The organism is Dysosmobacter sp. Phy (genome assembly GCF_054476235.1).
In genome coordinates this window covers 288,358-401,673 of sequence record NZ_CM136997.1, presented here as the reverse complement: position 1 = coordinate 401,673, position 113,316 = coordinate 288,358, and the positions used below count along the sequence as shown (strand labels likewise).

106 protein-coding genes, 3 tRNA genes, 1 pseudogene and 3 riboswitches (2 of these 113 cut by a window edge) are annotated in these 113,316 nt (G+C 63.2%); of the genes and pseudogenes, 69 read left to right on the top strand and 41 right to left on the bottom strand.

Annotation, left to right across the window (positions count from 1 at the left end; all coding sequences use genetic code 11):
• The 6 genes from rpoC to tuf all read left to right on the top strand — a co-directional run.
• Positions 1-573: the final stretch of a DNA-directed RNA polymerase subunit beta' gene (rpoC, locus tag ACVDHE_RS01880; protein WP_458885425.1), read on the top strand. Its footprint begins 3,219 nt before the window's first position; 573 of the gene's 3,792 nt are visible here — the last part of the coding sequence; the start codon falls outside the window, past its left edge; it ends in the stop codon at positions 571-573.
• Positions 574-782: 209 nt separating this feature from the next.
• Positions 783-1,028 (top strand): L7Ae/L30e/S12e/Gadd45 family ribosomal protein, encoded by a 246-nt coding sequence (locus ACVDHE_RS01875; RefSeq protein ID WP_213039359.1) that lies wholly within the window; start codon positions 783-785, stop codon positions 1,026-1,028.
• A 103-nt stretch (positions 1,029-1,131) separates the two neighbouring features.
• Positions 1,132-1,548 (top strand): 30S ribosomal protein S12, encoded by a 417-nt coding sequence (rpsL, locus tag ACVDHE_RS01870; RefSeq protein ID WP_213039358.1) that lies wholly within the window; start codon positions 1,132-1,134, stop codon positions 1,546-1,548.
• 146 nt (positions 1,549-1,694) lie between these two features.
• A complete protein-coding gene (gene rpsG, locus ACVDHE_RS01865) occupies positions 1,695-2,165 on the top strand; it encodes a 30S ribosomal protein S7 (RefSeq protein ID WP_213039357.1) in 471 nt (156 codons plus the stop codon).
• 15 nt (positions 2,166-2,180) lie between these two features.
• On the top strand, positions 2,181-4,286 hold the full coding sequence (gene fusA, locus ACVDHE_RS01860) for an elongation factor G (RefSeq protein WP_458885424.1): 2,106 nt from the start codon (positions 2,181-2,183) through the stop codon (positions 4,284-4,286).
• A gap of 114 nt (positions 4,287-4,400) precedes the next feature.
• Entirely contained in the window at positions 4,401-5,603 is a 1,203-nt protein-coding gene (gene tuf, locus ACVDHE_RS01855) for an elongation factor Tu (protein ID WP_325284758.1), read from the top strand.
• A gap of 60 nt (positions 5,604-5,663) precedes the next feature.
• Here tuf and ACVDHE_RS01850 read toward each other — a convergent pair whose 3' ends face one another.
• On the bottom strand, positions 5,664-6,131 hold the full coding sequence (locus ACVDHE_RS01850) for a DUF4830 domain-containing protein (protein ID WP_458885423.1): 468 nt from the start codon (positions 6,129-6,131) through the stop codon (positions 5,664-5,666).
• A gap of 109 nt (positions 6,132-6,240) precedes the next feature.
• Between ACVDHE_RS01850 and ACVDHE_RS01845 the strand changes: the two genes are divergently transcribed.
• The 18 genes from ACVDHE_RS01845 (at position 6,241) to ACVDHE_RS01760 (ending at position 27,761) form a co-directional block, all read left to right on the top strand.
• The gene (locus ACVDHE_RS01845; RefSeq protein WP_325284756.1) at positions 6,241-6,960 is read left to right on the top strand and encodes a pseudouridine synthase; all 720 of its coding nucleotides are present in this window, start codon (positions 6,241-6,243) and stop codon (positions 6,958-6,960) included.
• A gap of 157 nt (positions 6,961-7,117) precedes the next feature.
• Positions 7,118-8,209 carry a PucR family transcriptional regulator gene (locus ACVDHE_RS01840; RefSeq protein WP_213039352.1) on the top strand — a complete coding sequence of 364 codons (1,092 nt, stop codon included), beginning with the start codon at positions 7,118-7,120 and terminating at the stop codon, positions 8,207-8,209.
• A 225-nt stretch (positions 8,210-8,434) separates the two neighbouring features.
• Positions 8,435-9,127 (top strand): cell division ATP-binding protein FtsE, encoded by a 693-nt coding sequence (gene ftsE / locus ACVDHE_RS01835; protein ID WP_213039351.1) that lies wholly within the window; start codon positions 8,435-8,437, stop codon positions 9,125-9,127.
• Complete coding sequence (ftsX, locus tag ACVDHE_RS01830; protein WP_213039350.1) at positions 9,120-10,007, top strand: permease-like cell division protein FtsX; 888 nt, start codon at positions 9,120-9,122, stop codon at positions 10,005-10,007. The genes ftsE and ftsX overlap by 8 nt, the downstream gene beginning before the upstream one ends.
• 10 nt (positions 10,008-10,017) lie before the next feature.
• The gene (locus tag ACVDHE_RS01825; protein WP_458885422.1) at positions 10,018-11,259 is read left to right on the top strand and encodes a murein hydrolase activator EnvC family protein; all 1,242 of its coding nucleotides are present in this window, start codon (positions 10,018-10,020) and stop codon (positions 11,257-11,259) included.
• Positions 11,260-11,333: 74 nt separating this feature from the next.
• Positions 11,334-12,095 carry a hypothetical protein gene (locus tag ACVDHE_RS01820; protein ID WP_458885421.1) on the top strand — a complete coding sequence of 254 codons (762 nt, stop codon included), beginning with the start codon at positions 11,334-11,336 and terminating at the stop codon, positions 12,093-12,095.
• A gap of 115 nt (positions 12,096-12,210) precedes the next feature.
• Complete coding sequence (gene greA / locus ACVDHE_RS01815; protein WP_213039347.1) at positions 12,211-12,684, top strand: transcription elongation factor GreA; 474 nt, start codon at positions 12,211-12,213, stop codon at positions 12,682-12,684.
• A gap of 12 nt (positions 12,685-12,696) precedes the next feature.
• The gene (gene lysS / locus ACVDHE_RS01810; RefSeq protein WP_458885420.1) at positions 12,697-14,643 is read left to right on the top strand and encodes a lysine--tRNA ligase; all 1,947 of its coding nucleotides are present in this window, start codon (positions 12,697-12,699) and stop codon (positions 14,641-14,643) included.
• Positions 14,644-14,722: 79 nt separating this feature from the next.
• Positions 14,723-15,499 carry a TrmH family RNA methyltransferase gene (locus tag ACVDHE_RS01805; protein WP_325284754.1) on the top strand — a complete coding sequence of 259 codons (777 nt, stop codon included), beginning with the start codon at positions 14,723-14,725 and terminating at the stop codon, positions 15,497-15,499.
• On the top strand, positions 15,493-16,674 hold the full coding sequence (dprA, locus tag ACVDHE_RS01800) for a DNA-processing protein DprA (protein WP_458885419.1): 1,182 nt from the start codon (positions 15,493-15,495) through the stop codon (positions 16,672-16,674). The genes ACVDHE_RS01805 and dprA overlap by 7 nt, the downstream gene beginning before the upstream one ends.
• A gap of 104 nt (positions 16,675-16,778) precedes the next feature.
• Positions 16,779-19,199, top strand: a complete 2,421-nt coding sequence (gene topA / locus ACVDHE_RS01795; RefSeq protein ID WP_458885418.1) for a type I DNA topoisomerase — start codon at positions 16,779-16,781, stop codon at positions 19,197-19,199.
• A 57-nt stretch (positions 19,200-19,256) separates the two neighbouring features.
• On the top strand, positions 19,257-20,564 hold the full coding sequence (gene trmFO / locus ACVDHE_RS01790; protein WP_213039190.1) for a methylenetetrahydrofolate--tRNA-(uracil(54)-C(5))-methyltransferase (FADH(2)-oxidizing) TrmFO: 1,308 nt from the start codon (positions 19,257-19,259) through the stop codon (positions 20,562-20,564).
• Complete coding sequence (plsX, locus tag ACVDHE_RS01785) at positions 20,561-21,595, top strand: phosphate acyltransferase PlsX (protein ID WP_458885417.1); 1,035 nt, start codon at positions 20,561-20,563, stop codon at positions 21,593-21,595. Before trmFO ends, plsX begins: the two co-directional genes overlap by 4 nt.
• 80 nt (positions 21,596-21,675) lie before the next feature.
• Entirely contained in the window at positions 21,676-21,924 is a 249-nt protein-coding gene (gene acpP / locus ACVDHE_RS01780; protein WP_213039188.1) for an acyl carrier protein, read from the top strand.
• A 52-nt stretch (positions 21,925-21,976) separates the two neighbouring features.
• Complete coding sequence (gene rnc, locus ACVDHE_RS01775; protein ID WP_325226509.1) at positions 21,977-22,660, top strand: ribonuclease III; 684 nt, start codon at positions 21,977-21,979, stop codon at positions 22,658-22,660.
• Positions 22,661-22,789: 129 nt separating this feature from the next.
• Complete coding sequence (locus ACVDHE_RS01770; RefSeq protein WP_458886147.1) at positions 22,790-23,629, top strand: undecaprenyl-diphosphate phosphatase; 840 nt, start codon at positions 22,790-22,792, stop codon at positions 23,627-23,629.
• A 22-nt stretch (positions 23,630-23,651) separates the two neighbouring features.
• On the top strand, positions 23,652-26,231 hold the full coding sequence (locus ACVDHE_RS01765) for a DNA translocase FtsK (protein ID WP_458885416.1): 2,580 nt from the start codon (positions 23,652-23,654) through the stop codon (positions 26,229-26,231).
• A 330-nt stretch (positions 26,232-26,561) separates the two neighbouring features.
• Positions 26,562-27,761: a pyridoxal phosphate-dependent aminotransferase gene (locus ACVDHE_RS01760; protein ID WP_458885415.1), complete on the top strand. Its 1,200-nt coding sequence runs from the start codon at positions 26,562-26,564 to the stop codon at positions 27,759-27,761.
• A 49-nt stretch (positions 27,762-27,810) separates the two neighbouring features.
• On the opposite strand, the gene ACVDHE_RS01755 is transcribed toward ACVDHE_RS01760, so the two are convergent.
• From ACVDHE_RS01755 to ACVDHE_RS01745, 3 genes are read right to left on the bottom strand one after another with little or no spacing between them, the layout of a single operon-like run.
• Entirely contained in the window at positions 27,811-28,119 is a 309-nt protein-coding gene (locus ACVDHE_RS01755; RefSeq protein ID WP_418725875.1) for an MGMT family protein, read from the bottom strand.
• Positions 28,116-28,931, bottom strand: coding sequence for a carbon-nitrogen hydrolase family protein (locus ACVDHE_RS01750; RefSeq protein ID WP_458885414.1), 816 nt, complete (start codon positions 28,929-28,931; stop codon positions 28,116-28,118). The genes ACVDHE_RS01755 and ACVDHE_RS01750 overlap by 4 nt, the downstream gene beginning before the upstream one ends.
• A gap of 39 nt (positions 28,932-28,970) precedes the next feature.
• The gene (locus tag ACVDHE_RS01745; protein ID WP_458885413.1) at positions 28,971-29,303 is read right to left on the bottom strand and encodes a Smr/MutS family protein; all 333 of its coding nucleotides are present in this window, start codon (positions 29,301-29,303) and stop codon (positions 28,971-28,973) included.
• 45 nt (positions 29,304-29,348) lie between these two features.
• Here ACVDHE_RS01745 and ACVDHE_RS01740 point away from each other — a divergent pair, with 45 nt between their 5' ends.
• The 8 genes from ACVDHE_RS01740 (at position 29,349) to ACVDHE_RS01705 (ending at position 39,302) form a co-directional block, all read left to right on the top strand.
• Entirely contained in the window at positions 29,349-29,801 is a 453-nt protein-coding gene (locus tag ACVDHE_RS01740) for a YjbQ family protein (RefSeq protein WP_213039181.1), read from the top strand.
• Positions 29,802-29,935: 134 nt separating this feature from the next.
• Positions 29,936-31,294: an APC family permease gene (locus ACVDHE_RS01735; protein WP_213039180.1), complete on the top strand. Its 1,359-nt coding sequence runs from the start codon at positions 29,936-29,938 to the stop codon at positions 31,292-31,294.
• 233 nt (positions 31,295-31,527) lie between these two features.
• A complete protein-coding gene (locus tag ACVDHE_RS01730) occupies positions 31,528-34,116 on the top strand; it encodes a cation-translocating P-type ATPase (protein ID WP_458885412.1) in 2,589 nt (862 codons plus the stop codon).
• A 116-nt stretch (positions 34,117-34,232) separates the two neighbouring features.
• Positions 34,233-34,700, top strand: coding sequence for an NUDIX hydrolase (locus ACVDHE_RS01725; protein WP_458885411.1), 468 nt, complete (start codon positions 34,233-34,235; stop codon positions 34,698-34,700).
• 25 nt (positions 34,701-34,725) lie between these two features.
• Positions 34,726-35,103 (top strand): DUF3783 domain-containing protein, encoded by a 378-nt coding sequence (locus ACVDHE_RS01720; protein ID WP_458885410.1) that lies wholly within the window; start codon positions 34,726-34,728, stop codon positions 35,101-35,103.
• The gene (locus ACVDHE_RS01715; RefSeq protein ID WP_458885409.1) at positions 35,100-35,531 is read left to right on the top strand and encodes a 2-thiouracil desulfurase family protein; all 432 of its coding nucleotides are present in this window, start codon (positions 35,100-35,102) and stop codon (positions 35,529-35,531) included. The genes ACVDHE_RS01720 and ACVDHE_RS01715 overlap by 4 nt, the downstream gene beginning before the upstream one ends.
• A gap of 269 nt (positions 35,532-35,800) precedes the next feature.
• Positions 35,801-37,177 carry a uracil-xanthine permease family protein gene (locus ACVDHE_RS01710; protein ID WP_458885408.1) on the top strand — a complete coding sequence of 459 codons (1,377 nt, stop codon included), beginning with the start codon at positions 35,801-35,803 and terminating at the stop codon, positions 37,175-37,177.
• 123 nt (positions 37,178-37,300) lie between these two features.
• A riboswitch (Lysine riboswitch) is annotated at positions 37,301-37,473 on the top strand.
• A gap of 77 nt (positions 37,474-37,550) precedes the next feature.
• Entirely contained in the window at positions 37,551-39,302 is a 1,752-nt protein-coding gene (locus ACVDHE_RS01705; protein ID WP_458885407.1) for a Na+/H+ antiporter NhaC family protein, read from the top strand.
• A gap of 61 nt (positions 39,303-39,363) precedes the next feature.
• Here ACVDHE_RS01705 and ACVDHE_RS01700 read toward each other — a convergent pair whose 3' ends face one another.
• Positions 39,364-40,563, bottom strand: coding sequence for a BTAD domain-containing putative transcriptional regulator (locus ACVDHE_RS01700; protein ID WP_418724987.1), 1,200 nt, complete (start codon positions 40,561-40,563; stop codon positions 39,364-39,366).
• A gap of 243 nt (positions 40,564-40,806) precedes the next feature.
• On the opposite strand from ACVDHE_RS01700, the gene ACVDHE_RS01695 reads away from it, so the two are divergent.
• The 13 genes from ACVDHE_RS01695 (at position 40,807) to ACVDHE_RS01635 (ending at position 54,096) form a co-directional block, all read left to right on the top strand.
• Positions 40,807-41,796, top strand: a complete 990-nt coding sequence (locus ACVDHE_RS01695; RefSeq protein WP_213039172.1) for a transglutaminase-like domain-containing protein — start codon at positions 40,807-40,809, stop codon at positions 41,794-41,796.
• A gap of 107 nt (positions 41,797-41,903) precedes the next feature.
• Positions 41,904-42,926 (top strand): type II secretion system F family protein, encoded by a 1,023-nt coding sequence (locus ACVDHE_RS01690; RefSeq protein ID WP_249539330.1) that lies wholly within the window; start codon positions 41,904-41,906, stop codon positions 42,924-42,926.
• Between the two features lie 7 nt (positions 42,927-42,933).
• A complete protein-coding gene (locus ACVDHE_RS01685) occupies positions 42,934-43,257 on the top strand; it encodes a hypothetical protein (RefSeq protein ID WP_213039170.1) in 324 nt (107 codons plus the stop codon).
• Positions 43,254-43,745, top strand: coding sequence for a DUF4860 domain-containing protein (locus tag ACVDHE_RS01680; protein ID WP_213039169.1), 492 nt, complete (start codon positions 43,254-43,256; stop codon positions 43,743-43,745). Before ACVDHE_RS01685 ends, ACVDHE_RS01680 begins: the two co-directional genes overlap by 4 nt.
• The gene (locus tag ACVDHE_RS01675) at positions 43,742-44,164 is read left to right on the top strand and encodes a hypothetical protein (RefSeq protein WP_458885406.1); all 423 of its coding nucleotides are present in this window, start codon (positions 43,742-43,744) and stop codon (positions 44,162-44,164) included. Before ACVDHE_RS01680 ends, ACVDHE_RS01675 begins: the two co-directional genes overlap by 4 nt.
• Complete coding sequence (locus ACVDHE_RS01670; RefSeq protein WP_213039167.1) at positions 44,157-44,579, top strand: hypothetical protein; 423 nt, start codon at positions 44,157-44,159, stop codon at positions 44,577-44,579. Before ACVDHE_RS01675 ends, ACVDHE_RS01670 begins: the two co-directional genes overlap by 8 nt.
• A gap of 18 nt (positions 44,580-44,597) precedes the next feature.
• Positions 44,598-45,656 (top strand): type IV pilus twitching motility protein PilT, encoded by a 1,059-nt coding sequence (locus ACVDHE_RS01665; RefSeq protein WP_458885405.1) that lies wholly within the window; start codon positions 44,598-44,600, stop codon positions 45,654-45,656.
• Between the two features lie 294 nt (positions 45,657-45,950).
• Positions 45,951-46,370 carry a hypothetical protein gene (locus ACVDHE_RS01660; RefSeq protein WP_325226563.1) on the top strand — a complete coding sequence of 140 codons (420 nt, stop codon included), beginning with the start codon at positions 45,951-45,953 and terminating at the stop codon, positions 46,368-46,370.
• A 75-nt stretch (positions 46,371-46,445) separates the two neighbouring features.
• Positions 46,446-46,533, top strand: a riboswitch (cyclic di-GMP riboswitch).
• Positions 46,534-46,986: 453 nt separating this feature from the next.
• Positions 46,987-50,583 (top strand): isopeptide-forming domain-containing fimbrial protein, encoded by a 3,597-nt coding sequence (locus ACVDHE_RS01655; protein ID WP_458885404.1) that lies wholly within the window; start codon positions 46,987-46,989, stop codon positions 50,581-50,583.
• A 100-nt stretch (positions 50,584-50,683) separates the two neighbouring features.
• Complete coding sequence (gene srtB / locus ACVDHE_RS01650) at positions 50,684-51,808, top strand: class B sortase (protein ID WP_458885403.1); 1,125 nt, start codon at positions 50,684-50,686, stop codon at positions 51,806-51,808.
• 111 nt (positions 51,809-51,919) lie between these two features.
• Complete coding sequence (locus ACVDHE_RS01645; RefSeq protein WP_458885402.1) at positions 51,920-52,921, top strand: biotin--[acetyl-CoA-carboxylase] ligase; 1,002 nt, start codon at positions 51,920-51,922, stop codon at positions 52,919-52,921.
• Between the two features lie 18 nt (positions 52,922-52,939).
• Entirely contained in the window at positions 52,940-53,482 is a 543-nt protein-coding gene (locus ACVDHE_RS01640) for a chromate transporter (RefSeq protein WP_458885401.1), read from the top strand.
• Positions 53,479-54,096, top strand: a complete 618-nt coding sequence (locus ACVDHE_RS01635; RefSeq protein ID WP_458885400.1) for a chromate transporter — start codon at positions 53,479-53,481, stop codon at positions 54,094-54,096. The genes ACVDHE_RS01640 and ACVDHE_RS01635 overlap by 4 nt, the downstream gene beginning before the upstream one ends.
• Positions 54,097-54,135: 39 nt before the next feature.
• On the opposite strand, the gene udk is transcribed toward ACVDHE_RS01635, so the two are convergent.
• Positions 54,136-54,753 carry a uridine kinase gene (gene udk / locus ACVDHE_RS01630; protein WP_213039158.1) on the bottom strand — a complete coding sequence of 206 codons (618 nt, stop codon included), beginning with the start codon at positions 54,751-54,753 and terminating at the stop codon, positions 54,136-54,138.
• Positions 54,754-54,958: 205 nt separating this feature from the next.
• Here udk and ACVDHE_RS01625 point away from each other — a divergent pair, with 205 nt between their 5' ends.
• The 6 genes from ACVDHE_RS01625 (at position 54,959) to ACVDHE_RS01600 (ending at position 60,190) form a co-directional block, all read left to right on the top strand.
• Entirely contained in the window at positions 54,959-55,888 is a 930-nt protein-coding gene (locus ACVDHE_RS01625; protein ID WP_458885399.1) for an SH3 domain-containing protein, read from the top strand.
• A gap of 111 nt (positions 55,889-55,999) precedes the next feature.
• A complete protein-coding gene (locus ACVDHE_RS01620) occupies positions 56,000-57,760 on the top strand; it encodes an ABC transporter ATP-binding protein (protein ID WP_458885398.1) in 1,761 nt (586 codons plus the stop codon).
• Complete coding sequence (locus ACVDHE_RS01615; protein WP_213039155.1) at positions 57,747-58,547, top strand: YlmH family RNA-binding protein; 801 nt, start codon at positions 57,747-57,749, stop codon at positions 58,545-58,547. Before ACVDHE_RS01620 ends, ACVDHE_RS01615 begins: the two co-directional genes overlap by 14 nt.
• Positions 58,548-58,561: 14 nt before the next feature.
• Positions 58,562-58,783 (top strand): DUF4177 domain-containing protein, encoded by a 222-nt coding sequence (locus ACVDHE_RS01610; RefSeq protein ID WP_458885397.1) that lies wholly within the window; start codon positions 58,562-58,564, stop codon positions 58,781-58,783.
• A 17-nt stretch (positions 58,784-58,800) separates the two neighbouring features.
• Positions 58,801-59,010, top strand: coding sequence for a DUF896 domain-containing protein (locus ACVDHE_RS01605; protein ID WP_213039153.1), 210 nt, complete (start codon positions 58,801-58,803; stop codon positions 59,008-59,010).
• A 4-nt stretch (positions 59,011-59,014) separates the two neighbouring features.
• Positions 59,015-60,190 (top strand): 5-bromo-4-chloroindolyl phosphate hydrolysis family protein, encoded by a 1,176-nt coding sequence (locus ACVDHE_RS01600; protein ID WP_458885396.1) that lies wholly within the window; start codon positions 59,015-59,017, stop codon positions 60,188-60,190.
• A 103-nt stretch (positions 60,191-60,293) separates the two neighbouring features.
• Here the strand turns inward: ACVDHE_RS01600 and ACVDHE_RS01595 are convergent, their stop codons facing one another.
• On the bottom strand, positions 60,294-61,172 hold the full coding sequence (locus ACVDHE_RS01595; protein WP_458885395.1) for a LysR family transcriptional regulator: 879 nt from the start codon (positions 61,170-61,172) through the stop codon (positions 60,294-60,296).
• A 117-nt stretch (positions 61,173-61,289) separates the two neighbouring features.
• On the opposite strand from ACVDHE_RS01595, the gene ACVDHE_RS01590 reads away from it, so the two are divergent.
• The 6 genes from ACVDHE_RS01590 (at position 61,290) to ACVDHE_RS01565 (ending at position 65,800) form a co-directional block, all read left to right on the top strand.
• On the top strand, positions 61,290-61,850 hold the full coding sequence (locus tag ACVDHE_RS01590; protein WP_458885394.1) for a chromate transporter: 561 nt from the start codon (positions 61,290-61,292) through the stop codon (positions 61,848-61,850).
• Positions 61,847-62,461: a chromate transporter gene (locus ACVDHE_RS01585; protein ID WP_213039149.1), complete on the top strand. Its 615-nt coding sequence runs from the start codon at positions 61,847-61,849 to the stop codon at positions 62,459-62,461. The genes ACVDHE_RS01590 and ACVDHE_RS01585 overlap by 4 nt, the downstream gene beginning before the upstream one ends.
• Before the next feature lie 314 nt (positions 62,462-62,775).
• Entirely contained in the window at positions 62,776-63,354 is a 579-nt protein-coding gene (locus ACVDHE_RS01580; RefSeq protein WP_418725002.1) for a 2-oxoacid:acceptor oxidoreductase family protein, read from the top strand.
• A complete protein-coding gene (locus ACVDHE_RS01575; protein ID WP_213039147.1) occupies positions 63,351-63,662 on the top strand; it encodes a 4Fe-4S binding protein in 312 nt (103 codons plus the stop codon). Before ACVDHE_RS01580 ends, ACVDHE_RS01575 begins: the two co-directional genes overlap by 4 nt.
• Before the next feature lie 14 nt (positions 63,663-63,676).
• Positions 63,677-64,852: a transketolase C-terminal domain-containing protein gene (locus ACVDHE_RS01570; RefSeq protein ID WP_213039146.1), complete on the top strand. Its 1,176-nt coding sequence runs from the start codon at positions 63,677-63,679 to the stop codon at positions 64,850-64,852.
• A gap of 15 nt (positions 64,853-64,867) precedes the next feature.
• The gene (locus tag ACVDHE_RS01565) at positions 64,868-65,800 is read left to right on the top strand and encodes a thiamine pyrophosphate-dependent enzyme (protein WP_213039145.1); all 933 of its coding nucleotides are present in this window, start codon (positions 64,868-64,870) and stop codon (positions 65,798-65,800) included.
• Positions 65,801-65,856: 56 nt separating this feature from the next.
• On the opposite strand, the gene ACVDHE_RS01560 is transcribed toward ACVDHE_RS01565, so the two are convergent.
• Positions 65,857-66,303: a hypothetical protein gene (locus ACVDHE_RS01560; protein ID WP_458885393.1), complete on the bottom strand. Its 447-nt coding sequence runs from the start codon at positions 66,301-66,303 to the stop codon at positions 65,857-65,859.
• Positions 66,290-66,505, bottom strand: a complete 216-nt coding sequence (locus ACVDHE_RS01555; RefSeq protein WP_213039143.1) for a helix-turn-helix transcriptional regulator — start codon at positions 66,503-66,505, stop codon at positions 66,290-66,292. The genes ACVDHE_RS01560 and ACVDHE_RS01555 overlap by 14 nt, the downstream gene beginning before the upstream one ends.
• A 201-nt stretch (positions 66,506-66,706) precedes the next feature.
• Between ACVDHE_RS01555 and ACVDHE_RS01550 the strand changes: the two genes are divergently transcribed.
• Positions 66,707-67,684 carry a metal ABC transporter substrate-binding protein gene (locus ACVDHE_RS01550; protein WP_458885392.1) on the top strand — a complete coding sequence of 326 codons (978 nt, stop codon included), beginning with the start codon at positions 66,707-66,709 and terminating at the stop codon, positions 67,682-67,684.
• A 44-nt stretch (positions 67,685-67,728) separates the two neighbouring features.
• Here ACVDHE_RS01550 and ACVDHE_RS01545 read toward each other — a convergent pair whose 3' ends face one another.
• The 12 genes from ACVDHE_RS01545 to ACVDHE_RS01490 form a co-directional block, all read right to left on the bottom strand.
• Positions 67,729-67,965: a helix-turn-helix domain-containing protein gene (locus ACVDHE_RS01545; RefSeq protein WP_458885391.1), complete on the bottom strand. Its 237-nt coding sequence runs from the start codon at positions 67,963-67,965 to the stop codon at positions 67,729-67,731.
• A 297-nt stretch (positions 67,966-68,262) separates the two neighbouring features.
• A complete protein-coding gene (locus ACVDHE_RS01540) occupies positions 68,263-69,261 on the bottom strand; it encodes a ribokinase (RefSeq protein WP_458885390.1) in 999 nt (332 codons plus the stop codon).
• Between the two features lie 404 nt (positions 69,262-69,665).
• A complete protein-coding gene (locus ACVDHE_RS01535; RefSeq protein ID WP_458885389.1) occupies positions 69,666-71,177 on the bottom strand; it encodes an IMP dehydrogenase in 1,512 nt (503 codons plus the stop codon).
• A 69-nt stretch (positions 71,178-71,246) separates the two neighbouring features.
• Complete coding sequence (locus ACVDHE_RS01530; protein WP_458885388.1) at positions 71,247-74,942, bottom strand: phosphoribosylformylglycinamidine synthase; 3,696 nt, start codon at positions 74,940-74,942, stop codon at positions 71,247-71,249.
• Between the two features lie 266 nt (positions 74,943-75,208).
• Positions 75,209-76,486, bottom strand: coding sequence for a phosphoribosylamine--glycine ligase (gene purD / locus ACVDHE_RS01525; RefSeq protein ID WP_458885387.1), 1,278 nt, complete (start codon positions 76,484-76,486; stop codon positions 75,209-75,211).
• Between the two features lie 329 nt (positions 76,487-76,815).
• Positions 76,816-77,994, bottom strand: coding sequence for a phosphoribosylaminoimidazolecarboxamide formyltransferase (locus ACVDHE_RS01520; RefSeq protein WP_458885386.1), 1,179 nt, complete (start codon positions 77,992-77,994; stop codon positions 76,816-76,818).
• A complete protein-coding gene (gene purN, locus ACVDHE_RS01515) occupies positions 77,991-78,611 on the bottom strand; it encodes a phosphoribosylglycinamide formyltransferase (RefSeq protein WP_458885385.1) in 621 nt (206 codons plus the stop codon). The genes ACVDHE_RS01520 and purN overlap by 4 nt, the downstream gene beginning before the upstream one ends.
• The gene (gene purM, locus ACVDHE_RS01510) at positions 78,605-79,642 is read right to left on the bottom strand and encodes a phosphoribosylformylglycinamidine cyclo-ligase (RefSeq protein ID WP_325227139.1); all 1,038 of its coding nucleotides are present in this window, start codon (positions 79,640-79,642) and stop codon (positions 78,605-78,607) included. Before purM ends, purN begins: the two co-directional genes overlap by 7 nt.
• A 78-nt stretch (positions 79,643-79,720) precedes the next feature.
• Entirely contained in the window at positions 79,721-81,142 is a 1,422-nt protein-coding gene (locus ACVDHE_RS01505; protein ID WP_458885384.1) for an amidophosphoribosyltransferase, read from the bottom strand.
• Positions 81,143-81,145: 3 nt separating this feature from the next.
• Positions 81,146-81,859 carry a phosphoribosylaminoimidazolesuccinocarboxamide synthase gene (gene purC / locus ACVDHE_RS01500; RefSeq protein ID WP_458885383.1) on the bottom strand — a complete coding sequence of 238 codons (714 nt, stop codon included), beginning with the start codon at positions 81,857-81,859 and terminating at the stop codon, positions 81,146-81,148.
• A gap of 49 nt (positions 81,860-81,908) precedes the next feature.
• A complete protein-coding gene (purE, locus tag ACVDHE_RS01495) occupies positions 81,909-82,406 on the bottom strand; it encodes a 5-(carboxyamino)imidazole ribonucleotide mutase (RefSeq protein ID WP_418726201.1) in 498 nt (165 codons plus the stop codon).
• Between the two features lie 15 nt (positions 82,407-82,421).
• Positions 82,422-83,147: a GntR family transcriptional regulator gene (locus ACVDHE_RS01490; RefSeq protein ID WP_458885382.1), complete on the bottom strand. Its 726-nt coding sequence runs from the start codon at positions 83,145-83,147 to the stop codon at positions 82,422-82,424.
• Between the two features lie 191 nt (positions 83,148-83,338).
• On the opposite strand from ACVDHE_RS01490, the gene ACVDHE_RS01485 reads away from it, so the two are divergent.
• Entirely contained in the window at positions 83,339-84,385 is a 1,047-nt protein-coding gene (locus ACVDHE_RS01485; protein ID WP_458885381.1) for a 2-hydroxyacid dehydrogenase, read from the top strand.
• A 225-nt stretch (positions 84,386-84,610) separates the two neighbouring features.
• Positions 84,611-85,090 carry an IS200/IS605 family transposase gene (gene tnpA / locus ACVDHE_RS01480; protein WP_087270007.1) on the top strand — a complete coding sequence of 160 codons (480 nt, stop codon included), beginning with the start codon at positions 84,611-84,613 and terminating at the stop codon, positions 85,088-85,090.
• A 150-nt stretch (positions 85,091-85,240) separates the two neighbouring features.
• Here the strand turns inward: tnpA and ACVDHE_RS01475 are convergent, their stop codons facing one another.
• From ACVDHE_RS01475 to ACVDHE_RS01465, 3 genes are all read right to left on the bottom strand, one after another.
• Positions 85,241-86,149: an NAD(P)/FAD-dependent oxidoreductase gene (locus ACVDHE_RS01475; protein WP_458885380.1), complete on the bottom strand. Its 909-nt coding sequence runs from the start codon at positions 86,147-86,149 to the stop codon at positions 85,241-85,243.
• A gap of 66 nt (positions 86,150-86,215) precedes the next feature.
• Positions 86,216-88,609 (bottom strand): ribonucleoside triphosphate reductase, encoded by a 2,394-nt coding sequence (locus ACVDHE_RS01470; protein ID WP_213039127.1) that lies wholly within the window; start codon positions 88,607-88,609, stop codon positions 86,216-86,218.
• A gap of 148 nt (positions 88,610-88,757) precedes the next feature.
• A complete protein-coding gene (locus ACVDHE_RS01465; RefSeq protein ID WP_418726205.1) occupies positions 88,758-89,654 on the bottom strand; it encodes an anaerobic ribonucleoside-triphosphate reductase activating protein in 897 nt (298 codons plus the stop codon).
• A gap of 142 nt (positions 89,655-89,796) precedes the next feature.
• Between ACVDHE_RS01465 and ACVDHE_RS01460 the strand changes: the two genes are divergently transcribed.
• Positions 89,797-90,627 (top strand): papain-like cysteine protease family protein, encoded by an 831-nt coding sequence (locus tag ACVDHE_RS01460; RefSeq protein WP_458885379.1) that lies wholly within the window; start codon positions 89,797-89,799, stop codon positions 90,625-90,627.
• Between the two features lie 94 nt (positions 90,628-90,721).
• Here the strand turns inward: ACVDHE_RS01460 and ACVDHE_RS01455 are convergent, their stop codons facing one another.
• Positions 90,722-91,591 carry a DegV family protein gene (locus ACVDHE_RS01455; protein ID WP_458885378.1) on the bottom strand — a complete coding sequence of 290 codons (870 nt, stop codon included), beginning with the start codon at positions 91,589-91,591 and terminating at the stop codon, positions 90,722-90,724.
• Between the two features lie 295 nt (positions 91,592-91,886).
• Between ACVDHE_RS01455 and ACVDHE_RS01450 the strand changes: the two genes are divergently transcribed.
• Complete coding sequence (locus tag ACVDHE_RS01450; protein WP_325285299.1) at positions 91,887-92,675, top strand: TIM barrel protein; 789 nt, start codon at positions 91,887-91,889, stop codon at positions 92,673-92,675.
• A gap of 66 nt (positions 92,676-92,741) precedes the next feature.
• Here the strand turns inward: ACVDHE_RS01450 and ACVDHE_RS01445 are convergent, their stop codons facing one another.
• From ACVDHE_RS01445 to ACVDHE_RS01435, 3 genes are all read right to left on the bottom strand, one after another.
• Positions 92,742-93,536, bottom strand: coding sequence for a TraX family protein (locus ACVDHE_RS01445; protein ID WP_458885377.1), 795 nt, complete (start codon positions 93,534-93,536; stop codon positions 92,742-92,744).
• Between the two features lie 297 nt (positions 93,537-93,833).
• Complete coding sequence (locus ACVDHE_RS01440; RefSeq protein WP_458885376.1) at positions 93,834-95,183, bottom strand: DUF4417 domain-containing protein; 1,350 nt, start codon at positions 95,181-95,183, stop codon at positions 93,834-93,836.
• Between the two features lie 143 nt (positions 95,184-95,326).
• Positions 95,327-95,402, bottom strand: a tRNA-Pro gene (locus ACVDHE_RS01435).
• A gap of 188 nt (positions 95,403-95,590) precedes the next feature.
• On the opposite strand from ACVDHE_RS01435, the gene ACVDHE_RS01430 reads away from it, so the two are divergent.
• Positions 95,591-95,678, top strand: a tRNA-Ser gene (locus ACVDHE_RS01430).
• Between the two features lie 16 nt (positions 95,679-95,694).
• Positions 95,695-95,787, top strand: a tRNA-Ser gene (locus ACVDHE_RS01425).
• 221 nt (positions 95,788-96,008) lie between these two features.
• Here ACVDHE_RS01425 and ACVDHE_RS01420 read toward each other — a convergent pair.
• The 5 genes from ACVDHE_RS01420 to ACVDHE_RS01400 form a co-directional block, all read right to left on the bottom strand.
• On the bottom strand, positions 96,009-97,226 hold the full coding sequence (locus ACVDHE_RS01420; protein ID WP_213039019.1) for a vWA domain-containing protein: 1,218 nt from the start codon (positions 97,224-97,226) through the stop codon (positions 96,009-96,011).
• Positions 97,227-97,229: 3 nt separating this feature from the next.
• Complete coding sequence (locus ACVDHE_RS01415) at positions 97,230-98,042, bottom strand: AAA family ATPase (protein WP_458885375.1); 813 nt, start codon at positions 98,040-98,042, stop codon at positions 97,230-97,232.
• 153 nt (positions 98,043-98,195) lie between these two features.
• On the bottom strand, positions 98,196-99,305 hold the full coding sequence (acrA, locus tag ACVDHE_RS01410) for an acryloyl-CoA reductase electron transfer subunit beta (protein ID WP_213038281.1): 1,110 nt from the start codon (positions 99,303-99,305) through the stop codon (positions 98,196-98,198).
• Between the two features lie 19 nt (positions 99,306-99,324).
• On the bottom strand, positions 99,325-100,125 hold the full coding sequence (gene acrB, locus ACVDHE_RS01405; RefSeq protein WP_458885374.1) for an acryloyl-CoA reductase electron transfer subunit gamma: 801 nt from the start codon (positions 100,123-100,125) through the stop codon (positions 99,325-99,327).
• A 16-nt stretch (positions 100,126-100,141) separates the two neighbouring features.
• On the bottom strand, positions 100,142-101,320 hold the full coding sequence (locus ACVDHE_RS01400; protein WP_418725135.1) for an acyl-CoA dehydrogenase family protein: 1,179 nt from the start codon (positions 101,318-101,320) through the stop codon (positions 100,142-100,144).
• Positions 101,321-101,325: 5 nt separating this feature from the next.
• Here ACVDHE_RS01400 and ACVDHE_RS01395 point away from each other — a divergent pair.
• The 3 genes and pseudogenes from ACVDHE_RS01395 to ACVDHE_RS01385 all read left to right on the top strand — a co-directional run.
• Positions 101,326-101,685: pseudogene (locus tag ACVDHE_RS01395) on the top strand (AMP-binding enzyme); the annotation flags it as partial.
• Between the two features lie 247 nt (positions 101,686-101,932).
• The gene (locus tag ACVDHE_RS01390; protein WP_418725141.1) at positions 101,933-102,739 is read left to right on the top strand and encodes an MBL fold metallo-hydrolase; all 807 of its coding nucleotides are present in this window, start codon (positions 101,933-101,935) and stop codon (positions 102,737-102,739) included.
• Between the two features lie 64 nt (positions 102,740-102,803).
• Positions 102,804-103,535, top strand: coding sequence for a DUF554 domain-containing protein (locus ACVDHE_RS01385; RefSeq protein WP_458885373.1), 732 nt, complete (start codon positions 102,804-102,806; stop codon positions 103,533-103,535).
• Positions 103,536-103,631: 96 nt separating this feature from the next.
• Here the strand turns inward: ACVDHE_RS01385 and ACVDHE_RS01380 are convergent, their stop codons facing one another.
• The 3 genes from ACVDHE_RS01380 to ACVDHE_RS01370 form a co-directional block, all read right to left on the bottom strand.
• Positions 103,632-105,458, bottom strand: a complete 1,827-nt coding sequence (locus ACVDHE_RS01380) for an ABC transporter ATP-binding protein (protein WP_458886146.1) — start codon at positions 105,456-105,458, stop codon at positions 103,632-103,634.
• Positions 105,459-105,532: 74 nt separating this feature from the next.
• The gene (locus tag ACVDHE_RS01375; RefSeq protein ID WP_458885372.1) at positions 105,533-107,272 is read right to left on the bottom strand and encodes an ABC transporter ATP-binding protein; all 1,740 of its coding nucleotides are present in this window, start codon (positions 107,270-107,272) and stop codon (positions 105,533-105,535) included.
• On the bottom strand, positions 107,269-107,739 hold the full coding sequence (locus ACVDHE_RS01370; protein ID WP_458885371.1) for a MarR family winged helix-turn-helix transcriptional regulator: 471 nt from the start codon (positions 107,737-107,739) through the stop codon (positions 107,269-107,271). The genes ACVDHE_RS01375 and ACVDHE_RS01370 overlap by 4 nt, the downstream gene beginning before the upstream one ends.
• Before the next feature lie 169 nt (positions 107,740-107,908).
• On the opposite strand from ACVDHE_RS01370, the gene ACVDHE_RS01365 reads away from it, so the two are divergent.
• Positions 107,909-108,793, top strand: coding sequence for a LysR family transcriptional regulator (locus tag ACVDHE_RS01365; RefSeq protein ID WP_458885370.1), 885 nt, complete (start codon positions 107,909-107,911; stop codon positions 108,791-108,793).
• 66 nt (positions 108,794-108,859) lie between these two features.
• Here the strand turns inward: ACVDHE_RS01365 and ACVDHE_RS01360 are convergent, their stop codons facing one another.
• The 3 genes from ACVDHE_RS01360 to ACVDHE_RS01350 form a co-directional block, all read right to left on the bottom strand.
• Entirely contained in the window at positions 108,860-109,600 is a 741-nt protein-coding gene (locus tag ACVDHE_RS01360; RefSeq protein ID WP_213039005.1) for an amino acid ABC transporter ATP-binding protein, read from the bottom strand.
• 1 nt (position 109,601) lies between these two features.
• The gene (locus ACVDHE_RS01355) at positions 109,602-110,510 is read right to left on the bottom strand and encodes an amino acid ABC transporter permease (RefSeq protein WP_458885369.1); all 909 of its coding nucleotides are present in this window, start codon (positions 110,508-110,510) and stop codon (positions 109,602-109,604) included.
• 135 nt (positions 110,511-110,645) lie between these two features.
• On the bottom strand, positions 110,646-111,563 hold the full coding sequence (locus ACVDHE_RS01350) for a transporter substrate-binding domain-containing protein (protein ID WP_213039003.1): 918 nt from the start codon (positions 111,561-111,563) through the stop codon (positions 110,646-110,648).
• Between the two features lie 146 nt (positions 111,564-111,709).
• Positions 111,710-111,881, bottom strand: a riboswitch (Lysine riboswitch).
• 198 nt (positions 111,882-112,079) lie between these two features.
• On the opposite strand from ACVDHE_RS01350, the gene ACVDHE_RS01345 reads away from it, so the two are divergent.
• Complete coding sequence (locus tag ACVDHE_RS01345; protein WP_418726080.1) at positions 112,080-112,622, top strand: phosphatase PAP2 family protein; 543 nt, start codon at positions 112,080-112,082, stop codon at positions 112,620-112,622.
• 48 nt (positions 112,623-112,670) lie between these two features.
• Here ACVDHE_RS01345 and ACVDHE_RS01340 read toward each other — a convergent pair whose 3' ends face one another.
• Together ACVDHE_RS01340 and ACVDHE_RS01335 are read right to left on the bottom strand one after the other, a co-directional pair.
• The gene (locus tag ACVDHE_RS01340; RefSeq protein WP_418726081.1) at positions 112,671-113,057 is read right to left on the bottom strand and encodes a hypothetical protein; all 387 of its coding nucleotides are present in this window, start codon (positions 113,055-113,057) and stop codon (positions 112,671-112,673) included.
• 87 nt (positions 113,058-113,144) lie between these two features.
• Positions 113,145-113,316 carry the end of a flavodoxin domain-containing protein gene (locus ACVDHE_RS01335; RefSeq protein ID WP_458885368.1) on the bottom strand. It continues 353 nt past the right edge of the window, so 172 of the gene's 525 nt are visible here — the last part of the coding sequence; its start codon lies off the right edge, out of view; the stop codon is at positions 113,145-113,147.

Sequence of the window (113,316 nt, the reverse complement as noted above, 5' to 3'; positions counted from 1 at the left end):
CTGAACCCCCACGACGTGCTCCGCATCCGCGGCTCCGACGCCGTGTATAACTACCTGATCCAGGAGGTCCTGCGGGTGTACCGCCAGCAGGGCGTGGATATCAACGATAAGCACATCGAGGTCATCGTCCGTCAGATGATGCGCAAGGTCCGCCTGGAGGACGCCGGCGACACCAAGCTGCTGGACGGCTCCATGGTGGACGTCCTGGAGCTGGACGACGCCAACGAGGAGATCGACCGCCGCAATGCCGCGGGCGAGCGCCAGGAAAACGGCGAGCCCCTGCGCCACGCCGTGGGCACCCAGCTGCTCATGGGCATCACCAAGGCGTCTCTCGCCACGGACTCCTTCCTCTCCGCCGCCTCCTTCCAGGAGACCACCAAGGTCCTGACCGAGGCCGCCATCAAGGGCAAGGCCGACCACCTGGTGGGCCTGAAGGAGAACGTCATCATCGGCAAGCTGATCCCCGCCGGCACGGGCCTGACGGCCTACCACACCTTTGCGGAGGAGCTGGTGCCCGAGACCGCTTCCCCGGAGGCGGAGACCGAGCCCGAGCTGCCCGTGTTCGAGGGCTGAGCTCCGATCGTTCCCTGCATTTTCCCCGAAGCGGGGCTGCGGATGATTCCGCAGCCCCGCTTTTTGCCCCGCAGAGGCCAAAAAACGCCGGAAAGTCCCCGCCTTTTTTGAAATTTGCCTTGACGGATGAATTTTCCCATGATATAATCCTTATCTGCGCGGAATAGAAATTCTGCGAATTTTGCCATGCATTTTCAGGAGGAATTCCCGTGATCACGGAACTTGCTTCCCAGGAGAAGGTCGTCGGCGTGAAGCAGTCCCGCAAGGCGATCCGGGAGGGCCGGGCCAGGCGGGTGTATCTGGCCTGCGACGCGGACCCGGCCATCACCGACCCCATCGCCGCCTCCTGTGCCCAGGCGGGTATCCCGGTGGAGACGGACTACACCCTGACCCAGCTGGGTCAGGCCTGCCGCATCACCGTGGGCGCCGCCGTGGTGGCGGTCCTCGCCCTGTGAGGAAAATTTGGTTTTTTCGGAATAGCCGCAAGGCGTTCCGCAAAAAATAAAGGCTGTCGCCTGCGGCGGCGGCCGGAAAATATGGAAAGAAAGGAGAACACTAATGCCTACTTTTAACCAGCTGGTCCGGAAAGGAAGAGAACAGGCTTCCTACAAGTCCACTTCTCCCGCGCTGCAGTTCGGTCTGAACACCCTGAAGACCAAGACCACCAACCTGCCTTCTCCCCAGAAGAGAGGCGTGTGCACCGCCGTGAGAACCGCGACCCCCAAGAAGCCCAACTCCGCTCTGCGTAAGATCGCCCGTGTGCGTCTGACCAACGGCTACGAGGTCACCGCCTATATTCCCGGCGTGGGCCACTCCCTGCAGGAGCACTCCGTGGTCATGATCCGCGGCGGCCGTGTCAAGGACCTCCCCGGCGTCCGTTACCACATCATCCGCGGTACTCTGGACACCCAGGGCGTCTCCGGCCGTATGCAGTCCCGTTCCAAGTACGGTGCCAAGCGCCCCAAGCAGAAGTAAGATCTGCGAAACACTGAAAGCTTTGCCGAATAGGTTTATATATATGTGCGAACATGTTACCGCTTCGGCAGGCATACACGGAAGGCTGCAACATGCCTTTTGAGTACCTATGAGATCATAGAATTATTATGAAGGAGGGAAGCATAGTGCCCAGAAGAGGTAATGTTCCCAAGAGAGAGATCCTGCCGGATCCCGTTTACGGCTCCGTCCTGGTCACCCGGCTGATCAACAACGTCATGCTGGACGGCAAGAAGGGCGTGGCCCAGAAGGTGGTTTACGCTGCATTCGACCAGATCAAGGAAAAGACCGAGAAGGACCCCGTTGAAGTGTTCACCCAGGCCATGGAGAATATCATGCCCAGCCTGGAAGTCAAGGCCCGCCGCGTGGGCGGCGCCACCTATCAGGTGCCTATGGAGGTCCGTCCCGCCCGCCGCACGACCCTGGGTCTGCGGTGGCTGACGACCTACGCCCGCGCCCGCAGCGAGCGTACCATGGCCGAGCGTCTGGCCGGCGAGCTGATGGACGCCGCCAACAACACCGGCTCTGCCGTGAAGAAGCGCGAGGAGGTCCACAAGGCCGCCGAGGCCAACAAGGCCTTCGCCCATTTCCGCTGGTAAGTTAGGAGAGACAGTATGCCGAGAAAAACATCTCTGGAAAATACCCGTAATATCGGCATTATGGCTCACATCGATGCGGGCAAGACCACGACTACCGAGCGTATCTTGTTCTACACCGGCGTGAACTATAAGATCGGTGAGACCCATGACGGCACCGCCACCATGGACTGGATGGCGCAGGAACAGGAGCGCGGCATCACCATCACCTCCGCCGCCACCACCTGCTTCTGGTCTGGTTCCAAGAACCAGTTCAAGCCCACCCGGATCAACATCATCGACACTCCGGGCCACGTGGACTTCACCGTTGAGGTCCAGCGCTCCCTGCGCGTGCTGGACGGTTCCGTGACTGTGCTGTGCGCCAAGGGCGGCGTGGAGCCCCAGTCTGAGACCGTGTGGCGCCAGGCCGATAACTACAAGGTCCCCCGCATGATTTACGTCAACAAGATGGATATCATGGGCGCGGACTTCTACAACGTGCTGCACATGATTGAGGACCGCCTCAAGTGCAACGCCGTTCCCATTCAGCTGCCCATCGGCGCCGAGGATACCTTCAAGGGCATCATCGACCTGGTGGAGATGAACGCTGATATCTACTATGACGACCTGGGCAAGGACATGCGCGTGGAGGAGATCCCCGCCGACATGGCCGACCTGGCCGCCGAGTATCGTGAGAAGCTGATGGACGCCGTCTCCATGTTCGACGATGAGATCATGGAGATGTACTTGGGCGGTGAGGAAGTTCCTCAGGCCAAGATCCGCGCCGCCATCCGCAAGGCCACCATCGCCAATGAGATGGTGCCCGTGGTCTGCGGCACGTCCTATAAGAACAAGGGTGTTCAGAAGATGCTGGACGCCATTGTGGACTACCTGCCCTCTCCTCTGGATGTGCCCCCCATCAAGGGCGTCAATCCCAAGACCGACGAGGAGGAGGAGCGTCCCTCTGACGACAACGCCCCCTTCTCCGCCCTGGCCTTTAAGATCATGACCGACCCCTATGTGGGCCGTCTGAGCTTCTTCCGCGTCTATTCCGGCCACCTGACCACCGGTTCCTCCGTGCTCAACAGCACCAAGAACGTCAAGGAGCGCATCGGCCGGATCCTGCAGATGCACGCCAATCACCGCGAGGATATCGAGGAGGTCTTCTCCGGCGATATCGAGGCCGCCGTGGGTCTGAAGAATACCACCACCGGCGACACCCTGTGCGATGAGAAGCACCCCGTCATCCTGGAGTCCATGGAGTTCCCCGAGCCCGTGATCCGCGTGGCCATCGAGCCCAAGACCAAGGCCGGTCAGGAGAAGATGACCATGGCCCTGATCAAGCTGGCCGAGGAGGACCCCACCTTCAAGACCTACACCGACGAGGAGACCGGTCAGACCATCATCGCCGGCATGGGCGAGCTGCACCTGGAGATCATCGTCGACCGTCTGCTGCGTGAGTTCAAGGTGGAAGCCAACGTGGGCGCCCCCCAGGTGGCCTACAAGGAGACCATCAAGAAGTCCGTGGATCAGGACACCAAGTACAAGCGCCAGAGCGGCGGTTCCGGCCAGTACGGCCACGTCAAGATCAAGCTGGATCCCAACGAGTCCGGCAAGGGTTACGAGTTCATCAACGCCGTTGTGGGCGGCTCCATTCCCAAGGAGTTTATCCCCGCTGTCGACGCCGGTATCCGCGGCGCCCTGCAGGCCGGTGTTGTGGCTGGCTTCCCCGTTGTGGACGTGAAGGTCACTCTGTACGACGGCTCCTATCACGAGGTGGACTCCTCCGAAATGGCGTTCAAGATCGCCGGCTCCATGGCCTTCAAGGAGGCTATGCGCAAGGCAGATCCCGTCCTGCTGGAGCCCATCATGAAGGTCTCCGTCATTGCCCCCGACGACTACCTGGGCACCGTGATCGGCGACCTGACCGCCCGCCGCGGCCAGATCCTGGGCCAGGAGGCCCGTCCCGGTGCGCAGCAGGTGGACGCTCTGGTGCCTCTGTCCAACATGTTCGGTTACGCCACCGACCTGCGTTCCGCCACTCAGGGCCGCGGTCAGTACACCATGGAGCCCCACAGCTACGCGGAGCTGCCCAAGAGCCTGCGGGACAAGATCGTCAGCGAGCGCACCAAGCCTCAGGACTGACACCCGCTGGAAAAAGTTATTGCTTTTCCCGGCAAGATAGGGTAAAATAAGCAATGCTGATTATTTCACGTTGCAACAAACACAGATTTTGAAAATTGACAGGAGGATTTTCAAATGGCTAAGCAGAAATTTGAAAGAACCAAGCCCCATGTTAACATCGGCACCATTGGTCACGTCGACCATGGCAAGACCACTCTGACCGCCGCTATCACCAAGTGGCTGTCCTATCAGGGCAAGGCTCAGTTCGAGGCTTATGACAGCATCGATAAGGCTCCCGAGGAGAAGGAGCGCGGCATCACCATCAACACCGCTCACGTGGAGTATGAGACCGAGAAGCGTCACTATGCCCACGTGGACTGCCCGGGCCACGCCGACTATATCAAGAACATGATCACCGGCGCTGCTCAGATGGACGGCGCCATCCTGGTCATCGCCGCTTCCGACGGCCCCATGGCTCAGACCCGTGAGCACATCCTGCTGGCCCGTCAGGTGGGCGTGCCCGCCATCGTCGTGTTCCTGAACAAGTGCGATCAGGTCGACGATCCCGAGCTGCTGGAGCTGGTGGAGATGGAAGTCCGCGAGCTGCTCTCCAAGTATGAGTTCCCCGGCGACGACATTCCCATCATCAAGGGCTCCGCTCTGAACGCCCTGGTGTCTGAGTCCACCGATCCCAACGCTCCCGAGTATGCCTGCATCAAGGAGCTGATGGACGCTGTTGACGACTATATCCCCACTCCCGACCGCAAGGAGGATATGCCCTTCCTGATGCCCGTCGAGGACGTGTTCACCATCTCCGGCCGCGGCACCGTGGCCACCGGCCGTGTGGAGCGCGGCGTGCTGAAGCTGTCCGAGGAAGTCGAGATCGTTGGCCTGACCGACGAGAAGAAGAAGACCGTCGTTACCGGTATCGAGATGTTCCACAAGCTGCTGGACTACGCTGAGGCCGGCGACAACATCGGCGCCCTGCTGCGCGGCGTGGACCGCAACGGCATCGAGCGCGGCCAGGTTCTGGCTAAGCCCGGTTCCATTCATCCCCACACCAAGTTCAAGGGCCAGGTCTACGTCCTGTCCAAGGACGAGGGCGGCCGTCACACCCCCTTCTTCAATAACTATCGTCCTCAGTTCTATTTCCGCACCACCGACGTTACCGGCGTGATCACCCTGCCCGAGGGCGTCGAGATGTGCATGCCCGGCGATAACGTGGAGATGAGCGTTGAGCTGATCACCCCCATCGCCATTGAGAAGGGCCTCCGCTTCGCTATCCGTGAGGGCGGCCGTACCGTTGGTTCCGGCGCTGTCACCGAGGTGGGCGAGTAATCTCCCTCTCATCCAGCGTATAAAAAGAACTGCCGCGTATGCGGCAGTTCTTTTTTTGCCTCACGGCGCCTCCGGAAAGGCCAGGGTATCCTGAAAGCCGTCGGCTCCTGCGCAGAGGATGTCTCCAGCCACCGGCATCTCCTCACAGACGTAGAGGTTGACCTGGACGCCCTCGGCCCGGCCAGGGTAATTGGTGACGGTGTAGGTGTAGCGGGAGACCTGCTTGCCGCAGCAGGCGGACAGGTCGAAGCCCTGCTCCGCCTGGAGCTCGTTGTAGGTCAGATACGGCTCCTCCAGCTCCTCCGGCAGCAGGAACTGCAAGGTCTCCACCGGCTCCGGCTCCACCTCCCAGCCCAGGGACTGAAGATAGGCCACCCGGTCCTCGTTGGTGGTCAGTGTGACGGCGGGCGCCGGTTCCCCGCCGCTCCGGCCCAGCAGCAGGAACACCGCTGCCGCCGCCAGGGCCAGGACGATCAGCAGCAGAACAGCTTTCGCTCTTTTGGAAAATCGCGCGGTCCAAATCACCATGTGCATCCCTCCTGCATCTTCCTATTCATTTTTCGCCGGGATTATGATACCATGTGAAAAAGATAAGCAGCCGCTTAAAGGCGGATACCTGAGAGGAGCACGCATATATATGGAATCACAGCGCCTGGACAAGATCATCGCTTCCACCGGCCGTTTTTCCCGGCGGGAGGTAAAGCTCCTGGCCCGGCAGGGGCGGATCCTAGTGGACGGCAGGGCCGTCCGGGACACGGCTGAGAAGGCAGACCCGGAGACGGCGGAGATCCTGGTGGACGGCGAGCCCCTGTGCTACCGCCGCTGTACCTGGGTCATGCTCCACAAGCCTGCGGGCTATCTCTCCGCCACAGAGGACGGCCGGGGCCCCACGGTGCTGGACCTGCTGCCGGCGGAGCTGCGGCGCCAGGGTCTGTTTCCGGTGGGGCGGCTGGACAAGGACACGGAGGGGCTGCTCCTCCTGACCAACGACGGACAGCTGGCCCACGATCTGCTCTCCCCCCGGCATCATGTGGATAAGGTCTACTATGTCCGCACCGCCGGGCGTCTGACAGAGGCGGACTGTGCCGCCTTTGAAGCGGGCATGACCCTGGCCGACGGCCTGCGGTGCCTGCCGGCCGGACTGGAGATCCTGACGGCGGGGGAGGAGAGTGAGGCGCTCGTGACGCTGCGGGAGGGAAAATTCCACCAGATCAAGCGGATGCTTGGCCAGCTGGGCAAGCCGGTACTCTATCTCAAACGATTACGAATGGGCAATTTGACCTTGGATCCGGCTTTGGAGAAGGGTAAGTATCGTTTTTTGACAGATAAAGAGCAGGACCAGTTGAAAAATTTTTGAGGTAGGCAGAATAAAATTCAAATCTTCGACAAAAAGGTGACAGCTTTTTTGTTGAAAAAAGAAAAAACGTCTTGCAATTTGCCAAAATTACCGATATAATATTATCATTGACAAAATGCACAAGATGACCGTGTGAGTTAAGGTGAGGAGGACGACCATGTCTGGAAGAATTTTTCAAAATGTGGTGCTGCAGCTAAAGGAGAACACTGATCGCACGGTGGGCGTCATTGACGCCGAGGGGATCGTCATTGCCTGCAGTGAACTGTCCATGATCGGCCAGCGCTGGGCAGAGCATGTGCCTGTGATCAACGGCGCCGGCGGCTCCATGATCTCCTCGGAGGGAAAAACCTTCAAGGCGCTCAACGGCTGGGGCAACCAGTTTGATTATGCCGCCTTTGCCTTCGGCGACAATGAGGTCAGCCGCACCGTCTGCGCCATGGCTACCGTGGCGCTTAATGCAGCCAAGTCCTATTACGAGGAGAAGCACGACCGGGGGTCCTTCATCAAGGACATCATTTCCGACAACATCATGCTGGGCGACATCTATATGCGGGCCAAGGAACTTCGGGTCACGGCAGACGTGCCCCGGGGCGTGTTTGTGGTTCGCTCCTTACGCAAGGGGGAGTCCGTGCCCACCGATGTGGTCCAGTCCCTGTTCCCGGACCGGCAGAACGACTTTGTCCTCAGCATCGGCGAGGGCGACGTGGTGCTGATCCGCCAGATGCCCGACGGCACCGGATTGAAGGATCTGAACAAGATCGCCTCTGCAATCGAAGAGACCCTCCGCTCCGGCAGCGAACCCACTGTGGTGGTGGGCATCGGCACTGTGGCTACCCACCTGCGGGATCTGGCCAAGAGCTACAAGGAGGCCCAGATCGCCATTGAGGTGGGCAAGGTCTTTGACACGGAGAAATATGTCATCAACTACGAGAACCTGGGCATCGGCCGCCTGATCTACCAGCTGCCCACCACTCTGTGCGAGATGTTCCTCCAGGAGGTCTTCAAGAAGAACCCCATTGACGCCCTGGACAAGGAGACGCTGTTCACTATCCACAAGTTCTTCGAGAACAACCTCAACGTCTCCGAGACCGCCCGGAAGCTCTTTGTCCACCGCAACACCCTGGTATATCGGCTGGAGAAGATCAAGAAACTCACCGGCCTGGATCTGCGGGAGTTTGACGATGCCATCACCTTCAAGGTGGCCCTGATGGTCAAGAAGTACCTGACCAGCCGGGGAATCGACTCCTGATCCGGCATACATCCGTATCTGCAAAACTCCGCGGCGGCAGCCGCGGAGTTTTTTTCGGGCGCCGGGAAAAGACTGTCATTTTTGTTACTTTTTTTACGGGGCCAGGGCAAGTTGTTGTTGCGCGCGGGGGAAAAACCGTATATAATGTGCCTGTATGAAGAATTATGTCGACCTGCTGCCGAACCGGCGGCAGGCGTTTCGGCAAGTAAACGCGCGAGGTGGCTCATGATACGCTTGAAAGATGTGGAAATGGAATATGAGAACGGGACCAAGGCTATCCAGGGTATCAGTCTGACCATTGAGGACGGAGAGTTCGTCTTTTTGGTGGGCCCCTCCGGCTCCGGCAAGTCCACCATCATCAAGCTGCTGACCGGGGAAGTGGAACCCTGCGCCGGCCGCATCATGATCAACGGCTTCTCCGTCAGCAACATCTCGGAGCGTCAGGTTCCGCTGATGCGCCGGACTCTGGGCGTCATTTTCCAGGACTTCCGTCTGATCGAGAAAAAGACCGTCTACGAGAATCTGGAGTTCGTCATGCGGGCGGTGGGATCCCCCCTGAAAGAGATCCGCAAGCGCATCCCCTATGTGCTGCGGCTGGTAGGGCTGGAGGAGAAGGCCAACAGCTATCCCACAGAGCTCTCCGGCGGTGAGCAGCAGCGGGTGGCCATTGCCCGAGCCCTGGTCAACAATCCCGATACCATCATCGCCGACGAGCCCACCGGCAACCTGGACCCGGAGCGGTCTCTGGAGCTGATGAGCCTGTTGGTGAAGATCAACCAGCTGGGCACCACCGTGGTGGTGGTGACCCATGAGAAGGATCTGGTGGACCGCTTCGGCAAGCGGGTCGTCACGATTGAATCCGGCCATGTCACCAGCGATGGCGTGGGCGGCTATGTGGGAGGACACATCCATGGCTAAGCACAATTTCGGCTATTTTTTCCATGAGGGCATCAGCAACATGTTCAGCCATGGCTTCATGTCCTTTGCCGCCATCGGCATCACGGTGGCTTGCCTTTTGATCATGGGGACCTTTACCCTGGTAGCGGTGAACGCCAACGCCCTGCTGCTGGACCTGGAGCAGGAAAATGAGATCCTGGCCTATGTGGACGACAGCTACTCCACCGCTCAGGCAAAGGCCCTGCAAAAGGAGCTGGAGGCCATCCCCAATGTGGTCTCCGCCACCTTTATCTCCAAGGAACAGGCCACGGAGGACTTCGCCGCCGACTACCCCGACGAGGAGCTGTTCCAGAATCTGGACCCGGCGATCTTCCAGGACCGCTACGCCATCAAGGTGGAGGACCTGTCCCAGCAGTCCCAGACCTGCAGCCGGGTGGAAGAAGTGGATGGTATCACCGATGTCAACGCCCACGAGGAGATTGCCGGCGGATTCTTGACGGTCCGGAACGTGGCAACGGTGGTGTGCGTGGCCCTGATCGCCATTTTGTTCATCGTGTCGGTGTTCATCATCTCCAACACCATCAAGCTCACCACCTTTGACCGGCGGGATGAAATCGCCATCATGCGGATGGTGGGCGCTACCAACGGCTTTATCCGCTGGCCCTTCGTGTACGAGGGCCTGATGATCGGTATTCTGGGCGCCGTGATCGCCTTCGGGCTCCAGTGGGCGCTGTATGCAGCGGTGGCGCAGGGGGTGGATACCAACGACACCATGCAGCTGATCGAGATTATCCCCTTTAACCGGCTGTGGCTGCCGGTAGCTGCCACCTTCGCCGGTGCCGGCGTATTGGTGGGTGTGGGAGGCAGCCTCTCCGCCATTCGGAAATTCCTGCAAGTGTGAGGTGCGGCTTATGAAGAAACAGACCAAAGGACGCCGCTTTTTCCAGGCCCTGCTGGCTTTGACCATGGCGCTGCTGCTGTCCGCCGCAGAACTGACGCCGGCCCTGGCGGTGACCCAGGCGGACATCGACGCACTGAAAAACGAGTCCAACGACCTCAGCGCCGAGAAGAAGGAGCTCCAGGCCAAGCTGGAGTCCCTTGCTGCGGACAAAAGCACCGCCATGGAGCGCAAGACCCTGCTGGACCAGCAGATCGCCAATACCTCCGCCCAGATTTCCAACGTGGAGGAGCAGATCCAGCAGTATGCTGCCCTGATCTCCCAGAAGGAAGAGGAACTGATCCAGGCCCAGGAGGACGAGGCGGCCCAGTACGACCTGTTCTGCGACCGGGTCCGGGCCATGGAAAAGCGGGGCGAGGTCAGTTACTGGTCCGTGCTGTTCCGGGCGGACAGCTTCACGGACCTGCTCAGCCGGCTGGACATGATCAATGAGATCATGGCTGCCGACCAACGGGTGATCGACCAGCTGAAAGACCTGCAGGCCCAGATCGAGACCGCCAAGACGGAGCTGGAAACCAACAAGGCCGAGGAAGAAGCGGCCAAGAGTGAGCTGGAGGCCCGCAAGAGCGAGCTGAATACCCAGCGCAGCGAGGCCAATGCCCTGATTCAGCAGCTGGCCGCCAACGAAAGCGAGACGGAGGCCGCCCTGGACGAGCTGGAGGCGGAGCAGGATGCCATTCGGGCGGAGATCCAGCGGCTCAATGAGCAGCTGATCGCCCAGCAGGCTGCCAATGGAAACTCCGTTCAGTCCAATCCCGGCGGCTACATCTGGCCGGTGGACAGCCGCTATATCACCTCCACCGTGGGCGGCCGTGCCTCTCCCGGCGGCATCGGCTCCACCAACCACAAGGGCACCGACATCGGCCGGGTGGGCTACACCAGCCCCATTTACGCCTCCAAGGCCGGCACCGTCATTGTCTCCCAGTACTCCAGTTCCTATGGAAACTACGTGGCTATCTCCCACGGTCCCGGCAACACCACCCTGTATGCTCATATGTCCAGCCGGAAGGTATCTGTGGGACAGTACGTCAACCAGGGCGATGTCATTGGCATCACTGGCTCCACCGGCAACTCCACGGGACCCCACCTGCACTTCGAGGTGACGGAGAACGGCGTTCGGGTCAATCCCCTGAGCGACGGCGCTGAGCCCCGGATGGGCTATCTCACAGGCTATACGCTGTCCGGTTCGGCCTGATCCTGCGCCTCCTTCTGAAAAGACACATAAACTGCCCTCCCGCTCCGTAGGTATGGAGCGGGAGGCGGTTTTTTATGTTTGGACTGTGGATCTGGGTCCCGCCGGAGCGGGGACAACGGGCTGTAAAAACAGCGGAACGGATGGTGCTCCATACGCATCTTTACAGCGTTCAGGTGGCGCGGGGACCGCGGACTCCGGCGGCGGTGATCCGGCGTCGGGCGGCTGCCGCAGCCCGAAAGCTGGAAAAGGCCGGGGTACGGCGGGTGGTGCTTCCGGATGCCTTTGCATATGGGGATGTATTGGAAAAGCGGGGGATCGGAGCGGTGGACACCCTGGCACTGCGGCGGGAGCTGGCGGCGGAGCAGACCTGCCGGGGACTGGAGGACCGGGGGCTGAGCGGAGGGACGGTGGCGGTGTCGGCAGATGCCATGAGCGCCGAACTGGTGCGGACTGTGACGGAGCTGTCCCTGCGGTGCCGGTATGTGCTGCTGGACGTCCCCTACGGCGGACCGGACCTGGCGGGCCGGCTGCGGCGGGAGTACGGCGTGGCGCTGCGGCTGGAGCCGGATCTGGCCCGGCTGGGGGAGGCGGAGGCCCTGGTGCTCTTCGCGCCCCGGACGGATCTGCGCCGGAACAATCCGGTGGTGGTAGAGGCTTACCGGGGTAGCGAGGCACCTCTGCCGCCGCTGCTGCTGCCGCCGGCGCTGGAGGAGCAGCTGCCGGCAGGCTGCTGCCGCATCCAGCTTCTGGCAGCGCTGCGGGAGAGCGGCGCCCTGCGGCCTGGTCAGATCTCCCTGGGACGGAGCGCAGCGGCGGGAAATGGCTCTGGCGCTTGACATTCTGAAATCCAACCTCTATAATACAACTCTATGATATTATAGAATAAGTATGTTCAGGGAGATGGAGGGGCCATTTTCCCAGGAAAATAGAATGCGGAAAGGAACTTTGGACATGGAAAAAGAGTACAAGATGAGCGCGGCCCGGGCGCAGGAGCTGCAGGAGGAACTGAATTATCTCAAGACCACTCGTTCCGACGAGGTGGCTGAGCAGATCAAGGTGGCCCGGGGCTTCGGCGACCTGAGCGAGAACAGCGAGTACGACGAGGCCAAGAACGAGCAGGGCAAGCTGTACTCCCGCATTGCCGAACTGGAGGAGATCCTCCAGCACGTGGTCATCGTGGACGAGGCCAACGCCCCCACCAATGTGGTCACCATCGGCTGCCGCGTGACCGTGGCCGATAAGAGCGGCAAGGAACTGCCCGCCTATAAGATCGTGGGCTCCCAGGAGGCGGATCCCATGCACGGCGCCATCTCCGAGGAGTCCCCCTTCGGCAAGGCCCTGGTGGGTGCCAAGGAGGGTGACACCGTCACCGTGGAGGCTCCCCAGGGCGCCATCGTGTACACGGTGCGTAAGATCGAGCGGTAAGGAGCGGAAGAGATGGCTGAACAAAAGACGAACCAGCAGCCCGAGCAGGACCTGAGCCAGCAGAGCAAGGTCCGCCGGGAGAAGCTCGCCGCCCTCCAGGCCGAGGGCCGGGACCCCTTCCAGATCACCCGCTTCGACTGGGACCACACCTCCGCTCAGATCAAGGAGAATTTTGACGCTCTGGAGGGCCAGAGCGTCAAGGTGGCCGGGCGCCTCATGAGCAAGCGGGGCATGGGCAAGGTCAGCTTCTGCGACCTCCAGGACCGCGACGGCCGCATCCAGCTCTACGCCCGTCAGGACGAGATGGATGAGGAGATCTACAAGCAGTTCAAGAAGTACGACATCGGCGACATCGTGGGCGTGGACGGCGAGGTGTTCCGCACCCAGCGGGGCGAGATGAGCGTTCGGGCGAAGACCATTACCCTGCTGAGCAAGTCCCTGCTGCCCCTGCCGGAGAAGTTCCACGGCCTCCAGGACAAGGAGCTGCGCTTCCGCCAGCGGTATGTGGACCTGATGGTGAACCCGGAGGTCAAGCGCAATTTCGCCATCCGATCCCGGTTCATCAAGTTCATGCGCAACTACCTGGACGACATGGGCTATATCGAGGTGGAGACCCCGGTTTTGAACACCATCGCCGGCGGCGCCGCCGCCCGGCCCTTCATCACCCACCACAACACCCTGGACATCGACATGTATATGCGCATCGCCACGGAGCTGCCCCTGAAGCGGCTGATCGTGGGCGGCATGGACCGGGTGTATGAGATCGGCCGTATCTTCCGCAACGAGGGTATGGACCCCAAGCACAACCCCGAGTTTACCACCGTGGAGCTGTACCAGGCCTACACGGATTTCCACGGCATGATGGACATTGCCGAGGGCATCCTCTCCGGCGCCGCCCAGGCCATCCTGGGCACCTATCAGGTCCAGTGGCAGGGCGAGGACATCGACCTGACCCCCGGCTGGCGCCGGCTGACCATGGTGGACGCCGTGAAGGAGTATGCCGGAGTGGACTTCGGCGCCATCACCGACGACGCCGAGGCCGTCTCCGCTGCCAAGGCCATCGGCGTGGAGCTGGCGGACGCCGCCGAAAAGACCTGGGGCAACGCCCTGTACGCCTGCTTCGACCAGAAGGTGGAGGAGCAGCTGGTCCAGCCCACCTTTATCACCATGTACCCGGTGGAAGTGTCTCCGCTGACCAAGCGCAGCCCGGCGGATCCCCGGCTCACCGAGCGGTTCGAGCTGTTCATCTGCCGCAGCGAGCTGGCCAACGCCTACTCCGAGCTCAACGACCCCATCGACCAGCGAGAGCGCTTTGAAAAGCAGGTGGAGCAGCGGGAGCGGGGCGACGAGGAGACGGAGATGCTGGACGAGGACTTCCTCACCGCCCTGGAGTACGGCATGCCGCCCACCGGCGGCATGGGCATGGGCATCGACCGGTGCGTCATGCTCCTGACCGGGGCCGACACCATCCGGGAAGTGATCCTCTTCCCCACCATGAAGCCCGAGGGCGCGAAGAAAGAGGAGAAGGCGGCGGACGCGCCCAAGGCCAGCGCCCCCAAGGTGGAGGCGGCCCCGGCGGCTATCGATTTTTCCAAGGTGGAGATCGAGCCGCTGTTCGCCGACTTCGTGGATTTCGAGACCTTCAGCCGGTCCGACTTCCGGGCAGTGAAGGTGAAGGAATGCACGGCCGTGCCCAAGAGCAAAAAGCTGCTGAAATTCGTCCTGGACGACGGCTCCGGCACCGACCGGGTGATCCTCAGCGGCATCCACGACACCTATGAGCCCGAGGAGCTGGTGGGCAAGACACTGATCGCCATTACGAACCTGCCGCCCCGGAAGATGATGGGCATTGACTCCTGCGGCATGATCATCTCCGCCATCCACCACGAGGAGGGCGCAGAGAAGCTCCACTGCCTGATGGTGGACGACCGTATCCCCGCGGGCGCCAAGCTCTATTAAACCATTTCCGTCCCCGGGCCAAAAGGTCCGGGGACGCACCCCCTCCCTCCGGTGGGGGAGGTTATCAAAAGGAGCCGCTATGGAGACCATTACCAGCCGGACCAATCCCCTGTGTACCCACTTCCGCAAGCTGGCCTCCTCCCGGGCCTACCGGGAGAGGACCGGGGAGTGCCTGTGCGACAGCCCCAAGCTGCTGCGGGAGGCGCTGCTGTGGGGCCAGACCGTCACGGCGGTGCTGTATACCGAGGGGACGGACCTGCCGCCCCTGTCTGCCGCCGCCCGGGCCTCCCAGGTGACGGAGAGCGTCATGCGCTCCGTCAGCCCCATGGAGACGCCCCAGGGGGTGGTGTTCTCCTGCGCCATGGCCTCCACAGACCCGCCGGAGCGGCTGGAGCCGGGCCGGTATCTGCTGCTGGACGGCGTCCAGGATCCGGGCAATGTGGGTACCATTCTCCGCACCGCCGACGCCTTTGGCTGGACAGTGCTGCTGCTGCCCGGGTGCGCCGACCTCTATAACCCCAAGACCTTACGGGCAGGCATGGGGGTCCAGTTCCGGCGCCCCGCCTATGCCTGCTCCCTGGAGCGGGCGGCGGAGCTGGTGCGCGCCGCGGGGCTGCCATTGTACGCTACCGCCCTCATGGAGGATACCGCCGATGTCCGGGATGTGGACCTCGCCCACTGCGCCGTGGTCATCGGCAGTGAGGGGCGGGGGATCTCCAAGGAGGCCCTGGCCCTGTGCGGCCGGACCGTCAAGATCCCCATGAACGACACCTGCGAGTCCCTCAACGCGGCGGTGGCCGCCGCCGTGGTGTTGTGGGAGGGCGCCAGGAACGACGGGAGGCGTGCGCCATGCTGAAATACTGGCTGTGGCTGACAGAGCTGCCGGGCCTGACCAACCAGACCCGGCTGGCTCTGCTGCGCCATTTTCCAACGCCCGAGGACGTGTACTACGCGGACCCGGAGGAGGTGCTGCTGACCGAGGGCATCACCCGGGCGCAGGCGGCGCTGGTGAAAAACAAGGACCTCTCCGCCGCGGACCGGATCCTGGCGGAGTGCCAGCGGCTGGATCTCCGCATCCTGACCCTCCAGGACGCGGCCTATCCCGGCCGGCTGAAGAACATCTACGACCCGCCCTGCCTGCTGTACGTCCGGGGCCGCCTGCCGGTCTTTGACGAGGAAGCGGCGCTGGCCGTGGTCGGCACCCGGGACTGCACGCCCTACGGCATCGCCTGCGCGGAGAAGCTGGGCTACGGATTGACCCGGGGCGGCGCCGTGGTGGTCACGGGCCTGGCCCGGGGCATCGACGCCGCGGCCACCCGGGGTGCCCTCCGCTCCGGCGGCGTCACCGCGGCGGTGGTGGGCAACGGCCTGGATGTGCCCTATCCGCCGGAGAGCCGATACCTCTATGAGGACGTGGCTGCCGCGGGCGTGCTTTTGAGCGAGTATCCGCCGGGGGCGGAACCCGCCGCCTGGCATTTTCCTGTCCGCAATCGCATCCTCTCCGGGCTGTGTATAGGCACCGTGGTGGTGGAGGCCCCGGAGCGCAGCGGCGCCCTCATCACAGCCGGCACGGCCACGGAGCAGGGCCGGGATGTGTTCGCCGTTCCCGGACCCATCGACGCGCCCACCAGTGTGGGCTGCAATGAGCTGATCCGGGACGGCGGGGGGATCGTGACGGACGCCCGGGACATCCTGAACTTTTACGCGGAGCGGTTTCCGGGCAAACTGCGGCCGGAGGAGGCCCGGCACCGGCCTCAGGTGCTGGGCTATCAGGCCCGGCAGAAGGAGGAGGCAAAGCCGGTGCCGCCCTCCGTGAGCCTCTCCCGCAATGACCTGAGCCTGACCGACGACCAGATCGCCCTGCTGCGGGCCCTCCCGGCGGAGGAGCCCATGCTGGTGGACGATCTTGTTGAGCTGACCGACCTTCCCATCCGCCGGGTCCTTTCCGCCCTGACGGTGCTGGAGATCGAGCATCTGATTGAACAGCACAGCGGCAAGCGGTACACCCGCGCCGTGACACTGACGGAGTGAGACCGTCCGCCTCCGGGACCTTCCCCGGCCCGGAGACGATTCCCGCAGGGGCTTTGGGGGAAAGAGCGGCCGGGGCGGGGCCCCGTCCGAATTCGGAGGTAACTATGGCAAAGCACAGCCTGGTCATCGTGGAGTCTCCCGCGAAGGCCAAAACCATCGGAAAATACCTGGGCAAGGACTTTGAGGTCACCGCCTGCATGGGCCACCTGCGGGACCTGCCCAAGAGCGTGCTGGGCGTGGACCTGGAGCACGACTTCGAGCCGGTCTACCAGCCCATCAAGGGCAAGGAGGACATCATCTCCGCCCTGAAAAAATCCGCCAAGAGCGCCGACATGGTGTATCTGGCCACCGACCCGGACCGGGAGGGGGAGGCCATCTCCTGGCACCTCAAGCAGCTTTTGAACCTGCCGGACGAAAAGACCCGGCGGGTGACCTTCAATGAGATCACCAAGAAGGTGGTCCAGGAGAGCATCCAGGCCCCCCGGGACATCGACCAGAACCTGGTGGATGCCCAGCAGGCCCGCCGCATCCTGGATCGGATCGTGGGCTATGAGCTCAGCCCCCTGCTGTGGAAGAAGATCCGCCGGGGCCTCTCCGCCGGGCGGGTCCAGTCCGTGGCCACCCGGATGGTGGACGACCGGGACCGGGAGATCGCGGCCTTCCAGCCGGAGGAGTACTGGACCCTGGACGCCAATCTCCTGGGCAGCGATCTCAAGAAGATCCCCTTCGCCGCCCGCTACCACGGCAAGGACGGCAAGAAGGCGGAGCTCAAGTCCGCCGCCGAGGTGGACGCCGTGGTCCGTGAGACGGAGAACGCCGCCTTTACGGTCAAGAGTGTCAAACGCACCGACAAGCAGCGCAGCCCCTCGCCGCCCTTCACCACCTCCACCATGCAGCAGGAGGCGTCCCGGAAGCTCTCCATGACGCCCCGGCGGACCATGGCCATCGCCCAGCAGCTCTACGAGGGCGTGGACATCGAGGGCGAGGGCTCCGTGGGCCTCATCACCTATATGCGTACCGACTCCCTGCGGATCAGCGAGGAGGCCATTGCCGCCACCAAGCAGTTCATCCTCAGCCGGTACGGCCGGGACTACTATCCCCCCCAGGCCCACCGCTACAAGGCAAAGGCCAATGCCCAGGACGCCCACGAGGCCATCCGCCCCAGCAACGTGGAGTGGACCCCGGAGCAGCTGAAAAAAGACCTGACCGGGGAGCAGTACCGGCTCTACAAGCTGATCTGGAGCCGGTATGTGGCCTGCCAGATGGCCAACGCCGTCTACGACAGCGTCTCCGTGGACATTGACGCCGCGGGCCACAGCTTCCGCTCCAGCTCCTCCAGCCTGAAATTCTCCGGCTACACCGCCGTGTACGAGGAGGGCAAGGACGAGGAGAAGGAGGAGAAGGAGTCGCCCCTGCCGGCCCTGCGGGAGGGGGAGATCCTGACGCTCAAGGACTTCTCCCGGGATCAGCACTTCACCCAGCCCCCGGCCCACTACACCGACGCCACCCTCATCCGCGCCATGGAGGAGCAGGGCATCGGCCGGCCCTCCACCTACGCGCCCACCGTGTCCACCATTCTGGACCGGGAGTATGTGATGAAGGAGGGCAAGTATCTCCACATCACCAACCTGGGCCGGGTGGTGACGGAGCTGATGAAGGACAAATTCACCGACATTGCCGATCTGAAATTCACCGCCCACATGGAGCAGAAGCTGGACTCTGTGGAAGAGGGTGCCACGCCCTGGAAGAGCGTCCTGCGGGACTTCTACGGGGACTTTGACCGGGATCTCAAGCAGGCGGAGAAGGACCTGGATGGCGTGCGCATCAAGGTGCCCGACGAGGTCAGCGAGGAGATCTGCCCCGAGTGCGGGCGGAATCTGGTGGTCAAGTCCGGCCGGTTCGGCCGCTTCCTGGCCTGCCCGGGCTATCCTGAGTGCAGCTTCACCATGCCGTTGGTGGTGGAGATGCCGGGCCGCTGCCCCAAGTGCGGCGGCCGGCTGATGAAGCGCACCGGCACCAGCAAAAAGACCAACAAGCAGTACACCTACTACTGCTGCGAGCATATGAACAGCCGGGATGAGAGCGCCAAGTGCGACTTCATGACCTGGGACGTGCCGGTGAAGGACGACTGCCCGGTCTGCGGCCAGACCATGTTCAAAAAGGCCGGCCGGGGCTTCAAGCGGCCCTTCTGCATCAACCCCGCGTGCAGCAACTTCCTGCCGGAGGAGAAGCGGGGCTACCCCAAGAAAAAGACCGAGGACGCTGAGACGGCTCCCGATGGGGAGCAGGACGGCGCGCCGGCAGCCGAAAAGGCTGCGGCGAAAGAGACCGCTGCCAAGACTGCGAAAAAGCCCGCGGTGAAAAAGACGGCCGATAAGACCGCTGCGACCAAGACCACGGCGAAAAAGACGGCATCCAAGGCTGCGGCTGCCAAGACTGCCGCGAAAAAGTCGGCGGCCAAGACTACCGGAACCAAAACCGCCGCGAAAAAATCCGCCGCCAAGAAAGACGCCTCCCAGGCGTGACCCCCGGCGGACCCGCCCCCGCCGGGGGCGGGAAATGCGAGAGAGAGGGACGAGCCAATGGAAGTGACAGTGATCGGCGCGGGCCTGGCCGGCAGCGAGTGTGCCTGGCAGCTGGCCCGGCGCGGCGTCCATGTGACGCTGCGGGAGATGAAGCCGGAGAAGAGGACCCCCGCCCACACCACAGCGGATTTCGCGGAGCTGTGCTGCTCCAACTCCCTGCGCTCCGATCAGCTGGAAAACGCCGTGGGCCTTTTGAAGGAGGAGCTGCGGCGGCTGGACAGCCTGATCCTCGCCTGCGCCGACGCCACGAAGGTGGAGGCAGGCGGCGCCCTGGCGGTGGACCGCCACGGCTTCGCCGCCCTGGTGACGGAGAAGATCCGCTCCCACCCCAATATCACCGTGGTGCCCGGTGAGGTGACGGAGATCCCCGAGGGGGAGGTGGTGATCGCCTCCGGCCCCCTGACCTCCGACGCCCTGGCGGAGCGCTTACAGGTCCTGCTGGGGGAGGACAGCGCCCTCCATTTCTTCGACGCCGCGGCCCCTCTGGTGGCCGCCGACAGCGTGGATATGGACAGGGCCTGGATGGGTTCCCGGTACGACAGGGGCACTGCGGACTACGTGAACTGCCCCATGACCGAGGCGGAGTACGACGCGTTCTGGCAGGCCCTGACCGCGGCGGAGGAGGCCCCGGTCCACGGCTTTGAGGACAAGCAGGTCTTTGAGGGCTGTATGCCGGTGGAGGTCATGGCCCGCCGGGGCCACGACACCCTCTGCTACGGCCCCCTGAAGCCCCGGGGACTGAAGGACCCCCGCACCGGGCGGGAGCCCTACGCCGTGGTGCAGCTGCGGCGGGACAATGCCCAGGGGAGTGTGTACAATCTGGTGGGCTTCCAGACCCACCTGCGCTTCCCGGAACAGCGGCGGGTGTTCTCCATGATCCCCGCCCTCCACGACGCGGAGTTTCTGCGCTACGGCGTCATGCACCGCAACACCTTCCTGAATTCTCCCCGGCTGCTGGACCGGTACTACCGGCTGAAAAGCGCGCCCCGCATCTCCTTCGCCGGGCAGATGACCGGCGTGGAGGGGTATGTGGAGTCCGCCGCCTCCGGCTTCCTGGTGGGCGTGGAGACGGCCCGGCGCCTGCGGGGCCTGCCGCCGGTGAATTTTCCCCAGGAGACGGCCATCGGCGCCCTGGGGCTGTACGTGTCGGACACGTCCGTCACCGCCTTCCAGCCCATGAACATCAACTTCGGCATCATCCCGCCCCTGGATCACCGGGTCAAGGGCAAGCGCAACAAGAACGCGGAGTTGTCGCAGCGGTCCCTGGCCATCATCGAGCAGATAAAAGAGGAGGTCCTCGCATGAAGATCATCGTAGACGCCATGGGCGGCGACAACGCCCCCCAGGCCATCGTACAGGGCGCTCTGGACGCCCACCGCGCCCACGGGGTGGACATCATCCTGGTGGGCCGGGCGGAGGAGGTGCTGCGGGCCGTGGAGGCTTGCGGTGAGAAGAGCCTGCCCGCCGGCGTGGAGATCAAGGACGCCAAGGAGGTGGTGGAGATCGCCGACGATCCCGCCATGGCCTTCAAGCTCAAGCCGGACTCCTCCCTGACCGTGGGGCTGAACCTGCTCAAATCCGGTGCCGGGGACGCTTTCGTCTCCGCCGGATCCACCGGCGCCCTGCTCTCCGGAGCAACGCTGGTGGTCAAGCGCATCCGGGGCATCCGCCGGGCGGCCATGGGCCCCCTGGTGCCCACGGCCGCGGGCCAGGCGGTGCTGTGCGACTGCGGCGCCAACGCCCAGTGCACGGCGGAGTACCTGCTGCAATTCGCGTATCTGGGCAGCTTCTACGCCCAGCGGGTCCGGGGCATCCAGAGGCCCAAGGTGGGCCTTTTGAACATCGGCGCCGAGGAGGAAAAGGGCGACGACCTGCGCCACGAGGCCCTTGCCCTTTTGCAGGAGGCGTCTGACCAGGGCCGGATCAACTTCATCGGCAACGTGGAGGCCAACGACGCCATTATGGGCGCCGCCGACGTGCTGGTGGCCGACGGCTTCACCGGCAACGTGATGCTCAAGACCATGGAGGGAACGGCCAAGTTCCTGCTGAAGGAGCTGAAAAAGGCCATGACCGCCAAGACGCTCAACAAGCTGGCCGCCGGGGTGCTCAAGGGCGACCTGATGGAGATGAAGAAGCTGATGGACCCCGCCGAGGTGGGCGGCACGCCGTTTTTGGGCATCACCCGGCCCGTTATCAAGGCCCACGGCTCCTCCGACGCCCGGGCCATCGCCAGCGCGGTGCTGCGGGCCAAGGAGTACGCCGAGAGCGGATTCATCGCCGACGTGGAGGCCAACATCGACTACATGAAGGTCCGTATGGCCCCGGAAAAAATTTGATTTGCTATTGACACCGGGAAGGGTGTTGCCGTATGATTACCCCAGTAAGAACCGACCATAATCCATGAGGAGTGATCTGTATGTCCAACGAGGATATTTTTCAGACGATGAGGGACTTGGTGGCCGAGCAGTTCGGCATGGAACCCGACGAGGTGACCATGGAGACCGCCTTTGAATACGACCTGGGGGCCGACTCCGTGGACCTGGTGGAGCTGGTCATGGCCATGGAAGAGGAGTTCGAGCTGGGAATGGCCCAGGAGGACGAGGTGAAAGCCCTCAAGACCGTGGGCGACGCCGTCAATTACGTGGCGTCCAAGCTGAACAAGTAACGAAGCCGGAAACCCCGCTGACAGGCGGGGTTTCCTTATGGAGGAGACCGCCATGGAGGATCTGGAGAGAAAACTGGAGTACGTCTTTCACCGCCGGGAGCTGCTGGCGGAGGCCCTGAGCCACAGCTCTTACGCCAACGAGCACCGCGCCGCCGGGCTGCGGAGCAACGAGCGGCTGGAGTTTCTGGGGGACTCGGTACTGGGGTTCGTGACGGCGGAGTTTTTGTTCCGACAGCATCCGGACCTGCCGGAGGGCGACCTGACCCGGATCCGGGCGGCGCTGGTGTGCGAGCAGAGCCTGTACGAGGCCGCCCAGCGGCTGGACCTGGGCCGGCATTTGAAGTTGGGCCGGGGCGAGGAGGGCGGCGGCGGCCGCCGGAGGCCCTCCATTTTGGCCGACGCCATGGAGGCGGTCTTTGCCGCTGTGTATCTGGACGGCGGGATTGCTGCCGCCGACGCCTTGATCCACCGGCTGCTGCTGGATGCGGAGCGGGAAGAGGTGGTGGAGGAGCGCCGCCGGGACTACAAGACCGCTCTGCAGGAGCTGGTCCAGCGGACCCCCGGCACCGCCGTCACCTACCAGCTGGTAGAGGAGTCCGGTCCCGACCACTGCCGGGTCTTTGTAATGGAGGCCTTTGTGGGCGGCGTCAGCGCCGGCCGGGGTGAGGGCCGCAGCAAAAAGGAGGCCGAGCAGGCCGCCGCCCGGGCCGCTCTGAAGGCCCTGGGCGAGGAGTGACACCGTACGATGACCCGGAGCCGCCGGCTCCGGGTCATCTGTGTTTCACCCGGCATGTGCGGAAATATGACTGGAATTTGCCGCCTGTCCGTGCTATACTATACTCTACATGAGAATTTTAGGAGCGTGATGCATTTGTCGCTGCTGTCTGCTGTTTTGCTGGGCCTGGTCCAGGGTGTGGCGGAATTTCTGCCCATCTCCAGCTCCGGCCACCTGGCTATCGCGGAGCACCTGCTGGCCTTCGGGGCCATCGAGGTGCCGGATTTCTACGACGTCCTGCTGCACCTGGGCACCCTGGTGGCTGTGTTCATCGCCTACTGGCAGGATATCCGGGACATGATCCTGGAGCTGATCGACGGCGTCCGGGACCTGGCCCGCGGCACCACCCCCAACCCGGTGCCCCCCGCCCGGCGGATGATCCTGCTGATCATCGTGGGCACGCTGCCGCTGTTCATTGTGCTGCCGGTGAAGGATTTTGTAGAGAGCCTGGGCAACAGCCTGTACTTCGTGGCCGCAGCCCTGGTGGTCACCGGCTTTTTGCTCTTCGCCAGCGACCGGGTCCGCAAGGGCCGCAAGACGGAGAAAAACGCCTCCCTGGTGGATGTGCTGCTGGTGGGCGTGGCCCAGGCCATTGCCACCTGCCCCGGCATCTCCCGCTCCGGCACCACCATTACCGCCGGGTGCTTCGTGGGCTTTGAGCGGAAGTTCGCCGTGCGCTTTTCCTTTCTGCTGTCCATCCCCGCCATTCTGGGCGCCAACATCCTGAGCCTGAAGAGCGCGCTGGAGGGGGGGATCATCTGGGCCGACGTGCCGGTGTATCTGGTGGGCGTGGCCGTGGCGGCAGGTGTGGGGTATCTTTGCATCCGCCTGCTGCGGATGATCGCGGACAAGGGCCGTTTCGGCTGGTTTGCATACTACTGCTGGGCCGCCGGCGCGCTGACGCTGGTACTGGCCCTGCTGGGCAAATAATCATTTCCCTGGAGGTGTCACCGTGGCATCCACGACACGAAAGAAATCCACCACAACGAAAAAGAGCGGCGGCTCCTCCGCCCGCTCCGGCAGCAGGAGCCGACAGCCTCAGAAGCGCCCCGTCCGCCGGGAGGTGGGGGGCGCGGTGCTGCTGGTGGTGGCGCTGTGCGCGGCGGTCAGCTATTTCGGCGTCCAGGCCATCTTCCTCAACTGGCTGGCGCTGGTGCTCAAGGGGCTGTTCGGGTACGGCTACTGGCTGTCCTTCCCGGCCCTTTTGATGGCGTCGCTGATCCTGCTGCTGCACCGGGGGCGCCCCGTGCGGCTGCGGGTCACCTGCGCGCTGCTGCTGCCGCTGCTGACCGGAGCCCTGGGACATATGCTGCTGGCCAAGGAGGCCTATGAGCCCGGCTTTGGGGTGCTGAAGGCCCTGTGGACCGACGGCGTGGCCCTCCAGAGCGGCGGCGCCGTGTCCGGGTCCCTGGCGGTGGGCTTCGTGGCGGTGTTCTCCAAATATGCAGCCCTGCCCATCTTCGCGCTGCTGCTGGTCATCGCACTGATGATCGCCCTGCGCCTGACACCGGCGGCGCTGTGGGAAAAGCTCCGGGAGCGGCCCCAGTACGAGCCGGAACCGGAGCCGGAGCCCGCCAAGACCCCGGCCATCCGCCTGTCGGCTCCGGAGCCGGTCCGCCGCAGCGAGCCGGAGCGGCCCAAGCCCCAGATTGACTTCCCCCTGGACGACGCCCCCGCCGCCGGGAGCTCCGGCGAGGACCTGACCCCGCCGGAGCAGGAGAAGAAGGAGGGCCGGTTCACCAGCTTCTTCCGGCATAAATCCGACCAGCAGAAGACTCCGGATCAGGTCCTCTCCGGCGGGGAGCCCGCTGCCAAACCGGCAGACAGGCAATCAGCCGCCCCGGCCCGGGAGGCGGAGCGCGCTCCGGAGGAGAAGCCCGCCGCCCAGTCGGCCCCGGCCCCCGCGCCCCTGGCGTCGGAGCCTGCCTCCGGCAAGAAGGCGGCCGCCCGGGAGGTGGCCGCCGCCACCGCCGCCGTCACGGCGGAGATCGAGCAGAAGATGGCGGAGGAAGAGGACGCCTATCAGTTCCCGCCCATCACCCTTCTGCAGCAGAGCCGGGGCGAGAACCACATCGAGGCTGGCGCCGAGCTGCGCAACAACGCCCGGCGTCTGTCGGAGACTCTGGTGAGCTTCGGCGTGGACGCCACGGCCGGCGACGTGGTCCACGGTCCCTCTGTCACCCGGTATGAGTTCGTACTGGACCAGGGCGTCAAGCTCAGCAAGATCACCAATCTGGCCGACGACATCGCCCTGGCCCTGGGCGCCTCCGGCGTGCGCATCGCCCCCATCCCCGACAAGATCTCCGTGGTGGGCATCGAGGTACCCAACAAGCAGGTGACGCCGGTGCTGATCCGGGATGTGATTGAGTCCCGGGAATTCACGGACCACAGATCCGGCACTGCTTTTGCCCTGGGCCGGGACATCGGCGGCCGCAACGTCATCGGGGACATTGAGAAGCTGCCCCATGTGCTGATTGCCGGCACCACCGGTTCCGGTAAGTCCGTGTGCACCAACTCGCTGATCATCAGCCTCCTGTATAAATCCACCCCTGACCAGGTCCGCTTTATCATGGTGGACCCCAAGATGGTGGAGTTGGCGCCCTACAACGGCATCCCCCACCTGCTGATCCCGGTGGTGACGGATCCCAAGAAGGCCGCCGGCGCCCTCCAGTGGGCGGTGTTCGAGATGATGAAGCGGTACAAGATCTTCTCCGAAAACGGCGTGAAGAAGCTGGAGGAGTTCAACAAGCTGGCCCGGGGCCGGGAGGATCTGGAGACCATGCCCAGCGTGGTGGTGGTCATCGACGAGCTGGCCGATCTGATGCTGGTGGCCGCCAAGGAGGTGGAGGAGTCCATCTGCCGGGTGGCTCAGATGGGCCGCGCCGCCGGCGTTCACCTGGTCATCGCCACTCAGCGGCCCTCCGCCGACGTGATCACCGGCCTCATGAAGGCCAACATCCCCAGCCGCATCGCCTTCGCCGTGGCCTCCTCTCTGGAGTCCCGGATCATTCTGGATACCACCGGCGCGGAAAAGCTGGTGGGCCGGGGCGACATGCTCTACGCTCCTCTGGGCGCCGGAAAGCCCCAGCGGGTCCAGGGCTGCTTCATCTCTCCCGAGGAGATCGAGCAGGTGGTGGCCTTTGTCAAGCAGTCCGGCGAGGCCCGGTACGACGACGAGGTCATCGCCAAGATCGAGGAGAGCATCCAGGAAAAGGACAGCAAGGGCAATGGCCGCGGCGCCGCCCCGGCGGAGACCGGCGAGGAAGAGGGCGACGAGCTGCTGCCCGCCGCTGTGGAGGTGGTCCTGGAGACGGGACAGGCCTCCGTGTCCATGCTGCAGCGGCGGCTGAAGCTGGGGTATTCCCGGGCCGCCCGCCTGGTGGACCAGATGGAGGAGCGGGGCATCGTGGGTCCCTTTGAGGGCTCCAAGCCCCGGCAGCTGCTCATCACCCGGGAGCGGTGGCAGGAGCTGCAGATGGGCGCCGCAGAACAGCCGGAGGCCCCGCCGCCCTGGGAAGAGGACCAGGCATGAGCGGAAACGCTTGACAAATGGAACCGAAGCGGTATAATAAAAACCGATAAACGCGATGACAAAGCCAGCTTTCCGAAACAGGCTCCAAGCGAGAGGGGACCGGTGCAAGCCCTCAGCCCACGCCGGAGAGCAGCCACTTTGGAGCAGCCCGCGAGGAGCGGGACGATTCGCCCCCGTTACCGGGCGGCATGAGATGCCCGCCGCCGGCGGTGGGCAGATCAGGGTGGTATCGTGGAAGATCCTTTCGCCCCTGACGCTTGTCAGGGGCGTTTTTTTATCCCCGGGCCAACCGGACCGTATTTGAAAATCAAGACCAAGGAGGTCGTTCCTATGAAATTTTCCAGTAAGATCGTCGCCTGTGAGCTCTCTCCCATTCGGAAGTTCCACCCCTATGTCCTGGCGGCGGAGGCCAAGGGCCGCACCGTCCACCACCTGAACATCGGCCAGCCGGACATCGAGACGCCGAAGGTGTTTTTCGACGCGGTGAGCAATTTCGGCAAGTCTGTCCTGGAGTATGCCCCTTCCACCGGCGTGGAGTGCTATCTGGAGGCGGTGCGGGATTACTACATCAACCTGGGCTTCCCCATCACCTGCGATGACATCATGGCCACCCACGGCGGCAGCGAGGCCCTGGAGATCATCCTCTCCTGCATCCTGGAGGACGGGGACGAGATCCTGATTCCCGAGCCCTACTATCCCAACTACGCTACCTTTGTGGGTGTCACCGGCGCCTCCATCCGCGCCATCCCCACCTCTCCCGAGGCCGGCTACCGCTACGCCACCCGGGAGCAGATCGAGCCCCTCATCAATGAACACACCCGGGCCATCCTGGTGACCAATCCCGGAAACCCCACCGGCGTGGTCCTCAACCGTCAGGAGATGCGGCTGCTGGCGGACATCGCCAAGGAGCACGAGCTCTTCCTCATCAGCGACGAGGTGTACCGGGAGATCGTCTACACCGGCGAGAAGCTCAGCTCCATGCTGGAGTTCACCGACGCGGCGGAAAACGTGGCGGTGGTGGACTCCGTGTCCAAGCGCTTCTCCTCCTGCGGCGCCCGGGTGGGCGCGCTGATCTCCCGCAACAAGGAGCTCATGGCCCAGGCCATGAAGATCTGCCAGGGCCGCCTGTGCGCCGCCACGCTGGACCAGGTGGGCGCCGCTGCCATGTACCGCCAGCTGCCCGCGTCCTACTACACTGCCGTCCGGGAGGAGTATCAGCGCCGCCGGGACACGGTGGTGGAGAGCCTCGCCAAGATTCCCGGCGTCCAGTTCAGCCACCCCGACGGGGCCTTCTACGTGATGGCCACCCTGCCGGTGGACGACGCGGAGACATTGCAGTACTTCCTGCTGGAGGAGTTCGAGGACCACGGCGAGACTGTCATGTACACCCCGGCGGAGTCCTTCTACGTCACGCCTGGCAAGGGCCGCAACGAGATCCGCATCGCCTACGTCACCAATCCCGCGGAGCTCTCCCGCTCCATTGAGCTGCTGGGCCTGGGCATTGCTGCCTACAACAGCCGCAGGAAATAAGCAGAAAACGACCGGCGCCCTGCTTTTTAGCAGGGCGCCGGTTTTGCGTCTATGGAATCCAGCGGCACCGGTCCAGGTCCACGGTGCCGTCGGAGCGGAAGGGTATGCCCTCCGCCTCCAGCAGCGCCCGCTGGGTGCCGGGGGCCAGGCGGTCGAAGGCGGTCTTGGTGCCGCCGAACCGGTCCACCACCCGGTGGCAGGGGACTGCGGGGTCCCGGCAGGCGGCCATGGCGTATCCGGTGATCCGGGCGCCCCGGACCAGGCCCGCCGCCCGGGCCACCTGGCCATAGGTGGCCGCCTGTCCGGCGGGGATCTGCCGTACGACCTGGTAGATGCGCTCGAAGGTGCCTCCGCTCACCGCTCCCCCACCTCGTACAGGTCCGTCCGCCGGGCGGAGAGGATGGGCAGCTGGGTCCGGACGGCCTCCACGCGGTCAAGGTCCAGATCGGCGTACAGCGTGGTCGCCTCCGCCCCGGCCCGGCACAGGACCGTGCCCCAGGGATCCACGGCGATGGAGTTGCCGTAGGACACGTAGGCCCCTGCCTCGTCCCGGGCGGGGGCGACGCCCACGGTGAAGCACTGGTTGTCCACGGCCCGCTGGCGGAACAGCAGCTCCCAGTGGGCCGGGCCGGTGGTCATGTTGAAGGCCGCCGGTACGAAGATCACTCTGGCGCCCCGCAGGCACATGCACCGGGCCAGCTCCTCGAACCGAAGGTCGAAGCAGATGCAAAGACCCATGGTGCCGAATTTCGTCTCGAAGGTGGTGATGGAATCGCCGGGGGAGAAGGTGTCGGACTCCTTGAACCGCTGCCCGCCGGGCACATCGATGTCAAAGAGGTGGGCCTTGCGGTGCCGGGCCAGCTGGGCGCCGTCGGGGGCATAGACGAAGCAGGTGTTGTAGACTCTGCCGTTCTCCAGCTCCGGGATGGAGCCGCCGACTACATACATTCCCGTCTCCGCCGCCGTTTGGGACAGCATGGCCTGGGCGGGCCCGCCCGCCTCCTCACCATAGGGGCGGAAGCAGCGGTTTTCATAGGGGCAGCAGAACATCTCCGGCAGGACGGCAATATCCGCCCCTCCGGCCGCCGCCTGACGGAGCTTTTCGGCGGCGGTGCGGAGATTTCCCTCCCGGTCCGCCGTCACCGGCATCTGGATCAGTGCTACGCGCATGAATGATTCCTCCATTCCGCCGCATTAAACGGCGCAGATTTATTTCCCGGCGTACTCCCGCAGTATCAGCTCCGTGGCGCCGCCGTCGGGGGAGCGGACCAGCCGCTTCACCTTTGGATGGCCTCGGTACTCGGCATCCAGAAAGTCCCGCAGGGCGGTGCCGCCGTGACAGCCGTGGATCAGCCGCAGGCGGTAAGTGCCGCCGCCTGCCCGGCGCAGCAGGGCGTCCACGGTGATTTTGGCCTGATAGGTGTTTTTCCCGTGGAGGTCCGCCGTGATGACCCCGGGACCGGCGTCAAAGACCCGCATATCCGGCACCCCCTCTCCCGCTTCCGGCCCGCTGCGGCGGGCCCGTTTCTCTGATTGTAACACGGGGGTGGATGTGATACAATGCAGAAAAACGCAAGGAGGCGCACCATGGCAGTTTACACCGAGACAAAAACCTATCACACCAAGGCCCACATGGGTATGATCGACGTGACGGAGGACTTCCAGCACGCGGTGACGGAGGCCTGCCGCCTGCACGGCATCTCCGCCGGCATCATCACCGGCTTCACCACCGGCGGCGTGGCGGGCCTGACCACGCTGGAGTTCGAGCCGGGCATCGTCCACCACGATCTGAAGGAGGCCCTGGACGTATTCTCTCCTTATCTGGATGAGCATGGCCGCGTGATCCCCTACCAGCACCACAACACCTGGCACGACGACAACGGCTCCTCCCATATCAAGTCTGCCCTGCTGTCCCCCTTCATCACGGTGCCCTTTGTAAATGGAAAGATCACGGTAGGCCCCTGGCAGAACCTGACGCTGGTGGAGTGCGATACCCGGGACCGGGTCCGGGACATCGTGTTCCAGGTCATGGGGGAGTGAGCTGCATTTTTGCACATTGACGAAGAAAACCCGGAAAAACAGCTTGCATTTTGTGCAGGGTTGTGGTATCCTACCTCTGCTGCTGTAAATGGCATTGCCGCTTTAAAGGGGCAAATAGTAAAGGAGGCCGCGACATGGACAACCGGCTGGAAAAGAAATACGGACTGCCCACCGCCGTGTGCATGGTGGTGGGCATCGTCATTGGCTCCGGCGTATTTTTCAAGGCGGAGACGGTGCTGAACAAAACGGGGGGCAACATGCCGCTGGGCATTTTGGCCTGGGGGATCGTGGGTGCCATCATGATCATCTGCTCCTACGTATTCGCCACGATGGCTACCCGGTATGAGAAGGTCAATGGCCTGGTGGACTATGCCGAGGCCACCATGGGCCGCCGGTACGCCTATAACGTGGGCTGGTTCATGGCGGTGCTGTACACCCCCTGTCTGGTATCAGTGCTGGCCTGGATCTGCGCGCGGTACTTCTGCGTGCTGATCGGCTGGCAGGACCGGATTACCAGCGGCGCCTGCATGACCATCGCGGCGCTGTTTTTGTGCCTGGACTATACGCTCAACGCGCTCTCTCCCCGGCTGGCGGGCAAATTCCAGGTGTCCACCACCGTCATCAAGATGGTGCCCCTGGCGCTGATGGCCCTGGTGGGCACGGTGATCGGCCTTGCCAACGGTCATATGGCGGAGAACTTCGCCACCATGTCCACTGCCTCTATCTCCACCGGCCAGGGCCTTATGGCCTCCACTGTGGCGGTGGCCTTTGCCTACGAGGGCTGGATCCTGGCCACCTCCATCAATGCCGAGCTGAAGGACGCCAAGCGCAATCTCCCCCGGGCGCTGATCCTGGGCTCCTTTATCGTGGTGGCCACCTATATCCTCTATTATATCGGCCTCAACGGCACCGTTACCACCGAGGAGCTGATGGCCAGCGGCGAGGCTGCCGCCAAGATGGCCTTCCAGCGGCTGCTGGGGCCCGTGGGCGGCGTGGCGGTATTCGCCCTGATCGTGGTGTCCTGCGCGGGTACGCTGAACGGCCTGATGCTCTCCTGCTGCCGGGGAATGTACGCCCTGGCTGTCCGGGGGGAGGGCCCCCGGCCGGACCTTTTCTCCCAAGTGGACCCGGTGACCAACATGCCCACCAACTCCGCCATCGTCAGCCTGGGGCTGGACGCGGTCTGGCTGCTGTTCTTCTACGGCGCCAACCTGGACAGCGGGTGGTTCGGCCCCTTCTGCTTCGACAGCTCCGAGCTGCCGATCATCACGCTGTACGCCATGTATGTGCCCATGTTCATCCAGTTCATGCGCAAGGCGAAGGATCTGAATGGCTTCCGCCGCTTCGTGATGCCGGCCCTGGGCCTTTGCGGCTGCGGCTTCATGGTGTATGCCGCCTTCGCCGGCTACGGCAAAACGGTGTGGTTCTACCTCATCATCTACGCCGTGGTCATGGTGGTAGGCAACCTGCTCTACCGCCGGAAAGCGGATTGATCCGTAAAATTTTCAGAAAAAATTGGCTGGTTTGCCCCTTGACTTTCCGCGCAAGATGGGATATCATGCCCCATAGACAAAAGGGAGTAGCTGGCACAGCAATGTGTATCCAATGGCGTCAGTACGGGTGAAAACCCCGCTTTTGGATGGAAACGGCGAGACTTTTGCATCAATGCGGTGGCATTGGCGCAAAAGCCTCGCCTTTTTGATTGCCGCCGGGAAAGAGGGAAGCTATGGAAGGGAAAAAGGAGTTTTGGCAGCGCAGCCGGGTGGAGCTGTTCCGGGATCTGGAGAGCTCTGAAAGCGGCCTTACCGCCGACCAGGCCGCCAGGCGGCTGGAGCAGTACGGCCCCAATGAGCTGCGGGAGGAGGGCCGCAAGAGTGTGGCGCGGATCTTCCTGGAGCAGTATGCGGATTTTCTGGTGATCATTTTGATCCTGGCGGCGGCGGTGTCCGCGGTGCTGGGGGATGTGGAGAGCACCATCGTCATTCTGGTGGTCATCACCATGAACGCCATTTTGGGTACGGTCCAGACCGTGAAGGCCACGGCCTCCCTGGACAGCCTCCGGCAGATGTCCGCCCCCACGGCCAAGGTCCTGCGGGACGGCCATCTCATCCAGATCCCCGGCCGGGACGTGGTGCCCGGCGACGTGGTGGCCCTGGAGGCCGGCGACGCGGTCTGCGCCGACGGGCGGCTGCTGGAGTGCGCCAGCCTCAAGTGCGCTGAGAGCGCCCTGACCGGCGAGAGCCTGCCGGTGGAGAAAGAGTTGGGTGAGATCGCCGGGGAGGTGCCCCTGGGCGACCGGAAGAACATGGTGTTCTCCGGCAGCTTCGTCACCTACGGCCGGGGGCAGTTCCTGGTGACCGGCACCGGCATGCACACGGAGATGGGCAAGATCGCCGCTCTGCTCAAGAGCACCGAGGAGAAGAAAACGCCCCTCCAGGTGAGTCTGGACCAGTTTGGCCGCAAGCTCTCCATTGGCATTTTGATCATCTGCGCCGCGATTTTTGCCGTTAGCGTCTTTTTGCGCAAGGAGGATGTGGTCAATGCCTTCGTCTTTGCCGTGGCCCTGGCGGTGGCGGCCATCCCCGAGGCTCTGAGCTCCATCGTCACCATCGTCCTCTCCTTCGGCACCCAGAAGATGGCCCGGGAGAATGCCATCATCCGCAAGCTCCAGGCAGTGGAGGGCCTGGGCAGCGTGTCTGTGATCTGCTCCGACAAGACCGGCACCCTGACCCAGAACAAGATGACTGTTAAGGCCCTCTATACCGGCGGCAAGATCATCCGGGCGGAGGAGGCGGACTTCCGCGATCCCGTTCAGGAGCCCCTGCTGCGGACGGCTCTGCTGTGCAGCGACGCCACTGTGGATGAGCACGGCGAGGTGGGCGATCCCACCGAGACGGCCCTGGTGCGCCTGGGCGAGGACTACGGCTTCGACGAGCTGGCCACTCGCAGCAAGTGGCCCCGGATCACAGAGATCCCCTTTGATTCCGACCGGAAGATGATGTCCACGGTCCACCAGCTCTCCGGGGGCCTTCTGATGGCCACCAAGGGCGCCGTGGACGTGCTGCTGGACCGGTGCGTCATCTCCGATGAGGAGCGGGCCCAGGTGGAGGCGGCCAACGAGCGCTTCTCCAGCCAGGGGCTGCGGGTCCTGGCCTTCGCCTGCCGGACGGTGACGAGCCCCGCCGTCAGCCTGGCCGATGAAAACGGACTGACGCTGCTGGGCCTCATTGCCATGATGGATCCGCCCCGTCCGGAGTCCAAAAAGGCCGTGGCGGAGTGTATCGCCGCCGGTATCCGGCCCATCATGATCACCGGCGACCACAAGGTCACCGCCGCTGCCATCGCTAAAGAGATCGGCATTTTGACCGAGGGCACCGAGGCGGTGGAGGGCGCTGTTATCGACAAGATGAGCGACGAGGAGCTCCAGGCCTTCGTCCCCAAGGTCAGCGTCTACGCCCGGGTGTCCCCGGAGCACAAGATCCGTATCGTTCGGGCCTGGCAGGAGCGGGGGAGCCTGGTGGCTATGACCGGCGACGGCGTCAACGACGCCCCGGCATTGAAGCAGGCGGATATCGGCGTAGCCATGGGTGTCACCGGTACGGAGGTGGCCAAGGACGCCGCCGGCATGGTGCTGACGGACGATAACTTTGCCACCATCGTCCAGGCGGTGAAGAACGGCCGCAACGTCTACGCCAACATCAAGCGCTCCATCCAGTTCCTGCTCTCCGGCAACGCCGCCGCCATCATCACGGTGCTGTACGCGTCGCTGCTGGCCCTGCCGGTGCCCTTTGCGGCAGTGCACCTGCTGTTCATCAACCTGCTGACCGACTCCCTGCCCGCCATCGCCCTGGGCCTGGAGCCCCACACCGACGCCGTCATGCGGGAGAAGCCCCGCCCCCGGGAGGAGGGCATCCTGACCCGGGACTTCCTCACCAGCGTGGTGGTGGAGGGCGCGGTGATCGCTGCCGCCGTCATTACCGCCTTCCATCTGGGGCTCAGCGCCGGCGGCGCGGCCCTGGGCAGCACCATGGCCTTTGCCACGCTGTGCCTCAGCCGCCTGTTCCACGGGTTCGACTGCAAGTCCGTCCGGCCGGTGTTGCTGACCCGGCGGTTCTGGGACAACCGCTTTTTGCTGGGCGCCTTTGCCGTGGGCGTGGTGCTGCTGGGTGCAGTGCTGCTGATCCCGCCTCTGGAGCCGCTGTTCCAGGTGGCGGCACTGTCCGCCGGTCAGGTGGGCATCATCGTGGGACTGTCCTTCGGCAGCATGCTGGTGATCCAGCTGCTCAAAGCTCTTCTGCACGGAAAACGTGCGTAAATCTTCTGAAAATTGCCGGCCGGAGGGGATTTCCCCTCCGGCCGGTGCCGCTTTTTCAGGGGCTTCCCTTTTTGGCGGTTTTTGCGTATAATAAGGGTAAAAGAGGAGGCGGGGCCGTGATCAATTCCACACTGTGCTATCTGGAGCGGGGGGACGAATACCTGATGCTCCACCGGGTCAAGAAAGCCCGCGACCTCAACCGCGACAAGTGGATCGGCGTGGGCGGCAAGTTCCTGGAGGGGGAGAGCCCCGAGGACTGCATTCTCCGGGAGACCTGGGAGGAGACGGGCCTGACCCTGACCGATTACCGCTATCGGGGGCTGGTGACCTTTGTGTCTGACCAGGCGCCCACGGAATACATGCATCTGTTCACCGCCACCGGCTGGACCGGCACGCCCCACCCCTGTGACGAGGGGGAGCTGGCCTGGATCAAAAAGGCGGACCTGCGCAGCCTCCCCATGTGGGAGGGGGACAAGATCTTTCTGGACCTGCTGGACCGGGATGTGCCCTTTTTCTCGCTGAAGCTGTGCTACGAGGGCGACCGGCTGACCGGTGCGGTGCTGAACGGCAGCGCGCTGCGCTGAAGAGCGGACAAGAGGAGGAGACGACATGAGCGGAAAGCTGTTGCTGTTCGGGTTTGACACGCTGCCGGCGGTGCTGGCGGTGGAGTCCGCTGTGGGCCCCCTGGGGGCTGAGGTGGTGCCGGTGGCAAAGGCGGACTACAACAAGACCCTAGCGGTGCTGGCGGGACTGGACGACGATCCCGGGGCCGCCCTGCCCTATGCCGGCGGGCCTCTGGGAGGACGGATGCTGGTGCTGTGCGGCCTGGAGGACCGGCTGGACGCCCTGCTGCCGGCCCTGGCCGGGGCGGGCGCGGGGCCGGAGTGCCTGAAAGCGGTTCTCACGCCCCACAACCGCAGCTGGAGCGTCCTGCGGCTCCACCGGGAGCTGCTGCGGGAGCGGCAGGCCATGGAGGGCCGGGCATGAGGCTGCTGATCTCCGCGTGCCTTTTGGGTTGCCGCTGCCGGTACGACGGGGCCTCCAAGGCCCACCCTCTGGCGGCGGCCCTGGCGGAGCGGCATGATCTGGTGCCGGTGTGCCCCGAGCAGCTGGGGGGCCTGGCCACGCCCCGCCCCCCTGCCGAGCGGCGGGGCGAGGCGGTTGTGACCGCCGCCGAGCTGGATGTGACAGAACAGTACCGCCGGGGTGCGGAGGAGGCGCTGACCCTGTGCCGCTTTTTCGGCTGTGAGGCCGCGGTGCTGAAGGAGCGCAGCCCCTCCTGCGGCCACGGGCGGATCTATGACGGTACCTTCACCGGCACATTGACCGCCGGGGACGGTGTCGCAGCGGAACTGCTGGCAGCTCAGGGGCTGGCGGTATATGGAGAATCCCAAATATCCGAACTGCTGAAATGACGAGGTCATACCACCTCGTCATTTTTTACAATTTTCTGCCGAGATTTTATGGGGCTCTCATGGAAAACCAGACTTGCAAAGGGAAGGAGGCTTCTGTATAATGAGGCAAATGACGGAGGAGGGAACACCATGCTGGCTTATCATCACCTGACGGCGGATCGGGCGGCGGTGTCCTCTTATTCCCATTTTCTCTTTTGACCGGCCAGGGGGCCGGTATTTTTTTGCCCGTGTTGTGAGAAGAGAACCCAATGAGTGAGAGGAGAAAACAAATGAACGAAAAAACTGCCGCTTCCCAGGCCCCCATCCGGGACGCCCGAACCCTGGGCGTGCCCAAAATGCTGATCCTGGGCCTCCAGCATATGTTCGCCATGTTCGGCGCCACGGTGCTGGTGCCCATCCTGGTCCAGAGCTACGGTCTGCCCCTGTCCATCCAGACCACGCTGTTTTTCGCCGGCTTCGGCACCCTCTTTTTCCATGTGTGCACCCGGCTGAAGGTCCCCGCCTTCCTGGGCTCCTCCTTCGCCTTCCTGGGCGGCTTCCAGGCCATGGCGGAGATGGACGCCGGCATCTACGCCACCATGGAGGCCTCTGAAAAACTCCAGTACACCTGCGGCGGCATTGTGGTGGCGGGCCTTCTGTATGTGGTGCTGGCCCTGGTCATCAAGGCCGTGGGCGTCCACCGGGTCATGCACTACCTGCCCCCCGTGGTCACCGGCCCCATCATCATCCTGATCGGATTGAACCTGGCCCCCTCCGCCGTGTCCAACGCCTCCACCTGCTGGTGGCTGGCCCTGGTGGCCATGGCCATCATCATTGTGGCCAATATCTGGGGCAAGGGCATGATCAAGATCATCCCCATCCTGCTGGGCGTGGTGGGGTCCTATGTGGTTGCCCTGGTGGCCGGCATGGTGGACTTCTCCGGTCTGGCGGACACCACGCTTCTCAGCGGCATGAATCCCATCCTGGGCTTCCAGCCCTTTGTGACGAATTTCGGCGGAAGCGTGGCGAAGTTTGATATTTCCGCCATCCTGGTCATGGCTCCCATCGCCATCGCCTCCATGATGGAACACATCGGCGATATGTCCGCCATCTCCGCCACGGTGGGCGAGAACTTCATCGAGGACCCGGGCCTGCACCGGACCCTCATCGGCGACGGCGTCGCCACCTCCCTGGCGGGCCTCTTCGGCGGCCCCGCCAACACCACTTACGGCGAGAACACCGGCGTGCTGGTGCTCTCCCGGGTCCACGATCCCCGGGTGGTCCGGCTGGCCGCCATCTACGCGGTGGTGCTGTCCTTCTCTCCGGCCTTTGCCTATCTGGTCAACACCATCCCCGCGGCCATCATCGGCGGCGTCAGCTTCATCCTTTACGGCATGATCTCCGCCATCGGCGTGCGCAACGTGGTGGAGAACCAGGTGGACTTCACCAACTCCCGCAACCTTATCATCGCCGCCGTCATCCTGGTGTGCGGCCTGGGATTCAGCGGAGGACTGACCTTCCACGTGAGCGGCGCCTCCATCACCCTGACCTCTCTGGCCATCGCCGCCATCGCCGGCATTGTTCTCAACGCCATCCTGCCCGGCAACGACTTCCACTTTGGCAAGACCGCGACCTCCGACACCGCCGCCTCCCTGGGCCGGTATTGATCGGAAAATCTTCCCGTCTCCGGAGACCGCGGCCTCCGGAGACGTTTTTTGGAGAAAACAGCAAAAAATGCAGGTTTCCGGTTGACTTTTTTCCAATATTTTATATAATGTACAAGCAACTGAATCCATGATAGAGGCGCGGGCTTCAAAAGTACCGCCTCCCGACGGCAGGACACCGGGGAGGAGGGGAAAGGGGAGACCGCCGAGGCTTCGCTCCGTTGCCTGGCGGAGAGGGGCCGGGCCGCCGGAGAACATCCGCCGGACTGTCACCCCCAAGGTGGAGCGCTGTCATGACCCGTGGGAACCATATCGTGCCTGCGTGAAGCCATGATACCTTCATGGCTTCATTTTTTTGTGTAAGGAGAGAGAAAACATGAGACATCATCTGCGGCGACTGCTGCCCCTGCTGGCGCTGGTGCTGGTGCTGTGCGCGGCCATGGCCGTTCCGGCGGCGGCCAGCGATCCCACCGAGGAACCTGGCACCAAAATGATCGAGTGCCCCGACTGCGGCGCCTCCGGCGCCTGTATGGACTGCTACGGACTGGACCCGGAATGTGAAAGCTGCGGCGGCGAAAATGTCTGCGCCGCCTGCGGCGGCACCGGCTATGTGGAGTCCCCCAGCCATTTTTACAATACCTTCTGGGCTTTGGTGCCCCCCATCATTGCCATCGCCCTGGCGCTGATCACCAAGGAGGTGTATTCCTCCCTGTTCATCGGCATCCTGGCCGGCGGCCTGCTGTACTCCAACTTCTCCTTTGAGGGCACGGTCCTCCACGTGTTTGAGGACGGCATCGTCTCGGTGCTCTCCGACGGGTACAACGTGGGCATCCTGGCCTTCCTGGTGATCCTGGGCACTCTGGTGTGCCTCATGAACAAGGCCGGTGGCTCCGCCGCCTTCGGCCGCTGGGCCCAGCAGCACATCAAGACCCGGGTGGGCGCGCAGCTGGCCACCATCGTCCTGGGCATCCTGATCTTCATTGACGACTACTTCAACTGCCTGACCGTGGGCAGCGTCATGCGGCCGGTGACCGACAAGCACCGGGTCTCCCGGGCCAAGCTGGCCTACATCATCGACGCCACCGCCGCCCCGGTGTGCATCATCGCCCCCATCTCCTCCTGGGCCGCCGCTGTGGCGGGCTTCGCCGAGGACGGCCAGGGCCTGAACCTGTTCATCCGGGCCATCCCCTTCAACTACTACGCCATTTTGACCATCGTCATGATGGTGGGCATGGCCCTGATGAAGACCGAGTTCGGCCTCATGAAGAAGTTCGAGGACAACGCCCGGGAGACCGGCGACCTGTTCTCCGGCCCCAATCCCTACGCCATGATGGACGAGGAGATGGAGGAGGACAAGGGCCGTGTGCTGGACCTGGTGCTGCCCATCGTGGTGCTGGTGATCTGCTGCGTCATCGGCATGATCTACTCCGGCGGCTTCTTCTCCGGCGCCAGCTTCGTGGACGCCTTCTCCGGTTCCGACGCCTCCGTGGGCCTGCTGCTGGGCTCCGCCTTTGCCCTGGTGTTCACCGTCGTGTACTACATGGTCCGCCGGGCCATGTCCTTCCGGGACATGATGGGCTGCATCCCCGAGGGCTTCAAGGCCATGGTGCCCGCCATTTTGATCCTGACCTTCGCCTGGAGCCTCAAGGCCATGACCGACTCCCTGGGCGCCAAGTACTTTGTCCGGGACTTTGTGTGGAGCAGCGCCGCCGGCGTCCAGATGCTGCTGCCGGCCCTGGTGTTCGTGATCGGCTGCCTGCTGGCCTTTGCCACCGGCACCAGCTGGGGCACCTTCGGTATGCTGATCCCCATTGTCCAGAACGTGTTCCCCATGAACAACCCCCTGTCCATCGTGTGCATCTCCGCCTGCATGGCCGGCGCCGTGTGCGGCGACCACTGCTCTCCCATCTCTGACACCACCATCATGGCCTCCGCCGGCGCTCAGTGCGACCATGTCAGCCATGTGTCCACTCAGCTGCCCTACGCCATCACCGCCGCGGCGGTGAGCCTGGTCAGCTACATCTTCGCTGGCTTTGTGCCCAACGCCGTCATCGCCCTGCCGGTGTCCGTGGTGCTGATGCTGCTGACGCTGCTGGTGATCCGCAAGCTGGCCGGAAGAGCGGCCTGAGATCCCGCTGAAACAGGAAAAAGGAGCCGCCCTCTTAAGAGGGCGGCTCCTTTGCACATCGTCAGGCGTTGGGCTCCAAAGGCTGCACCGAGTAGTGCAGGGAGGCGGGGGAGTGGGGGTACTGGCGGCCGAATGCCCGGATGATCCGCTCGCAGACTCTGCAGCTGTTTTCGTAATTGGCCTGGGGCAGCATCAGGATGTACTGGGAGATACTGCAACGGGCGGCGATGTCGCCCTTTCGGAGGCTGGTGCGGATCAGCTCCTGGAGATTTTCCATGCACCGGTCCAGGCTCCGCTTGGGCAGCTCCTGGTTTTGATCGCCGGTGACGGAGAGCAGGCAGATATGGACCGCGTCACCGCTGCGGGCTACGGCCCGGGCTTCGGCGTGGTAGAGGACCTTGAAAAAGTCATAGTCGCAGAACAGCGCACCGGCGCTTCCCTCCGGCTCCCGCAACTGCTCCCGGAGCGTGATGATGGACACCGCCTTGTCATTGACGGTGCGCATGGCCTCCCGGTAGATGGCCCGGGTCTCGTCGGAGGGCATGATGCCGAAATTGTCAAAGAGCAGCTGACTCATGTCCTCGTAGACAGAGATGACCTCCTGCTGCCGGCCCAGGGTCAGCAGATCCTGCATCAGGTGCTGATAGAGCAGCTCATTGTAAGGCTCCACCACCACACTCTTGCGGCACAGCTCCGCTGCCTCCTCCAGGCGGCCGCGGCCCTCCAGCAGGGGAAGGACCTCCTGGACGGTCCGGATGTATAAATTGTGGAAGTAGGCGGAGATGGGCACCACCCAGGGTTCCGCCGACAGCTTGGGCAGAAAATCGCCTCCGTACAGAGCAAGGGCCTGGAGATCGGTCTCGAGACGGGCCTCCTCGTCCTCCTCGGACGCGCCCTTACGGCAGAGCGCCTCAAAATCGTCGGTATCCAGAGAAAAGGGGACCTCTTGGTTCCAGGCGTAAGTACCCTCCTGCCGCACAATGAGACTGTGTCCGGCGGAGCTGTCCAACTGATTGAGCAGGGAGCGCACCCGATGGAACATGGTTTTCAGCGCGTTGATGGGGTTGGAGCTGCGCTCCTCCTCGCCCCACAGAAGATCCGCCAGTTCCTCCTGAGAGATGGAACGGTTGCGGCAATAGATCATGTAGGCCATCAGCAGCCAGACTTTTCTGGAACGGTTATCGCTGTCGTTGATCTCTTTTCCGCCCAGGCGGATCGAGAAGCCGCCCAGCATCCGCACCTGCAGATCCGGGATCTCCATATGCCATCCCTCCTCTCCTGCTGGAAACTGATACGAGCAGATCAATATGGACATACGGATAGAATTATATAGTACAAGATACCACAAACCCCCGGGTGATGCAATGGAAAAAGCGTAAAAGTTACGTCAAAATGCAAAAAATGCGGAGGAATTCGAAAAAGTACTTCACTTTTTCCGGGGAACCTGCTATACTAAAACAGAATGAGACAGTCTGCCCCGGAGGGGCGGAAAGGAGAATCCCCTATGAAAAACTGGAAATTACGGGCGCTTGCGCTGTTGCTGCTGCTGTCCATGGCTCTGACCGGCTGTGCCGCCGGCACGGAAACCGAAGCGGCGGCCGGAGAAGAGGAAGCCTGGATCGACAGCGTGACGCTGGAAGAAGTGGATCTGGAGGACGAGGCGGTGGCCCTGGCGGCCTCCGCGGCTATCCCGGACACCATGCAGCCGGTGGCCTCCGGCACCCAGGTGAAAAAGAGCGATAAGGCCGTTATCGACTACTCCAACACCAGGGACGGCTATGTGATGGTCCAGTACACCGCTTCCACCAGCAAGCGGCTGAAGGCCCAGGTGAAGGGGCCCACCACTACCTATACTTATAACCTTACTGCCGGGGAGTGGGAAGTGTTCCCCCTGTCTGACGGCAACGGCTCCTATCAGGTGATCGTCTACGAGAACATCTCCGGCACCAAGTACTCCACGGTGACCTCCGTCAGTTTTCAGGTGACGCTGACGGACGAATTTGCGCCCTTCCTGCGGCCCAATCAGTACGTGGATTACGGCGTGGCCCCGAAGACTGTGGCCAAGGCGGCGGAGCTGACCGCAGGCAAGACGGATCCCCTGGCCAAGGTCCAGGCCATCTATGAGTTTGTGGTAAAGAACCTCACCTACGACAAGCAGCTGGCGGCCACGGTCCAGAGCGGCTACCTGCCGGTGCTGGATACCGTGCTGGCCAAAAAGACCGGCATCTGCTTCGACTATGCGGCGCTGATGACCGGGATGCTCCGCAGCCAGGGCGTGCCCTGCAAGCTGGTGGTGGGCTACGCCGGTACCGCATATCATGCCTGGATCAGCGTCTGGTCCGAAAAGACCGGCTGGGTGGAGGGCGTCATCTACTTCGACGGCACCTCCTGGCAGCGGATGGACCCCACCTTCGCCTCCAGCGGCAAGCAGAGTGCCTCCATCATGCAGTATATCGGTGACGGCAAGAATTACACGGTGAAGTATCTCTACTGACTTTTCCCCTTTACGGATCGACAGATTTGCATTAAAATAGGCTTGCATCTTGATGCAAGCCTATTTTTTTGCGGGAGCTGCCTATGAAAAACCGTTGCTTGTCTGATATGGAACTGTCCTCGCTGTGCGGGGAACTGTCACTGCTGATTCACGCCGGTGTGGGCGCCGCGGACGGACTGTCCCTGCTGGCGGAGGAAGAGCGCGGAGGCGCGCAGAGAGAACTGCTCTCCTCCATGGCCCGGGAGGCGGACTGCGGTACGCCTTTGTCTGCCGTTATGAGGCAGACGGGCCGCTTTCCCCTCTACGTGGTGGGCCTGGTGGAGGTGGGCGAGCGCAGCGGCCATTTGGAGGAGGCCCTCCAGGCCCTGTCCCGGTACTATGAGGGGCGGGACCGGCTGGACCGGCAGGTCCGCTCGTCGCTGCTGTACCCGGCGGTGCTGCTGCTGGTGATGCTGGTGGTGATCGTGGTGCTGCTGGTGCGGGTGCTGCCGGTGTTCCGGGATGTGTACGCCTCCCTGGGCGGCCAGATGACCGGTGTGGCTGGAGGCCTGCTGGCCCTGGGCCAGGCGCTGGACGCCGCCATGCCGGTGCTGTGCGCGGTGCTGGCCCTGATGGTCCTCGGCCTGGGGGCCTTTGCTGCCAGCACGTCCTTCCGGGCCTTGGTCCTGGCCTGGTGGCACCGCCGCCGGGGAGACAAGGGCGTGTCCCGGCAGATGGGCGTCGCCCGGTTTGCCCAGGCGCTGGCCATGGGCCTGCGCAGCGGCCTGCCTCTGGAGGAGTCCCTGGAGCTGTCGGAGACACTGTTGGGCGACGTGCCCGCCGCGGTGCGCCGCTGCCGTGACTGCCAGTCCAGGCTGGCCCAGGGGGCCGGCCTGGCCGCGGCGCTGCGGGATTCCCAGGCCCTGCCCGTGGCCGCCTGCCGCCTGCTGGCCCTAGGCCTTCGCAGCGGCACCGGCGATACGGTGATGGAGGAAATCGCCCGCCGGCTGACCCTGGAGAGCCAGGAGGCCCTGGAGGCCAAGGTGGCCCGGGTGGAGCCCGCCCTGGTGCTGGTGACGTCGGTGATGGTGGGGGTCATTTTGCTGTCGGTGATGCTGCCGCTCATGCACATCATGACGGCCATCGGGTGAGCCTATGATGAGGAGAAGGAGAAACGCCTTCGGCGGCGCGGTACGGGCGCTGCTGCTGCCGGTGGTGGCCCTGGCCGCGGCGCTGTGCTTTTTCACTGCCCTGTCCAACCTGGAAAACGGCCGGGACGACCAGGGGCGCCGCCAGCTGGAGGAGGCCCTGCGCCGCTCCGCTGTGGCCTGCTACGCCGCCGAGGGGATCTATCCCCCGGACCTTGCGTACATGGAGGAGCGCTATGGCCTCCAGATCGACACTGACCGCTACACGGTCTACTACGATGTCTTTGCGTCCAACCTGATGCCGGACATCACCGTATTGGAAAACGAGCCATGAGACGAGAAAAGGATCATTCCCTGAACGGCCTGCTGGCGCTGCTGCTGTTCGGGATATTTGCCGCCTGCGTGCTGTCGGTGCTGTTGATGGGCGCGGACGCCTATCAGCGCCTGACGGAGCGGGACCGGGAGAGCTACGAAAGCCGCACCGTTGCCCAGTACATTGCCACCCGGGTCCGCCAGGCGGACCGCTCCGGCGGCATCAGCGCGGGCGCCTTCGGCGGCTCCGACGCCCTGGAGCTCTGGGAGACCATCGACGGTGAGGCCTACGTCACCCGGGTCTACTGCCACGACGGCTGGCTGCGGGAGCTGTTCACCGATGCGTCCGGGGACTTCGCCCCGGAGGACGGTGAGCCCGTCCTGGAGGCCGAGAGCCTTTCCGTCTCCCTGTCCGGCGCGGGCCTTCTGACCGTGGAGATCACCAGCGCCGACGGAGAGACGCAGCAGGTGACGCTGTATCTGCGCAGCGGGAAGGAGGCGGCGCCATGAGACGCAGCAAGACCCCCCTGGCCCTGATGGAGCAGATGGTAATGGTGCTGGTGTTCGCCCTGGCGGCGGCCCTGTGCGTCCAGGTGTTCGTCCTGTCGGACCGGACCTCCCGCTACGGCGAGGCCCGGGACCGGGCCCTGCTGGAGGCCCAGAGCGCCGCCGAGGCATTGAAGAGCGGCGACGAGACGTATTTCACCGCTCGGTCCGCCGCCTCCGGCGACGGCGGCTGGAGCATTTCCTACGACGCCGGATGGAACAGCGTGACCGCCGCGGACGCCGCGGCCTACCACCTGCTGATCCTCTCCGTCGACAGCGGCCTGGACTACCTCTGGGCCGCCCAGGTCCAGGTCTACACGGCGGACGGCGATCTGCTGGCGGATCTGCCCGTGGCGGGACAGGAGGTGGCCGACCATGGATGACATCCGCCGCTTTACCCCGCCCGCGGTGGGCGGGAGTTCCCTGCTGGTGATCTTTGCGGTGCTGTGCCTGACCATCTTCGCCCTGCTGGGCCTGGGCACGGTCCAGGCGGACCGGCGGCTGTCGGACGCCTCGGCGGAGGCGGTGTACGGTTACTACGCCGCCGACTGTCAGGCGGAGGCGATCCTGGCCCGTCTCCGGGCCGGGGACGTGCCGGAGGGTGTTACGGCCCTGCCCGGCGATACCTATGTATATACCTGCCCCATCTCCGACACCCAGGTGCTGGAGGTGGAGGTGCGCGTGACCGGCGCGGAGGACTATGCTGTCCTGCGCTGGCAGGCGGTGTCCGCAGCGGATTGGGAGCCGGACACCGGCCTGGAGGTCTGGGACGGCGCCGACGCCGCCCCGGAGAGCTGACAAAAGGAGGAATGAACCATGGCGGATGTACTGGAATATCTGCGCCGGGCGGTGGAGGACCACGCCTCGGACTTGTTTATCGTGGCCGGCGGCTCGGTGAGCGAGAAGGTGGGGGGGCGCCTGGTGTCCCTGAGCGGGGAGAAGGTGTTCCCTCAGGAGACAGAGGCGCTGATCTCTGCTATTTATGAGATGGCGGACCGGGACATGACAGAATTCCGCCGTACCGGCGATGACGACTTCTCCTTCGCGGTGCCGGGCCTGGCCCGGTTCCGGGTCAACGCCTACCGCCAGCGGGGTTCGCTGGCTGCGGTGGTGCGGATGGTGTCCTTTGAGATTCCGGACTGGAAGACCCTGGGCATTCCGGAGGAGGTCATGTCCCTGGCGGACGTGGGCCACGGCATGGTCCTGGTCACCGGCACCGCCGGCAGCGGCAAGTCCACCACCCAGGCCTGCATCATTGACCGGATCAACCGCATCCGCCAGGCCCACATCATCACGCTGGAGGACCCCATCGAGTTTCTGCACCGGGACCGGGAGAGCATCGTCAGCCAGCGGGAGATCGCCATTGACACGGCGGACTATCTCTCCGCCCTGCGCTCCTGCCTGCGGCAGGCGCCGGATGTGATCCTGCTGGGCGAGATGCGGGACCACGACACCATCCGCACCGCCATGACGGCGGCGGAGACGGGCCACCTGGTCATCGCCACCCTCCACACCAAGGGCGCGGTGAACACCATCGACCGCATCGTGGACGCCTTCCCCCCGGCCCAGCAGGCCCAGATCCGGGTCCAGCTGAGCATGGTGCTGCACACGGTGGTGTCCCAGCAGCTGCTGCCGGACAAGGAGGGGGGCCGGGTGCCCGCCTTTGAGATCATGCACGTCAACGGCGCCATCCGCAGCATGATCCGGGACAGCAAGAGCCATCAGATCGACAACGCCATCGCCTCCGGCGCCGCCGAGGGCATGGTGAACATGGACCAGTCCATTCTGGCGCTGTATAAGGCGGGGAAAATCACCCTGGAGACTGCCCTGGCCCACGCCGACAACCCGGACCAGCTGCGCCGCCGCCTGGGCTGAGGCCTGCCGGGAGCCGGATTTTCTGGAAATTTCATATTAAAAAAAGCCACGCTATGCGCGGCTTTTTTTAATACCTGTAACTGGACGACTGCTTTTTGGTGGGTTTAAAAACCGGCATTTTGCGCAGATTTCAGAACTTTTTGAAACTGTTTTGTATGAATAGACAATGAATCTAAATATAATTTATGCAAATTAACGAACAAGTTTTGAAAGAAAAACTGCGATTTGTAACCGGTTTTGTAACCGCCGTATGCTATACTGTACCCATCAAATGAAAGGGGAGGTGAGCACCGGATGCCGATGAAGCAATGGGGTAACGCCTACCGGACCACGGTGGTGTGCGTGGACAGCTACGACGAGCACGTGCTGCGCGGGCGGCTGTACAATCCGCACCAGCCGGAGGGGATCGCCTTCCGCAGCGTCATGGAATTCCTGCTGCGGATGGAGGACCTGCTGGACGATATGCATTTCCCCCAGTCCTTCTCCGCGGTCCGGTCCTTCGGCGCTCCGCCGGAGCGGACAGCGGCATCGCCTCCGGCGGCGGAACGCCAGGAGGGGCAGCGCGCCACCTTTGCGGTGCGGGTGCTGTTCCGGCAGAACGCCAGCTGGCAGGGCTCCCTCACCTGGTTGGAAGAGGGAAAGGAGGAGAGCTTCCGCAGCGTCCTGGAGCTGCTGCTGCTGATGCACAGCGCATTGGACCCGGAGACCCGATGACTGAGACCTGATACCCGCGGGAGGGCGGGAAACGTACCTGAAGGACCCGGTGCGGCGGGTGGCCGCGCGAGAAATCACTGAAAACGGCAAACCGTCCGAAAGGGCGGGACGCAAAGCCAGGGAGCTAAACGCCGCAGCGGCGCAGGCCAGCCCGGCTGCCATGGATTTCGATCTTCCAATATGAAAGGAGAACGAAACAATGGCAAAAACGAGAAGAAGAGTATTGTCCATTCTGATGGCCCTGGTATTGACCCTGGGCCTGCTGCCCACTGCCGCGCTGGCGGCTTCTGGTCGGGACAAGAATGACCCTATTGTCCGTTTCTTTGTGCTGGACCCCAATGAGGGAACCCCCAATAATAATAACAACGGGAATAAAGGTTCCTATTATCCCAAAGAGGGAGACGATGGCGGTGTCTTTGGAGCGACTTGGAAGACCGGCTATCCGAACGGCTCCTTGACGCTGGAAGGCCTCCAGGCATTCCAGAGCATTGGTGCCACTGGCCTGTTTGCGGCGAATGGAATCAATTCTGACTGGTATACTGAACCTGACAATCTGGGCGACTTTAGCAATAAAGACATCGTTTGGTATTCCATCAAATGGCAGAGTTCGGAGGGATTGCATTACTGCAATATCGACGGCTATGTGAAAGATAAGACCGTCAATATCTTCTACTATTCCAATTTTAATGACCAGGATGAGCGCTATTATCCGACCAGTGGAGAGACTGGTGCGTCCCATACTGTTCTGGATTATGGCGACACTATGCTTCTTTCCCGGCCCGGATATGAGTTTACAGGCTGGAACACGGAGAAGGACGGCACTGGCGACAGTTATAACGCCGCCGAGACTTTTACGATTACCGGTCCTACGGACCTCTATGCGCAGTGGGAGGAGATCAAATACACCCCCTCCGAGCAGCCCACCGCGACCCTGACCCTGAAAAAGACCTGGGCTGACGGGATCACTGGCGGTCAGAACGATTTGCCCAGTAGCGTGAACATTGTCCTGAAAGATGCTTCCAATAAAACATATGAGGCAGAAGGCTCCGGCTCTGTGACCGTTGGAACTGCCGGCACCCTGATTTTCAAGGACCTGACCCCCGGCGGCGAATATACAGTCGTTGAGACCCCTGCGGACACGTTCGTGGCGAATCCCGGCACCATCAAGCTGAACGAACTCACTGTGACCGGCATGAGCGTAAGCAGTGCTACCAGAGTGACGGATTGTGCCGATCTGGAAAGAAATGGCCTTCAGGGTGCCAATTACGTGGTCTTTTCCGTAAAGAGCAATGCCACGTATGCAAAGTATGAATACGTGGTCTGGACCTATGCAGATATTACGGGCGCCGAAGACAAATTCATCGATGCCTTTGAAGCAGCCACCATGACCAATCCGGATCTGGTGGGGCCGTTTGTCACCGGAAAAGTGAAAACCGCTTATGAGAATGGACACGTGAAATTCATTTCCGGCGCTACTGTGAACTATAACGAAGATCGCCTCGGCCTGGAGATTATGGCCAACAGCGGTACGGCTACGCTTCAGCACGAGGACAACTGGCAGCAGTATGTGTATGGCGGCTACGGCTATGAGTACGGCGGTACTGAGGCCAAAGTCACTGTTCACAATACGCTCCCGCTGACCCCCTATATCAATATCGAAAAGGCCGGTACGACTAATGTGACCGCCGGTGACGAGATCGCCTACACCATCACCGTGCAGAACACCGGCACGGCCGCTGCGACCGCCGATGCCGTTGTCACGGATACCCTGCCCGCCGGGTTGACTTTGGTGAGCGCGGCGGCTGATAAGGGTGACGTTGACACCACTACGACTTCCGGCACCGTCACCTGGACCATTTCCAAGGAAGACCTTCCGGCCAACCAGTCGGCCCCGTATACCCTGACCGTGACGGCCACCGTGTCCAGCGATTTCACGGATGATAGCGTCACCAACACCGCCTCCCTTGTGACCGACGATCCCCACAAGGGAAGCGATGACCATACCACCACGGTCACCAGAGTGGGTGTTCTGAACATCCAGGGCAAGTCTTATCTGAATGGAAGCGGCGCAGCTGTGACGGTTCCGGAAGCTGATAAGCCTGTGAAGTTCTTCGTGAAAGACTCCGCTGGAACCGTGGTCGGCAATACGGACGGTTATGCTCTGGCCGAGATCACCAGCCAGGCTGGCGTATCCATTACGCTGCCCTACGGCACGTATACCATCGCAGAGGAGTTTGCCTCCGGTAAGGACGGCAGCTTCCAGCAGACCACCGCGCCCAAGGGCAGTTACAGCGCTCCGGTGCTGAGTGTTGTGGGTGCTTCGGGTACCACGGCCAGCGGTGCGACGGTGACCATCGATGGTTCTCACGAGGCTGCAAGCCTGGTCAATACCTATACCTTTACACCAGAGACCGAGGTCCATGTTTCTTATGCTTGGGATACCACGACTTCCGGCACCAAGGCTTGGGCGACGGAGTTCCCCAATGACACCGATCCTCTGAACACGGCTGAGGGTGCGCCCTATGCAGCTGTGACCCTGATCACCGGCGAGGGCGGTACCCAGAACAACTATGCCGCTCCTGGCGTTCCCACGGCCTCTATGTCTATGCCCACTGGCTATTCTATCACCGGCTGGTTTGCCGATGCGAATGGCGACGGCGTGATGGAGAGTTATACGGTTGAGCAGGCTACCACCCTGGTCCGGAGCCTCGGCGGCGGCGACAGCATCATCCTCTATGCCCGCCTGACGGACAACATGCCGACCTACAAGATCAAGTATGACTACTACTACAAGCTGAACGATGCCTCCACTTACCAGCAGGTCAAGAACAGCGATGGCAATGCGTACGTGGATCCTAAGACTGCATGGGCCACTGTTTCCAGCCGCACTGCTCCTACCGCAAAGGCCCTGTATAACAGCATCAAAGCTGGTGAGATCACCGGCGTGTCCGCTTCTTTCACGAAGGAAGTAGGCACTGCGCCCAGCCTGACTTACAGCATGGCTAGCGAGTGGGAGACCGACGAGGTCACTTCCACCGGCAGTCTGGCGGCTGGAGACCTGGTCTACACCGTCAAGGTCTATGGCCAGTACTACACTGTCGGCAGCCTGACCATCACCAAGACCATTGATCTGCCGCGCAGCGAGACTGCCGCTTGGAACGCTCTGAAGGATACGCTCACGTTTACTGTGACGGCCACGCTGGATTCCGGTGAGGCCTTCACGCCCGAGACCGTCAGCCTGAAGGATTTCGAGGACGACGTGCACTCCTATTTCACTTACACCTACACGCTGAAGAACCTGAAGCCCGGCACCTACACCGTGACGGAGAGCGGCGCCGATATCCTGAGCGCCTATGGCTATACCTGGAATGCTGAGGACAGCGTCAACTCTGACGTGGCAGTGGTCACTGCCAGCGGAACGCCCGCTGTTGCCGCACTGGAGAACGTCTACGACAGCCGCGAGTTCACCGTCATCTTCGACGCCACCCTCTACGGCAACGTGCACAGCAGAAACAATACGCTGATCGCTGACGGCAGCAGCTTCCGGTATGAGTGGTTTGTGCCTCTCGTTGCGCTTGACGCCAACACGGTCTCCACCGATCCCGGCTGGCAGGGCCGGCTGGTCGATGAGACTTTCAACGACAGCCAGGCCAGCCAGATCAGCTATACCTTCACCATCGACGATTACAAGGAGTTTTTGAACCACAACAACTTCCCCATCAAGATCAGCCAGCCCAATGTGACTGCCGATCAGGGTTACACCTTCACCGGCAGCTTCACCACCACCGGCACTGATACCGGCGTGAAGTTTGTGGATCTGGAGACCACCATGGCGGCGCTGCTGGCCAGCGGACAGGATCAGATCACCTATTACGCCAACTACTCCTCCAGTTCCGGCCCCATCGATCCCGGCCCCATTGATCCCGGCCCCATCGATCCCGGCCCCATCGATCCCGGCCCCATCGATCCCGGCACCGACATCCCCGATGACAACACCCCCACCACCGACCTGCCCGAGGAGGAGACTCCCACCACCGAGCTGCCCGAGGAGGAAACTCCTACCACCGAGCTGCCCGAGGAGGAAGTTCCCATGGCTGAGGTCCCCGCCACCGGCGATACCGCCGGCCTGTGGGCCCTGGCTGCCGGCGTGTCCGGCCTGGCTCTGGTTTGGCTGGCTCTCAGCGGCAAGAAGCGCCGCGAGGAGAACGCCTGATCGCACAGGCAAGCACATCTGAATGACCCAAGAAAAGGGGGCCCGGACGCAGGTCCGGGCCCCCTTTGCCGAAAAACCGCTCTGAGAGGAGGCAGCCGCCATGCGCTCCAATATCCGGAAACTGCTGATCGCCGTCCTGGCCCTGGTCCTGTGCGTCAGCGCCGTCATGCTGATCCGCCAGACCCTGCAATACCGGGAGGGCGAGGCCGAGTACGCCGAGGCCGAGGCCCTGGTGGAGCTGCCCGATCTTTCCCAGCTGGAGCCCGCCCCCGCCCCGGAACCGGAGCCGGAGGAAACCGAGGAGCCGGAGGAGAAGCCCGTCTACATCGACCCTTACGCCGGAGCCCTGGCCGCCATGGACTTCACCGCCCTGCGGGAGGTCAACTCCGACGTGCTGGGATGGATCCTGATCCCCGGCACGGTCATTTCCTACCCCCTGCTCCAGGGCGACGACAACAGCTATTACCTCAACCACACCTGGAAGAAGTGGACCAACGTGGTGGGCTCCATTTTCCTGGAGTGCCAGAACAGCCCGGGCCTGAGCGATTTCAACACCGTCGTCTACGGCCACCGGATGAACAACGGTTCCATGTTCGCCTCGCTGAAATACTACAAGCAGCAGAGCTACTGGGCCCAGCACCCCAAGGTCTACATCACCGACGACAACGGCGCCCACTGTTATGAGATCTTCGCCGCCTACGAGATCTCTACCGCCGGAGATACCTACAAGCTGAGCTTCCCCACCGACCAGTCCAAGCAGGCGTACATCGACTACTGCCTGGAAAAGTCCGTCATCGACACCGGCCTGACCCCCACGGTCTACGACAAGATCCTGACCCTCTCCACCTGCACCGGCAACGGCCACGCCACCCGCTGGGTGGTCCAGGCCCTGCTGCGGGGCGAGGTGCCCCCGGCGGCGCAGGAGCAGCCGGAGGAGACGGCGGAGATCCCGGCTGAGAGCGCCGGGGAGGCAGCCGGACCGGCACAGCCCTCCGGTGAGACGGCGCCTTCCGGAGAGGCGGCCTCCGACGGGGAGAACACCGCGCCGGAGACGGATCCCGCCGCGGAAGCGGCCGAGTCTCAGGCCGGGAGCGCCGGGGAGGTGCAGCCCGCGGAAACGGGGCAGGACGCCCCGCAGGTCTCCGGTCAGGGGCCGGACGGGGAGGCGCAGTCCTCTGTCCAGAGCGACCAGCCGGGGCAGAGCGCTCAGACAACGCCGGAATAACCGTACAACGCAGCCGCGGGGGAGACCCCGCGGCTCTTTTTCGTCTCCCGGCGGTTTACAAGGCAGGAAAAACGTGGTACACTCGAAGCCGCGAGTGAAAGGGGGCGGACCATGAGCAGAGAGACCGTGCTGGCGCTGCTGCGCCGGCAGGAGGGGGACTTTGTCTCCGGGGAGGAGATCAGCCGCCAGCTGGGACTGAGCCGGGCGGCGGTGTGGAAGGCCGTGGACGCCCTGCGGCGGGACGGATACACCGTGGAGGCCCGGACAGGCCTGGGCTACCGCTTGGCTGCCGCGCCGGATGCCCTGACGGAGCCGGAGATCCGCCGCTTTCTGCCGCCCACGGAGGTGGTGGGCCGGAAGCTGGTGTGCCTTTCCCAGGTGGACTCCACCAACACCCGGGCCAGGGAATTGGCCTTGGCCGGGGAGCCGGAGGGGCTGGTGGTGGTGGCCGACTGCCAGACTGCCGGCCGGGGCCGCATGGGCCGGTCCTTTCAGTCCCCCCAGGGCAAGGGCATCTATCTCACCGCCCTGCTGCGGCCCCAGCTGCCGCCGGAGAGGCTGATGATTGTGACGGCGCTGGCCGGTGTGGCGGTGTGCGGCGCCGTGGAGGCGGTGTGCGGCCTGTCCCCGGGGCTGAAATGGCCCAACGACCCGGTGCTGAGCGGAAAAAAGCTCTGCGGCATTCTGACGGAGCTGGCTCTGGAGGCGGAAACCGGGAGCCTCCAGTACCTGGTGGTGGGCATCGGCGTCAACGTGCTCCAGACGGCGGAGGATTTCTCCACGGAGGTGGCGGCCATCGCCACGTCGGTGGCGGCGGAGCTGGGCAGACCGGTGTCCCGGCCTGCCCTGGCGGCGGCGCTGATCGCCCGGCTGGACCGGCTGCGCAGCGCCCTGGTCTCCGGAGATACGGAGGCGTATCTTGCAGAGTACCGCCGCCGCTGCGTGAACCTGGGAAAGCGGGTGCGGCTGCTGACCTCCGATGGGGAGGAGAGCGGCGAGGCCCTGGATGTGGACCGGGATTTCGGCCTGGTGGTCCGGAAGGACGACGGTACTGTGACCACTGTCCGCTCCGGAGAGGTCTCCGTCCGGGGGCTGTATGGATATACGGAATAAATCGGGAGTGAGCGTATTGTGAAAGAGCTTTGGGAGCTGTTCTGGACCTTCGCGAAAATGGGGGTCATGACCTTCGGCGGCGGCATGGCCATGCTGCCGATCCTGCAGCGGGAGGTGGTGGAGCACAAGCACTGGGCCACGGAGGAGGAGCTGACGGACTACTTCGCCATCGGCCAGTGCACGCCGGGCATCATCGCTGTCAACACTGCCACCTTCATCGGCCAGAAATTTGCCGGGAACCTGGGCGGCATTGTGGCGACCCTGGGCGTGGTGTTCCCCTCCCTGGTGATTATCACCATTCTGGCGGCCTTTATCAATAACTTTGCCCACATCGCCTGGGTCCAGAACGCGTTCGCGGGTATCCAGGTGTGCGTGTGCGTGCTGATCTTCAACGCGGTGCGGAAGCTCCTGAAAAAGTCCGTGGTGGATCGGCGGACCGCCGTGATCTTCCTGCTGGTGCTGGCGGGCAGCGTGTTTTTGCATGTGTCCCCGGTGTGGTTCGTGCTGCTGGCGGCCCTGTCCGGCATCCTGCTGAAGAATCTGGAGGCGAGACGGGCATGAACATCTATCTGCGGCTGTATTACGAATTTTTCAAGACGGGCCTGTTCGCCATCGGCGGCGGCATGGCTACGCTGCCCTTCCTTCACGATATCGGCCAGACCACCGGCTGGTACACCCAGGCCCAGCTGATGAATATGCTGGCGGTGTCGGAGTCCACGCCGGGGCCCATCGGTATCAATATGGCAACTTACGTAGGCTACACTGTGGGCGGCATCCCCGGCGCCCTGATCGCCACCATCGGCGAGGTGACACCATCCATCATCGTCATTTTGATCGTAGCCATGATGCTCAAGAAGTTCCGGGACAGCAAGTATGTCAATGACGCCTTCTACGGCCTGCGCCCGGCCTCCACGGGGCTCATCGGCGCGGCCTGCGTGTCGGTGATCTTGGAGGTGCTGACGGGCATCGAGGTGGTGACGCCGGAGGCCGGGATCCTCAACAGCTTCGCCCTGCCGGGAGGCTGGGGGAGCCTGGTGAGCTGGCGGGGCCTGGCCCTGGCGGCGGTGCTGCTGGTGCTGACCAACGGGGTAAAAAAGGTGAAGGACTGGCATCCCATCGTGTTCATCGGCATTTCCGCCGTGGTGGGTGTGGCCTTCGGCTTCGCCGGAATATAAAAAAGAGCGGGACCCGGATGCCGGGTCCCGCGTTTTCGTTTATTCGCTGTCGATGTGGTGCTGGATCCGCTGCATGATCATGTCCAGAGCCACCAGATTGTGGCCGCCCTCCAGCACCACGATGTCCGCGTACTTCCGGGAGGGCTCCACGAACTGCTCGTGCATGGGTTTCACCGTGGTGAGATACTGGGTCACCACCGACTGCAGCGTCCGCCCCCGCTCCTCCACGTCCCGGAGGCAGCGGCGGAGGATGCGCTCGTCGGCGTCGGTCTCCACAAAGATCTTGATATCAAACATATCCCGCAGAGTGGGGTTCTGAAAGATCAGGATGCCCTCCACGATGATGACCTTGGTGGGGAATACCTCCACGGTCTCGTCGGTACGGTTGTGGTCGGCGTAAGAGTACACCGGGCAGTGGACGGAACGGCCCGCTTTCAGCTCCCGCAGATGCTCGATCAGCAGGTCCGTGTCAAAGGCGCTGGGGTGGTCGTAGTTTTGACGGGCCCGCTCCTCGTAGGTCTTGCCCTCCTGGCGCTTGTAATAGCTGTCGTGGCCGATGACGGTGACGTCGTCCCCGAAGTGCCTTTTCAAATGGCGGGTCAGCGTGGTCTTGCCGGAGCCGGTGCCGCCTGCAATGCCGATCAGGATTGTGCCCATGTGTCCAAAACCTCCCTGCCGGGCGGGAAGCCGCCCGTTTCTCCGTCCCATTATATAGGCGCTGCCGGTCAAAAGCAAGGGTACGGGTCTGCAAAAGGGGGCAATTTCCCGAAAATTCGACTGCCCCGGACTTGACGGCTTTGGAAAAAGCCGATATTATGTCAAGTGTAGAGAATTCAGCCGACGCATGGAAGGAGGGCCCTCAATGGCCATGATTCGCTGCCCCATCTGTGGGGAGAAATTTTCTGATACATACCGCAGCTGCCCCTTCTGCGAAGAGGAGGAGGCGCTGCGTCAGGGAGAGCAGATCCGCCGGGGCGTCAGTCAGGGAGGCAAGCGGGTGGCCGGCCGCCGGCAGCCCAGCCTGCTGAGCCCCATGCTGATCCTGGTGATCCTGATTTTGGCCGCGCTGCTGGTGTATCTGCTCTACGGTGACAAGCTGGCCCAGACCCTTTTCGGAGAGAGCGCCGGCCAGCAGGTGGAGGAGACCATCCAGCCCGACGGCCAGGAGGACGGGGACATCACCATGCCGGAGGACGGTGAGACGGATGACACCCAGACCCCGCCCGAGGGCGCAGAGAGTGAGGATACCACCACAGAACCCGTGGATCCCGCTACCCTGCCGGAGACCCTGACCATGGCGTATCTGGGCAGCCCCCGGAAGGAGTTCACCATGTCCGTGGGCGATGATCCCATCCCGCTGACTGCCTCCGGCGGTACCGGCACCTATACCTGGAGCAGCAGCGACGACGGCATTGCCTCCGTGGATGAAAGCGGAAAGGTTACCGCCATCTCCGCCGGTCAGGCCACCCTGACCGTGACCGACGGCAGCGGAAAGGGCACCTGCACGGTGATCGTCAAGGCCGGCAGCGGCACCAGCGCCGGCAGCTCCTCCACCAGCACCGGCAGTGGCACCCTGAAAGCCGGCAATGCCGTGGTCATCAACGGCGGCAACGGCGTCCGGGTCCGCTCCGGTCCCAGCACCAACGACGAGATCCTGGCCACCATTCCCAACGGCGGCTCTGTCAAGATTGTGGAGAGCGCCGGAGACGGCTGGTACAAGATCACATTTGTTGCTGCCGGAGGCGTCACCACCACCGGCTACATGAAGGGCGAATTCCTGGCCAATCAGTGAGACCACCACTCCAATATCCCCGAATGTCTCGACATTCGGGGATATTTCATTGCACCTGCGGGAGAAATATGCTATCATCGACCATGTATAAACTGTTTGAAGGAGACTGCCATGACCACCCGTCAGTTTCGGGAGCGGTCCGCCCTGCGGATCTTCCTGTCCTATTTTTACCCCCACCGCAAGCTCTTTATCCTGGATATGTGCTGCGCCCTGGTGATCTGCCTGATCGACCTGGCGTTCCCTGCCGTGTCCCGGTGGTGCCTGTATGAGCTGCTGCCCCAGAACGCCTACGGCGCCTTTTTCGCCGTCATGGCGGTGGTGTTTGCGGCCTTTGCCCTGCGGGCGCTGATGCAGTACGTGATCTGCTACTGGGGCCACACCTTCGGCATTTTGGTGGAGGCGGATATCCGCCGGGACCTGTTTCACCATATGCAGGAGCTGAGCTTTGACTACTACGACCGCAATCGCACCGGCCAGCTGATGAGCAGGCTCACGGCGGACCTGTTCGATATCACGGAGCTGGCCCACCACGGCCCGGAGGATGTGTTCATCTCCGGCGTCACCATCGTGGGCGCCCTGTGCGTCATGTTCTCCATCCAGTGGCGGCTGGCATTGGTGATCGCCCTGATCCTGCCGGTATTTCTGGCGGTGGTGTGGCGCTGCCGCCGCTCCATGAGCGAGGCCTCCCGCCGGGTCAAGCAGCGGACCGCCGTCATCAACGCCGACATCGAGTCGGGCCTGTCCGGCATCCGCACCGCCAAGGCCTTTGCCAACGAGGAGGCGGAGCTGGAGAAATTCGACGCCTCCAACAACAGCTTCAAGACCTCCAAGCGCCAGTTCCACAAGGCCATGGGCCGGTTCAACGCCACCATGGAGTTCTTTTTGTGCATCCTCTCCGTGGCGGTCATCTCCGTGGGCGGCTTTTTGATCATGCGGGGACAGATGGACGCCGTGGACCTCATCACCTTCAGCCTCTATATCACCACCTTCGTCAATCCCGTCCGCAAGCTCTCCAACTTCGCCGAGCTCTTTGCCAACGGCACTGCCGGTTTCGGCCGGTTCGTGGAGCTGATGCGGGAGGAGCCCACCCTGAAGGACGCCCCGGATGCAAAAGACCTGGCCCGGGTGGAGGGCCGCATCGACGTGGATCACGTGGAGTTCGCCTATCAGGACGACCTGGCCGTGCTCCACGACGTGGACCTGCACATTCGCCCCGGCGAGACCGTGGCGGTGGTGGGGCCCTCCGGCGGCGGCAAGTCAACATTATGTCAACTGATCCCCCGGTTCTACGATGTCACCGCCGGCGCGGTCCGCATCGACGGCCAGGATGTCCGGCAGGTGACCCAGGAGTCCCTGCGCCGGAACGTGGGCGTGGTGCAGCAGGACGTGTTTCTCTTTGCCGCCAGTATTCTGGAGAACATCCGCTACGGCAAGCCCGGGGCCACCGAGGAGGAGGTGGCCCGGGCGGCGAAGCTGGCGGAGATCTATGACGACATTGTGGCCATGCCCGAGGGCTTCAACACCTATGTAGGAGAGCGGGGCGCCCTGCTCTCCGGCGGCCAGAAGCAGCGGATCTCCATTGCCCGCATCTTTTTGAAGGACCCGCCGGTGCTGATCCTGGACGAGGCCACCTCCGCCCTGGACTCCGTGACGGAGGCCAAGCTCCAGGAGGCCTTTGAGAAGCTGTCCAAAGGCCGGACCACCATCATCATCGCCCACCGCCTCTCCACGGTCCGGGGCGCCGACCGCATCGCCGTCATTGAGGACGGCCGCATCACGGAGCTGGGCAGCCATACGGAGCTGATGGAGAAAAACGGCGCCTACGCGGCGCTGGTCCGGACCCAGGAGCTGATCGGCCATGGAGAAGAGTAAGCTGCTGGACCGCTGCGGCGCCCTGGGGGAGGACCGGCTGCTGCTGGCCAAGGTCCTGGACCGGGCGGCCCAGGCGGAGAGCCGGAACGTCCCCGCCGCCACGGACTTTTTGAGCCCCGCCCAGCGCGTCCAGGCGGAGGACCTGCTGCGCCTGGCGGGGATCCCCGGGACGGCCTTTGTCTCCCTGGGCGGCTATGAGGATGCAGAGCGGCGGATCTTGCTGTTTCTGCCGGACTGGCTGGAGCCGGAGGATGCGGAGAGCCAGAGCCCCCTGCGGTGCCTGCGGGCCTCCTTCCGCCCGGAGGAGACCGCTCCCACCCACCGGGATTTTCTCGGCAGCCTCATGGGCATGGGCATCGTCCGGGAGAAGGTGGGCGACATCCTGGTGGGACCCGGCAGCGCGGACCTGATCGTGCTGGACAGCGTGGCGGAGTTCCTGCTGCAAAGCTGGACCAGCGCCGGGCGGACCCACCTGAGCGTGGCGGCCATCGGGCCGGAGGAGCTGCGGGTGCCGGAGGCAAAGGTGGAGGAGGTGCGGGATACCGTCTCCTCCCTGCGGCTGGACGCGGTGGTGTCCACGGCGCTGCGGATGTCCCGGGGCAGGGCCGCGGAGCTGGTGGAGCGGGGTGCCGTCCAGGTGAACTGGCGGCCCTGCGCCAAGCCGGACAGGCTGCTCTCGGAGGGAGACACCGTCTCCGCCCGGGGCTTCGGGAAATTTCAGCTGGCCCAGGTGGGCGGCCTGACCAAAAAGGGCCGGACCGCCATCGTGGTCCAGAGGTATGTGTAGAGGAGGAACACGCCATGCTGGAATACGAGTTTGAGGAGATCGACTGCAACGACGGCGGAGGCGGATACAGCCTCTTCGGCGGCATCGGCTGGGAGACGCAGACCCATCAGGCAGTGATCCTCCGCCGGGCGGCGGAGGGCTGGCGGTACGTGGGGTTCATCCCCAAGCGCCAGCGGGCCGGCGGATATATGGAGACCATTGACCTGGTGTTCGGGCGGCAGCGCCCGGAGACCTGAGAAAAGGAGCGAGCGACATGGATCAAAAGCAGATCGACCGGATCAACGAGCTGGCCCGGAAGGCAAAGACGCCGGAGGGCCTGACGCAGTGGGAGCAGGCAGAGCAGGCGGCATTGCGCCGGGAGTATATCGACTCCGTGCTGGGCAACCTCAGCGCCCAGCTGGACCACACCTATGTGGTGGACGAGAAGGGCAACAAGCGCAAGCTGGAGAAGAAGGGGGAGTAAGGCCGTGGCCGGAAGGCAGAAAAAGACCGTCAGCGACACCGGCTGGGGCATCTGGGCGGCCATCGTGGTGCTGTTCGCCCTGGGCATCTGGCCCATTGCCCTGATTTTGCTGCTGGTGAAGCTGTTCGGAAAGGATAGCAAGCAGACCCGCCAGGTGCCGCCGCCTCTGAGTGAGCAGCGGACCGGAAGCGGCGCCGCCGCACAGAGCCGCTCCATGGGCCGGGGCAGGACGGCAGTTCGCACCGCCATGCAGTCCCCGCTGCCGAAAAAGTCCAACGCCAAGTGGTTGAAGATCGCAGGCATCGTGCTGCTGGCGGTGGGCGTTCTGGGCATGGGCGGCCCCATCGACGCCCTGTTCTGGTCGGACTACTGGTTCAGCCTGTGGCTGCCGGAGCTGCTGCAGTTCCTGGCCCTGGCCGCCGCCGGCGGCGCCATGCTGGGCGCCGGTCTCGCCATGGACCGCAGCCTCAAGCGCTACGCCAAATACCTGGCGGTGGTGGGTGACCGGGAGGCCATGCCCGTGGAGGAACTGGCCCGGACCCTGGGCTATTCCGCCGGCCGGGTGGAAAAGGACCTGGAGAAGATGGTGGACAAGGGGTACTTCGGCGATACCGCGTTTTTGAACGTGGAGCTGGGGTATCTGCTGCGCAGCGGCCAGGCGGACGCGGAGCTGAAGCGGAAACGGCAGGAGGCCCAGTCCGCCCAGACGCCCAAGGAGGCGGAGGAGGGCTATTCCGGCATCCTGCGGAACATCCGCCGGGCCAACGACGCCATTGCCGACCCCATCCTCTCCGCCAAGATCGACCGGCTGGAGGAGATCACCGCCCGGATCTTCCGGGCGGTGGAGGAGGACCCCCAGAAAGCGGGCCGGATCGACACCTTCCTCAACTACTACCTGCCCACCACCCAGAAGCTGCTGGACTCTTACGCGGAGTTCGAAGCCGCCGGGGTGGAGGGGGAGAACCTCCGCCAGGCTAAGGCCCGCATCGAGGCTACCATGGACACCATTGTCCGGGGCTTCGAGCACCAGCTGGACGAGCTGTACAAGGCCGACGCCATGGACGTGGACAGCGACATCCGGGTCATGGAGACCATGCTGAAGCGGGACACCGCCAGCGTGGAGGAGGACTTCGGCCTGGGCGGCGCCGCTGTTCAGCGGACGCCGGAGGAGAAGCCGTAAGGCTTCCGGAGCAGACGACAGGAAACCCCGGCGCGGTCTCCGCGCCGGGGCTGTTTTTTGCGTATGCGAAAACCATCCGCAATGCCGGCGGCCATAATGGCGGTCAGGCTATGACCTCCCGGACGATGGCGATGGCCTGCTTCATGCCCTCCGTCAGGTATTTGTTCCGGTGGCACACCAGGAAGTATGTCCGCTGGAACACCGCGTCGGTCACCGTCAGCTCCCGGACCGTTCCTGCTTGCAGGGCCGCCTCGATCTGGGACCGGGGCAGGATCGTGATGCCCGCCCCGGCGGCGGCGCAGGCCAGCAGGGCGGAGGCGCTGATGCCCTCCACCGCCGGGACCGCCTTCAGTCCCGCCGCCTGGAACACCGCGTCCACGCTGGACCGGGTGCCGCTGCCGCTCTCCCGCAGCAGCAGCCGCTGCTCCGCCAGCTCCGCCAGGGTCATCTCTCTCCGGCCGGGAAAGAGGTCCGGGGCGCACACTGCCGCCATGGTCTCCCGCAGCAACGGCGTCACATGTTGAGAGCGGGAGGCGGCGGATACGTTGTCCACCAGAGCGAAGTCGATCTCGTTTCGCAGCACCATCTCCTCGGTCCGCCGGGAGTTCTGGATGAAGGCCTCCGCGTCCAGCTGGGGCAGTTCCCGCTCCAGCCGGGTCAGGATCGCCGGCAGCCAGGCCTCCCCGATGGTGACGGTCATGCCGAAGCGGCACCGGCCCCGGGCGCCGCCCTGGCGCAGCACCTGGACCGACTCCTGGAACTGGGTCAGCACCGTGTCGGCGTACTGGAGCAGGCTGCGGCCCGCCTCGGTGGTGTAGAGCCTGCGGTTCATTCGCTCGAACAGCCGCACGCCATAAAAGGCCTCCAGTTCCTTCACCGCCATGCTGACGGCGGGCTGGGTCATGTTGAGAGCTTCCGCCGCCTGGGTGACACTCTCCCTGGCGCAGACCGCCCGGAAGATCTCCAGATGCCGCAGGGTCATGATCGCTCCCCTCCAATACATAAGTAATTTATTATGATTTTTATATTAACATAAGAATTGAAAAATGCAAGCGCAGGGCGTATGCTGGCTCCAGAAACGACGGGAGGAGCGAATGACATGGAAGCGAATGGGAAAGGCGCCACCAACTGGGAGCTGTTCTGGGCCTTTGCAAAGATGGGGGTCATGACCTTCGGCGGCGGCATGGCCATGCTGCCGATCCTGCAGCGGGAGGTAGTGGAGCGCAGGCACTGGGCCACCGAGGAGGAGCTGACGGACTATTTTGCCATCGGCCAGTGCACGCCGGGCATCATCGCCGTCAACACTGCCACCTTCATCGGGCAGAAGTTCGGCGGTCTGGTGGGCGGAACGGTGGCCACCCTGGGGGTGGTGTTCCCGTCCCTGGCGATCATCACCATCCTGGCGGCCTTCATCAACAACTTCTCCCACATCGCCTGGGTCCAGAACGCCTTTGCCGGTATCCAGGTCTGCGTGTGCGTGCTGATCTTCAACGCGGTGCGGAAGCTCCTGAAAAAGTCCGTGGTGGACCGGCGGACCGCCGTGATCTTCCTGCTGGTGCTTGCGGGCGGCGTCCTGCTGGACGTGTCCCCGGTGTGGTTCGTGCTGGGAGCGGCTCTGGCGGGTGTGATCCTGAAAAGTCTGGAGGCGAGAGCGGCATGATCTACGCACAGCTGTTTTACGAGTTTTTCAAGACGGGCCTGTTCGCCATCGGCGGCGGCATGGCCACGCTGCCCTTTCTCCACGACATCGGCCAGACCACCGGCTGGTACACCCAGGCCCAGCTGATGAACATGCTGGCGGTGTCGGAGTCCACGCCGGGTCCCATCGGCATCAATATGGCCACCTACGTGGGCTACACCGTGGGAGGTATCCCCGGGGCCATCATTGCCACCATCGGCGAGGTGACGCCCTCCATCATCGTCATTTTGATCGTGGCCATGATGCTCAAGAAGTTCCGGGACAGCAAGTATGTGAATGACGCCTTTTACGGCCTGCGCCCGGCCTCCACGGGCCTGATCGGCGCGGCCTGCGTGTCGGTGATCTTGGAGGTGCTGACGGGCATCGAGGTGGTGACGCCGGAGGCCGGGATCCTCAACAGCTTCGCCCTGCCGGGAGGCTGGGGGAGTCTGGTGAGCTGGCGGGGCCTGGCCCTGGCGGCGGTGCTGCTGGTGCTGACCAACGGGGTAAAAAAGGTGAAGGACTGGCATCCCATCGTGTTCATCGGCCTCTCCGCCGTGGTGGGTGTGGCCTTCGGCTTCGCCGGGGTGTGAGCAGATAAAACGGACGCGCGGGGCCGCACAGAGGCCCTGCGCGTCTGTCTGCTTTGGCACATTGACAGAACCGCCAAAAACAAGAAATGTTTTTGTTATATATCACATGGCGCGGCCAATACAAGCAAAATTGTTTGCGCGGAGTGCACAAAAAAGCTGCATTTTTCCACGGAATTCTATACAGCGGGAAATTTGTGACTTTCTTGACAAAGATGCGGGGGAGGGACTATACTGAGTGTGCTGAAAAGCGCAGAAACAGGCAGATTTTCAGGCGATCTCCCTGTTGGGAGAGATCAAACGAGGAGGAAAGAGGAATGAAAGAGATCGTAGAGATCCGGTGGCATGGCCGCGGCGGTCAGGGCGCCAAGACGGCATCCCTGCTGCTGGCGGACGCTGCGTTCAACACGGGCAAGTACGTCCAGGGCTTCCCGGAGTACGGCCCGGAGCGCATGGGTGCGCCCATCACGGCGTACAACCGGATCAGTGACCAGCGGAGCACCGTTCACTCCAACATCTATGAGCCCGACTACGTGGTGGTCGTGGACGAGACGCTGATCAGCGCCGTGGACGTGACCGCAGGCCTCAAGAAAGAGGGCGCCATCGTCATCAACTCCAGCAAGAGCCCTGCCGAGCTGCGGCCCAAGCTGAAGGGCTATGAGGGCCGTGTGTGCACCATCGACGCCGGCAAGATCAGCGAGGAGGAGCTGGGCAAGAACTTCCCCAACACTCCCATGCTGGCTGCCATCGTGAAGGTGTCCGGCGTCATTGGCGAGGAGGAGTTCATTAAGGATATGGAGGGCTCCTTCAAGCACAAGTTCGCCAGCAAGCCCCAGGTCATTGAGGGCAACATGCGGGCGCTGAAGAGATCTCTGGAGGAGGTGCAGGTAGGATGAGCTTCATGAAAGCCAAGGACATCAACGAACATATCACCTGGAGAGACATCACTCCGGGCTGCACGATTTTTGAGGGCGCGTCCTCTGAGCTGGTCAACACCGGCGACTGGCGGACCCTGAAGCCCGTGATCCACTGGGACAAGTGCAAGCAGTGCCTGCTGTGCGCTCCCGTTTGTCCCGACCTGTCCATCCCCGTGACCGCCGACGGCAAGCGGGGCGATTTCAATTACTTCTTCTGCAAGGGCTGCGGCATCTGCGCCAACGCCTGCCCCTTCGGAGCGATTGAAATGGTCAAGGACGAGAAATAAGGAGGGACGAGGAAATGGGAATCAGAGAGAGACTTTCCGGCAATGAGGCCTGCGCCTATGCCATGAAGCAGATCAACCCGGACGTGATGGGCGCGTTCCCCATCACCCCGTCCACCGAGATCCCGCAGTATTTCGCGGCCTATGTGGACAACGGGCAGGTCGATACGGAGTTCATCGCGGTGGAGAGCGAGCACAGCGCCATGTCCACCTGCATCGGCGCCGAGGCGGCGGGCTGCCGCGCCATCAGCGCCACCTCCTCCTGCGGTCTGTGCTACATGACCGAGATGCTGTATGTGGCGGCCTCCGACCGGCTGCCCATCACCCTGGCGGTGTCCACCCGCGCCCTGAGCGGCCCCATCAACATCAACAACGACCACTCCGACGCCATGGGCGTCCGTGACACCGGCTGGATCCAGCTGCACGCCGAGACCAACCAGGAGATGTACGACAACTACCTCCAGGCCATGCGGATCGGCGAGGCCGTGGGCCTGCCCATCATGGTCTGCCAGGACGGCTTCATCACCTCCCACGCCATCGAGAACATCGAGCTGGTGGAGGATGACAAGGTGAAGGCCTTCGTGGGCGAGTACAAGCCCGTCATCAACATCATGGACAAGGATCACCCCACCTCCGTGGGCCCCTACGCCGTTCCCACCTACTACATGGAGGCCAAGCGTCAGCAGGCTCAGGCCATGATCGACGCCAAGGAGGTCATCCGCAAGGTGGGCAAGGAGTTCGGCGAGATGACCGGCCGGACCTATGGCCTGGTGGAAGAGTATATGATGGATGACGCCGACGTGGCCATCATCCTGATGGGTTCCTCCGCCGGCACCGCCAAGGAGGCCATCCAGGAGCTGCGGGCCGAGGGCCACAAGGTGGGCCTCATCAAGATCCGTGCCTTCCGTCCCTTCCCCAAGGAGGAGATCGTCGCCGCGCTGAGCAAGGTAAAGGCCTTTGCCGTCATGGACAAGGCAGACAGCTTCAGCGCCTTGTGCGGTCCCATCTACGCCGACACCTGCGCCGCGCTGTACACCGCCCCGGTGCGCCCGCTGGGCATCAACTACATCTACGGCCTGGGCGGCCGTGATGTGCGCGTGGACAGCATCAAGCACGTGTTCGCGGAAGTGGAAAAGATCGCGGCCACCGGCGAGGTGGGCGAGACCTATCGTTACCTGGATGTCCGGGAATAAGGGAGGGACAACGAGATGAGTTACAATCTGAAAGAGAACCTGCTCCGGGAGGAGCGGCTGGCCGGCGGCCACCGGATGTGCGCCGGATGCGGCTCTCCCATCGCGGTGCGTACGGTGCTGCGTCAGGTGGAGCCCGGCGATCAGGTGATCGTGTGCAACGCCACGGGCTGCCTGGAGGTTTCCACCTCCGTGTATCCCTACACCTCCTGGAAGGGCAGCTGGATCCACAATGCCTTTGAGAATGCCGGTGCCACCCTGAGCGGCGTGGAGACGGCCTACAACGCCCTGAAGAAGCGGGGCAAGCTGGACGATACCTACAAGTTCATCGCCTTCGGCGGCGACGGCGGCACCTACGACATCGGCTTCCAGAGCCTGTCCGGCGCCATGGAGCGCGGCCATGACATGGTCTACGTCTGCTACGACAACGAGGCCTACATGAACACCGGTATCCAGCGTTCCTCCTCCACGCCCCACTTCGCCGACACCACCACGACCCCCGCGGGCACGGTGGTCCCCGGCAAGCTGCAGAAGAAGAAGGACCTGACCAAGATCATGGTGGCCCACGGTGTGCCGTATGTTGCTCAGACCACCTTCATCGGCAACTTCAAGGACATCAGCGAGAAGGCCCACAAGGCCATCTACACCCCCGGCGCCGCCTTCCTGAACGTGATGGCTCCCTGCCCCCGCGGCTGGCGCTATCCCAGCGAAAAGCTGATGGAAGTGACCAAGATGGCGGTGGAGACCTGCGTGTGGCCCCTGTACGAGGTGGTCGAGGGTAAGTACATCCTCAGCTACAAGCCCAAGAACAAGCTGCCCGTTGAGGAGTATCTGAAGATGCAGGGCCGCTTCGCCCACATGTTCAAGCCCGGCAACGAGTGGATGATCGAAGAGGTCCAGAAGGAAGTGGACCGCAACTGGGAGGATCTGCTCAAGCTCTGCGAGCTGTAAGCAATCTGTTCTGAAACAAGGAACCGGCCCCGCCATCGGCGGGGCCGGTTTTTTTCTCAGTATTTCCGCTCCAGCCGGCGGTAGAACCAGAGCCCCGCCGCGTACTGAAACACCAGATAGGCCGCCAGGAAGCACAGCAGGGGAAGATAGTGCTCTATAACGCCCAGCGCCCCCAGCAGTGCCACCAGGAAGGCCGCCACACAGCACACCGCAAAGCCCAGCTGATAGGCGTACCGCCCTGCCTTACACCGCAGCAGCTCCTTGCGCTCGTCCCGCAGGTCGATCTCCTCCTGCTCCAGCTTCTCCCGGTAGCGCTCGACGTTCTGGGGCCGGGTCCACTTCCAGTACTTCCAGACCAGCTCTCCGCCGCTGCCTAAGAATCCGCCGCCCAGGCCGCACAGGAGGCTCCCCATGGTGCCCTCCACCCAAAAAAAGGCCGCCACCAGGAAGCCAAGACCAAGGGCGATCTCCGCCAGACCCGCCCAGAGATTACTTTTTTTCATGGAACACACTCCTTTCGTGTAGGAAGATCTCCTCCACCGGTAAACCGAAGAAATCGGAAATGGTAAATGCCAGGTCCAGGGAGGGGTTGTAGCGCCCGTTTTCGATGGAGCTGACCGTCTGCCGAGAGACCCGGATGGCCTTGGCGAAGGCCTCCTGGCTCAGGCCCCGCTGCCGCCGCAGCTCCTCCACCCGATTGTCCATAAGCGCCTCCGTTCGTAAAGGTTCCTTTACATATGATATACCACAGCCAAAGCAGAATGTCAAGGTTCCTTTACGTTTTTTGTTCCCGCCCCAGGACGAGGCGGGAACTCCGGTACGGCAAAAGGTTTCTCTTGCAATTCAGAAGGGCAGATGGTATAGTGTGATTTGAAAATAATTCTCAAATTAAAAAGGAGACCCATTGTGAACAAGAGACTGACCCCTGTGACCGCCGCTCTGCTGGCGGCCTTTCTGCTGCTCTCCGGCTGCGGCAAAACAGAGACGGCCCCCGCCGACGGGGAGACGGACAAGCTGACCGTGGTGGCCACGGTGTTCCCGGCCTACGATTTTGCCCGGGCCGTGGGCGGCGAGGCGGCGGAGGTGTCCCTGCTGCTGCCGCCGGGGGCGGAGAGCCACTCCTATGAGCCCACCCCCGCCGACATCATGGCGGTGCAGCAGTGCGACCTGTTCCTCTACCTGGGCGGCGAGTCCGACACCTGGGTGGAGACGATCCTGGAGTCCGTGGAGCCCCAGGGAACCACGCTGCGGATGATCGACTGCGTGGACCTGCTGGAGGAGGAGACCGTGGAGGGCATGGAGAGCCACGAGGACGAGCATGACCACGACGAGGGCCTGGGCCTTGGAGAAGTGGTGGGCTACGACGAGCACGTGTGGACCGCCCCCCGGAACGCTGCCCAGATCACCCGGGCTATCGGGGCGGAGATGGAGGCTTTGGATCCGTCCAACGCTGCGTTCTATGCGGCCAACGCGGCGGACTACGCCGGGCAGATCGAGGCCCTGGACCGGGAATTTGCCGATTTCTTCGCCGGCGTGGCCGACCGGACCATGGTGTTCGGCGACCGTTTCCCCCTGCGGTATTTCGCCGACGAGTTTGACATCCCCTATTACGCCGCCTTCCCCGGGTGCAGCACCCAGACGGAGCCCTCCGCCGCCACCATCGCCTTTTTGACGGAAAAGGTCCGGGAGGAGGGGATCTCCACCGTGTGGTATATTGAATTTTCCAATCATTTGGTGGCGGACAGCATCGCCGAGGCCGCCGGCGCGGAGACGGCGATGTTCCACTCCTGCCACAACGTCTCTGCCGATGATTTGGCGGCGGGAGCCACCTACATCTCCTTGATGACAGACAACCTGGAGACCCTGCGCCAGCATATGCGCTGAATGAAACAGCGGCGGGCCCGAAAGGACCCGCCGCTGCCTGTTATTCATATTTCCGCATCCGAACCAGCTCCCCGCTCCGGTCCGCGCAGCAGCGTCGCCGGTTCCAGCTCAAGTCCCGCGGCGATCTTGTCCAGGGTATCCAGAGAGGCTGTGGCCTTTCCCAGTTCCAGCTTGCCCCAGTACCGGGGACTGATGCCACACCGCTCCGCAGCAGTCTCCTGAGTCCAGCCCCGCTCCCGTCGGAGCTGCTTGAGATTGATGGCCAGATGTTCCCGCAGCATTGCGGATCCCTCCTGCTGTGAACTTTGATGGCAGACATTGCTCTGGACAGGGTGTCCTACCAATGCTTCCAATCGCCGGATCAGAACGAAGCGCCGGTGTCCTCCGGGGCGGAATCGTTTTCTGTCAAAGAGCAGCGGGATGTGCACTGCTCCAGTGCCGGAAAAATATTCGCCCAGTTGTATGGCGAGACACGCTTGCACTGCGGCCCGTCAGGGCCGTCATTTGGTTTATTTTATCACATTCTCCGGAGAAAGGAAAGCGCGCCGCCTCCCAAAAGAGGCGGCGCGGCAAAAGAATCAACGCAGGGCGTCCAATACGGACAGATCAAAGCCCTGATACGCCCGCTGGCGCAGCAGCTGCGCCACTTCGTCCAATGTGGGAAGGGAGGGCATGGCGCCCATCCGGGAGACCGTGATGGCGGCGGTGTGGCTGGCAAAGGCCAGGGCCTCCGTCTGGGGAAGGCCAATGGTCAACCCGACGCATAGGGCGCCCACGAAGGAGTCACCGGCGGCGGTGGGGTCTGCCACATGGTCCATATGTACAGCAGGGATGTACTGGATGCCGTCTCCCAAAACCACAGCGGAGCCATTGGCCCCCAAGGTGATGATGACGTGCTCCACGCCCTTGGCCGCCAGGGCTGCGGCGATCTTCTTCAGATCATCCCGCTGAATGCCCCGCTGGTCCATCCGCAGGGGCAGGCCGGTTTCCGCCGAGGCCTCCTGCTCATTGGGCGTCAGATAGGTGACCAGCTTCAAAAGACGGTCGTCCAGATCGGTGGCGGGTGCCGGATTCAGCATCACCGGCACGCCGGCCTCCCGGGCCCAGCCGGCCACGGCCAGATTGACCTCGATGGGGACTTCCAGCTGCAGCAGCACCATATCAAAAGAGGACATCTCCTGCCGCAGCCAGGACACCTCCTCCACCGTCAGCGTCCGGTTGGCACCGGGAATCACCACAATGCGGTTCTGGGCGGTGTGCTCCGTCACCTCCAGCGTCACATGGCCCACACCGGAGCTGATGCCCGGACGGACCACCACACGGCTCACATCCACTCCTGCCTGGCGGGGGATCTCCAGCAGCTGGCGGCCGAAGAGGTCGTCGCCCACACAGCCCATCATGGTGACCTGCGCCCCCAGACGGGCGCACTGGAGCGCCTGATTGGCGCCTTTGCCGCCGGGAGCGGTGTGGAAGGATTTTCCGTAGACCGTCTGACCGGACGCGGGCACCCGTTCAGTGGTGGCGATCACATCCATCACAAAACTGCCCACGACTAAGATACGAGGTTTTCTTTGCATGGCATTGAACTCCTGTGAGGTAATCGTTTTCCTATTATTATACGTCTTTGAGGGAAAAATGCAAGCCTTTTGTGGTATCTTAACAGAAAAACGATTAAGCTGTCCGGAAAGTCAAAAAGTGTAAATTAAAAAGATCTGTTTATCGGCAGAAGCATCCCCCGCCCGTAAAGGACGGGGGATGCTTTCTATCAAAGCGAATACTCAGCTGCGGTTACCGGAGTTGGTGGTGTCCTTCAGCAGCACGTCGCGGGCGCCGCCGCACCCCACGGGACAGGTCCCGCGGGGACCCCGCATCAGACACAACCGGGCAGGCGGAGCCCGCCCGGTTCAAGGGCCCGCTCTTGGCGGGCCGCTTGGACGCGCCAAAGGGCGCGGGGAGGGCGGCGTCGCTGCCAGACAGCGGATCAGCTGCGGTTACCGGAATTGGTGGTGTCCTTCAATAGCACGTCGTGGGCGCCGCCCTCCACGATGGAGACGGAGGAGACCAGGGTCAGCTTGGCCTTGGCCCGCAGCTCCGGAATGGTCAGGGCGCCGCAGTTGCACATGGTGGAGCGGATCTTGGACAAGGTGGTTGCCATGCCGTCGGCCAGGGCGCCGGCGTAGGGCACGTAGGAGTCCACGCCCTCCTCGAAGCTCAGCTTGGCGGCGCCGCCCAGATCGTAGCGCTGCCAGTTCCGGGCCCGGGCGCTGCCCTCGCCCCAGTACTCCTTCATATAGCTTCCGCCGATGAGGACCTTGCTGGTGGGGGACTCGTCGAAGCGGGAGAAGTACCGGCCCAGCATGCAGAAGTCCGCGCCCATAGCCAGGGCCAGGGTGATGTGGTAGTCCTGGACGATGCCGCCGTCGGCGCAGATGGGCACATAGACGCCGGTCTCCTCGAAGTACCGGTCCCGCTCCGCCGCCACGTCGATGACCGCCGTGGCCTGGCCGCGGCCGATGCCCTTGGTCTCCCGGGTGATGCAGATGGAGCCGCCGCCGATGCCGATCTTCACGAAGTCGGCCCCGGCGTCCGCCAGGAAGCGGAAGCCCTCGCCGTCCACCACGTTGCCGGCGCCCACCTTCACGGTGTCACCGTAGCGGCCCCGGATCCACTTGAGGGTCCGGGCCTGCCACTCGGAGTAGCCCTCGGAGGAGTCGATCACCAGCACGTCCACCCCGGCGTCCACCAGGGCGGGGACCCGCTCTTCATAGTCCCGGGTGTTGATGCCGGCGCCCACCACATAGCGCTTCTGGCCGTCCAGCAGCTCCAGGGGGTTGTCCTTGTGGGAGTCGTAGTCCTTGCGGAACACAAAGCTCACCAGGCGGCCGTCCTCGGTCAGGATGGGCAGGGCGTTGAGCTTGTGGTCCCAGATGATGTCGTTGGCGGTTTTCAGGCTGGTGCCCTCCACGGCGGAGATGACCTTTTCCGCCGGGGTCATGAAGTCCTTCACCGGCGTGGCGGGGTCCATGCGGCTGACCCGGTAGTCCCGGCTGGTGACCAGGCCCAGCAGCCTGCCGGTGCCGGTGCCGTCGTCGGTGACGGCCATAGTGGAGTGGCCGGTGCGCTCTTTCAGCGCCAGCACGTCGGCCAGGGTGTCCTCCAGGCGCAGATTGGAGTCGCTGGTGACGAAGCCGGCTTTGTAGTTTTTCACCCTGCGCACCATCTCCGCCTGCTCCGCGATGGGCTGGGAGACGTAGATGAAGGCGATGCCGCCCTCCTTGGCCAGGGCGATGCCCATGCGCTCGCCGGAGACCGCCTGCATGACGGCGGAGACCATGGGGACGTTCATGGTGAGGGAGGGCTCCTCGCCCCTGCGGTACTTCACCACCGGCGTCTTGAGGGAGACATTGGCGGGGATGCACTCGGAGGAGGAGTAGCCGGGCACCAGCAGGTACTCGCTGAACGTGCGGGAGGGTTCGGGGAAAAAGTAAGCCATGGGGCCACCTCGTTTCTTTAGATTTGTGGATTTGCATTAGGATACCACAACCGTGGAGAAAAGCAAGGGTCAAAGTGTGAAATAATCTCTGGCGGAGGCAAAGAGCTCCAGATCGTACCGGCCGGGCACGTTCTGATAGAGGCCCGGGCCGATCCGCTCGGAGTGGCCCATCTTGCCCAGCACCCGGCCGTCAGGGGAGGTGATGCCCTCCACGGCCCAGACGGAGCCATTGGGGTTGAAGGCCACGTCCATGGTGGGCGCGCCGGTGAGGTCCACGTACTGGGTGGCGATCTGGCCGTTTTCCGCCAGCTGCGCCAGCAGCTCCGGACGGCACAGGAAGCGGCCCTCGCCGTGGGAGATGGGCACGCTGACCACGTCGCCCACGTGTACCCGGCTCAGCCAGGGGGAGCGGTTGGAGGCCACCCGGGTCCGGACGATCCGGGACTGGTGGCGGCCGATGACGTTGTAGGTCAGGGTGGGGCAGGAGTCGTCCATGTCCCGGATCTCGCCGTAGGGCACCAGGCCCAGCTTGATGAGGGCCTGGAAGCCGTTGCAGATGCCAAGCATGAGGCCGTCCCGGTTCTTCAGCAGGTCCATGACCGCGTCGGAGACCTCGCCGTTGCGGAAGAAGGCGGTGATGAACTTGCCGGAGCCGTCGGGCTCGTCGCCGCCGGAGAAGCCGCCGGGGATGAAGATGACCTGGCTTTCCCGGGCCGCCGCGGCAAAGCGTCTGGCGGAGGCCGCCACGTCGGCGGCGGAGCGGTTGTTCAGCACCAGGATCTCCGGCACCAGGCCCGCCCGCTCCACGGCCCAGGCGCTGTCGTACTCGCAGTTGGTGCCCGGGAACACGGGGATCAGCACCTTCGGCGCGGCGCAGCCCGCCTTGGGGGCAGCGCGGGTGAAGGCAGGGGCCTCCAGCACCGGCACAGCTTCGCTGCCCTGATCGGCGGTCATGGGGAACACGTCCTCCAGGGTCTCGTCGTAGGGTCCGGTCAGCTCACCCAAGGTCACGGACTCGCACTCGCAGCAGATGCAGCCGCTGCCGTTGGTGACGCCGACGCAGATGCCGTCGTCCAGGTCCTCCGCGGCCTCCAGCAGCATGGCCGCCGGGCGGCGAGCGAAGAGGTCCGCGGGCAGGAAGGCGTCGGTGAAGGAGAAGCCCAGGCCGTTGCCCAGGCAGCTCTTCATCACCGACACGGCGATGCCGCCGAAGCCTGTGACGCCGGCGCTGAGGACCTTGCCGGAGGCGATGAGGCGCTGGGCGGTATCCAGCACGGCGCACAGGCTCTCGGGATCCAGCGCCCCGTCGGCCTCCGTCTTGGGAGAGAGCAGATAGACCTTGTGGCCGGAGCCCTTGAACTCGTTGGAGAGAATCCGGTCCGTCCGGCCCACGGACACGGCGAAGGACACCAGGGTGGGGGGCACGTCCAGGTCATTGAAGGACCCGGACATGGAGTCCTTGCCGCCGATGGCGGCGCACTGGAGGTCCAGCTGGGCGGACAGGGCGCCCAGCAGGGCGGCCACGGGCTTGCCCCAGCGCTCCGGGGCGGTGCCCAGCTTCTCAAAGTACTCCTGGAAAGAGAGCCAGCACTTCCTCCGGTCGCCGCCGGCGGCGATGACCTTGGCCACGGACTCCGCCACGGCCAGATAGGCGCCCCGGTAGGGGGAATCGTCCATCACGTGTGGATCGCCGCCCCAGGCCATGATGGAGCAGGTGGTGGTCTCGTGGCCCAGCACCGGCAGCTTGGCCGCCATGGCCTGGGCGGGGGTCTTCTGGAACTTGCCGCCGAAGGGCATCAGTACGGAGCCGGCGCCGATGGTGGAGTCAAACCGCTCGCACAGCCCCTGCCGGGAGCAGACGTTCAGGTCCGCGGCAAAGGCTTTGAGGGTGTCGTGGAAGTTGGTGACGGGGATAGACTTGGGGGCCTGCGGGGCCTCCACCCGGGCGGCGGCGTGCTTTGCGGCGCCGTTGGTGTCCAGGAAGGCCCGGCTCAGGTCCGCCACGGTTTGGCCGTTCCAGCGCATGACCATGCGGCCAGTGTCGGTGACGGTGGCCACGACGGTGGACTCCAGATTCTCCTCCCCGGCGATCTCCATGAAGCGGGGGGCGTCCTTCGCCTCCACCACCACGGCCATGCGCTCCTGGGACTCGGAGATGGCAAGCTCCGTGGCGTCCAGGCCCTCGTACTTCTTGGGCACGGCGGAGAGGTCGATGTCCAGGGAGTCCGCCAGCTCGCCCACGGCCACGGATACGCCGCCGGCGCCAAAGTCGTTGCAGCGCTTGATGAGCCGCACGGCCTCGCTGTGGCGGAAGAGGCGCTGGAGCTTACGCTCCTCCGGGGCGTTGCCCTTTTGCACCTCGGCGGAGCAGGTGGCGACGGACTTGCTGTCGTGGCTCTTGGAGGAGCCGGTGGCGCCGCCGATGCCGTCCCGGCCGGTGCGGCCGCCCAGCAAAATCACCACGTCGCCGGGCTGGGGCACCTCCCGCCGGACGCTGCCGGCGGGCACCGCGCCCACCACGGCGCCGATCTCCAATCGCTTGGCGGCGTAGCCCTTGTGGTAGATCTCATCCACCAGCCCCGTGGCCAGGCCGATCTGGTTGCCGTAGGAGCTGTATCCGTTGGCGGCGGACTGGACGATCTTGCGCTGGGGCAGCTTTCCCGGAATGGTGTCGGCGATGGGGGTCCGGGGGTCCGCCGCGCCGGTGACACGCATGGCCTGGTACACATAGCCTCGGCCCGCCAGGGGGTCCCGGATGGCGCCGCCGATGCAGGTGGCGGCGCCGCCGAAGGGCTCGATCTCCGTGGGGTGGTTGTGGGTCTCGTTCTTAAAGAGGAGCAGCCAGGGCTTCTTTACGCCGTCCTCGTCCACGTCGATCTTCACCGTGCAGGCATTGATCTCCTCGGACTCGTCCAGATCGGGCAGCAGCCCCTGCTGCTTGAGATACTTGGCGCCGCGGGTGCCCATGTCCATGAGGGTCACGGGCTTTTCTCCGGCGTGAGTGGCCTCCCGGACGGAGAGGTAGCGGTCGTAGGCGGCCTTGGCCCGGGGATCGTCAAAGGCGATGTCCGTCAGCACCGTGCCGAAGGTGGTGTGGCGGCAGTGGTCGGACCAGTAGGTGTCCAGAATGCGGATCTCCGTGATGGTGGGGTCCCGGTGCTCCCGGGCAAAGTAATCCCGGCAGCACTGGAGGTCCCCCAGGTCCATGGCCAGGCCCAGGGAGGCGATCAGCCCCTCCAGAGCGCGGTCGTCCATGGCGGTGAAGCCCTCCAGCACCATGGGCGGCGCGGGCTGGTTCACCTCCATGGCCAGGGAGTCCACGCTCTCCAAGCCCGCCTCCCGGGCCTCCACGGGGTTGATGACATAGGATTTGATCTTCTCCACGTCGGCGGGGGAGAGCTGGCCGGAGAGCAGATACACCTTGGCGCTGCGGAGCCGGGGCCGCTCGCCCTGGGTCATCAGCTGGATGCAGGCTTCGGCGGAGTCCGCCCGCTGGTCGAACTGGCCCGGCAGGTACTCCACGGCAAAGGCGGTGAAGTCCCCGGCGGGGAGGGAGGCGGTGGCGTCGTCCACCTGGGGCTCGGAGAACACGGTGTTCACCGCCCGGCGGAAGGCGGCCTCGTCCAGACCCTCCACGTCGTAGCGGTTGAGCAGGCGCAGACCCGTCAGGGCGGTGATGCCCAGCAGCGTCTGCAGCTCCCGCAGCAGCTCCGAGGCCTCCTGCCGCAGGGGGGGCTTTTTCTCCACATAAATGCGTCGTACCATGATGGCAAAACCTCCAAGCGCCCGCAGGCGCGTATTTTTCAGCGGAAAGAAGCCCGCCGCCCAGCGGCGGGCCTGAACTTGTTGGGAAAGGGGAAAAAACTTGTGCGACGGGAAGGAAGAGAGTTACGAGAGGAACCCAGGAAGGGTTCCTTTCGTTTTCAATCATAAGTTTTTTGAACGCTCTTAGAGGTTCAAAAAACTTGCTCAGAGTGGCGAAAAGGTTTTTCGCCACTCTGAGGCCCGCCGCCCAGCGGCGGGCCCGGTGGTCAGGATTGGAGGGACAGGGCCCGGCGGCCGATGTCCCGGCGCAGGTACTTGCCCTCAAAATCGATGGTGCCGGCGGCGGCATAGGCGTCCCGAAGGGCCTCCTCCAGCGTGTCCGCCGTAGCGGTGACGCCCAGCACCCGGCCGCCGGAGGTGACCAGCGCGCCCTCCGCCGTCAGAGCGTCTCCAGCGTGGTAGACGGTGACATTCTCCGGCAGAGTGTCCGGCAGGGTGATGGCCTTGCCCTTCTCATAGTGGCCGGGATAGCCGCCGGAGGCCAGGATCACGCAGGCGGCGGCGCCGCTGCGCCACTCCACGGTGAGCTGGCCCAGCGTCTCACTCTCCACGGCCCGCATGACGGTCAGCAGGTCGGTTTTCAGCAGGGGCAGCACCACCTGGGTCTCCGGGTCGCCGAAGCGGCAGTTGTACTCGATGACTTTGGGCCCCTTGGGGGTCAGCATCAGGCCGAAGTAGAGGCAGCCCTTGAAGGGGCAGCCCTCGGCCCGCATGGCGGCCAGGGTGGGAAGGAAGATGGTCTCCATGCAGATCTTCGCCGTCTCCGGCGTGTAGCAGGGGTTGGGGGCGATGGTGCCCATGCCGCCGGTGTTGAGGCCGGTGTCGCCCTCTCCGGCCCGCTTGTGGTCCATGGAGGAGACCATGGGCACGATGGCGGTGCCGTCGGTGAAGGCCAGGACGCTGACTTCCGGTCCGGTGAGGAACTCCTCCACGACGATCTCGTTGCCGGAGGCGCCGAACACCTTGTCCTCCATAATGGACTTCACGGCGTCCTCCGCCTCAGAGAGGTTCTGGGGGATCAGCACCCCCTTGCCCAGGGCCAGGCCGTCGGCCTTGATGACGATGGGGAAGTCGGCCCCGCGCAGGTATGCCAGGGCCTTGGCCGGGTCGTCAAAGACCCGGTAATCGGCGGTGGGGATGCCGTACTGTTTCATGAGGTTCTTGGAAAAGACCTTGCTGGCCTCGATCCGGGCGGCCTTGGCGTCGGGGCCGAAGCAGGGGATGCCGGCCTCGTGGAGCCGGTCCACGCAGCCCAGGGCCAGGGGGTCATCCGGCGCCACCACGGCGAAGTCCACGCCGTGGGAGACGGCGAAGTCCACGATGGCGCCGATGTCCTTGGCGCCGATCTCCGGCACGCACACGGCGTCGGCGGCGATGCCGCCGTTGCCCGGCAGGGCGTAAATGGTCTCCACCTCCGGGTTCTCCCGGAGCTTTTTGATCATAGCGTGCTCGCGGCCCCCGCCGCCGACCACCAGAAGATTCATAAATATTATCCTCCTCTTATCCTGCGACCTGGCCCCTGGCAAGGCCGGGAAAAACGTTGGGCTACCGAAAAAATTTGCCGAAGGCAAATTCATTTGGCAATCATTTTCGCCGCGGCGTGTACGTGGCGAAAATACTTTGACCCAGCCGCCTTGGGCGGCGCTCACCAGTGACCGATGTCACTGGTGGTGGGGGAGATAGAGGGGAAAGCAGCAAAGCGCCTCCTGAGGCGGATTAAGCGAGCTGCTTTCGAGGCAGCGGCGCGATTGGCGGCCCCAATAGGGCCGGGAATCGCAATGCCGCAACGGTGTCAGCCAGCTCCCCCTCTATCTCAATGGTGGAACAGCCGCATCCCCGTAAAGCACATGACCATGCCGTACTTGTCGGCCGTCTCGATTACGTGGTCGTCCCGGATGGAGCCGCCTGGCTCGGCGATGTACTGCACGCCGGACTTCCGGGCCCGCTCCACATTGTCCCCGAAGGGGAAGAAGGCGTCGGACCCGCAGGTGACGCCGGTGAGCCGGGCGATCCAGGCCTTTTTCTCCTCCGCCGTCAGCGCCTCCGGCTTCACGGCAAAGGTCTGCTGCCACACGCCCTCGGCCAGGATGTCCTCGTACTCGTCGGAGGTGTAGATGTCGATGGCGTTGTCCCGGTCCGGGCGGCGGATGCCCTCCACGAACTGCAATCCAAGTACCTTGGGGTGCTGGCGCAGCCACCAGTTGTCTGCCTTGGAGCCGGCCAGGCGGGTGCAGTGGATGCGGCTCTGCTGGCCGGCGCCCACGCCGATGGCCTGGCCGTCCTTCACGTAGCACACGGAGTTGGACTGGGTGTACTTGAGGGTGATGAGGGCCACGATCATATCGATCTTGGCCTGCTGGGGCAGGTCCTTGTTGACCGTTACGATGTTGTCCAGCAATTCCTCGTCGATTTTAAAGTTGTTGCGGCCCTGCTGGAAGGTGACGCCGAACACGTCCTTGTACTCCTGGGGCGCGGGCACGTAGTCCGGGTCGATTTGCACCACGTTGTAGTTGCCCTTTTTCTTGGTTTTCAGGATCTCCAGGGCCTCGTCGGTGTAGCCGGGGGCGATGATGCCGTCGGACACCTCGTACTTTAAGTACCGGGCGGTGGCGGCGTCGCAGACATCGGAAAGGGCCGCCCAGTCGCCGTAGGAGCACAGCCGGTCGGCGCCCCGGGCCCGGATGTAGGCGCAGGCGATGGGGCTGAGGTCCGCGCCGGGGTCTACAAAGTAGATCTTCCGGTCCGTCTCGGTCAGGGGCGCGCCCACGGCGGCCCCGGCGGGGGAGACGTGCTTGAAGCTGGCGGCGGCGGGCAGGCCCGTGGCGGCCTTCAGCTCCCGCACCAGCTGCCAGGAGTTCAGCGCGTCCAGAAAATTGATGTAGCCCGGCTTGCCGTTCAGCACGGTGAGGGGCAGGTCCGTGCCCTCCCGCATGAAGATGCGGGAGGGCTTTTGATTGGGATTGCAGCCGTATTTCAGTTCCAGTTCTTTCATGAGCGGAATGCTCCCTCCTCGGAAATTTGTTTACATAACGTTTCAACCGCCTGGGGCAGCAGGACCCATTCCGCCTGCTCCATCACCCGGCGCTGCAAGGTGGCGGCCGTGTCCTCCGGCAGGATCTCCACGGCCTTTTGCAGCAGAATGCGGCCGCCGTCGGGGATCTCGTTGACCAGGTGGACCGTGGCGCCGGTGATCTTCACCCCCCGGGCCAGGGCCGCCTCGTGGACCCGCAGGCCGTAATAGCCCTTGCCGCAGAAGGACGGGATCAGAGAGGGGTGGACGTTGACGATCCGGTCCGGCCAGCGGCGGACAAAATCTGCCGATAAAATGGACATAAAGCCCGCTAAAACGATCAAATCGGCCTGACAACGGGTCAACTGCTCCTGGAGCTCCGCCTCGAAGGCCTCCTGGCTCTTGCCGCTGCGGGCGACCACTGCCCGGGGCACGCCGTGGTTGGCGGCCCGGGTCAGGGCGTAGGCGCCGGGCTGGCTGGAGCAGACCAGAACGATCTCCCCGTGGGACAGGCTGCCGCCCTCCTGGGACCGCAGCAGGGCCTCCAGATTGGTGCCGCCGCCGGAGACCAGCACGGCAATGCGGGCGCGAGTTAACATAAAACCACCCGATCCTCTCCCGGGACGATCTCGCCGATGGGATAGGCGTCACAGCCTCCCTCACGCAGGGCGGAGAGGGCCTTGTCGGCGCTGGCGGCGGAGGCGATGACCACCATGCCCACGCCGCAGTTGAAGGTGTTGAACAGATCCCGCTCCGGGATATCCCCCATCCGCTGGAGCATGGGGAAGATGGGGGGGATCCGCAGGGCGGCCTTTTCGATCCTGGCGGTGAGCCCGTCGGGCAGGCAGCGGGGGATGTTCTCGTAGAAGCCGCCGCCGGTGATGTGGCTGATGCCGTGGATCTCCGCCGCGGCGAGAGCCGCCAGCACGGGTTTGACATAGATGCGGGTGGGGGTCAGCAGGGCCTCGCCCAGGGTCGTCCCCAGCTCGCCGCAGTAGGCGCCCAGGTCGGTGTGCTCCACGTCAAAGACCTTCCGCACCAGGGAGTAGCCGTTGGAGTGGAGGCCGGAGGAGGGCAGGGCCAAAATCACGTCGCCGGGCTTCATGGCGCTGTGGTCGACGATCTTGGCCTTGTCCACGATGCCGACGGAGAAGCCCGCCAGGTCGTAGTCGTCGGCGGCCATGACGCCGGGGTGCTCGGCGGTCTCGCCGCCGATCAGGGCGCAGCCCGCCTGGACGCAGCCCTCCGCCACGCCGGAGACCAGGGACGCTACCTTCTCCGGCTCATTTTTTCCGATGGCGATGTAGTCCAGGAAAAACAGCGGCTTTGCGCCGCAGCAGACGATGTCGTTGACGCACATGGCCACGCAGTCGATGCCCACGGTGTCGTGCTTGTCCATCAGCTGGGCAATGCGCTGCTTGGTGCCCACGCCGTCGGTGCCGGAGACCAGCACCGGCTCCGCCATGCCGGCAAGATCCGGGGCGAACAGCCCGCCGAAGCCCCCAATGCCGGAGACCACGCCGGGGATCACCGTGCGGTCCACATGGGCCTTCATCAGCCGCACGCCCTCGTAGCCGGCCTCGATGTTCACGCCGGCGGCGGCGTAGGACGCGGAGTGGGAGTTTTCCATCTCTTCAACCTCCAAATGAGTGGGTATTAGAAATCAGGTGCCGGGAATTTTAAAATTTTGGAAAAACTGCCTCGGCCGTTATTCCCTGCCGGTCCAGCAGTAGGTACAGATCTTGTCCCGGTCGATGCCGATGGCCTCCAGCAGCCCCTCCAGGGACTGATAGCCCAGAGAGTCGAAGCCCAGCTGCCGGCAGATGGTTTTCAGCAGGCACTGGCCCCGCTCGGTGGAGGCGTCGGCATACTCCTCCAGGTGCTGCTGGCCCTCGTCGCCCTCCAGCTCCTGAATGGTGCGGCGGGACAGCAGGTCCATGTCGGAGTTGCTGCGGGAGAAGTTCAGGTACTTGCAGCCGTACATGATGGGCGGGCAGGCGGAGCGCATATGGACCTCCGCCGCGCCGCTGGCGTAGAGAAATTCCACCGTCTCCCGCAGCTGGGTGCCCCGGACGATGGAGTCGTCCACGAACAGCAGCTTCTTACCCTCGATCAGCTCGGGGACGGGGATCTGCTTCATCTTGGCCACCTGGTTGCGCACGTCCTGGCTGGTGGGCATGAAGGACCGGGGCCAGGTGGGGGTGTATTTGACGAAGGGCCGGGCAAAGGGCTTGCCGCTGCGGTTGGCGAAGCCGATGGCGTGGGGCACGCCGGAGTCCGGCACGCCGGCCACGTAGTCCACCTTGGGCAGCATCCCCCGGGCCACCTCGTCCCGGGCCATGATCTCGCCGTTGCGGTAGCGCATGACCTCCACGTTGACGCCCTCGTAGTTGGAGTTGGGGTAGCCGTAGTAGGTCCAGAGGAAGGCGCAGATCCGCATCTGCTCCCCGGCGGGGGACAAGGACTCGCAGCCGTCGGCAGTGATCTTCACAATCTCCCGGGGGCCCAGCTCATAGGTGGTCTGATAGCCCAGCTTCTGGTAGGCGAAGGACTCGAAGGAGACGCAGCAGCCGTCCTCGTTCCGGCCGATCAGCACTGGCAGGCGACCCAGCTTGTCCCGGGCGGCGATGATGCCGTCCGGTGTCAGCAGCAAAATGGTGGCGGAGCCGTCGATGAGATCCTGGGCGTGGCGGATGCCGTCCACCAGGGAGTCCGCCTGGTTGATGAGGGCGGCGATCAGCTCCGACTCATTGACCTTGCCGTTGCTCTGCGCCATGAACTGGTGGCCGTGGTGGGAGAAGTACTTTTCCACCAGGGCGTCCGCATTGTTGATGATGCCCACGGTGGTGATGGCGTACAGGCCCAGGTGAGACCGCACCAGCAGGGGCTGGGGGTCCGTGTCGGAGATGCAGCCGATGCCGCTGCACCCGAGGAACTCCGTCAGGTCCGCCTCGAATTTGGTGCGGAAGGGGGTGTTCTCGATGTTGTGGATCTGCCGCTGGAAGCCGGCGGCCGGGTCGTAGATGGCCATGCCGCCCCGGCGGGTGCCCAGGTGGGAGTGGTAGTCCGTGCCGAAGAACACGTCCAGCACGCAGTCCCGCCTGGAGATCGCGCCAAAAAAGCCGCCCATGGATTACTTGTCCCCCATGAGGCGGCGCATGACCTCCTCATAGGCCTCCTCGGCGCCGCCCAGATCCCGGCGGAAACGGTCCTTGTCCAGCTTCTCGTGGGTCTTTTCGTCCCACAGGCGGCAGGTGTCGGGGCTGATCTCGTCGGCCAGGACGATGGTCCCGTCGGCGGTCTTGCCGAATTCCAGCTTGAAGTCCACCAGATCAATGCCGATCTCCTTCATGAAGTCCTTGAGCAGGTCGTTGACAACGAAGGCGTATTTCTTGATGAGGTCGATCTCCTCTTTCGTGGCCAGCTTCAGCGCCAGGGCGTGGTATTCGTTGAGCAGGGGATCGCCCAGGTCGTCGTTCTTGTAGGAGAACTCGATGGTGGGCGCCTCGAATACGATGCCCTCCTCCACGCCGTACCGTTTGGCGAAGGAGCCGGCGGAGATGTTGCGGATGATGACCTCCAGGGGGACGATGGAGACCTTCTTCACCAGAGTCTCCCGGTCGCTGAGCTCCTCCACGAAGTGGGTGGGGACGCCCTGGGCCTCCAGACGGCGCATGAGGTTGTTGGTCATGCGGTTGTTGATGGCGCCCTTACCGGCGATGGTGCCCTTTTTCAGGCCGTTGAACGCGGTGGCGTCGTCCTTGTAGGACACGATGAACAGCTCGGGATCGTCGGTGCGGAACACCTTTTTGGCCTTGCCCTCATAGACCTGCTCTAACTTCTGCATGGTGGTAGTCCTCCTGTTTGATATATAATAAATCGTGTTTGACCATCTCTTATTTCCGCTCCAGCTCCTCCTGGAGCCGGGCTTCCTTCTCCGCGATCTGGCGGGCCATGGCGGCGCGCTCCGCCTCCAGCCGTTCCGCCAGGGCGGCGTCCTCTACCGCCAGGATCTGGGCGGCCAGGACGGCAGCGTTTTTGGCGCCGTTCAGCGCCACGGTGGCCACGGGGATGCCGCTGGGCATCTGGACCGTGGCCAGCAGGGCGTCCAGGCCGTCCATGGCCCCGCCCTTCATGGGGATGCCGATGACCGGCAGGGTGGTGTTGGCGGCAAAGGCGCCGGCCAAATGGGCCGCCATGCCGGCGGCGCAGATGACGGCGCCAAAGCCCTCCGCCCGGGCATTTTTGGCGAACAGTGCCGCCTGGCCGGGGGTGCGGTGGGCGCTGAGGATATGGGCCTCAAAGGGGATGCCAAGGGACTCCAGCTGGGCGCAGGCGCCCTTGACGACGGGCCAGTCGGAGTCGGAGCCCATGATAACGGCAACTTTTTTCATGTGACGGGACCCTCCTTACAGCTTTTTGCGCAGGACCGTGTGACGGAAGAAGCCGTCGGCGAAATACTCCTGGGAGCAGAACACCGGCTTGCCGTCGATGTCGAAGTCCACCTCGTCCATATACAGAACCGGTGCGCCGACGCTGATCTGCAAAGTCTCCGCCAGGGTGGCGTCCGCCGTGATGGGCTTCAGGTCCGTCAGGTCCAGATAGGGGTAGATGCCGCAGAAGCGCTGCAAGAAGTGGAAGATGGGCAGTTTCAGGTCCTGGATGGTGTAATTGTCCCGCACCAGGGACTTGTCCACCACGTCCTCGCAGTAGATGGCGGGGCGGCCGTCGGCGGTGCACAGGCGGGCCACGCGGATCACGGGCGCTCCCTCTTCAATGGCCAGCTGCCGGGCGATCTTGGCGTCGGCGGTGCCTTCGGACACCCGCACGAAGGCCACCTCCGCCCGGTAGCCGCTCTGGCGGATCATGTCCAGGAACTCCACCTCGATGTCCATGCGGGCGGTGGCATCCAGCACATGGCGGTTGATGATGGTGCCCACGCCGTGGCGGCGGGTGATGAAGCCCTCCCGCTCCAGGGAGGCCAGAATGTCCCGCAGCTGGGTACGGCTGATGCCCAGCTTTTCCGCCAGGACGCTCTCGCGGGGCAGGCGTTCGCTGTTGGCGTAGGCGCCCTCCTTCATGGCGGAGAGCAGCTGGAGCCGGATGGTCTTGGACTGGGACGGCTGCGTACTCATAAGCTCACCTCAATTTCAGTATGAAAAGGTAGTACTATTAAAGGTCGTACCTTATTGTACCGAATTTGCAGCCTTGCCGCAATAGACAAAATGGACAAGTTCGCCGCCGCCTTTTCCGCCGGGACTTGTAGAGCCTGGAACTGTGTTTTGAATGGACCGGAAAAAATCTCCGCAGAAAAAGAATTTGTGGTATGATAAGAAAAAATACCGCCCCGGCGGCGCCGGAGACGGAACAGAACAAGGAGGAGACGCCGATGAAGATCGTGATTTTAGGCGCGGAAGCCCGTTACCGCCGGTATCTGCCGGACCTGCCCTTTGCCAGGGCCCAGGAGCCGGTGTATCTGGACAAGGACAGCACCGAGGAGCAGATCCTCGCCGCCGCACCGGACGCGGAGGCGCTGTTCGTGGACGCCATCACGCCGGTGAGCGGCGCTCTCATGGAGCGGATGCCCCGCCTGCGGCTGATCCACTCCGAGGGCGTGGCTTTTGACAGGATCGACCTGGCTGCCGCCCGGGCCCGGGGCATCGACGTGTGCAACAACAAGGGCTGCAATGCTGCTGCCGTGGCGGAGCAGACCGTTTTGCTGATGCTGATGCTGCTGCGCCATGCTCTGGAGGGGGACCGGATGGTCCGCCAGGGCCGCCAGATGGAGATGAAGGAGCGCTCCATGGTGGAGGGCATCACGGAGCTGGGGGCCTGCCGGGTGGGCCTGGTGGGCTTTGGAGACATTGCCAAGGCCACGGCGGCGCGGCTGGCGGCCTTCGGCTGCGAGATCTGCTACTATACACCCCACCGCCGCGCGCCGGAGGAAGAGGCCCGCTGGGGTGTCACCTACCTGCCTCTGGAGGAGCTGGCGGAGCGCTGCGACATCGTGAGCCTCCACTGCGCCGTGACGGATCAGACCCGGAACATGGTGGACGAGGCCTTCCTGGCGCGCATGAAGCCCACGGCGTATCTCATCAACACCGGCCGGGGAGACCTGGTGGACAATCTGGCCCTGCGCCGGGCGTTGGAGGAGGGCCGCGTCGCCGGGGCGGGCCTGGACACCCTGGCGCCGGAGCCGGTGCCGGCGGACCACCCCCTGGTGGACCTGCCCCCTGAGCTCCGGGACCGGGTGGTGCTCTCGCCCCATCTGGGCGGCATCACCGAGGGGGCGTTCCGCCGCAGCCACCTGCACATGTGGCGCAACGCGGAGCGGGTGGCAGCCGGGGAGAAGCCGGACAACATCGTCAACTGAGGGAGCGGGTGCCGGCGCGGTGTCATTTCCCGGGAAAGAAAAAAGGCGGAGGATCGGCCATATGGCCGATCCTCCGCTTGTTTTTGGTGGTACCAAAGGCAACCCCCGGCTAAGCCGGGGGTAAAAAATAGCTTAAAGCGAGGAGAAGAGTAGAAAAAGAAAAAACTCCCTGATGAGGTAGAAGTGGTTTGCCGACCACACAACTACGATAACAGGGAGGTCTTCATCGTGAAAGACAAAGACATAAGTAGTTTAGAGCATACAAGTTGGAGATGTCAATATCACATCGTATTTGCGCCCAAATATCGAAGGATGGAGATATATGGACAGATAAAACAGGATATAGGAGTGATATTGAGAAAACTGTGTCAGCAAAAAGGTGTAGAAATCATAGAAGCCAGAGCGTGCCCAGACCATATACACATGCTGATAAGTATCCCGCCCAAGTACAGTGTATCACAGATTATGGGGTACTTGAAAGGAAAAAGTAGTCTGATGATATTTGATCGGCATGCAAATCTGAAATATAAGTACGGAAATCGGCACTTTTGGGCCAGAGGGTATTATGTGGATACAGTGGGGCGGAATAAAAAGCAGATAGCAGAGTATATCCGAAACCAACTGGCATCAGATCAAATCGCAGACCAGATAGGACTGAAAGAGTTTGTGGACCCGTTTACGGGTCGCGAGAACAAGAAGGCGTAAAAAGAACCCCTTAAGGGGTAAGCCCGAGAAAGAAATGCAGTCGGCAAACCTTTCGGGGCCCCTTAAGGGGCTTCGTCCGTATCAGGCCCTTTTAGGGCCTACTCAAGCCTCCGGCTTAGCCGGAGGTTTTGACTGAAAAATTTTGCTTGCTCAGCGTCCCTCGCACCAGGCGCAGGCGGCCAGGGCCGCCACGGCGCCGTCGGCGCAGGCGGTGGTCAGCTGCCGGATGGCCTTGGCCCGGCAGTCCCCGGCCACGAACACGCCGGGGGCGGCGGTGCGGCAGTCCTCCCCGGCGGGCAGGAAGCCGTCGGCCCCCGTGAGACCCAGTGCCGCGGCCAGGGCCGTCTGGGGCTGCTGGCCCACGGCCTGGAACAGCCCGTCCACCGCCAGCTCCGACTCCGCGCCGGTGGCCGTATCCCGGAGGGCCAGGCCCGTCAGGGCCGTTTCGCCCCGCAGGGCGGTGATGACCGTGTTCATCCGCAGCGTCACATTGGCCCGCTTGGCCAGGGCCTCCGCCAGGATGGGATCGCCCCGGAAGGCGTCCCGCCGGTGGACCACCGTCACGTGGCGGCACAGGTCCGAAAGGAACAGGGCGTCCTGGAGGGCGGTGTTGCCGCCGCCGGCCACGGCCACGTCCTTCCCGGTGAAAAACGCCCCGTCGCACACGGCGCAGTAGGACACGCCGCCTAAGGTCTCCTCCCCGGGCAGGCCCAATGTTCGGTGCTTCATGCCGGTGGCCAAAACCAGGGCGGAGGCGGTATAGGCGCCGTAGTCGGTGGTGACGGAGTGGGGCGCGCCGGTCCGGATGGAGAGGACCTCCTCCAGCTCCATCCGGGCCCCCAGGGCCTCCGCCTGGGAGAAGAGCCGCTCCGCCAGTTCCGCGCCGGAGACACCGTAGCAGCCGGGGAAGTTGTCCACCCGGGGAGAGGAGGCGATCTGCCCGCCGAAGGCCTCCTTTTCCAGCACCAGCACGGACTTGCCCGCCCGGCGGGCGTAGATGGCGGCGGTGAGCCCGGCGGGGCCGCCGCCCACGATGACGATGTCGAAGTGTTCGTTCATACAGATCACCTGATAGAGAAGAATGAAAAAGGAGGGACCGGGGGTCCCTCCTTTTGGATTTTGTGCTTACGCGTGGGTGGCGGCAAACTTCTTGATGACGGAGGCGTTCACCAGCTTCTCCACCTGATCGCCGTGGCGGACGATCAGGGTGGGGGCCTGCTGGATGCCGTACCGGCTCACCAGGTCCATGTGCTCGCTGACGTCCATCACCTGGTAGCGCAGGCCCGCCTTCTCCAGCTCGCTCTTGGCGATCTTGCAGTTGGGGCAGGTCTTGGTGGTGAAGAGGAACAGCTCGTCCTCAGCGCCGGGGACAGAGGCGGATACGGCGGGCGCGGTCTCGGCGGCGCCGGCGCTCTCCCGGTCGCACAGGCGGCGGCCCTCCAGACGGGAGTTCTCCACTTCATACTCCCTGCGGTCCTTGAACTCCTGGACCTTGCCGTCGTTCCAGTTCTGGACGGGGCGGTAGTAGCCGGTGATTCGGCTCCAGACCTCGGTGGCCTTGCCGCATTTCGGGCAGGTGAAGTGCTCGCCGGAGATGTAGCCGTGGTCCTGGCAGATGGAGTAGGTGGGGGACATGGTGTAGTAGGGCAGCTTGAAGTTCTCCGCGATCTTGCGGACCAGATTGGCGGCCGCCTTCCAGTCCGGCAGCTTCTCGCCCAGGAAGGCGTGGAACACGGTGCCGGAGGTGTAGAGGGTCTGCAGCTCGTCCTGAATGGCCAGGGCGTCAAAGATGTCGGTGGTGTAGCCCACGGGCAGGTGAGAGCTGTTGGTGTAGTACGGCGTGTCGCCGGGGTTCTTGGCGGCGGTGATGATGTCGGGGTACTTCTCCACGTCGTGCTTGGCCAGACGGTAGGTGGTGGATTCCGCGGGGGTGGCCTCCAGGTTATAGAGGTCGCCGTACATCTCCTGGTAGTCGCTCAGGCGCTCGCGCATGTGGTTGAGCACGTCCTTGGCAAAGGCCTGGGTCTCGGGGTGGGTCAGGTCCTTGCGCAGCCACTTGGCGTTGAGGCCCACCTCGTTCATACCGATCAGGCCGATGGTGGAGAAGTGGTTATCAAAGGTGCCCAGATAATATTTGGTGTAGGGATACAGGCCCGCCTCCATCAGGCGGGTGATGACAGTGCGCTTGGTCTTGAGGCTCCGGGCCGCCACGTCCATGATGTGGTCCAGGCGCTCATAGAACTCCTCGGGAGTCTGGGACAGGTACGCGATCCGGGGCAGGTTGATGGTGACCACGCCCACGGAGCCGGTGGACTCGCCGGAGCCGAAGTAGCCGCCGGACTTCTTGCGCAGCTCCCGCAGGTCCAGCCGCAGGCGGCAGCACATGCTGCGCACGTCGGAGGGCTCCATGTCGGAGTTGATGTAGTTGGAGAAGTAGGGGGTGCCGTACTTGGCGGTCATCTCAAAGAGGAGCCGGTTATTTTCAGTGTCGGACCAGTCGAAGTCCTTGGTGATGGAGTAGGTGGGGATGGGATACTGGAAGCCCCGGCCATCGGCGTCGCCCTCGGTCATGATCTCGATGAAGGCCTTGTTGACCATGTCCATCTCTTTTTTGCAGTCACCGTAGGTGAAGTCCTGCTCCTTGCCGCCCACGATGGCCGGCAGGTTCTCCAGATCCTTGGGGACGGTCCAGTCCAGGGTGATGTTGGAGAAGGGCGCCTGGGTGCCCCAGCGGGAGGGGGTGTTCACGCCGAAGACGAAGGACTGGATGCACTGCTTGACTTCCTTCTGGGAGAGGTTGTCCACCTTGACGAAGGGAGCAAGGTACGTGTCAAAGGAGCTGAACGCCTGGGCGCCGGCCCACTCGTTCTGCATGATCCCTAAGAAGTTCACCATCTGGTTGCACAGGGTGGACAGGTGGCTGGCAGGGGTGGAGTTGATCTTGCCGGGGATGCCCAGGCCCTGCTGGATCAGCTGCTTGAGGCTCCAGCCGGCGCAGTAGCCGGTGAGCATGGAGAGGTCGTGGAGGTGGATATCGCCGTCCTTGTGGGCTCTGGCGATCTCCTCATCGTAAATCTCGCTGAGCCAGTAGTTGGCGGTGATGGCGCCGGAGTTGGAGAGGATCAGGCCGCCCACGGAGTAGGTGACGGTGGAGTTCTCCTTCACGCGCCAGTCGTTGATCTTCACATAGTTGTCCACCAGCTCCTTGTAGTCCAGCATGGTGGAGTTGAGGTTGCGGATCTTCTCCCGCTGCTTGCGGTAGAGGATGTAGGCCTTGGCCACATCGGCATAGCCGGCCTGGCTGAGCACATCCTCCACGCTGTCCTGGATCTGTTCCACAGAGACCTTGCCGTCATGGATCTTGTCCTGATAGTCCGCAGTCACCCGGAGGGCCAGCAGGTCGATGATGTCCGGGTTATATTCCTTATGAGTGGCCTCAAAAGCCTTGGTAATGGCCGCGCTGATCTTGGCGAGATTGAATTCCGCGACCTGACCGTCTCTTTTCACAACTTGATACATGAAGGTCCCCTGCTTTCTCTTTGAATTACACACCTGCGGAGCCGTGCGCCCCGCGAAATCCATTGTACCACACGCTGTGGTAAAGTCAATGGAGGAAACCACAATATCTTGTGATGTCTTTCGTAGGAATCCACAAAGGAAACCAGAGTCACTCCACGCCCCGCAGCTCCGCCCGGGGCAGGAAGGGACGGAGGATCTCAGAAAGAGCCGCCATTTCGACATCGCTGAACCCATGACAGCCGCCGGCGATCAGATTGCCGGAATCCACGAATTTCTGAAGGAAGAACCGGGGCGTCCGACCCTCCGGGAAAAAGCCTGCCACCCAGCGGCCCATGGCGGCCAGGTCCTCCGCCGTGTGGAGCTCCCGCACCAGTGTGGTGCGCAGCTCGAAGTCCACGCCGCTGCCGATGAGCAGCCTCAGGCTCTCCTCCACCGGGCCGGCGTCCAGCCCCGGCACGCCGCAGGTCTCGCCGTATCGCGCCGGGCAGTTCTTGATGTCCATAGCCACATAGTCTGCCAGCCCCCGGTCCAGGATCTCCTTCAGGGCCTGGGGATAGAAGCCGTTGGTGTCCAGCTTCACGGCGAAGCCCATGTCCCGCACTGCCGCCAGAAAATCCGCTGCGCCGGGGTGCAGCAGCGGCTCCCCGCCGGAGAGGACCACCCCGTCCAGAAGCCCCCGGCGCGTGCTCAGAAAGTTCAGCACGTCCTGCTCCGTCAGAGCAGGGCTCTCTGCCAGCCGCGTTACCAGCAGGGCATTGTGACAGAATGGGCACCGCAGATTACAGCCGCCGGTGAACACCGTGGCTGCCAGCTTTCCCGGATAGTCCACCATGGATAGTTTTTGCAGTCCGCAGATCCGCACGTTCCTCTCCTCCTTGACCTGCTCCAGATTACAAGATGTTGTTATTGTAAACTTTAAAAAACACAATAGGAAGTGGTGGTTGCAACAAAAGCCAAATAAAGAGGCCCGCCGCGGGAGGAGCGCCTCCCGGATGGCGGCGGAGTGGCCGCCGCAGGCAGGTGCCGGGTATGTTGCAATCTGCATGATTTTTCCTCCTTTTGCCGGCAAAAAACCGGCGCTTCCCCATCTTGAACAGGGGGGAGCGTGTTCTTATAATAAAACCAATGCGCGCCCCGCCGGGACGCGTAAAATCGGACGGGGGAACACCCCGAAAAGGAGATCGAAAATGAAAAAAACAGTCACCCTGGCGCTGACCCTGCTGATGCTGACCGGAATTCTCTCCGGCTGCGCCACTGACACACCGGCTGACAATGCCGAGGACACCACTGCGGCCGATGCCGCACAGACCCAGAGCACTGGGAATTTCACCGATGAAATGAAGATCCCCTACGCCATCGATCTGTCCGAAGAGGACGGGGCGGACAGCGTGGAGCGCGCCGGCGACCATACCGACTCTCCCTACTTTGCCCATCCCGACGTGTACAACATGGAATCCACGGATACCCTGACCGTTCTGTCTCATTTCAAGACCCAGCAGCAGACCAGCGAGTGGTCCTGCGGTGTCACCTCCGCCCTGATGGTGCTGGAGTGGTATGACCGGCTGGGCGAGTGGAACGAGGAGAGCCTGGCCGCCCTGCGCCATTCCCTGGACGGCACGGAGCTGGAGGGCTATCCCGGCACCACATTAAAGCAGGCCATGGACATCTTCGAGGGCGTGGGCGGTTTTGATATGATCACCACTTACGACTATCCCGACGGCATCTGGATGGAGGACATCCAGGGCTGGCTGGCGGAAGGCAAGCCGGTCATGATCGCCTGGAACGACTGGGGCGGACACTGGCAGATCATCATTGGCTACGACACCATGGGCACCGAGACGCAGCAGGACGATGTGTTCATCGTGGCCGATCCCTATGACACCACCGACCACAATCAGGACGGCTACGGCTTCTACCCCGCGGAGCGGCTGATGTACAACTTTACCATGTACGGCGCTTTCCCCGAGGAGGAGGGCGGCAGCGACATGCTGTTCCTGGTAGCCAGTCCCGCGGCGTAACCGCCGGATCGGAGACGAGCGCCAAAAAAGAGACCGCCTCCGGCACAGAAAACACTCTGTGCCGGCGGCGGTTTTTTCGGAAATAAGGAGCGGTTCAGAAGTCCTCCAGCACCTGGACCGCGGCGCCCAGAACTCCGTCGCCGATGTAGACGCTGAGCGTGCCGTCCATCTCTCCGTCCCACAGGTGATCGAAGTCCGGCAGGGCGGCGGCCAGCCGGGCCCGCAGGTCCAGCATCGCCTCCGGTGCGCCGCCGTTGGCCACGGCCAGATTATACCGCTTTCCGCCGTCCAGGGCCTGCTCTGTCAGTTCCACCAGCTTGGAGATCACCTGCTGGCGGCCCCGGACCTTGGCTACGGAACGCAGTTGTCCGTCGGCGGCGAAGGTGAGAAGGGGCTTGATCTGCAGCATGGTCCCCGCTACGGCGGTGATCTTGCCGATGCGGCCGCCCTTTTGCAGGTATTCCAGGGTGTCCACCGAGAAGAAGGGGTGGGTGTTTCGGATCAGGGAGGGGACCCGCCGCTGCGTCAGATCCTCCCAGGAGGCACCGGCGCGGATGTCCTCCGCCAGCTGCAAAATGGTCATGCCCACCCCCAGAGAGCCGCTGACGGAGTCATAGACCTGGACGCACAGGTCCCGCCGCTCCTCGGCCAGGAGCCGCACCATGTTGTAGGTGCCGGAGAGGCCGCCGGAGAGCATTACGGCAATGACGCCGTCGTAACCCTCCGCCGCAATGGCGTCCAGGGCGTCGGAGATATCCTGTCCCGTGGGCAGAGAGGTATGGGGCAATTCACCCTCCCGCAGGCGGCGGTAGATGTCCCGGGCGCGGATATCCACGCCGTCGCGGAACTCGCCGTCCCGGCAGCGGATGCGCAGCGGTACGATCCGGATATGGTGCTCCGCAGCGGCCTGGGGGGTCAGATCCGCACAGGAGTCGGTCAGCAGGGCAATTTTATGGGGCGTCATCGTTCCATCTCCAAATCTTATTCGGCTCCGTTGTAAGCTGTCGGCGGCGCACGACGAGATACGGTCCACTGCGCCGCGAAAACTGTCGCATCCGCCTATGAAAGGCGGCTGGACAATGCAGATATATCGGTCTGATGCATCTTGTCATAAGACCTGCGTATCAGATGAAATAATCCCGACAGGATACAGTATACCGGAAACCCGGGAAAAAAATCAAGAGGAGATTGCAGAAAAGCCGCATGCACTTGACAAGAGCGGCTGCCTTGTGTAGGGTGAGGAAAAGGGGGCGTGGAATATGAAAAAATGGAGACGGTCGGCCTGCATCGAGACGCTGTACGGAGAACTGCCCTTCCTGGAGCGGTTCCGGGCGGCCCGGGAGGACGGGTTTGACGCCGTGGAGTTCTGGAGCTGGACCGACAAGGATCTGCCGGCAGTGAAGGCGGCGGCACAGGCGGCGGGTATCGCCGTCTGTGCGTTTGACGGGGACGCGGAACTATCCCTGGTGGATCCGGACCAGCGGCAGGCGTATTTGGCGTTTTTGGAGCGCTCGCTGGAGGCGGCCCGGTTCCTGGGGGCGGCCGGCCTTACCATCCACTCCAACGGTCTGGGAGAGGGCGGCCAGGTTCTGCGGGACTACCGGGAGTTGTCCCATACGGTGAAGCTGTGCGCCCTGTACGGCGGACTGGAACAGTGTGCCGCCCTGGGGGAGAAATGGGGCGTGACGCTGAGTCTGGAGCCGCTGAATGTGGTGACGGACCACCCCGGCAACTTCCTGACCCACACCCAGATGGCCGCGGAGCTGGTCCGGCTGATCGGTTCTCCCCGGCTGCGGGTGCTGTACGACGTGTACCATATGCAGCTCAACGAGGGCTGCCTCTGCGAGACCATAGCCCGGTACGGGGATACCTTCGGCCATGTCCACGTGGCGGATGCGCCGGGCCGCCACGAGCCCGGCACCGGCGAGATCTGTTACCGGCGGGTGTACGACGCCCTGGAGGAAGCCGGGTACGACGGCCTCCTGGGCTACGAGCTGTTCCCGGCGGCGGACACGGCAGCGGCGGTCCGGGCCATCATGGGCGAGTGACGGCGGGGGGGGCCGGATATCAAAACAGCGGCGGGAGCATCCGGACCGATGCTCCCGCCGCTGTTTTTAGAAAAGGGCCTGCAGGGCGCCCAACACCAGGAGATGGGCCGGATAGTACACATAGAAGAACCATTTGGAAAAGGCGTTCCCGGCTCCGCGCCGCCCCTTGTAAAGGGACAGCAGCAGGATGGGGATGAATGCGCCCGCGTTTTCGATGGTATATGCGTAGTACTCCGTATCTATATAGAATACATGGTCGTAAAACAATCCGAAAAAGGGCGTTGTCAGCAAGGTGAGGACGTCCATGCCCAGCAGGACGACCAGGCAGTATGCGAAGGCCTGGTGCTTGAAGTTTCCGTGAAAATAGTCCAGCACAAGGATCATGAGGATGCCTGTGCAGCCCCAGTCCGCCGGGACGCAGAGAATGACCAGAGCAGTGATCAGCAGTACCTTGGCGGCCGGGTTTTGGATCCGCGTGCTTCTCCGGATCCGGATGCCCAGAACGCCCAGAAAGATCGTGTAGATGACGTTCGGACGCATAAAGGAAGCGTCCGCCAGGCTGCCGCCGTATCGGAAATACAGAAACGGGAGCCAGCTGACGGCGGCAAACGCGGCCAGCCGGAAGAGGTACTTACGGACACTGCGTGTGTGATGGTAGCCCTCGACCGCGGAAAAGAACATGACGGGACCGGTTATCCTGCCGATGATGTGCATGAGAATGGCGGGGGCGGTCCCACTGGGGACGAAGGCAAAGGCGATATGGTCGATGGTCATGGCAAGGATCGCGATGTACTTCAGGCTGTTCAAGGAGAGCCCTCTGTCCGCCGGTGCCTGCGGCGGTGCGGTGTGCAGATCGGTCATGAAGTTCCTCCGTTATGATATGCAGAAATACGTCAGGTTCCCGCACATTATAACATGAGAGAAAACGGAGCATTCCTTAAGAGTTTCTTAATCAAACGAAAAAGAGCAGGCGGAAAGCCGCCCGCAGATTCAGCGCTCGATCACAACGATAGAGTGGGAGTTATCTCCGCCTGCAAAAGGAAAACAAAAAAATCGGAGTATCCCGAAGGATACTCCGATTGGTCCGAGTGTAATTATAGGACTTGGAAAAATCCGGTCATATCAATGGTTTTAACGCAGCAAGCAAGAGGTTTTATCTTAAACTGACCGAAATACAACAGTAACCTTCGTGATGATATCCCGCAACTGGCAAGAGCCTACATCATATGCAAGGATATCTCCAGATGTTGCAAAAGATCGCTCTGTTTCCTGAATCCCACTGTGGGAAATATAAATTCTTCCATTACGATGGGTAATACTGTAATGAACTCCATTCCAAAGAAATTCCACTTCTCCATGCCATCTCATGCAGGTTTGGAAATCACTTATAGTGGTAAAACGATTTTGCTCCAAGGAATTGGAGGGGACAATCGTGTTTTTCATATAAAACCTTCTTTCAAAGCTCTTAAACTCAGGCGCGCCGCCGGGATAATTGATTGGAGGCTGTGGATCAGGAAAACCAGCGGGATTATCCCAATTGATGAGATGATCGTGTGGATTTGTATGTGCCCAAGGTTGCTTGTGGTCAGTATAATGTCTTTCCAGCGCCGCTCGACCATCGCTTCCAATTTTTGTATCGACACGATAGCCGTTCTTGTATGTTGTTTTAATTTCTCCTGGTTCACCAAGGAAACGCTGGTCATCAGGCTTATTAGGACTGGGTTTCCATCCCCCGCCGTATGCACTTCCGCCGCCTTTTCCAGTTAGGTACGGCTCTATTGTATCACGATTCCCGCTTGATGAGCTACCAATTTTAAAGGCATCTAAATCTTCACGATGGAAACTTCGTTCATAGTTCATATACCGCCAGGAACTACGTTCATAATCCACATCAATGATATTACCTTGCATTTCGGGAAACGGTGTATTGTAGCAAATAATTTTTTCCGGCTCAATGCGCCGCAGCATCTCGTTGTATCCTGCCATGAACCATTCTTTCTGGTCACAGCGGTTGTCATGTTCTGAGACCATATAAGTGGAGACAGCAACAACACTTCCTTTTTCAATCCCTTCAAAGCAGAAATCAAACGTGGATTCATCTCCCCAGTTGACGGTCGGAATGACCCGGAGCCCTTTGGATGCCCAGTAAGCGCCGCACCAGCGATTACGAAATACATTGTAGAGCTGCATAACAGGTGCCATCTCCAGGTACAGGCTGAAATCCGGCGACAGCACCGCACGGTAGCGGGAGAGTTTTTCAATGTCGTTGTCTGGATTCTTCCAGACCCGCTCAAAGCGATAGTCATATAGGAAGAAGTGTACCATGCGGTCGAGGTGATTCTGGTCCTCCAGATGGGTTTTGTCAAAACCGATCAACAAAAGATCATCAAAGTCTCCGGGACTTTCTTGGAACTTGGGAATGATGGGGATTTTTAACTTTCCTTTGCCGGGAAACTGGTTGCGAAGCAGTGTTTGACTGGTTCGGTAGTTGTAGTTTTCTTCGGTCATATGGACCCTCCTGTATGTAGTAAGGAACAAGTCCTTCTGCATACAGGCCCCCAAACAACGAAAGTCTCACATTTCTGTGCAACAACATAAGAAAATTTACAAATTGGCAACAAAAAATCGGAGTATCCCGAAGGATACTCCGATGGTCCGAGTGGCGAGACTTGAACTCACGACCCCTTGACCCCCAGTCAAGTGCGCTACCAACTGCGCTACACCCGGATATTCTCTTGTGCTGTACTTGTTGAAGTCAGCTTACATATACTAGCATAGCAAAAAAGAAAATGCAAGCTTTTTTTTGAAAAAATAAAAAATTTTAGGAGAGCCGAATCCAGAAATTTTTGGTTGACAAATAGCGGGGGGTTTGGTATCATACTAAAAGTGTTCGGACAGAGGGCTGAAATCACTATGGAGAGATGTCCGAGCGGTTGAAGGAACCGGTCTTGAAAACCGGCGAGGCGAAAGTCTCCGTGGGTTCGAATCCCACTCTCTCCGCCAAACTTTATATGGATCTGCAGAAGTACCCAAGAGGCCGAAGGGGCTCCCCTGCTAAGGGAGTAGGCTGGATAAAACCGGCGCGAGGGTTCAAATCCCTCCTTCTGCGCCACGTCGGAGCAAAGTTCGCTTTGCTCCGACGTCTTTTTATGCCTGTGGCAAAAAAGACGTCATCCGCCCGCTCCCTTGCTCCTCCTTTCCAAACCGGACCCGCTGCGCTGGGCTCCGGTTTGGTTTTGGGTGCGATTTTGGTGGCTTGCGCATCTTTTTCGGCAATAAAATACACGCGCCCGCAAGGAAATCCTTGCGGGCGCGTTTTTTCCTGTCCGGGGCTCACTGCCCGGCAGCCTTGGAGGGCCGCTTTGCCATCAGGCGCTTGATCCCGGCCTCCAGCCCGTCCACCGACAGGTCGAACATGGGAAAGATCCCTGCCAGCTGTAAGTGGGTCTGGGACCAGAAATCCCGGCGGGCGGGATAGGGCTCCGGGTTCAGCCAGACCAGATAGGGGAAGTGGGACTGGAGCCGCTGGAGCCACTCCAGCCCGGGCCGCTCGTAGGCACCGTTGCGCCAGTTGTAGGTGGGGGCGTTGAGCTCATAGGGGTTCATAGCGGCATCGCCCACGATGATGACCTTGTAGCTGCTGTCAAAGTTCTGGAGGACCCACTCCGTGGCCACGGCACTGTCGTAGCGCAGGGAGGGCTGGGTATACAGCTCCGAGTAGACGCAGTTGTGGAAGTAGAAGGTGTGGAGTTCCTTGAAGTGGTTGGACTTGGTGGCCGCCTGGAACAGCGTGGCGCAGAGGGTGCTGTAATATTCCATGGAGCCGCCGGAGTCCATCAGCAGCAGGACCTTGATGGCGTTCTTGCGGGGCTTGCGGTAGCGGATCCGCAGGGAGCCGGCGTTGTCGCAGGTGTCGCGGATGGTGGCGTCCACATCCACCTCCTTCTCGCCGCTGCTGGCCTGGACGGACAGCTGCCGCAGCAGCCGGAAGGCCAGCTGGAACTGCCGGGGGTCCAGGGTGTCGTCCTTGCGGAAGTCTCGGAACCGCCGGTCCCCGGCCACCGACATGGCGGTGCGGTGGCGGCTCTGGCCGCCGATGCGGATGCCGTTGGGGTGCCAGCCGCTGTTGCCGAAGGGGGAGCGGCCCTGGGTGCCCACCCAGTAATTGCCTCCGTTGTGCTCCTCGGTCTGCTCCTTCAGCCGCTCCTCCAGCATCCGCAGCAGCTCCTCCAGGGTCTCGTCCGGAAAGCCCAGGGACTGCAGCTCCTCGATGGTGCGGCGCAGGTCCTCGGAGGGATGGTTCAGCCAGTCCAGCAGCTCCGGCGGCAGTTCGCCGCTGAAAGGCACGTCCTTGAAAAACTCCAGAAACACCTGGTCGAAGCGGTCGAAGTCCGCCTCATTCTTCACCAGCAGCGCCCGGCAGAGATGGTAGAAGCCCGTGAGGCTGGAGCGGTGGAGGCCCTTCTCCAAAGCCTCCAGCAGGGTGAGCCACTCGTTGATGGACACGGCCAGGCCACGCTGCCGCAGCAGGTAGAAAAACGCGGTGAACATGGCTTATCGCAGCTCCCTCTGCAGTGTCCGCAGGTCCTTGTCCTTTTTCAGCAGCACGCCGGCGAAGGGGATCTCCCGGGTGATCCGCTCCGGCGCAATCCCGCCTGCCACCAGGGCCCGCAGCCAGTCCACCAGCTCCGAGGTGCTGGGCTTCTTCTCGATCTGCCGCAGCTCCCGGACCCAGTAGAAGGCGGCCAGGGCCTGTCGGACCAGGGCGTCCTCCAGATGGCCGAAGTGGACGCGGAGGATCTCCTCCATCTGCTGCTGGTCCGGGAACTCGATATAGTGGAACACGCACCGGCGCAAAAAGGCGTCCGGCAGCTCTTTTTCCGCATTGGAGGTGATGATGACGATGGGGCGCTGTTTGGCCCGGACCGTCTCCTTGGTCTCCGGGATATAGAACTCCATCTGGTCCAGCTCCCAGAGCAGGTCGTTGGGGAACTCGATGTCGGCCTTGTCAATCTCGTCGATCAGGAGGACCACCTGCTCCTGGGCCTGAAAGGCCTCGCCCAGCTTGCCTAGCTTGATGTAGCGGGCCACGTCGTCCACGCCGTGGGTGCCGAACTGGCTGTCGTAGAGCCGCTGGACCACATCGTAGACGTACAGGCCGTCCTGGGCCTTGGTGGTGGACTTCACGTTCCAGATGATGAGCTGCTTGCCCAGGGCGTCGGCGATGGCCTGGGCAAGCATGGTCTTGCCGGTGCCGGGCTCGCCCTTAATGAGCAGGGGCTTGCTGAGGGTGATGGCGATATTGACGGCGCTCATCAGCTCCGGGGAGGCCATGTATTGACTGCTTCCTTTGAACATCATATTCATATGAAAGATACCTCTGTGGAATGAGATCATGCCCGATGCCGGGCGCAGAGTAGAGTATACCACAAGATCCCGCCGGTGAGAAGGCGCAGGATCCGGCAAAAAAGGGCCATGGGGCAGAAGTCCGCATGGCCCTTTTTCCAGGTGGGGGGAAATTTACTTGGCAGCCTTGGCGGCCTTGATGGCCTCGATCAGCATGGGAGTGACCTTGAACAGGTCGCCGCAGATGCCGTAGTCGGCGATCTCGAAGATGGGAGCGGTGTCGTTCTTGTTCACCGCGATGATGCACTCGGAATCCTGCATGCCGGCCTTGTGCTGGATGGCACCGGAAATGCCCAGAGCGATGTACACCTTCGGATGCACGGTCTTGCCGGTCTGGCCCACCTGATGGTCGGCGGACAGCCAGCCGGAGTCGATGGTGGCACGGGAGCCGCCCACGACGCCGCCCAGCACCTCAGCCAGCTCCTCAGCCAGCTTGATGCCGCCCTCGACATCCTTGCTGATGCCGCGGCCAACGGACACGATGTAGTCGGCGCCGATCAGGTCCACCAGCTTCTTGGCGGCCTTGACCACCTCGGTGACCTCGGTGTGGATGTCGGCCTCGGTCAGGGAGAAGGCGGGCTTGACGATCTCGCAGGCGTCGGCCTTGGCCTGATCGAAGGGGTTCTTCTTCATGACGCCCGGACGCACCGTCGCCATGCAGGGACGGAAGCGGGGGCAGATGATGGTGGCCATCAGGTGACCGCCGAAGGCCGGACGGGTCATCTTCAGGTTCCGGTCCTCCATGTCCCACTTGGTGTTGTCCACGTCCAGGGTGGAGGACTCACGCAGGAACTGGATGTAGTTGGCCACATCCACGTCCAGGTGGGTGCAGTCAGCGCACAGGCCCGTGTGCAGACGGGCGGCGCAGCGGGGGCCCAGGTCACGGCCGATGTTGGTGGCGCCGATCAGGAAGGCCTCGGGCTTCATCTCCTCGATGACGTCGCAGATGACCTTGGCATAGGCGTCGGTGTTGTACACGGCCAGCAGCGGGCTCTCGCACACGATCACCTTGTCGGCGCCGTAGCCGCCCAGCTCCTTGGCAACGCTCTCGATCCCCTCGCCGCCCAGCAGCAGGCCGCACAGGTTCACGCCCAGCTCGTTGGCCAGGTCGCGGCCCTTGGAGATCAGCTCGAAATCGGTGGGCATCAGCTTGCCCTCGCGCTGCTCACAGAACACCCATACGTCCTTGAAAGCAGCGATATCCGCGCTATTGAAGTTAGACATAGTCGTATGTTCCCCTTTCTCAGATGATGTGCTTGTCGGCCAGAATACCGGCCAGCTTCTCGCAGGTCTCCTTGCCGTTGCCCTCCAGCATCATGCCGACGCCCTTGGCAGGCGGGGTGAAGCTCTTGAAGATGTTGGTGGGAGAGCCCTTGAGGCCGATGGTGGTGGCGTCGATCAGGGGATGATCCTTCAGCTTCTCATAGTCAAAGGTCTCCAGAGGCTTGTTGTAGGTGGCATAGATGCCGCCGATGCTCATGTAGCGGGGCTGGTTGAGCTCCTTGATGCAGGTGATGAGGCAGGGGGTCTGGACCTTGATGGTCATGTAGCCGTCCTCCAGCATGCGCTTGACGGTGACGGTGTCGCCGTCCTTGGTGATGTCGGCGGCATAGGTGACCTGGGGCAGGTGCAGCTTCTCGGCGATCTGGGGACCGACCTGAGCGGTGTCGCCGTCGATGGCCTGCCGGCCGCACATGACGATATCGTCCTTCTCCACGCCGATGGTAGAGATGGCGGCGGCCAGGATCTGGGAGGTGGCGTAGGTATCGGAGCCGCCGAACTCGCGGGCGGACACCAGAACGCCCTCGTCGGCGCCCATGGCCATCAGCTCACGCAGCATGCCGGCTGCCGGCGGGGGACCCATGGTGATAACGATGACCTTGCAGCCGGTGGCGTCCTTCAGCTTCAGGGCAGCCTCCACGGCGTTCATGTCGTCTGGGTTGGTGATGGTCTGCATGGATGCACGGTTCAGGGTGCCGTCGGGATTGACAGCCACCTTGCCGGAGGTATCGGGTACCTGCTTGATAGAAACAATGATCTTCATTTTGTCTGATACCTCCTTATTTCTTCTTCTCCGTTTTCTTGGGGGGACGGGGGATCAGGTGGTTGGCAATGACCACCTTCTGGATCTCAGAGGAGCCCTCGTAGATCTCGGTGATCTTGATATCCCGGTACATCCGCTCCAGGGGATAGTCGTGCATGTAGCCGTAGCCGCCGTGGATCTGCAGGGCGGAGTTGACCACCTCGCGGCCAAACTTGGTGGCGTAGAGCTTGGCCATGGAGGCCTCCTTGCTGAAGGGCAGCCCCTGCTGCTCCATCCAAGCGGCCCGATAGACCAGCAGACGGGACATATCCAGCTTGGTGGCCATCTCCGCCAGTTCCCAGGCGAGGCCTTGGTTGGCGTTGATGGGCTTGCCGAACTGCTTGCGCTCACCGGAGTAGGTCAGCGCCCGCTGGAAGGCGGCGGTGGCCACACCCAGCGCCTGGGCGCCGGTGCCGATGCGGGCCGCGTCCAGAGTGCCCAGGGCAAACTTCATCATCTTGCCGCAGCCGGCCGGGCCGCCCAGCATCCGGCTGGCGGGAACGCGGACGTCCTCGAAGATCAGCTCCGTGGTGGGCAGGCCCCGCAGGCCCATCTTGTTTTCGATCTTGCCCACGCTGACGCCGGGGGCGTCGGCGTCCACGATAAAGCCGTTGAAGCCCCGCTCGCCGGCCTTGGTGTCGGCAATGGCAACCACCAGGTGGTATTTGGCGATGTTTCCGGCGGTGATGAAGCACTTGGTCCCGTTGAGGATGTAGTCGTCGCCGTCCCGGACGGAGGTGGTGTGGATGCCGGTGGCGTCGGAGCCTGCGTCCGGCTCCGTCAGGCAGAAGCTGCCGATCACGCCGTCGTTGAGCACCTGGGGGATGAACTCCATCTTCTGCTCCTCGGTGCCGAACTTCTCAATGAAAGTGGGGAAGCCGTTGGCCAGCAGGGCATAAGTGGCGCCGTGAGTGAGGCTGGCCTTGGACAGCTCCTCAATGACGATCATCTCGCCGATGGCGTCGTGGCCGGTGCCGCCGTATTGTTCACCGTGGTTGACCCGCAGAAGGCCCACCTCGGCCATTTTCTTCCAGGTGTCGTGGAGGAACTCGTGCGTTTCATCCAACTCCGCGGCCTCCGGTTCGCAGTACTGCGCGGCGAACTGCGCGGCCATTTTGCGGAGGAGCTCCTGCTCTTTCGTCAAATTGAAATCCATTGTACTACATCGTCGGCCGGATGAAGGACATCATCATCTCCGGCGGCGAAAACATCTATCCCGTCCAGATCGAGGATTTCATCCGGACCCATGAGGCGGTGGAGGATGTTGCGGTATTCGGCCTGTGCGACTGCCGGCTGGGCGAGGCGGTGGCGGCGCAGATCCAGCTCAAACCCGGCAGTACCTGCTCAGAGGAGGAGATGCGGGAATTCTGCGCCCGCCTGCCCCGCTATCAGCGGCCCGGCCGGTTCTTTTTCGGAGAGGTCCCGCGGAATCCCACGGGAAAGATCGACAAGGTTGCTCTGCGAAAGAAGTACTCGCCGCCGCATCCCTTTTCCTCCCATGCCCCGGCGGAGAAGGCCTGAGCGAGCACAGACGGAAGGAGGGCGGCCGTTCCGGCCGGAAGGACGATGGCGGAGCGCTTGGCAACCAATCTCTGGCGGCTGGATATCCCGCTGGAGGGGAATCCCCTGAAAAACCTGAACAGCTATCTGATCACCGGCGAAGAGCGGAGCCTCCTGATCGACACCGGCTTCCGCCAGGACAGCTGCCGGAGGGCCCTGACGGACCAGCTGGCGGAGGGCCCTGACGGACCAGCTGGCGGAGACGGGGGTGGACCGGGAGACCCTGGATATTTTCCTCACCCATCTCCACAGCGACCACACCGGTCTGGCCCCTGACTTTGTGGGCGCCGGTGGGCGCATTTACATCAGCGAGACCGACGGCGCCGGTCTCCGTCTGGGCTTGACAGACGGCTACTGGCGGGATATGTATGAGGAATATGTGAGAGAGGGCTTTCCACGGGAGGAGATCGACCGGCTGTGGCTGGCCAATCCCGCCCAGGGTGCGGCGCCCCGGAACTGGAGCGCGGGATGCGTCACCCTGCGGGACGGAGACCGGCTCTCCTACGGCGGCGTCACTCTGCGGTGCATCCTGACGCCGGGACACACGCCGGGACATATGTGCCTCTACGGGGAGGAGCCCCGCTGGCTGTTCTCCGGCGACCACGTGCTGTTCCACATCACGCCCAATATCTGCCGCTGGCAGTCCATGCCGGACGCCCTGGGCAGCTATCTGGAGAGTCTGGAGAAGCTGCGGGGCCTTCCGGCGGAGCGGCTGCTGCCCGGCCACCGGAAGGAGACGGGAGACCTGGATACGCGGATCGGACAGCTGGAGGAGCACCACCGGCACCGGCTGAATGAGGTCCTGGACATCGTTGGGGCGGCGCCGGGGCGGACGGCCTACGAGATCGCCGGCCGGATGCGCTGGAGCATCCGCTCCACCTGGCGGGAGTTTCCCGTCCAGCAGAAATTTTTTGCACTGGGAGAGTGTCTGGCCCATCTGGATTACCTGGAGCGCCGCGGGCGGATCTGCCGGCGGGAACGGGACGGGTTGATCCGGTACAGCCTTCTCCCGTGATCCCCGCGGGAAGGAAGCTGGCGCTTGCCCCCGATGGGGCGATGAATGGAAAAGGAGAGAGAGTATGGTTGGAATCGTAGTCAATGTGCTGGCGGTGGCCCTGGGCGGTGTCCTGGGGACGCTGTTCAAAAAGAGGATGTCCACGGAGTTCACCACCATGCTGAACCTGGTGTTCGGCGTGTGCGCCATGGGCATGGGCATCAGCTCTGTGGTGATGATGGTCAATATGCCGGCGGTGATCCTGGCGGTGGTGGTGGGCACCGGGCTGGGCCTGTCCTGCAAGCTGGGCCGGCTGATCAGCCGGGGCGGGGAGCTGATGGAGCGGCCCATCGGAAAGCTGCTGGGGAACAGCGGCGGGAGCTCCGGTATGAGCCGGGAGGAGTTTTTGTCCCTGCTGGTGACGGCCATCGTGCTGTTTTGTTCCAGCGGAACGGGGATCTACGGCTGCCTGGACGCGGGGATGACCGGCAGCAGCACCATCCTGCTGTCCAAGTCCGTGCTGGACCTCTTCACGGCCATGGTGTTCGCCTGCAGTCTGGGTGCGGTGGTGGCTGTGGTGGCAGTGCCCCAGTTCATCATCTTTTTGCTGCTGTTCCTGGCGGCCAAGGCCATCTACCCCCTGACCACGCCGGACATGATCGCCGATTTCAAGGCCTGCGGCGGCTTTTTGCTGATCGCCACGGGCTTCCGCATCGCCAAGATCCGGGGGTTTCCCATCGCGGATATGCTGCCGGCCATGGTGCTGGTCATGCCGCTGAGCGCGCTGTGGACCCAGTTTATCACGCCGCTGCTGTAAAAAAGCGGAAACTTGTCAGATGTGCTGGTATATAGACGAGACAAAAAGCGCGGCCCGGTCCCTTTTGGGACCGGGCCGCGCTTTGCGGTGCGCCCGTCAGGCGGATTCCTCCGCCGGATGTCCGGTGTAGAGCTGGTAGTACCTGCCCTTTTTTTCAATGAGCTCGTCGTGGGTGCCCCGCTCGATGATGCGGCCCTGCTCCATGACCATGATGCAGTCGGCATTGCGGACCGTGGAGAGCCGGTGGGCGATGACGAAGGTGGTCCGGCCGCACATGAGGGCGTCCATGCCGTCCTGGACCAGCTTCTCCGTCCGGGTGTCGATGGAACTGGTGGCCTCGTCCAGGATCAGCACCGGCGGGTCCGCCACGGCGGCCCTGGCAATGGCGATCAGCTGCCGCTGGCCCTGGGAGAGGTTGGCGCCGTCTCCGGTGAGCTGGGTGTCGTAGCCGTCGGGCAGACGGCGGATAAAGCCGTCTGCGTTGGCCAGACGGGCGGCGGCGATGCACTCCTCGTCCGTGGCGTCCAGATTGCCGTAGCGGATGTTCTCCATGACCGTGCCGGTGAAGAGGTGGGTGTCCTGGAGGACGATGCCCAGGGACCGGCGCAGATCCGGCTTTTTGATCTTATTGATGTTGATGCCGTCGTAGCGGATCTTGCCGTCGGCGATGTCGTAGAAGCGGTTGATGAGGTTGGTGATGGTGGTCTTGCCGGCGCCGGTGGCGCCCACGAAGGCGATCTTCTGACCGGGTTTGGCCCAGAGGCTGATGTCGTGGAGGACCAGCTTGTTCTCGTCATAGCCGAAGTCCACGCCGTCAAAGACCACGCCGCCCTCCAGCTTGGTGTAGGTGACGGTGCCGTCGGCCTGGTGGGGGTGCTTCCAGGCCCAGACGTTGGTGCGCTCCGCGGACTCGCTCATCTGCCCGTCGGCGCCCTCCTTGGCGTTGACCAGCTCCACATAGCCCTCGTCCGTCTCCGGCTCCTGGTCCATCAGGTCGAAGACCCGGGCGGCGCCGGCCGCGGCGGTGACCACGAAGTTCACCTGCTGGCTCACCTGGGTGATGGGCTGGGTGAAGCTCTTGTTGAGGCCCACGAAGGTGATGACGGTGCCCAGGGTCACGCCGGCCAGGCCGTTGATGCCCAGGACGGCGCCCACAATGGCCACCAGGGCGTAGCTGAGCCAGCCGATGTTGGCATTGATGGGCATGAGGAGGTTGGCGTAGCGGTTGGCCTTGTCGGCGCTCTGTCGCAGGGCCTCGTTGACCTTGTGGAAGTCCGCCATGGCGGCCTCCTCGTGGCAAAAGACCTTGACCACCTTCTGGCCGTCCAGCATCTCCTCGATGAAGCCGTCCACCAGGCCCAGGTTTTTCTGCTGCTGGATGTAGTACTTTCCCGACAGCCGGGACAGCGACGCGGTCACCAGCAGCATGACGACGGCGGTGAGAACGGAGATCACGGTCAGCAGAGGGTTCAGCACCAGCATGGTGATGAGGGTGGCGATCATGGTGACGCCGGAGTTGATGACCTGGGGGATGCTCTGACCCATCAGCTGGCGCAGGGTGTCCACGTCGTTGGTGTAGACGGACATGATGTCGCCGTGGGCGTGGGTGTCGAAGTACTTGATGGGCAGGGCCTCCATTTTCCGGAAGAGGTCCTGGCGCAGGGGCAGCATGGTGCCCTGGCCGATGGTGACCATCAGGCGGTTGTAGGCGTAGGCCGCCAGGATGCCCACCGCCATCAGGCAGGCCAGGCGGATCAGGGCGGCGGCCAGGCCGCTGAAATCAGTGCTGCCGCCGGAGAGCATGGGCACCACGTAGTCGTCCACCAGGGTCTGGGGGAAGGTGGCGGCGACCACAGTGGCCGCGGCGGAGAGCAGGATGCAGCACACCACCAGGGCAAAGGGCAGCTTGTAGTAGCGGAACATATACCGCAGGACCCGGTTCAGCACGGCGCCGGGCCCCCGGCGGGAAGCCGTTTCGTTCACAATGATTCCTCCTTTCAGGCGGGCTGGTCAAAGTCGCCGCCGCCCTTGACCTGGGAGTCGTGGATCTCCCGGTAGATGGCGTTGGACTTGAGCAGGTTCTCGTGGGTGTCAAAGCCGTCGATCCGGCCGCCGTCCAGCACCAGGATCCGGTCCGCGTGCTCCACGCTGGAGATCCGCTGGGCGATGATGAGCGTGGTGGTGCCGGGGATCTTCTGAGTAAAGGCGGTCTGGATCCGGGCGTCGGTGGCGGTGTCCACGGCGGAGGTGGAGTCGTCCAGGATCAGCACCTTGGGGTGCTTCAGCAGGGCCCGGGCGATGCACAGCCGCTGCTTCTGGCCGCCGGAGACATTGGCGCCGCCCCGCTCGATGCGGGTGTGGTAGCCGTCGGGGAAGCGGTCGATGAACTCGTCGGCGCAGGCGGCCCGGCAGGCCTCCACGCACGCCTCCTCCGTGGCGTCGGGATCGCCCCAGCGGAGATTGTCCAGAATGGTGCCGGAGAAGAGGGTGTTCTTCTGCAGCACCACGGCCACCTGATTCCGCAGGACCTCCGTGTCGTAGCGGCGTACGTCCACGCCGCCCAATTTCACGGCGCCCTCGTCCACGTCGTACAGGCGGCAGATCAGGTTCACCAGGCTGCTCTTGCCGGAGCCGGTGCCGCCGATGATGCCGATGGTCTCACCGGAGCGGATGTGGAGGTCGATGTCGGCCAGGGCGTTTTTGCCGCTGCCGTGCTTGTAGGAGAAGGTGACGTGGTCGAAGTCGATAGACCCGTCGGCCACCTCCGTCACCGCCTCGTCCGGCTGGCGCAGGTCCGCCCGCTCATTGAGCACCTCGCTGATGCGGCGGACGCTGGCGGCGGACATGGAGATCATCACCACCACCATGGACAGCATCATCAGGCTCATCAGCAGGCTCATGACGTAGCTGAACAGGCTGGTCAGCTCGCCGGAGGTCATGGAGCCGCCCACGATGAAGCGGGAGCCCAGCCAGGAGACCATGATGATGCAGAAGTACACCGCCGTCATCATGGCGGGGTTGTTGAAGGCCAGCAAACCCTCGGCCTTTACTGACAGGTCCCGCAGGACCTTGGCGGCCCGGGAGAACTTCTCGTTCTCGTGGTCCTCCCGGACGAAGGCCTTCACCACCCGGATGGCGGAGACGTTCTCCTGGACGCTGGCGTTCAGATCGTCGTACCGGCGGAACACCTGGGTGAAGATCCGCAGGGTGACCGCCATGATGGACCCCAGCACCACCACCAGGAACACCACGGCGATGAGGAAGGTGAGGCTCAGCGTGGGGCTGATGAGCAGGCACATCGCATAGCTGAACACCAAAGTCAGCGGCGAGCGGACCGCAATGCGAATCACCATCATGAAGGCGTTCTGCACGTTGGTGATGTCGGTGGTCATGCGGGTCACCAGGCCCGGCACGCTGAACTTGTCGATGTTGGAGAAGGAGAAGGTCTGGATGTTGGCGTAGATGGCCTCCCGGAGATTGGCGGCCAGGCCCGCCGAGGCGCTGGCAGCGTACCGTCCGGCGGCGGCGCCGAACACCAGCCCCAGAAAGGCCAGGCCTACCATGACGGCGCCGTAGCGGTAGACGGCGGAGAGGTCGCCGGCCTCCAGGCCCCGGTCGATGATCAGAGCGGTGATGAAGGGCAGCAGGATGTCCATGGCCACCTCCAGGGTACACAGGCCAATGCACAGCAGGGCGTCCCGCTTAAAGCGCCCCAGCTGCCGCAGTACAGTTTTCACGATGTTGCGTCCTCCTTTTCGCGTTGTTCCCGCAGGGTCAAGAGACTGTCCAGCATTTTTCTCTGGAGCCGGGACAGGGTGTCCAGCTCCTCCTGGCTCAGCCGGCCGCACAGCCGCGCCTGCATCCGGGCTATGGTTGCCTCCAGGCCTGGTCCTATCCGCCGTCCCTCCTCGGTGCCGAAGAGGAGCTTGCGCCGGTCGTCCCCGTCGCAGGGGGCCGAGCGGATGCAGCCCTTGGCCCGCAGCCGCTTCAGCATCCCGGACAGGGTGCCCATGGAGTAGCCGAACTCCCGGTGGATGTCGGTCAGGGAGGTGCCCCGGTCCGAGTGACGCAGGATATAGAGCAGGATATAGGCCTGAGCGGAGGTGAGGCCCGTGTGGGCCAGGCAGTGGTTGCCGTACTGCTCGATCTGAATGCAGATCCACCGGTTCTCCCGCAGGAGCCGGCGCTGTTCCGCCGCGGTCATGTGCTCGCCTCTTTTCCAATCGTTAGGAACGAAAGTATTTCGTACCGTACTGTTTATACCACGGTATGGCTTGCCTGTGAAATTCAAATATGCTATATTCTATAAAAGACGTTTATCGTTCACCCGGTTTCTTCCAGATGGGGGCCGGGGACGAAGGAGGTGCGGACCGGTGAATACCACGCAGCTGGAGTGCTTTATGGCGGTGGCCAATTTTCTGAATTTCTCACGGGCGGCGGAGCATCTGAAGATCACGCAGCCTGCGGTCAGCCATCAGATCAACACCCTGGAGGACGAACTGGGGGTGAAGCTGTTCCGCCGGACCAGCAAGAGCGTCCGGCTGACCCAGGAGGGCTTTTGGTTTACCCAGTACGCCGGGGAGATCCTGAAGCTGGCGGATATCTCCAGGGCCCGGATGAAGGAGGCCCGCCAGACCCCCAGGCGGCTGCTGATCGGCTGCCGCAACAGCGCGGAGATGCGGATGCTGCGGCCCACCCTGCGCCGCCTGCGGCAGGAGCTGCCGGATCTGCTGCCGGTGCTGCGGATGATCCCCTTCGACTCCCTGGAAAACCTCCTGGCGGAGGGGGAGGTGGATCTGATCTTCTCCTTCCGGGAGACCGCGCCCCAGCGGGCCCGGTACCGGGAGCTGGCCCGCTGTCCGGTGGTGTGCGCCTGCGCGCCGGACCACCCCCTGGCCGGGCGGGAGCAGGTGGCTCTGGAGGAGCTGCGCCGGGCGGGGCGCATCGCCGTCTGCCGCCCGCCCATCTGTCCCCAGGCGATCTTCCGCTTCCAGAGCCAGGCCATAGGAGAACGGGAGACGGACCAGATCCTCTTCAGCGACCACCAGGAGGCCATGGAGGTCCTGGCGGAGACCGGCTACGCCTTCGCTGTGACGGCGGACTATCCTCATGCCCGCCTGCCGGGCCTGCGGTATATTCCCATTCCCGAATGCCGGGTGCTGTCCTTCGGGGCGGTATACCTGCCGGAGGGAGGCTTCCCGGCGCTGCGGCGGTTTGTGGAGCTGCTGCGGCAGACCATGGCGGAGGATCCAGCCTGACCCCAAAAAAGCGCCCCCGTCTGCCGAAATCCCGGCAGACAGGGGCGCTTGCTGTATTTGGGAGATTCAGTTCTTGCGGAAACGGGAGAGGAAGTCCCGGGTCTCCTGGCGCTGAGGGTTGCCGAATACGTCGGCAGGAGTGCCCTCCTCGCAGATGACGCCTTGGTTCATGTAGACCACATGGCTGCTGACGTCCCGGGCAAAGGCCATCTCGTGGGTCACCACCAGCATGGTCATGCCCTCCTGGGCCAGGGCCTTCATGACGTCCAGCACCTCGCCCACCATCTCCGGGTCCAGGGCGGAGGTGGGCTCGTCGAACAGCAGCACCTCCGGTTCCATGGCCAGGGCCCGGGCGATGGCCACCCGCTGCTTCTGGCCGCCGGAGATCTGCCGGGGCTTGGCGTTGATGTAGGGGGCCATGCCCACCTGGGTGAGATAGCGCATGGCGTTGTCCCGGGCGTCGGACTTGTTCTTCTTCAGCACCTTCACCTGGCCCACCATGCAGTTTTCCAGCACCGTCATGTTGTTGAAGAGGTTGAAGGACTGAAACACCATGCCCACATGGGAGCGGTACTGGGCGGCGTTGACGCCCCGGCTGGCCACGTTCCGGCCATGGTAGAGGATCTCGCCGCTGGTGGGTGTCTCCAGCAGGTTGATGCACCGCAGCAGGGTGGACTTACCGGAGCCGGAGGCGCCGATGATGCTGGTCACGTCACCCTTGGCCACGGAGAAATCGATGTCCCGCAGCACCTCATGGGAGCCGAAGGACTTGCTCAGATGCCGGATCTCCAAAATCATATCGTTCATATCAGCGATCCCCCCTGCTCCGTCCGTGTTTGAGTTCCTGACGAGTCCGCTCCCGATGCTCCGCGTCCAGCTGCTGCTGTTCCTGCTGGGTCTCCAGGTGCCGCTCGTCAAAGGGCGTGCCCCGGTCCGGATGGCTGTACGTCCCGGCGGCCATGGTCAGATGATCGTCCTGGACCAGCTCGTAGTCGCTGCTGCCGTCCATGCGCCGCTCCACCCACCGCAGCAGGAAGGAGGCGATCAGCGTCATGGTCAGGTAGCCGACCATCTCGATGGTGGCGGAGGGGAAGTACAGGTAGGTGGCGCCCACGGCGCCCCGGTGGGCGGCGAAGAACTCCGTGAAGGAGATGATGAACATGACGGAGGAGTCTTTGATGTTGATGATGAGGTTGTTGCCGATCTGAGGCATGATGTTGCGGATGGCCTGGGGCAGGATGACAGAGGTCATGGTCTGCACGTGGGTCATGCCGATGGCCTTGGCGCCCTCGGTCTGGCCGGGGTCGATGGAGATGATGCCGCCACGGACAGATTCGGCCATGTAGGCGCCGGTGTTGATGGACACCACCAGGATCGCCGCCGCCCACACGCTGGGCCACTGGACCGCGTTGTTGGTGAAATAGGGCAGGCCGTAGTAGATGAACACCGCCTGGAGCATCATGGGCGTGCCGCGGAAGACCTCCACGTAGATCCGCACGATGGCCCGGATCAGCTTGATGACAAAGCGCTTGACGGGCGGGTCGTTCTTGGCGCAGGGGATGGTGTTCAAAATGCCGCAGACAAGGCCGATGATACAGCCGATGGCTGTGGCCACCAGGGCCAGGACAATGGTGTTCCTGATGCCGTTGAGATAGTCGCCGCCGCACCGCTGCCAGAGCTTGACGATGTCGGCGCCCAGTTGTACGAATCGATCCATGAGGGAGGGCTCCCTTCCTTTTTAATATGATGTGTGAGGCGCATCGGAGGAGGGGCCGGGAAGCGGTCCCCCCTCCGACGGGTCTCGAGGCGGGGGACGCGCAGACGTCCCCCGCCTCGGGGATCAGCGTTGGGCTCAGCCCTCGCTCAGGGGCTGGATGGCGATGGCCTCGTCCATCATGGCGTTGAAGTCATCCACGGTCATGGTGGAGAGCACGCTGTCGATGGCGTCCTTGAGGACGGTATTGCCCTTCATCACGGACACACCGATGTTGATGTCGCCCTCGTCGGCGGCAAAGTTGTCGTCAGAGTCGGTAAAGTCCAGGATCTTCATGTCGGGATAGGCGGCCACGGCGCCCATGGCGGTGGGCATGTCGGTGCAGATGAAGTCCACGGTGCCGGTCTCCAGGGCCATCAGCATGGCGGGAGCGGTCTCGGCGGCGGGCTGGATCTGGGCGCCCTCGATCTGGGGCAGCATGGAGTCATACCAGATGGTGGCGATCTGAGCGGTGCAGGAGCCGCCGGAGAGATCGCTGATGCCCTGGGCGCCGGCAAAGGCGCTGTCGGACTTGGTGACGCAGACGATGGAGGCATAGTAGTAGGGGCCGGCGAAGTCCACCTGCTCCATGCGGTCGGCGGTCATGGACTGACCGGCGATGACGGCGTCATAGATGCCGGACTGGACGCCGGGCACCAGGGAGTCCCAGTCGGTGCGGACCACTTCCAGCTCCCAGCCGTTGGCCTCGCAGATCTTCTTGGCCATCATCACGTCGTAGCCGTTGGCGAACTCGCTGGAGTCCTTGATGGGCACGGCGCCGTTGGAGTCGTCGCTCTGGGTCCAGTTGTAGGGGGCGTAGGCGCACTCCATGGCGATGGTCAGCACGCCGTCCTCCACGCCGGAGGCGATCTCACCGGTCTCGGTGCCGGTCTCAGAACTGGTTTCAGTCTCGGCGTCAGCGGTGGTGTCCTCAGCGGCAGTGTCGCCGCTGCCGCCGCAGGCGGCCAGGGACAGGGTCATGGCCAGGGCCATGAGCAGGGTCAAAAACTTCTTCATTTCAATCACCTTTCCAATTTCCGGATTTTGCGGCGGCGGGACGCGCCGTCTCCTCCGCTGCCGCCGTGGGGGAGGGGACGAAAAAATGGACCGCTCTGTCAAGCGGTCCATGGAGAAGGCGGAATGACGCAGTGATTCCGACGACAGCCATTGATAGCGCTTCACAAAGGTTTGTGACAGTCCGGCGGGTCTTTCCCGACGGCCCAGCACCCCGGACCCAGGCAGGTCCGAAGCACTTCGGCGATGTCCCCTTTTCCCTGCGGCGGCTGCCTGGCCTTGCCGTGGGGTACTGATGGACCTCGCGCCTCTATCTCAGCGATCCAATTTTGAGGGTATCCTATCATGTTCCGGAGGCGGTGTCAACTGCCATTGCCGGCAAAGATGCAAAATTTGTATATTCTGCGGCGAAATTTCCCTATGCGTGCCGGCGGGGCTGTGCTATAATAACCGCAATCTGCACGGATTTTGACCGCAGCCCGGCCTTCGCGCGCCGGGAATTGGGAAAGGAGAGAGGATATGCAGGCAGTGGAGCTTGCCATTCTGGACTGGATCCAGCAGACGCTGCGATGCGGCTTTCTGGACGCAGTGCTGCCCGCGATCACCCGGCTCAGCGACCACGGGGAGATCTGGATTTTGCTGGCGGCGGTGCTGCTGCTGACAAAAAAATACCGCTGGGCGGGAGTCTGCGTGGCGTTGGCTCTGGTGCTGGACCTGGCGGTGTGCAACGGCTTTTTAAAGCCCCTGGTGGGCCGAATTCGGCCCTGCGCGGTGAATACCGCCGTGGACCTGCTGGTCCCGCCGCCGGGGGACGCCTCCTTCCCTTCGGGTCACACCGCGGCCTCCTTCACGGCGGTGACGGCCCTGGCCCTGGCGGGCGGCGCGCCCAGGTGGCTGCGGTGGGCGGCCCTGGCCCTGGCGGTAGTGATCGCCCTGTCCCGGCTCTACCTCTACGTCCACTGGCCCACCGACGTGCTGGGCGGCGCGCTGTTGGGCGCGGTGCTGGGCTGGGCCGGCGCCCGGATCACGGCAGCGGCCCGGAGGAAGCTGGCCAGGACATAAAGGAAAAAAGACGAGAGATGCCCAAATGTCGGGTATCTCTCGTCTTTTTCAGCATTCCGGGTGTTCCTCACCCTCCGGGGTCCGGAGGAACTTCTTCACGGCGAAGATGACCGCCACGGCGGCCACGCCCAGCAGCGTATCCAAAGCGCCGCTGTGGCTGATGATCATCTGCCGGACGATGGTGAACAGCAGCACGTCGATGACGGCCGCGGCGGAGTGCAGCGCCAGCATCTTGACGAACTCCAGCCCCATCACCAGCAGCAGGGCGCTGGAGAAGAAATTCCCCAGGCTGAAGGATGCAGGGGCGGTCAGCAGGGTCTTGCCGGTGCTCCACAGCAGCAGCGCGCCGCCGCAGACGATTACCGCCAGAATGACGGCTGCCACCGCCAGCTCCAGGGCCCGGGCGGCTTTGAGAATGGTGTTGTGGTGTTTCATGGTCTCTCCTTTGCGGGGCCCGACGGGCGGGCCGTGCTGGATCCAGTGTATCAGAAATCCGCCGTTCGTCAAGACGGGACCCGGCGGTCAGCGGACGGCCTCCAGAATGGGCAGCAGGGCGCCGCTGTCGAAAAAGTCCACCGCCTTTCCGTAGGTCTCCAGGATCCCCCGGGTCTCGGCGGTCTGCTTTTCCGCAGGAAGGCGGCTGACCTGCCGGTACAGCAGGGCCATCATGGCCCGGTGCCGGAGGCTCAGGCGG

Coding starts and splice junctions, on each gene's coding strand:
- ACVDHE_RS01615 (WP_213039155.1), top strand. CDS start 57,747: ATGGAGAAGAGTAAGCTGCTGGACCGCTGCGGCGCCCTGGGGGAGGAC.
- ACVDHE_RS01840 (WP_213039352.1), top strand. CDS start 7,118: ATGTCTGGAAGAATTTTTCAAAATGTGGTGCTGCAGCTAAAGGAGAAC.
- ACVDHE_RS01445 (WP_458885377.1), bottom strand. CDS start 93,536: ATGACCGATCTGCACACCGCACCGCCGCAGGCACCGGCGGACAGAGGG.
- ACVDHE_RS01540 (WP_458885390.1), bottom strand. CDS start 69,261: ATGCAAAGAAAACCTCGTATCTTAGTCGTGGGCAGTTTTGTGATGGAT.
- ACVDHE_RS01570 (WP_213039146.1), top strand. CDS start 63,677: ATGGGAATCAGAGAGAGACTTTCCGGCAATGAGGCCTGCGCCTATGCC.
- acpP (WP_213039188.1), top strand. CDS start 21,676: ATGTCCAACGAGGATATTTTTCAGACGATGAGGGACTTGGTGGCCGAG.
- rnc (WP_325226509.1), top strand. CDS start 21,977: ATGGAGGATCTGGAGAGAAAACTGGAGTACGTCTTTCACCGCCGGGAG.
- ACVDHE_RS01760 (WP_458885415.1), top strand. CDS start 26,562: ATGAAATTTTCCAGTAAGATCGTCGCCTGTGAGCTCTCTCCCATTCGG.
- ACVDHE_RS01455 (WP_458885378.1), bottom strand. CDS start 91,591: ATGACGCCCCATAAAATTGCCCTGCTGACCGACTCCTGTGCGGATCTG.
- ACVDHE_RS01595 (WP_458885395.1), bottom strand. CDS start 61,172: ATGACCCTGCGGCATCTGGAGATCTTCCGGGCGGTCTGCGCCAGGGAG.
- ACVDHE_RS01465 (WP_418726205.1), bottom strand. CDS start 89,654: ATGCAGATTGCAACATACCCGGCACCTGCCTGCGGCGGCCACTCCGCC.
- ACVDHE_RS01805 (WP_325284754.1), top strand. CDS start 14,723: ATGGAGACCATTACCAGCCGGACCAATCCCCTGTGTACCCACTTCCGC.
- ACVDHE_RS01690 (WP_249539330.1), top strand. CDS start 41,904: ATGGAACTGTCCTCGCTGTGCGGGGAACTGTCACTGCTGATTCACGCC.
- ACVDHE_RS01720 (WP_458885410.1), top strand. CDS start 34,726: ATGAGCGGAAAGCTGTTGCTGTTCGGGTTTGACACGCTGCCGGCGGTG.
- purN (WP_458885385.1), bottom strand. CDS start 78,611: ATGTTAACTCGCGCCCGCATTGCCGTGCTGGTCTCCGGCGGCGGCACC.
- ACVDHE_RS01645 (WP_458885402.1), top strand. CDS start 51,920: ATGAGCAGAGAGACCGTGCTGGCGCTGCTGCGCCGGCAGGAGGGGGAC.
- ACVDHE_RS01825 (WP_458885422.1), top strand. CDS start 10,018: ATGAAGAAACAGACCAAAGGACGCCGCTTTTTCCAGGCCCTGCTGGCT.
- ACVDHE_RS01460 (WP_458885379.1), top strand. CDS start 89,797: ATGAAAAAAACAGTCACCCTGGCGCTGACCCTGCTGATGCTGACCGGA.
- udk (WP_213039158.1), bottom strand. CDS start 54,753: ATGGGCACAATCCTGATCGGCATTGCAGGCGGCACCGGCTCCGGCAAG.
- ACVDHE_RS01695 (WP_213039172.1), top strand. CDS start 40,807: ATGAAAAACTGGAAATTACGGGCGCTTGCGCTGTTGCTGCTGCTGTCC.
- ACVDHE_RS01400 (WP_418725135.1), bottom strand. CDS start 101,320: ATGGATTTCAATTTGACGAAAGAGCAGGAGCTCCTCCGCAAAATGGCC.
- ACVDHE_RS01475 (WP_458885380.1), bottom strand. CDS start 86,149: ATGAACGAACACTTCGACATCGTCATCGTGGGCGGCGGCCCCGCCGGG.
- ftsE (WP_213039351.1), top strand. CDS start 8,435: ATGATACGCTTGAAAGATGTGGAAATGGAATATGAGAACGGGACCAAG.
- ACVDHE_RS01545 (WP_458885391.1), bottom strand. CDS start 67,965: ATGCTGCGGGAACATCTGGCCATCAATCTCAAGCAGCTCCGACGGGAG.
- topA (WP_458885418.1), top strand. CDS start 16,779: ATGGCAAAGCACAGCCTGGTCATCGTGGAGTCTCCCGCGAAGGCCAAA.
- fusA (WP_458885424.1), top strand. CDS start 2,181: ATGCCGAGAAAAACATCTCTGGAAAATACCCGTAATATCGGCATTATG.
- purM (WP_325227139.1), bottom strand. CDS start 79,642: ATGGAAAACTCCCACTCCGCGTCCTACGCCGCCGCCGGCGTGAACATC.
- ACVDHE_RS01660 (WP_325226563.1), top strand. CDS start 45,951: ATGCCGATGAAGCAATGGGGTAACGCCTACCGGACCACGGTGGTGTGC.
- trmFO (WP_213039190.1), top strand. CDS start 19,257: ATGGAAGTGACAGTGATCGGCGCGGGCCTGGCCGGCAGCGAGTGTGCC.
- ACVDHE_RS01750 (WP_458885414.1), bottom strand. CDS start 28,931: ATGCGCGTAGCACTGATCCAGATGCCGGTGACGGCGGACCGGGAGGGA.
- ftsX (WP_213039350.1), top strand. CDS start 9,120: ATGGCTAAGCACAATTTCGGCTATTTTTTCCATGAGGGCATCAGCAAC.
- ACVDHE_RS01590 (WP_458885394.1), top strand. CDS start 61,290: ATGGAAGCGAATGGGAAAGGCGCCACCAACTGGGAGCTGTTCTGGGCC.
- ACVDHE_RS01580 (WP_418725002.1), top strand. CDS start 62,776: ATGAAAGAGATCGTAGAGATCCGGTGGCATGGCCGCGGCGGTCAGGGC.
- ACVDHE_RS01370 (WP_458885371.1), bottom strand. CDS start 107,739: ATGACCGCGGCGGAACAGCGCCGGCTCCTGCGGGAGAACCGGTGGATC.
- ACVDHE_RS01415 (WP_458885375.1), bottom strand. CDS start 98,042: ATGAATATGATGTTCAAAGGAAGCAGTCAATACATGGCCTCCCCGGAG.
- dprA (WP_458885419.1), top strand. CDS start 15,493: ATGCTGAAATACTGGCTGTGGCTGACAGAGCTGCCGGGCCTGACCAAC.
- ACVDHE_RS01535 (WP_458885389.1), bottom strand. CDS start 71,177: ATGGCTTACTTTTTCCCCGAACCCTCCCGCACGTTCAGCGAGTACCTG.
- ACVDHE_RS01345 (WP_418726080.1), top strand. CDS start 112,080: ATGCAGGCAGTGGAGCTTGCCATTCTGGACTGGATCCAGCAGACGCTG.
- ACVDHE_RS01850 (WP_458885423.1), bottom strand. CDS start 6,131: ATGGTGATTTGGACCGCGCGATTTTCCAAAAGAGCGAAAGCTGTTCTG.
- ACVDHE_RS01620 (WP_458885398.1), top strand. CDS start 56,000: ATGACCACCCGTCAGTTTCGGGAGCGGTCCGCCCTGCGGATCTTCCTG.
- ACVDHE_RS01360 (WP_213039005.1), bottom strand. CDS start 109,600: ATGAACGATATGATTTTGGAGATCCGGCATCTGAGCAAGTCCTTCGGC.
- ACVDHE_RS01685 (WP_213039170.1), top strand. CDS start 42,934: ATGAGGAGAAGGAGAAACGCCTTCGGCGGCGCGGTACGGGCGCTGCTG.
- ACVDHE_RS01770 (WP_458886147.1), top strand. CDS start 22,790: ATGCATTTGTCGCTGCTGTCTGCTGTTTTGCTGGGCCTGGTCCAGGGT.
- ACVDHE_RS01420 (WP_213039019.1), bottom strand. CDS start 97,226: ATGTTCACCGCGTTTTTCTACCTGCTGCGGCAGCGTGGCCTGGCCGTG.
- ACVDHE_RS01820 (WP_458885421.1), top strand. CDS start 11,334: ATGTTTGGACTGTGGATCTGGGTCCCGCCGGAGCGGGGACAACGGGCT.
- ACVDHE_RS01730 (WP_458885412.1), top strand. CDS start 31,528: ATGGAAGGGAAAAAGGAGTTTTGGCAGCGCAGCCGGGTGGAGCTGTTC.
- greA (WP_213039347.1), top strand. CDS start 12,211: ATGGAAAAAGAGTACAAGATGAGCGCGGCCCGGGCGCAGGAGCTGCAG.
- srtB (WP_458885403.1), top strand. CDS start 50,684: ATGCGCTCCAATATCCGGAAACTGCTGATCGCCGTCCTGGCCCTGGTC.
- ACVDHE_RS01470 (WP_213039127.1), bottom strand. CDS start 88,609: ATGTATCAAGTTGTGAAAAGAGACGGTCAGGTCGCGGAATTCAATCTC.
- ACVDHE_RS01585 (WP_213039149.1), top strand. CDS start 61,847: ATGATCTACGCACAGCTGTTTTACGAGTTTTTCAAGACGGGCCTGTTC.
- ACVDHE_RS01605 (WP_213039153.1), top strand. CDS start 58,801: ATGGATCAAAAGCAGATCGACCGGATCAACGAGCTGGCCCGGAAGGCA.
- ACVDHE_RS01665 (WP_458885405.1), top strand. CDS start 44,598: ATGGCGGATGTACTGGAATATCTGCGCCGGGCGGTGGAGGACCACGCC.
- ACVDHE_RS01355 (WP_458885369.1), bottom strand. CDS start 110,510: ATGGATCGATTCGTACAACTGGGCGCCGACATCGTCAAGCTCTGGCAG.
- purE (WP_418726201.1), bottom strand. CDS start 82,406: ATGAAAAAAGTTGCCGTTATCATGGGCTCCGACTCCGACTGGCCCGTC.
- ACVDHE_RS01565 (WP_213039145.1), top strand. CDS start 64,868: ATGAGTTACAATCTGAAAGAGAACCTGCTCCGGGAGGAGCGGCTGGCC.
- ACVDHE_RS01450 (WP_325285299.1), top strand. CDS start 91,887: ATGAAAAAATGGAGACGGTCGGCCTGCATCGAGACGCTGTACGGAGAA.
- acrB (WP_458885374.1), bottom strand. CDS start 100,125: ATGAAGATCATTGTTTCTATCAAGCAGGTACCCGATACCTCCGGCAAG.
- ACVDHE_RS01670 (WP_213039167.1), top strand. CDS start 44,157: ATGGATGACATCCGCCGCTTTACCCCGCCCGCGGTGGGCGGGAGTTCC.
- ACVDHE_RS01505 (WP_458885384.1), bottom strand. CDS start 81,142: ATGGGCGGCTTTTTTGGCGCGATCTCCAGGCGGGACTGCGTGCTGGAC.
- ACVDHE_RS01530 (WP_458885388.1), bottom strand. CDS start 74,942: ATGGTACGACGCATTTATGTGGAGAAAAAGCCCCCCCTGCGGCAGGAG.
- ACVDHE_RS01710 (WP_458885408.1), top strand. CDS start 35,801: ATGAACGAAAAAACTGCCGCTTCCCAGGCCCCCATCCGGGACGCCCGA.
- purD (WP_458885387.1), bottom strand. CDS start 76,486: ATGAATCTTCTGGTGGTCGGCGGCGGGGGCCGCGAGCACGCTATGATC.
- tuf (WP_325284758.1), top strand. CDS start 4,401: ATGGCTAAGCAGAAATTTGAAAGAACCAAGCCCCATGTTAACATCGGC.
- ACVDHE_RS01735 (WP_213039180.1), top strand. CDS start 29,936: ATGGACAACCGGCTGGAAAAGAAATACGGACTGCCCACCGCCGTGTGC.
- ACVDHE_RS01635 (WP_458885400.1), top strand. CDS start 53,479: ATGAACATCTATCTGCGGCTGTATTACGAATTTTTCAAGACGGGCCTG.
- rpsL (WP_213039358.1), top strand. CDS start 1,132: ATGCCTACTTTTAACCAGCTGGTCCGGAAAGGAAGAGAACAGGCTTCC.
- ACVDHE_RS01845 (WP_325284756.1), top strand. CDS start 6,241: ATGGAATCACAGCGCCTGGACAAGATCATCGCTTCCACCGGCCGTTTT.
- lysS (WP_458885420.1), top strand. CDS start 12,697: ATGGCTGAACAAAAGACGAACCAGCAGCCCGAGCAGGACCTGAGCCAG.
- purC (WP_458885383.1), bottom strand. CDS start 81,859: ATGCAGAAGTTAGAGCAGGTCTATGAGGGCAAGGCCAAAAAGGTGTTC.
- ACVDHE_RS01385 (WP_458885373.1), top strand. CDS start 102,804: ATGGTTGGAATCGTAGTCAATGTGCTGGCGGTGGCCCTGGGCGGTGTC.
- ACVDHE_RS01700 (WP_418724987.1), bottom strand. CDS start 40,563: ATGGAGATCCCGGATCTGCAGGTGCGGATGCTGGGCGGCTTCTCGATC.
- ACVDHE_RS01560 (WP_458885393.1), bottom strand. CDS start 66,303: ATGAAAAAAAGTAATCTCTGGGCGGGTCTGGCGGAGATCGCCCTTGGT.
- ACVDHE_RS01625 (WP_458885399.1), top strand. CDS start 54,959: ATGGCCATGATTCGCTGCCCCATCTGTGGGGAGAAATTTTCTGATACA.
- plsX (WP_458885417.1), top strand. CDS start 20,561: ATGAAGATCATCGTAGACGCCATGGGCGGCGACAACGCCCCCCAGGCC.
- ACVDHE_RS01575 (WP_213039147.1), top strand. CDS start 63,351: ATGAGCTTCATGAAAGCCAAGGACATCAACGAACATATCACCTGGAGA.
- ACVDHE_RS01350 (WP_213039003.1), bottom strand. CDS start 111,563: ATGAAGAAGTTTTTGACCCTGCTCATGGCCCTGGCCATGACCCTGTCC.
- ACVDHE_RS01490 (WP_458885382.1), bottom strand. CDS start 83,147: ATGAGTACGCAGCCGTCCCAGTCCAAGACCATCCGGCTCCAGCTGCTC.
- ACVDHE_RS01610 (WP_458885397.1), top strand. CDS start 58,562: ATGCTGGAATACGAGTTTGAGGAGATCGACTGCAACGACGGCGGAGGC.
- acrA (WP_213038281.1), bottom strand. CDS start 99,305: ATGTCTAACTTCAATAGCGCGGATATCGCTGCTTTCAAGGACGTATGG.
- ACVDHE_RS01340 (WP_418726081.1), bottom strand. CDS start 113,057: ATGAAACACCACAACACCATTCTCAAAGCCGCCCGGGCCCTGGAGCTG.
- ACVDHE_RS01715 (WP_458885409.1), top strand. CDS start 35,100: ATGAGGCTGCTGATCTCCGCGTGCCTTTTGGGTTGCCGCTGCCGGTAC.
- ACVDHE_RS01705 (WP_458885407.1), top strand. CDS start 37,551: ATGAGACATCATCTGCGGCGACTGCTGCCCCTGCTGGCGCTGGTGCTG.
- ACVDHE_RS01555 (WP_213039143.1), bottom strand. CDS start 66,505: ATGGACAATCGGGTGGAGGAGCTGCGGCGGCAGCGGGGCCTGAGCCAG.
- ACVDHE_RS01680 (WP_213039169.1), top strand. CDS start 43,254: ATGAGACGAGAAAAGGATCATTCCCTGAACGGCCTGCTGGCGCTGCTG.
- ACVDHE_RS01675 (WP_458885406.1), top strand. CDS start 43,742: ATGAGACGCAGCAAGACCCCCCTGGCCCTGATGGAGCAGATGGTAATG.
- ACVDHE_RS01440 (WP_458885376.1), bottom strand. CDS start 95,183: ATGACCGAAGAAAACTACAACTACCGAACCAGTCAAACACTGCTTCGC.
- ACVDHE_RS01740 (WP_213039181.1), top strand. CDS start 29,349: ATGGCAGTTTACACCGAGACAAAAACCTATCACACCAAGGCCCACATG.
- ACVDHE_RS01520 (WP_458885386.1), bottom strand. CDS start 77,994: ATGAAAGAACTGGAACTGAAATACGGCTGCAATCCCAATCAAAAGCCC.
- ACVDHE_RS01380 (WP_458886146.1), bottom strand. CDS start 105,458: ATGTTCCGCTACTACAAGCTGCCCTTTGCCCTGGTGGTGTGCTGCATC.
- ACVDHE_RS01485 (WP_458885381.1), top strand. CDS start 83,339: ATGATAAGAAAAAATACCGCCCCGGCGGCGCCGGAGACGGAACAGAAC.